The organism is Candidatus Contubernalis alkalaceticus (genome assembly GCF_022558445.1).
GTDB lineage: Bacteria > Bacillota > Dethiobacteria > SKNC01 > SKNC01 > Contubernalis > Contubernalis alkaliaceticus.
This window is the reverse complement of the sequence record NZ_CP054699.1, coordinates 922,741-1,038,083: the sequence shown is the minus strand read 5'-3', so window position 1 is coordinate 1,038,083 and position 115,343 is coordinate 922,741. Positions and strand designations below refer to the sequence as shown.

At 43.3% G+C, this 115,343-nt stretch carries 98 protein-coding genes, 2 tRNA genes, 2 riboswitches and 1 other annotated feature (2 of these 103 only partly in view); of the genes, 14 read left to right on the top strand and 86 right to left on the bottom strand.

Annotated elements, in window-relative coordinates; translation table 11 throughout:
* The 16 genes from gatB to nuoE form a co-directional block, all read right to left on the bottom strand.
* On the bottom strand, nucleotides 1-917 hold the 5' portion of the coding sequence (gene gatB / locus HUE98_RS04925) for an Asp-tRNA(Asn)/Glu-tRNA(Gln) amidotransferase subunit GatB (RefSeq protein WP_241422750.1). Its footprint begins 520 nt before the window's first position; only the first 917 of its 1,437 coding nucleotides appear in the window; it begins with the start codon at nucleotides 915-917; the stop codon falls past the left edge of the window.
* Nucleotides 918-995: 78 nt separating this feature from the next.
* Nucleotides 996-2,393 (bottom strand): amidase family protein, encoded by a 1,398-nt coding sequence (locus HUE98_RS04920; protein WP_241422749.1) that lies wholly within the window; start codon nucleotides 2,391-2,393, stop codon nucleotides 996-998.
* Nucleotides 2,394-2,413: 20 nt separating this feature from the next.
* Nucleotides 2,414-2,704, bottom strand: coding sequence for an Asp-tRNA(Asn)/Glu-tRNA(Gln) amidotransferase subunit GatC (locus HUE98_RS04915; RefSeq protein WP_241422748.1), 291 nt, complete (start codon nucleotides 2,702-2,704; stop codon nucleotides 2,414-2,416).
* Between the two features lie 14 nt (nucleotides 2,705-2,718).
* The gene (gene carB, locus HUE98_RS04910) at nucleotides 2,719-5,946 is read right to left on the bottom strand and encodes a carbamoyl-phosphate synthase (glutamine-hydrolyzing) large subunit (protein ID WP_241422747.1); all 3,228 of its coding nucleotides are present in this window, start codon (nucleotides 5,944-5,946) and stop codon (nucleotides 2,719-2,721) included.
* Between the two features lie 39 nt (nucleotides 5,947-5,985).
* Nucleotides 5,986-7,191, bottom strand: coding sequence for an aspartate aminotransferase family protein (locus HUE98_RS04905; RefSeq protein WP_241422746.1), 1,206 nt, complete (start codon nucleotides 7,189-7,191; stop codon nucleotides 5,986-5,988).
* A 36-nt stretch (nucleotides 7,192-7,227) separates the two neighbouring features.
* A complete protein-coding gene (gene argB / locus HUE98_RS04900) occupies nucleotides 7,228-8,115 on the bottom strand; it encodes an acetylglutamate kinase (RefSeq protein ID WP_241422745.1) in 888 nt (295 codons plus the stop codon).
* Between the two features lie 158 nt (nucleotides 8,116-8,273).
* Complete coding sequence (gene argJ, locus HUE98_RS04895; protein ID WP_241422744.1) at nucleotides 8,274-9,476, bottom strand: bifunctional glutamate N-acetyltransferase/amino-acid acetyltransferase ArgJ; 1,203 nt, start codon at nucleotides 9,474-9,476, stop codon at nucleotides 8,274-8,276.
* Between the two features lie 92 nt (nucleotides 9,477-9,568).
* Nucleotides 9,569-10,612, bottom strand: a complete 1,044-nt coding sequence (gene argC, locus HUE98_RS04890) for an N-acetyl-gamma-glutamyl-phosphate reductase (protein WP_241422743.1) — start codon at nucleotides 10,610-10,612, stop codon at nucleotides 9,569-9,571.
* A 151-nt stretch (nucleotides 10,613-10,763) separates the two neighbouring features.
* Nucleotides 10,764-11,023 (bottom strand) — a binding site (T-box leader).
* Between the two features lie 116 nt (nucleotides 11,024-11,139).
* The gene (locus HUE98_RS04885) at nucleotides 11,140-11,463 is read right to left on the bottom strand and encodes a carboxymuconolactone decarboxylase family protein (protein ID WP_241422742.1); all 324 of its coding nucleotides are present in this window, start codon (nucleotides 11,461-11,463) and stop codon (nucleotides 11,140-11,142) included.
* A 192-nt stretch (nucleotides 11,464-11,655) separates the two neighbouring features.
* Entirely contained in the window at nucleotides 11,656-13,695 is a 2,040-nt protein-coding gene (locus HUE98_RS04880; protein ID WP_241422741.1) for a heavy metal translocating P-type ATPase, read from the bottom strand.
* Between the two features lie 11 nt (nucleotides 13,696-13,706).
* A complete protein-coding gene (locus HUE98_RS04875; RefSeq protein ID WP_241422740.1) occupies nucleotides 13,707-14,108 on the bottom strand; it encodes an ArsR/SmtB family transcription factor in 402 nt (133 codons plus the stop codon).
* Nucleotides 14,109-14,308: 200 nt separating this feature from the next.
* A complete protein-coding gene (fdhD, locus tag HUE98_RS04870) occupies nucleotides 14,309-15,097 on the bottom strand; it encodes a formate dehydrogenase accessory sulfurtransferase FdhD (RefSeq protein ID WP_241422739.1) in 789 nt (262 codons plus the stop codon).
* 517 nt (nucleotides 15,098-15,614) lie between these two features.
* Complete coding sequence (gene fdhF, locus HUE98_RS04865; RefSeq protein ID WP_241422738.1) at nucleotides 15,615-18,296, bottom strand: formate dehydrogenase subunit alpha; 2,682 nt, start codon at nucleotides 18,294-18,296, stop codon at nucleotides 15,615-15,617.
* Between the two features lie 22 nt (nucleotides 18,297-18,318).
* Complete coding sequence (gene nuoF, locus HUE98_RS04860; protein ID WP_241422737.1) at nucleotides 18,319-20,103, bottom strand: NADH-quinone oxidoreductase subunit NuoF; 1,785 nt, start codon at nucleotides 20,101-20,103, stop codon at nucleotides 18,319-18,321.
* A 28-nt stretch (nucleotides 20,104-20,131) separates the two neighbouring features.
* Entirely contained in the window at nucleotides 20,132-20,317 is a 186-nt protein-coding gene (locus HUE98_RS04855; RefSeq protein ID WP_241422736.1) for a CCxxC motif-containing NuoF prefix domain-containing protein, read from the bottom strand.
* Between the two features lies 1 nt (nucleotide 20,318).
* The gene (gene nuoE, locus HUE98_RS04850) at nucleotides 20,319-20,807 is read right to left on the bottom strand and encodes an NADH-quinone oxidoreductase subunit NuoE (protein WP_241422735.1); all 489 of its coding nucleotides are present in this window, start codon (nucleotides 20,805-20,807) and stop codon (nucleotides 20,319-20,321) included.
* Between the two features lie 338 nt (nucleotides 20,808-21,145).
* Nucleotides 21,146-21,231: riboswitch (NiCo riboswitch) on the top strand.
* Between the two features lie 111 nt (nucleotides 21,232-21,342).
* Between nuoE and HUE98_RS04845 the strand changes: the two genes are divergently transcribed.
* On the top strand, nucleotides 21,343-22,218 hold the full coding sequence (locus HUE98_RS04845) for a cation diffusion facilitator family transporter (RefSeq protein WP_241422734.1): 876 nt from the start codon (nucleotides 21,343-21,345) through the stop codon (nucleotides 22,216-22,218).
* 19 nt (nucleotides 22,219-22,237) lie between these two features.
* Here the strand turns inward: HUE98_RS04845 and HUE98_RS04840 are convergent, their stop codons facing one another.
* The 12 genes from HUE98_RS04840 to HUE98_RS04790 form a co-directional block, all read right to left on the bottom strand.
* Nucleotides 22,238-23,461, bottom strand: a complete 1,224-nt coding sequence (locus HUE98_RS04840; RefSeq protein ID WP_241422733.1) for a reductive dehalogenase — start codon at nucleotides 23,459-23,461, stop codon at nucleotides 22,238-22,240.
* 407 nt (nucleotides 23,462-23,868) lie between these two features.
* The gene (proS, locus tag HUE98_RS04835) at nucleotides 23,869-25,314 is read right to left on the bottom strand and encodes a proline--tRNA ligase (RefSeq protein WP_241422732.1); all 1,446 of its coding nucleotides are present in this window, start codon (nucleotides 25,312-25,314) and stop codon (nucleotides 23,869-23,871) included.
* An 84-nt stretch (nucleotides 25,315-25,398) separates the two neighbouring features.
* The gene (cysK, locus tag HUE98_RS04830) at nucleotides 25,399-26,313 is read right to left on the bottom strand and encodes a cysteine synthase A (protein ID WP_241422731.1); all 915 of its coding nucleotides are present in this window, start codon (nucleotides 26,311-26,313) and stop codon (nucleotides 25,399-25,401) included.
* Nucleotides 26,314-26,316: 3 nt separating this feature from the next.
* Nucleotides 26,317-27,621, bottom strand: a complete 1,305-nt coding sequence (gene yfmH, locus HUE98_RS04825) for an EF-P 5-aminopentanol modification-associated protein YfmH (RefSeq protein WP_241422730.1) — start codon at nucleotides 27,619-27,621, stop codon at nucleotides 26,317-26,319.
* 11 nt (nucleotides 27,622-27,632) lie between these two features.
* Nucleotides 27,633-28,904 carry an EF-P 5-aminopentanol modification-associated protein YfmF gene (gene yfmF / locus HUE98_RS04820; protein ID WP_241422729.1) on the bottom strand — a complete coding sequence of 424 codons (1,272 nt, stop codon included), beginning with the start codon at nucleotides 28,902-28,904 and terminating at the stop codon, nucleotides 27,633-27,635.
* A gap of 195 nt (nucleotides 28,905-29,099) precedes the next feature.
* On the bottom strand, nucleotides 29,100-31,289 hold the full coding sequence (locus HUE98_RS04815; protein ID WP_241422728.1) for a hypothetical protein: 2,190 nt from the start codon (nucleotides 31,287-31,289) through the stop codon (nucleotides 29,100-29,102).
* Between the two features lie 55 nt (nucleotides 31,290-31,344).
* Nucleotides 31,345-32,490: a glycosyltransferase family 4 protein gene (locus HUE98_RS04810; RefSeq protein ID WP_241422727.1), complete on the bottom strand. Its 1,146-nt coding sequence runs from the start codon at nucleotides 32,488-32,490 to the stop codon at nucleotides 31,345-31,347.
* A gap of 231 nt (nucleotides 32,491-32,721) precedes the next feature.
* Nucleotides 32,722-34,311, bottom strand: a complete 1,590-nt coding sequence (locus tag HUE98_RS04805; RefSeq protein ID WP_241422726.1) for a sodium:solute symporter family protein — start codon at nucleotides 34,309-34,311, stop codon at nucleotides 32,722-32,724.
* Entirely contained in the window at nucleotides 34,308-34,424 is a 117-nt protein-coding gene (locus HUE98_RS17965; protein WP_407080276.1) for a symporter small accessory protein, read from the bottom strand. Before HUE98_RS17965 ends, HUE98_RS04805 begins: the two co-directional genes overlap by 4 nt.
* A 179-nt stretch (nucleotides 34,425-34,603) precedes the next feature.
* The gene (locus HUE98_RS04800; protein ID WP_241422725.1) at nucleotides 34,604-35,908 is read right to left on the bottom strand and encodes a TRAP transporter large permease; all 1,305 of its coding nucleotides are present in this window, start codon (nucleotides 35,906-35,908) and stop codon (nucleotides 34,604-34,606) included.
* Complete coding sequence (locus HUE98_RS04795) at nucleotides 35,905-36,408, bottom strand: TRAP transporter small permease (RefSeq protein WP_241422724.1); 504 nt, start codon at nucleotides 36,406-36,408, stop codon at nucleotides 35,905-35,907. Before HUE98_RS04795 ends, HUE98_RS04800 begins: the two co-directional genes overlap by 4 nt.
* 115 nt (nucleotides 36,409-36,523) lie before the next feature.
* A complete protein-coding gene (locus tag HUE98_RS04790; protein WP_241422723.1) occupies nucleotides 36,524-37,582 on the bottom strand; it encodes a TRAP transporter substrate-binding protein in 1,059 nt (352 codons plus the stop codon).
* Nucleotides 37,583-38,417: 835 nt separating this feature from the next.
* Here HUE98_RS04790 and HUE98_RS04785 point away from each other — a divergent pair.
* Together HUE98_RS04785 and HUE98_RS04780 are read left to right on the top strand one after the other, a co-directional pair.
* Nucleotides 38,418-38,492, top strand: a tRNA-Arg gene (locus HUE98_RS04785).
* A gap of 155 nt (nucleotides 38,493-38,647) precedes the next feature.
* Nucleotides 38,648-38,723: transfer RNA gene (locus tag HUE98_RS04780), tRNA-Arg, on the top strand.
* 123 nt (nucleotides 38,724-38,846) lie between these two features.
* On the opposite strand, the gene HUE98_RS04775 is transcribed toward HUE98_RS04780, so the two are convergent.
* From HUE98_RS04775 to HUE98_RS04710, 14 genes are all read right to left on the bottom strand, one after another.
* The gene (locus HUE98_RS04775) at nucleotides 38,847-39,506 is read right to left on the bottom strand and encodes a DUF2225 domain-containing protein (protein WP_241422722.1); all 660 of its coding nucleotides are present in this window, start codon (nucleotides 39,504-39,506) and stop codon (nucleotides 38,847-38,849) included.
* 205 nt (nucleotides 39,507-39,711) lie between these two features.
* Nucleotides 39,712-42,021: a PAS domain-containing hybrid sensor histidine kinase/response regulator gene (locus tag HUE98_RS04770; protein WP_241422721.1), complete on the bottom strand. Its 2,310-nt coding sequence runs from the start codon at nucleotides 42,019-42,021 to the stop codon at nucleotides 39,712-39,714.
* A 473-nt stretch (nucleotides 42,022-42,494) separates the two neighbouring features.
* A complete protein-coding gene (locus tag HUE98_RS04765) occupies nucleotides 42,495-42,998 on the bottom strand; it encodes a hypothetical protein (RefSeq protein ID WP_241422720.1) in 504 nt (167 codons plus the stop codon).
* A gap of 271 nt (nucleotides 42,999-43,269) precedes the next feature.
* Nucleotides 43,270-44,334, bottom strand: a complete 1,065-nt coding sequence (locus tag HUE98_RS04760) for a hypothetical protein (RefSeq protein WP_241422719.1) — start codon at nucleotides 44,332-44,334, stop codon at nucleotides 43,270-43,272.
* Between the two features lie 105 nt (nucleotides 44,335-44,439).
* A complete protein-coding gene (locus tag HUE98_RS04755) occupies nucleotides 44,440-46,212 on the bottom strand; it encodes a serine/threonine-protein kinase (RefSeq protein WP_241422718.1) in 1,773 nt (590 codons plus the stop codon).
* A gap of 5 nt (nucleotides 46,213-46,217) precedes the next feature.
* Nucleotides 46,218-47,363 carry an Ig-like domain-containing protein gene (locus HUE98_RS04750; protein WP_241423503.1) on the bottom strand — a complete coding sequence of 382 codons (1,146 nt, stop codon included), beginning with the start codon at nucleotides 47,361-47,363 and terminating at the stop codon, nucleotides 46,218-46,220.
* A gap of 47 nt (nucleotides 47,364-47,410) precedes the next feature.
* Complete coding sequence (locus HUE98_RS04745; protein WP_241422717.1) at nucleotides 47,411-49,318, bottom strand: FHA domain-containing serine/threonine-protein kinase; 1,908 nt, start codon at nucleotides 49,316-49,318, stop codon at nucleotides 47,411-47,413.
* A gap of 65 nt (nucleotides 49,319-49,383) precedes the next feature.
* Nucleotides 49,384-49,959: an FHA domain-containing protein gene (locus HUE98_RS04740; RefSeq protein ID WP_241422716.1), complete on the bottom strand. Its 576-nt coding sequence runs from the start codon at nucleotides 49,957-49,959 to the stop codon at nucleotides 49,384-49,386.
* A gap of 58 nt (nucleotides 49,960-50,017) precedes the next feature.
* Complete coding sequence (locus tag HUE98_RS04735; RefSeq protein ID WP_241422715.1) at nucleotides 50,018-50,749, bottom strand: PP2C family protein-serine/threonine phosphatase; 732 nt, start codon at nucleotides 50,747-50,749, stop codon at nucleotides 50,018-50,020.
* A gap of 5 nt (nucleotides 50,750-50,754) precedes the next feature.
* Entirely contained in the window at nucleotides 50,755-52,152 is a 1,398-nt protein-coding gene (locus HUE98_RS04730; protein WP_241422714.1) for a trypsin-like peptidase domain-containing protein, read from the bottom strand.
* A gap of 32 nt (nucleotides 52,153-52,184) precedes the next feature.
* The gene (locus HUE98_RS04725; RefSeq protein WP_241422713.1) at nucleotides 52,185-53,045 is read right to left on the bottom strand and encodes a PP2C family protein-serine/threonine phosphatase; all 861 of its coding nucleotides are present in this window, start codon (nucleotides 53,043-53,045) and stop codon (nucleotides 52,185-52,187) included.
* Between the two features lie 111 nt (nucleotides 53,046-53,156).
* On the bottom strand, nucleotides 53,157-54,119 hold the full coding sequence (locus HUE98_RS04720; protein ID WP_241422712.1) for a DUF4013 domain-containing protein: 963 nt from the start codon (nucleotides 54,117-54,119) through the stop codon (nucleotides 53,157-53,159).
* 55 nt (nucleotides 54,120-54,174) lie between these two features.
* Entirely contained in the window at nucleotides 54,175-55,434 is a 1,260-nt protein-coding gene (locus HUE98_RS04715; protein WP_241422711.1) for an Ig-like domain-containing protein, read from the bottom strand.
* Nucleotides 55,435-55,839: 405 nt separating this feature from the next.
* Nucleotides 55,840-56,196: a hypothetical protein gene (locus HUE98_RS04710; RefSeq protein WP_241422710.1), complete on the bottom strand. Its 357-nt coding sequence runs from the start codon at nucleotides 56,194-56,196 to the stop codon at nucleotides 55,840-55,842.
* A 427-nt stretch (nucleotides 56,197-56,623) separates the two neighbouring features.
* On the opposite strand from HUE98_RS04710, the gene HUE98_RS04705 reads away from it, so the two are divergent.
* From HUE98_RS04705 to HUE98_RS04695, 3 genes are read left to right on the top strand one after another with little or no spacing between them, the layout of a single operon-like run.
* Nucleotides 56,624-57,286 (top strand): response regulator transcription factor, encoded by a 663-nt coding sequence (locus HUE98_RS04705; RefSeq protein ID WP_241422709.1) that lies wholly within the window; start codon nucleotides 56,624-56,626, stop codon nucleotides 57,284-57,286.
* A gap of 11 nt (nucleotides 57,287-57,297) precedes the next feature.
* The gene (locus tag HUE98_RS04700; RefSeq protein WP_241422708.1) at nucleotides 57,298-60,117 is read left to right on the top strand and encodes a histidine kinase N-terminal 7TM domain-containing protein; all 2,820 of its coding nucleotides are present in this window, start codon (nucleotides 57,298-57,300) and stop codon (nucleotides 60,115-60,117) included.
* A complete protein-coding gene (locus tag HUE98_RS04695; RefSeq protein ID WP_241422707.1) occupies nucleotides 60,114-61,640 on the top strand; it encodes a sensor histidine kinase in 1,527 nt (508 codons plus the stop codon). Before HUE98_RS04700 ends, HUE98_RS04695 begins: the two co-directional genes overlap by 4 nt.
* 117 nt (nucleotides 61,641-61,757) lie before the next feature.
* Here HUE98_RS04695 and HUE98_RS04690 read toward each other — a convergent pair whose 3' ends face one another.
* A complete protein-coding gene (locus HUE98_RS04690; RefSeq protein ID WP_241422706.1) occupies nucleotides 61,758-62,720 on the bottom strand; it encodes a type II CAAX endopeptidase family protein in 963 nt (320 codons plus the stop codon).
* A 286-nt stretch (nucleotides 62,721-63,006) separates the two neighbouring features.
* Here HUE98_RS04690 and HUE98_RS04685 point away from each other — a divergent pair, with 286 nt between their 5' ends.
* On the top strand, nucleotides 63,007-63,462 hold the full coding sequence (locus tag HUE98_RS04685; RefSeq protein WP_241422705.1) for an N-acetyltransferase: 456 nt from the start codon (nucleotides 63,007-63,009) through the stop codon (nucleotides 63,460-63,462).
* Nucleotides 63,463-63,485: 23 nt separating this feature from the next.
* Here HUE98_RS04685 and HUE98_RS04680 read toward each other — a convergent pair whose 3' ends face one another.
* The 10 genes from HUE98_RS04680 to HUE98_RS04635 all read right to left on the bottom strand — a co-directional run bounded on the left by HUE98_RS04680 (nucleotide 63,486) and on the right by HUE98_RS04635 (nucleotide 73,759).
* Nucleotides 63,486-64,814, bottom strand: a complete 1,329-nt coding sequence (locus HUE98_RS04680; RefSeq protein ID WP_241422704.1) for a DUF512 domain-containing protein — start codon at nucleotides 64,812-64,814, stop codon at nucleotides 63,486-63,488.
* A 1-nt stretch (nucleotide 64,815) separates the two neighbouring features.
* Nucleotides 64,816-66,192 (bottom strand): UDP-N-acetylmuramate--L-alanine ligase, encoded by a 1,377-nt coding sequence (gene murC / locus HUE98_RS04675; RefSeq protein ID WP_241422703.1) that lies wholly within the window; start codon nucleotides 66,190-66,192, stop codon nucleotides 64,816-64,818.
* A 383-nt stretch (nucleotides 66,193-66,575) separates the two neighbouring features.
* Complete coding sequence (gene tsaD / locus HUE98_RS04670; RefSeq protein WP_241422702.1) at nucleotides 66,576-67,646, bottom strand: tRNA (adenosine(37)-N6)-threonylcarbamoyltransferase complex transferase subunit TsaD; 1,071 nt, start codon at nucleotides 67,644-67,646, stop codon at nucleotides 66,576-66,578.
* 37 nt (nucleotides 67,647-67,683) lie between these two features.
* Nucleotides 67,684-68,151, bottom strand: coding sequence for a ribosomal protein S18-alanine N-acetyltransferase (rimI, locus tag HUE98_RS04665; protein ID WP_241422701.1), 468 nt, complete (start codon nucleotides 68,149-68,151; stop codon nucleotides 67,684-67,686).
* Entirely contained in the window at nucleotides 68,114-68,860 is a 747-nt protein-coding gene (tsaB, locus tag HUE98_RS04660) for a tRNA (adenosine(37)-N6)-threonylcarbamoyltransferase complex dimerization subunit type 1 TsaB (protein WP_241422700.1), read from the bottom strand. The genes rimI and tsaB overlap by 38 nt, the downstream gene beginning before the upstream one ends.
* A complete protein-coding gene (gene tsaE / locus HUE98_RS04655; RefSeq protein ID WP_407080275.1) occupies nucleotides 68,854-69,333 on the bottom strand; it encodes a tRNA (adenosine(37)-N6)-threonylcarbamoyltransferase complex ATPase subunit type 1 TsaE in 480 nt (159 codons plus the stop codon). Before tsaE ends, tsaB begins: the two co-directional genes overlap by 7 nt.
* Nucleotides 69,334-69,347: 14 nt before the next feature.
* The gene (thiL, locus tag HUE98_RS04650) at nucleotides 69,348-70,349 is read right to left on the bottom strand and encodes a thiamine-phosphate kinase (RefSeq protein ID WP_241422699.1); all 1,002 of its coding nucleotides are present in this window, start codon (nucleotides 70,347-70,349) and stop codon (nucleotides 69,348-69,350) included.
* 114 nt (nucleotides 70,350-70,463) lie between these two features.
* Nucleotides 70,464-71,744 carry a phosphomethylpyrimidine synthase ThiC gene (gene thiC / locus HUE98_RS04645; RefSeq protein WP_241422698.1) on the bottom strand — a complete coding sequence of 427 codons (1,281 nt, stop codon included), beginning with the start codon at nucleotides 71,742-71,744 and terminating at the stop codon, nucleotides 70,464-70,466.
* Nucleotides 71,745-71,878: 134 nt separating this feature from the next.
* A riboswitch (TPP riboswitch) is annotated at nucleotides 71,879-71,983 on the bottom strand.
* A 68-nt stretch (nucleotides 71,984-72,051) separates the two neighbouring features.
* Nucleotides 72,052-73,161 (bottom strand): histidinol-phosphate transaminase, encoded by a 1,110-nt coding sequence (gene hisC / locus HUE98_RS04640; RefSeq protein WP_241422697.1) that lies wholly within the window; start codon nucleotides 73,159-73,161, stop codon nucleotides 72,052-72,054.
* Nucleotides 73,162-73,486: 325 nt separating this feature from the next.
* Nucleotides 73,487-73,759, bottom strand: coding sequence for a hypothetical protein (locus HUE98_RS04635; protein ID WP_241420570.1), 273 nt, complete (start codon nucleotides 73,757-73,759; stop codon nucleotides 73,487-73,489).
* 32 nt (nucleotides 73,760-73,791) lie between these two features.
* Between HUE98_RS04635 and HUE98_RS04630 the strand changes: the two genes are divergently transcribed.
* Nucleotides 73,792-75,042, top strand: coding sequence for an IS110 family RNA-guided transposase (locus tag HUE98_RS04630; protein ID WP_241422696.1), 1,251 nt, complete (start codon nucleotides 73,792-73,794; stop codon nucleotides 75,040-75,042).
* Between the two features lie 176 nt (nucleotides 75,043-75,218).
* Here HUE98_RS04630 and HUE98_RS04625 read toward each other — a convergent pair whose 3' ends face one another.
* Nucleotides 75,219-76,514, bottom strand: coding sequence for a phenylacetate--CoA ligase family protein (locus HUE98_RS04625; RefSeq protein ID WP_318036520.1), 1,296 nt, complete (start codon nucleotides 76,512-76,514; stop codon nucleotides 75,219-75,221).
* A 237-nt stretch (nucleotides 76,515-76,751) separates the two neighbouring features.
* Between HUE98_RS04625 and pdaB the strand changes: the two genes are divergently transcribed.
* The gene (gene pdaB / locus HUE98_RS04620) at nucleotides 76,752-77,549 is read left to right on the top strand and encodes a polysaccharide deacetylase family sporulation protein PdaB (RefSeq protein WP_241422695.1); all 798 of its coding nucleotides are present in this window, start codon (nucleotides 76,752-76,754) and stop codon (nucleotides 77,547-77,549) included.
* A gap of 90 nt (nucleotides 77,550-77,639) precedes the next feature.
* Here pdaB and spoIIP read toward each other — a convergent pair whose 3' ends face one another.
* From spoIIP to HUE98_RS04520, 20 genes are all read right to left on the bottom strand, one after another.
* Entirely contained in the window at nucleotides 77,640-78,983 is a 1,344-nt protein-coding gene (gene spoIIP / locus HUE98_RS04615) for a stage II sporulation protein P (RefSeq protein WP_241422694.1), read from the bottom strand.
* Entirely contained in the window at nucleotides 78,976-79,605 is a 630-nt protein-coding gene (locus HUE98_RS04610; RefSeq protein ID WP_241422693.1) for a DUF1614 domain-containing protein, read from the bottom strand. Before HUE98_RS04610 ends, spoIIP begins: the two co-directional genes overlap by 8 nt.
* A gap of 153 nt (nucleotides 79,606-79,758) precedes the next feature.
* Nucleotides 79,759-79,965 carry an FmdB family zinc ribbon protein gene (locus HUE98_RS04605; protein ID WP_241422692.1) on the bottom strand — a complete coding sequence of 69 codons (207 nt, stop codon included), beginning with the start codon at nucleotides 79,963-79,965 and terminating at the stop codon, nucleotides 79,759-79,761.
* Nucleotides 79,966-80,001: 36 nt separating this feature from the next.
* The gene (serA, locus tag HUE98_RS04600; protein WP_241422691.1) at nucleotides 80,002-81,579 is read right to left on the bottom strand and encodes a phosphoglycerate dehydrogenase; all 1,578 of its coding nucleotides are present in this window, start codon (nucleotides 81,577-81,579) and stop codon (nucleotides 80,002-80,004) included.
* Between the two features lie 367 nt (nucleotides 81,580-81,946).
* On the bottom strand, nucleotides 81,947-82,630 hold the full coding sequence (locus tag HUE98_RS04595) for a gamma-glutamyl-gamma-aminobutyrate hydrolase family protein (RefSeq protein ID WP_407080301.1): 684 nt from the start codon (nucleotides 82,628-82,630) through the stop codon (nucleotides 81,947-81,949).
* A gap of 137 nt (nucleotides 82,631-82,767) precedes the next feature.
* Complete coding sequence (locus HUE98_RS04590) at nucleotides 82,768-83,133, bottom strand: type II toxin-antitoxin system PemK/MazF family toxin (RefSeq protein ID WP_277623706.1); 366 nt, start codon at nucleotides 83,131-83,133, stop codon at nucleotides 82,768-82,770.
* A gap of 2 nt (nucleotides 83,134-83,135) precedes the next feature.
* The gene (locus HUE98_RS04585) at nucleotides 83,136-83,408 is read right to left on the bottom strand and encodes a CopG family ribbon-helix-helix protein (RefSeq protein ID WP_241422689.1); all 273 of its coding nucleotides are present in this window, start codon (nucleotides 83,406-83,408) and stop codon (nucleotides 83,136-83,138) included.
* An 80-nt stretch (nucleotides 83,409-83,488) separates the two neighbouring features.
* A complete protein-coding gene (alr, locus tag HUE98_RS04580) occupies nucleotides 83,489-84,676 on the bottom strand; it encodes an alanine racemase (RefSeq protein WP_241422688.1) in 1,188 nt (395 codons plus the stop codon).
* A 147-nt stretch (nucleotides 84,677-84,823) separates the two neighbouring features.
* Nucleotides 84,824-86,056, bottom strand: coding sequence for an aspartate kinase (locus HUE98_RS04575; protein WP_241422687.1), 1,233 nt, complete (start codon nucleotides 86,054-86,056; stop codon nucleotides 84,824-84,826).
* Nucleotides 86,057-86,076: 20 nt separating this feature from the next.
* The gene (locus HUE98_RS04570; protein WP_241422686.1) at nucleotides 86,077-87,291 is read right to left on the bottom strand and encodes a cofactor-independent phosphoglycerate mutase; all 1,215 of its coding nucleotides are present in this window, start codon (nucleotides 87,289-87,291) and stop codon (nucleotides 86,077-86,079) included.
* A gap of 34 nt (nucleotides 87,292-87,325) precedes the next feature.
* Complete coding sequence (locus tag HUE98_RS04565) at nucleotides 87,326-88,621, bottom strand: homoserine dehydrogenase (RefSeq protein ID WP_241422685.1); 1,296 nt, start codon at nucleotides 88,619-88,621, stop codon at nucleotides 87,326-87,328.
* A gap of 135 nt (nucleotides 88,622-88,756) precedes the next feature.
* Nucleotides 88,757-89,734, bottom strand: coding sequence for a LolA family protein (locus tag HUE98_RS04560; protein WP_241422684.1), 978 nt, complete (start codon nucleotides 89,732-89,734; stop codon nucleotides 88,757-88,759).
* A gap of 103 nt (nucleotides 89,735-89,837) precedes the next feature.
* Nucleotides 89,838-90,296 (bottom strand): CBS domain-containing protein, encoded by a 459-nt coding sequence (locus HUE98_RS04555; RefSeq protein ID WP_241422683.1) that lies wholly within the window; start codon nucleotides 90,294-90,296, stop codon nucleotides 89,838-89,840.
* 58 nt (nucleotides 90,297-90,354) lie between these two features.
* The gene (locus HUE98_RS04550; RefSeq protein WP_241422682.1) at nucleotides 90,355-91,953 is read right to left on the bottom strand and encodes an NAD(P)H-hydrate dehydratase; all 1,599 of its coding nucleotides are present in this window, start codon (nucleotides 91,951-91,953) and stop codon (nucleotides 90,355-90,357) included.
* Between the two features lie 63 nt (nucleotides 91,954-92,016).
* Entirely contained in the window at nucleotides 92,017-92,403 is a 387-nt protein-coding gene (locus HUE98_RS04545) for a YlbF family regulator (RefSeq protein ID WP_241422681.1), read from the bottom strand.
* A gap of 77 nt (nucleotides 92,404-92,480) precedes the next feature.
* Nucleotides 92,481-92,855 carry a Fe-S cluster assembly scaffold protein NifU gene (nifU, locus tag HUE98_RS04540; protein ID WP_241422680.1) on the bottom strand — a complete coding sequence of 125 codons (375 nt, stop codon included), beginning with the start codon at nucleotides 92,853-92,855 and terminating at the stop codon, nucleotides 92,481-92,483.
* Nucleotides 92,856-92,873: 18 nt separating this feature from the next.
* Nucleotides 92,874-94,025 carry a cysteine desulfurase NifS gene (gene nifS / locus HUE98_RS04535; RefSeq protein ID WP_241422679.1) on the bottom strand — a complete coding sequence of 384 codons (1,152 nt, stop codon included), beginning with the start codon at nucleotides 94,023-94,025 and terminating at the stop codon, nucleotides 92,874-92,876.
* A 41-nt stretch (nucleotides 94,026-94,066) separates the two neighbouring features.
* Entirely contained in the window at nucleotides 94,067-94,492 is a 426-nt protein-coding gene (locus tag HUE98_RS04530; RefSeq protein WP_241422678.1) for an RrF2 family transcriptional regulator, read from the bottom strand.
* 304 nt (nucleotides 94,493-94,796) lie between these two features.
* Nucleotides 94,797-95,192: a holo-ACP synthase gene (gene acpS, locus HUE98_RS04525; protein ID WP_241422677.1), complete on the bottom strand. Its 396-nt coding sequence runs from the start codon at nucleotides 95,190-95,192 to the stop codon at nucleotides 94,797-94,799.
* Nucleotides 95,193-95,712: 520 nt separating this feature from the next.
* Nucleotides 95,713-96,372 (bottom strand): Dps family protein, encoded by a 660-nt coding sequence (locus HUE98_RS04520; protein WP_241422676.1) that lies wholly within the window; start codon nucleotides 96,370-96,372, stop codon nucleotides 95,713-95,715.
* 734 nt (nucleotides 96,373-97,106) lie between these two features.
* Here HUE98_RS04520 and HUE98_RS04515 point away from each other — a divergent pair.
* Nucleotides 97,107-98,393, top strand: a complete 1,287-nt coding sequence (locus tag HUE98_RS04515; protein WP_241422675.1) for an L-lactate MFS transporter — start codon at nucleotides 97,107-97,109, stop codon at nucleotides 98,391-98,393.
* Nucleotides 98,394-98,732: 339 nt separating this feature from the next.
* Entirely contained in the window at nucleotides 98,733-99,503 is a 771-nt protein-coding gene (gene chbG / locus HUE98_RS04510; RefSeq protein WP_241422674.1) for a chitin disaccharide deacetylase, read from the top strand.
* Here chbG and HUE98_RS04505 read toward each other — a convergent pair.
* The 3 genes from HUE98_RS04505 to HUE98_RS04495 all read right to left on the bottom strand — a co-directional run bounded on the left by HUE98_RS04505 (nucleotide 99,500) and on the right by HUE98_RS04495 (nucleotide 103,161).
* Nucleotides 99,500-100,993, bottom strand: coding sequence for a complex I subunit 5 family protein (locus HUE98_RS04505; RefSeq protein WP_241422673.1), 1,494 nt, complete (start codon nucleotides 100,991-100,993; stop codon nucleotides 99,500-99,502). The two genes, chbG and HUE98_RS04505, sit on opposite strands and share 4 nt — an antisense overlap.
* A 319-nt stretch (nucleotides 100,994-101,312) precedes the next feature.
* Nucleotides 101,313-101,699, bottom strand: a complete 387-nt coding sequence (locus HUE98_RS04500; RefSeq protein ID WP_241422672.1) for a desulfoferrodoxin — start codon at nucleotides 101,697-101,699, stop codon at nucleotides 101,313-101,315.
* Between the two features lie 202 nt (nucleotides 101,700-101,901).
* Nucleotides 101,902-103,161 (bottom strand): amidohydrolase family protein, encoded by a 1,260-nt coding sequence (locus HUE98_RS04495; RefSeq protein WP_241422671.1) that lies wholly within the window; start codon nucleotides 103,159-103,161, stop codon nucleotides 101,902-101,904.
* A gap of 250 nt (nucleotides 103,162-103,411) precedes the next feature.
* Here HUE98_RS04495 and trhA point away from each other — a divergent pair, with 250 nt between their 5' ends.
* The 3 genes from trhA to HUE98_RS04480 all read left to right on the top strand — a co-directional run bounded on the left by trhA (nucleotide 103,412) and on the right by HUE98_RS04480 (nucleotide 104,931).
* A complete protein-coding gene (trhA, locus tag HUE98_RS04490; RefSeq protein WP_241422670.1) occupies nucleotides 103,412-104,065 on the top strand; it encodes a PAQR family membrane homeostasis protein TrhA in 654 nt (217 codons plus the stop codon).
* A gap of 234 nt (nucleotides 104,066-104,299) precedes the next feature.
* Nucleotides 104,300-104,503, top strand: a complete 204-nt coding sequence (dmpI, locus tag HUE98_RS04485; protein WP_241422669.1) for a 4-oxalocrotonate tautomerase DmpI — start codon at nucleotides 104,300-104,302, stop codon at nucleotides 104,501-104,503.
* Nucleotides 104,504-104,517: 14 nt separating this feature from the next.
* Entirely contained in the window at nucleotides 104,518-104,931 is a 414-nt protein-coding gene (locus HUE98_RS04480; RefSeq protein WP_241422668.1) for a secondary thiamine-phosphate synthase enzyme YjbQ, read from the top strand.
* A gap of 113 nt (nucleotides 104,932-105,044) precedes the next feature.
* Here the strand turns inward: HUE98_RS04480 and HUE98_RS04475 are convergent, their stop codons facing one another.
* The 9 genes from HUE98_RS04475 to HUE98_RS04435 form a co-directional block, all read right to left on the bottom strand.
* Entirely contained in the window at nucleotides 105,045-106,154 is a 1,110-nt protein-coding gene (locus HUE98_RS04475) for an alpha/beta fold hydrolase (RefSeq protein WP_241422667.1), read from the bottom strand.
* 182 nt (nucleotides 106,155-106,336) lie between these two features.
* Nucleotides 106,337-107,128 (bottom strand): arsenite methyltransferase, encoded by a 792-nt coding sequence (gene arsM / locus HUE98_RS04470; RefSeq protein ID WP_241422666.1) that lies wholly within the window; start codon nucleotides 107,126-107,128, stop codon nucleotides 106,337-106,339.
* Between the two features lie 186 nt (nucleotides 107,129-107,314).
* A complete protein-coding gene (locus HUE98_RS04465) occupies nucleotides 107,315-107,533 on the bottom strand; it encodes a hypothetical protein (protein WP_241422665.1) in 219 nt (72 codons plus the stop codon).
* 92 nt (nucleotides 107,534-107,625) lie between these two features.
* Nucleotides 107,626-108,813 (bottom strand): Ger(x)C family spore germination protein, encoded by a 1,188-nt coding sequence (locus HUE98_RS04460; protein WP_241422664.1) that lies wholly within the window; start codon nucleotides 108,811-108,813, stop codon nucleotides 107,626-107,628.
* Nucleotides 108,810-109,931 carry a GerAB/ArcD/ProY family transporter gene (locus HUE98_RS04455; protein WP_241422663.1) on the bottom strand — a complete coding sequence of 374 codons (1,122 nt, stop codon included), beginning with the start codon at nucleotides 109,929-109,931 and terminating at the stop codon, nucleotides 108,810-108,812. The genes HUE98_RS04460 and HUE98_RS04455 overlap by 4 nt, the downstream gene beginning before the upstream one ends.
* Complete coding sequence (locus tag HUE98_RS04450; RefSeq protein WP_241422662.1) at nucleotides 109,921-111,594, bottom strand: spore germination protein; 1,674 nt, start codon at nucleotides 111,592-111,594, stop codon at nucleotides 109,921-109,923. Before HUE98_RS04450 ends, HUE98_RS04455 begins: the two co-directional genes overlap by 11 nt.
* A gap of 281 nt (nucleotides 111,595-111,875) precedes the next feature.
* Entirely contained in the window at nucleotides 111,876-113,234 is a 1,359-nt protein-coding gene (locus tag HUE98_RS04445) for a PFL family protein (RefSeq protein WP_241422661.1), read from the bottom strand.
* Nucleotides 113,235-113,402: 168 nt separating this feature from the next.
* Nucleotides 113,403-113,702: an ACT domain-containing protein gene (locus HUE98_RS04440; protein ID WP_241422660.1), complete on the bottom strand. Its 300-nt coding sequence runs from the start codon at nucleotides 113,700-113,702 to the stop codon at nucleotides 113,403-113,405.
* Nucleotides 113,703-113,965: 263 nt separating this feature from the next.
* A protein-coding gene (locus tag HUE98_RS04435; RefSeq protein ID WP_241422659.1) for a putative ABC transporter permease subunit crosses the window boundary here: on the bottom strand, nucleotides 113,966-115,343 show its 3' portion. The gene runs 290 nt beyond the window's last position; 1,378 of the gene's 1,668 nt are visible here — the last part of the coding sequence; its start codon lies beyond the right edge, outside the window; its stop codon occupies nucleotides 113,966-113,968.

Below are 115,343 nucleotides of genomic sequence, written 5' to 3'. Positions count from 1 at the left end.
GCTTTTTTTTCATCAGGAAGTTCCGGCATATGGTTTTTAATATTTTCAATCCAATCACTGTTGTTTTCTATAGGAAAAACATTGGGATCCGGGAAACAACGGTAATTAGCGGCCTTAAACTTGCTGCGCATGGCCGTGGTGGTTCCTTTCCCCTCATTCCAATGCCGGGTCTCAGGTACCACCTCACTGCCGGCTTCTAATACTTTGGTCTGTCTTTTAATCTCATATTCGATTCCCTTTTGAACCGCCTTGAAAGAGTTCATATTTTTTAACTCAGTTTTACTGCCTAAAACCTTACTTCCTTCAGGCCTTATGCTAATATTTGCGTCACAGCGCATAGAACCTTCTTCCATTTTACAGTCGGATACTTCTGTGTACAAAAGTATCGTTCTTAATTTCTGTAGAAAAACCCGGGCTTCTTCAGCACTGCGGATATCTGGTTCAGTAACTATTTCTATCAAGGGTACACCGGCACGGTTAAAATCCACCCGGCTGTAAGGGGAATCTAAAATACTGCCTGAATGAAGAAGTTTCCCCGTATCCTCCTCCAGGTGCAGCTGATGAATACGCACTCTTTTGCTATCTCCGTTTACATTAATATCTACGTATCCATTGGTCCCCGTGGGATAAAAATACTGTGAAATCTGATATCCCTTGGGAAGGTCGGCATAAAAATAATTTTTTCGGTCAAAAGTTGTGTATTCTGCAATTTCACAGTTCAAGGCCAACGATGCTTTAATGGCAAACTCGACGGCTTGTTTATTCAAAAGGGGGCGGGAACCGGGCAGCCCCAGGCAGACAGGGCATGTTTGCGAGTTAGGTTCCGAGCCGAAGGTATTGCTGCAGCCGCAGAAGATTTTTGTTTTAGTTAACAATTCTACATGTATTTCTAAACCTATTACAGGCTCAAACTTCATTGTTTTTCACCTCTGCTTAAAATTATTAGGCTCCTTTGCCTTTACGTCCTGGCACTACAGCGAAAAGTAAAAAAAAACTTATTTATCCAAAGCCTTCCATACATTCAACAGTTTCCCTTCTTCAAAAGCCCTTCCTATTAGTTGGAGCCCTGTAGGTAAATCCTGGTCAGCTTTAACAGGTACCGTTAAGGCCGGAAGCCCTGCCAGGTTAACTGCCGCAGTAAAAGTATGGGCATGACTATCAATGCCATAAAAGCTGTCCAAGTTTGAAAAGACAGGGGCACGGAAAGGAACGGTAGGTGTTACCACCATGTCAACGGTTTTAAGTGCCTCTTCTAATTCTTCTTTAATCTTAGTCCTCATTTTTTGAGCCGGATTAAAGATTTCTTTAATATGGTCCTCCGCAGAAGCCAGCGCTCCAAAGGTTAAATATTTTTTTAAGAAAGAACCAAACCCTTCGGTTCTGCTTTTTATGTACATTTCCTGGAGATGTTTAGAACTGCCCCTATAGCCAAAGCGCACACCGTCAAAGTTGGCCAGGTTTGAATAAGCTTCTACCGCTCCAATAATAGAAGCTGTAGTTGAAGATTTAAGAAAATTAGGCAGTTCTACTTCTACAATACTGCAGCCAATATCTTTTAACCTGGCCAGCTCTTTTTCAAACAAAGCTTTAACTTCAGGCTCTAAGGATTCTACATCATATCCCTTTAACAGGCCTATTTTAATATCCGCAGGGTTCTCCTCCAGCAGGTCTAAATAACCGGGAGCAGGATTTTTCAGAGTAGAAGAATCACGATAATCCTCACCGGCTATACACTCCAGTACCAGAGCCATATCCATGGCGGTTTTAGCTATTATACCGATCTGGTCCAATGATGGAGCATAATCAATAAGTCCCCAGCGGGATATTCTCCCAAAGCTGGGCTTCAATCCTCCTAAACCACTGTAAGCGGCAGACTGCCTCAATCCTCCCCGGGCATCTGAACCCAGTCCGAAAACCGCAGAACCTGAGGCTACTGCACAGGCTGTACCGGAACCAGCAGTATGGTTTGCATCCCAGGGGTTTTTAACCCTGCCAAAGTGTGATATTCCCCGGGAATCTCCTATTCCAAATTCATCAATATTTGTTTTTCCTACTATTATAGACCCTGCCTCCTGAAGTCTGTCTGCCACCAGAGCATTAAAAGGGGATGTATAATTTTCTAATATTTTGGAACCGCAGGTGGTCCTTATCCCTTCGGTACATAAGTTATCTCCTAAAACAGCCGGAATACCGGACAGGGGTTTCTTATCATCCTTTTCTCCTGCAGAGAGTTTCTCCACCTGGCTGTTTAGATACTGCTCATCTAAGGTAATGAAAGCGTTATAATTTTCTTCAGCCATTTTAGCCCGATCATACACTATCCGGGCTAATTCTTTTAAGTCTGCTTCTTTTGGACATATTTTTTCTTTTGTGCAGCCCTTTGAAATTTTCAACTGAAATCCTCCTTCTAACCTTATTCTTCAATGATTCTGGGTACATGATGACAAAAATCATCGGCATCCGGGGCATTAGCCAGGGCGGTATTTACAGGAAGCGAAAGCTCTACCTCATCCTCCCGCATAACAGCTTTTGATGAGATAGGGTAAAAGGTTTGAGAAATATTTTCAAAAGTAGGGTCAATAAAAGAGACTAAATCTTCAAAAAGCTGCTGGGCTTCCTTCAAAAGTTCGGACTCTTCCTGGGAATCCAGTTCTAACCGGGCATCCCAGGCTGCATCTTTTATTTCCTGTGCAGAAATAGACATGATTTCACTCCTTTTTAAATGAATTCATCCAGATATTCTTTCACCGTTTTTACGGAAAAACCCTTCCCCTCCCCATACTTCATTTCCAGCACCTCCAGAAAAGCCTGTACCGTATCCGGAGAGGTAAGGCAGGGAATCTTTAATTCTACGCAGCTTCTCCTCATCTGGTAGCCGGTGGAACTAAGCTTCTGCCCAAAGGTAGGGGTGTTCACCACCAGGTCAAAAACCCCCTCCTGGATTAGGTCCAGCACATTGGGCTTCCCCTCTCCAATCTTCTTCACAATTTCAATCTCCCGAACTCCGTATTCCTTCAAACTTTCCGCTGTCCCTGCAGTAGCGAAAAGCTCAAAACCCAGCTGCGCAAACCTTTTGGCCAGGGGTAAAATGTCATTTTTGTCCTGTAAAGCTACGGAAAAAAGGATCCTGCCCTTTTGAGGAAAAGAGTATCCCCCTGCCAACATAGTTTTATACAGAGCTCCTATGAAGGTCAAATCCATTCCCAGGACTTCCCCGGTAGATTTCATTTCGGGACCTAAAGAGATATCCACCTGGGTCAGCTTTTCAAAAGAAAATACCGGGGCCTTGACGGTCATATAGTGGGGATGTTCTCTTAGTCCAATGCCAAAACCCAGGTCCTTTAAACGGGCCCCCATCATAATATCTACCGCCAGCTTCACCATGGGCACACCGGTTACCTTGCTCAAAATGGGTATAGTGCGGCTGGCCCGGGGGTTCACCTCCAGGACATAGACTCTATCTTTATATATTACAAACTGAATATTAACCAACCCTTTTATTTCTAAGGCCCTGGCTATTTTTTCTGTGTAATTCACCAGGGTATCCAGCTGTTTTTGAGTAATATTACGGGGTGGAAATACGGCCATACTGTCCCCGGAATGAATGCCGGCCCGCTCTATATGCTCCATTATCCCCGGAATAAGTATGTTTTCCCCATCAGAGATGGCATCTACTTCTACCTCCATCCCTAAAAGATATTTATCAATTAAGACTGGATGATTGGGAGATACTTTGGCCGCCAGCTTCAGGTAAGTATACATCTGTTCTTCGTTGTGCACCAGAAACATGGCCCGGCCTCCAATCACGTAAGAAGGACGGATCAGCAGGGGAAATCCCAATTTAAGCGCCACTCCCATGGCCTCCTGAGGAGTAAATACTGAGGCTCCCTCGGCCTGGGATATCCCCAGAGACTGGAGCAGTTCCCAAAACTTTTGGCGGTTCTCCGCAAGGTCTATATTCTCCACAGAGGTCCCCAGTATATTAATCCCCCTATCCTTTAAAAACTCCGCCAGGTTAATAGCTGTCTGCCCGCCGAACTGAACTACTACCCCCTCAGGCTTCTCCTTGTCTATGATATTCAGCACGTCCTCGGGAGTTAAAGGCTCGAAATAGAGCTTATCGGCACAATCAAAATCAGTGCTCACCGTTTCCGGGTTGTTGTTAATTATAATGGCTTCTCGTCCCGCCTGCTGCAGTGCCCAGACCGCATGGACTGAACAGTAGTCAAATTCTACCCCCTGGCCGATGCGGATGGGGCCGGAACCGATGACCAATACCCGTCTTTTGTCCGAAATCTCCACCTCGTCCTCCTCTTCATAGGTGGAATAATAATAAGGAGTTGCCGCTTCAAACTCACCGGCACAGGTGTCCACCATCTTATAGGTGGGCATTATGCAAAAGTTTTCCCGAAGAGCCCTGACCTCCATCATATCCACATTTAAAAGATTTGCCAGATCCTGGTCGGCAAAACCCCTTCTCTTGGCCTCCCAAAGATCCTCTGCCGTAACTTCCTCCAGTTCAAGGCCGATAAAACTTTTAGCTATCGCCACTATTTTTTTAAATTTAAACAAAAAGAAATTATCTATATTAGTTAATTCATGCACTCTTTCCATAGTCCAATCTCTTCGAAAAGCCTCTGCCAGCACAAATAGCCTTTCATCACTGGCTTTTTCCAGTTCCCTGGTAATGGCTTCATCCTTCCAATCTTCATAAGCACCGGTCAAGAACCCAAAGATATTTATTTCTAAAGAGCGCAGGGCTTTCAAAAAGGCACCCTCGAAGGTCCGGTCAATAGACATTACCTCTCCGGTAGCCTTCATCTGTGTTCCCAGTTTTCGGTCCGCCAATACAAACTTATCAAAGGGCCAGCGGGGAAACTTTAAAACCACATAGTCAATGCTGGGCTCAAAACAGGCGGTAGTCTTTTTGGTCACCGCATTCTGTATTTCCTCCAGGGAATAGCCGGCAGCGATCTTGGCCGCCACCTTGGCAATAGGGTATCCGGTGGCTTTGGAGGCTAGAGCACTGGAACGGCTCACCCGGGGGTTCACCTCAATTACGTTATATACAAAATCATGGGGGTTAACGGCAAACTGAATATTGCAGCCCCCTTCAATGCCCAAGGCCCGTATAATTTTTAAAGAAGCACACCTTAGAGCGTGGTATTCGGAATCCGTCAGGGTCAATGCCGGTGCCACCACCACGCTGTCGCCGGTATGTATGCCAATGGGATCAATATTTTCCATGCTGCAGACAGTAATACAGGCGTCTTTCCCATCCCTCATTACTTCAAACTCGATTTCCTTCCATCCGGCCACACTCTGTTCCAGCAGCACCTGGTGAATCAGGCTCATCTTTAATCCCTTCTTAAGCTGGGCCACCAGCTCCCTCTCAGAATATACCAATCCTCCCCCGGAACCTCCCAGGGTGTAAGCAGGCCTGACTACAATTGGGTATCCCACCTCCTGGACAAAATTAATAGCCTCCTCCAGGTTACGTACAATAGAACTGGCGGGAATGGATTCATTTAAATCCATCATAGTCTGTTTAAATATTTCCCGGTCTTCCGCTTTTTTTATAGCTTCCAGGGGAGTGCCTAAAAGAATTACTCCGGTTTTCTGCAGAAAGTTTTCTTCGGAAAGTTCCATGGCCAGATTCAGGCCGGTCTGCCCACCCAAAGTGGGTAGAATACCATCAGGCGATTCCCTTAGTATAATCTTTTTTAAAAACTCAACGGTCAAGGGTTCGATGTACACCCGGTCGGCCATATCCAGATCGGTCATAATAGTAGCCGGATTACTATTTACCAGTACCACTTCAATGCCCTCTTCCCTCAAGGCCTTGCAGGCCTGGGTGCCAGCATAATCGAACTCCGCCGCCTGGCCGATAATAATGGGTCCTGAACCTATGACCAGGACCTTTTTTATTTCTTTTCGTCTGGGCATAATCTTCCTCCTGATCATTTACTTTCTAAAAAGCACAGTTTATTTCAACTTCTTCAGCACACCCTCTAAAACATCCAAAGCGAACCTCAACTCAGATGCGGTCACGTTTAAGGGCGGCAGAAACCTGAGTACATTTCCACCGATGCAGTTTATTACCAGACCCTTTTTTAAGCATTCTTTCATCACTTCTCGGCCTCGGCTGTCTCCTTCTATTTCCACAGCCACCATCATACCGCTGGCCCTGATTTCTTTAATTAAGGAAGGAAGCTTTTTCTTCAGCTGCTCCAGTTCCTGTACAAAATACTCACTATTCCGTTTAACATATACCAGGAAATCATTTTCTAAGATTGTCTTCAACACCGCTATGGCCGCAGCACAGGCCAGGGGATTTCCCCCAAAGGTAGTCGCATGATCTCCCGGATTAAATCCCCGGGCAACCTCCTGCACAGCCATCATAGCCCCTATGGGCACTCCGCCCCCCAACCCCTTGGCCAGGGTAGTTATGTCCGGTTGAACCCCATAATGTTCTGAAGCCAGAAACTTCCCGGTTCGCCCAATACCACACTGCACCTCATCAAAAATAAGCAGCAGTTTCTTCTCATCGCAAAGATTCCTCAATCCTTGGATAAATTTAACTGTACCAACATGGACACCGCCCTCCCCCTGCACCGGTTCCACTAAAATGGCACAGGTCTGGTCACCCACCAAAGAGGCAAAAGCCTCCAGGTCATTGAAAGGAGCATATTTAAATCCCGGTACCATAGGCTCAAAGCCCTGGTGAAATTTAGGCTGCCCGGTGGCCGTTATGGTGGCCATGGTTCGGCCGTGGAAAGATTTTAATGCGGTTATTATTTCAAAGCGATCTTCATCCACGAAAAGCTTTGCATACTTCCGGGCCAGTTTAATGGCCGCTTCGTTGGCTTCAGCTCCGCTGTTACAGAAGAATACCTGGTCCAAAGATGAGTTTTCCACTAAAAGTTGGGCCAGCTGCACCTGTGGTTCGGTATAGAAAAGATTTGAGCAGTGAAACAGCTTTTTGGACTGCTCCTGCAGGGCATCTACTACCACCTTGGGGCAGTGCCCCAAAATATTCACCGCCAGGCCACTGACCAGGTCCAGATATGAGTTCCCTTGTTCATCCCAGAGATTACTTCCCTGTCCCTTAACAAAAAGAGGCGTAACTTCCGGGTCTCTCCCATAGGTATTGATAATATATTTTTTTTCCAGCTCTTTTATATTTTCCATATGCTCCCCTTATTTTGGGGGTTAAGCCTCCTTTACTTACTCAATTACCATAGTGCCTATTCCATGATCCGTAAAGATTTCCAGAAGCAGTGAATGCGGCATCCTACCGTCCACAATGTGAGTTCTGCGAACCTCATGCTCCAGAGCCTTCAAACAGGCTTGCACCTTAGGAATCATTCCCTGGCTTATTTTAGCCCGCTCAATCATCTCTATGGCCTGGGCCCTGGGCAGGGTGGCAATCAGAGAGGAGGTATCCTTTGGATCCTCAAAAATTCCCTCTACATCGGTTAAAATCATTAATTTTTCCGCCCCCAATGCGGCGGCCATTTCCCCCGCCACATGGTCGGCGTTAATATTCAAACTCTCACCGTTCAAATTTACCCCCAGGGTAGAAATCACCGGGATGTAACCTTGAGCGCTCAGGATATTTATTACTTCGGGATTGATCTGCACAATGTCCCCCACATAACCCAGGTCCACAATCCTTTCTTCCCCCTCCACCACCATGCTTTCCGGAGGGCGCTTCTGAGCAATAATCAGATTGCTGTCCTTTCCGCTCAAACCCACCGCCTTCCCTCCGTACTGGTTAATAAGCCCTACAATTTCCTTGTTAATCTTACCCACCAGAACCATTTCCACCAGCTCAATGGTTTCCTTATCAGTAACCCGAAGGCCATTGACAAACTCCGCCTCTTTTCCCACCTTTTCCATCAGCCGGGTAACCTCCGCCCCGCCGCCGTGGACCAGGATGGGATTTAATCCGATATATTTTAAAAGTATGATATCTATAATTACGGATTTCTTCAGTTCATCGTTCACCATGGCCTGGCCGCCATATTTAATTACCAGAGTTTTGTCCGCAAAAGCCCGGATATAGGGAAGCGCCTCAACCAGCACCTCTGCCTTCTTAATAATCTCCTGCATATCTTTACACCTCCATTTAAAGTGAGTCAGGGGACAGTTCCTTGACTCAAAAACCTATTCCTCTTCTATAGTTCCCCTTTTTACTCTCGTGATAGCTTAAGAGATTCCTTAGAATTTTCCTAACAACAGCCACCGGGGTACCTAACCGCAGAACCGCTTTATGTCCGGTATGAGCTGTTGATAGTCACATACTGGTGGCTCAAATCCGAGCCCCAGGCTGTTATTTTATCCTTCCCTTCCTTCAGGTCAATAAACACTTTTACCTCTTTATGACTCAATATCTCTTTGGCTGAAGCTTCATCAAATATTAGTCCCACCCCCTCCTTCATCACCTGCAGGTCACCTAAAAAGATATCTACTTTTTCTGGGCAGAAATTACTGCTGGAATAACCCATTGCGGTAATTATTCTTCCCCAGTTAGCGTCTTCCCCAAAAAAGGCAGTCTTGACCAGGTTGGAATTAAGAATACCCATGACCAGTTTACGGCCTGTATCATAATCCTTAAACCCCTGGAGAGTTACTTCTATTAACTTGGTAGTTCCTTCCCCGTCTAAGATAATCTGACGGGCCATGGCCTTGTTGACATAATTAAGTGCCTCTAGAAATGCTTGATAGTCTTCACCTTCTTCAGTTATTTCTGGATTCTCGGCCTGACCATTGGCTAAGAGTAAGACCATGTCGTTGGTGCTGGTGTCCCCGTCCACGGTAATTAAATTGTAAGAACACTTTACCGATTCCTGCAGAGCTTTCTGCAGCAGTTCCTTACTTATCTTCACATCGGTAGTAATAAAAGCCAGCATAGTAGCCATATTTGGACAAATCATGCCGGAACCTTTGGCCATAGCCCCCAGGGTAACAGTTTTTCCAGCCAGCATAAACCGGTAGGCTATTTCCTTTTTCACCGTATCAGTCGTTAGAATAGCCTCTGCAGAGTCGCTGCCCCCCTCTTCAGTAAGGTTTTCCACTGCCATTTTTATCCCTTTTTCCACTTTTTCCATAGGCAGAAATTGACCAATGACCCCGGTGGAGGAAACCAGAATCTCCCCAGGGCAAAGTTTTAGATATTCAGCAGTCAGAGCAGCCATTCTCTCAGCATCCTTCAGCCCTCTCAAACCTGAACAGGCATTGGCATTTCCACTGTTCACCACCACTGCCCGGGTCACTTTCTCTTTAATATTTCTTTGGCTGACCAGAACCGGTGCCGCTTTAACCAGGTTAGTGGTAAAAACTGCGGCACTCACCAAGGGCACTTCCGAATATACAACGGCCAGATCCTTTTTATCTCCCTTAATCCCGCAGCTTACGGCTGCTGCCTTTATGCAGGGAACTGCTGTAATACCCCCTGAAATTATATTACCCATTTTTTAAAGTCCTCCTGATATCTTTATATATATCTGAATAAACCACAGCACTACTTCATAAAATGAATCACACCTAAGCCTACATTAAATTTTTACGGATAAACCACCGGCTGAAGCAGACCGGTCTCCTCAGGCCATCCGAAGAGAATGTTCATATTCTGTACCGCCTGGCCCGCAGCTCCTTTTACCAGGTTATCAATGGCCGTCACCACGATTACCCTGCCGGTTCTTTCATCCACCTTAAACCCTATATCACAGAAATTTGTACCGTAAACAAATTTGGTTTCCGGCAGACCTGGCTCCTCCACCAGGCGGATGAAAGCCTCCTTATCAAAAGCTTTTTCATAAGCATTTTGTATATCTTCCTTCTCTACTCCCTTTTTAAGACCGGTATATATAGTAGAGAGAATCCCTCGGACCATGGGCACCAGGTGAGGAGTAAAGTTTATAACCAAACCCTGGTCTCCCGTTAAACCCTTGAGTTCCTGCTCAATTTCCGGCGTATGCTGATGATTTCCTACCCGGTAGGCTTTAAAGTTTTCCGTACACTCCGGAAAATGAAAAGGAAGTTTAGCTCCTCTGCCTCCCCCGGATACTCCAGATTTACTGTCACATATGATAGAATTAGTATCAATTAAGTTCTCTTGAATCAAAGGCTTCAGACCCAACAAAATGCTGGTGGGGTAACAGCCGGGATTGGCAATCAGCAGTGCATCTTTGATTTTGTCCCGGTATAACTCTGGAAGCCCGTATACGCTCTTTTCTAAATACTCCGGGCAGGGATGTTCAAATTCGTACCATAGAGGATAGTCTTTTGGGTTTTTCAGCCGAAAATCACTGCTCAAGTCGATTACCTTTTTCCCCATTCTGGTCAACTGTGGAACTATTTCTAAAGCCAGCCCGTGGGGCAGGGCACTAAAAATTACATCTGTTTCCTCCGCCATCCGTTCTATGTCCAATTCCTCTAACCTCAGATCGTAAATTTTTTTAAACTGAGGATGAACCCGGCTAATTTCCAATCCCTGCTGAGAGGTGGAGGTGATATGTGTCACTTCCGCCCCAGTATGAGAATACAGCAATCGTAACAGTTCAATTCCGGTGTACCCGGTAGCTCCAATAATACCAACTTTTATCATTTCCTCACCTCATAAAAATTTTTTGCTAAACAGCTGAATAATCATAATAAATAAACTTGAAGTAACCGTTTTCTTTTATGTATTTATGCCTGTTTCTTAGACACTCTGTAGATAGTAAATTCTACATAAATAAAATAAAACCTCTCGTCCTGTAAAGGACGAGAGGTTTTTCTCGCGGTACCACCCTTTTTGGCCTGTTCAGCCCTCTTTATGCCCAGCAAACTTAAGCTGCGGCCTTCTTTTAACGGTGAAGTCCCGTCCGAGCCTACTTCCCTATTTGCACTAAGGCATCCTGAGGTTGGGCCCGAATACTCCGGGGTGCGCTTCAACTCTGAATCCGTGCCGGACTCCCACCTACTCCGGCTCGCTGTTACGTCAAACAGAACTTACTCTCCCCATCATGGTCTTTAACAAATAAACGATTTTTGATTTTTTAATATTATCATCAGTATCCTTAATTGTCAAGAGTGCCAAGGGGACGGTTCTCTTGACACATCTATATACCTAATATTGATAAATACAAAAATTTATTTTGGACAGTCACAGCTCAAATTACCCTTTACAATCTCTTTCCAATCAACCAAAACATCATGGGTCCAACAATCATCGGCACCCGCTGCTTCCCTCATTACCAGAGCAAAGATATAACTTAACTCTGTTAAAGTTGATCCAGCGTCCAATGCACCTTTAAAATGCTTTAATACACAAGGTTTAGATCGTGCCTTAATGGATAGGGCAAAACATATAAATTGGTACGTTTTTTCATCGATTAACCTCTTTTCTTCATACAACTTATCCATTTCATCCAGCTTTTCTGTAAACTCAGGAAAATATTTTTCGAGCATTCTCATGATAAAATTCCTCCCTTAAAATAATTAGTCAATCTAAAATTGCGTGAACTGGTTTCAGCAAATTGAGACATCGGGGAATCAGGTAGAGATTCTACACCTGAGCCCACGTACACTAACACATATAGCTTGTCTTTTTTACTCTTTTTACAACTTATCAAGATTGGCAGAACCGTCCCCATGACAACTTGATTATTAGCGGGTGCATGTAACCTGTGCTGTTTTTGATATTTTGCCATTTTTATTCTTTTTGCCAAAACCCATGAGACGCATTCCATTTAAGGAAACCAACAGCAGAACCCCTTCATCTGCCAGGACTGCCATCCACAAAGTCAACCACCCGGGAAAAACCAACAGGACGGCACCCAGTTTTATCAGCAGGGAAAAAGCAATGTTCTGCTTAATAATGCTGACTGCTGCCCGACTCAACTGAATTACTTCCGGGACACCGGAAAGGTCATCGGACATCAGAGCAATATCTGCCGTTTCCAGGGCGGTATCACTTCCGGCCGCCCCCATGGCAATGCCCACAGATGCCACAGCCAGAGCCGGGGCATCATTGATCCCATCCCCCACCATGATAGTCTTACCGTATTTTCCGGTAAGTTCTTTCATCTTCTCTACTTTGTCCTGGGGGAGAAGAGCAGCATGGTACTGGTCAATCCCCAGCTTTTCTGCTATATTTCTGGCACTGGCCGGGTTGTCTCCCGTCAGCATCACCGTTTTAATACCCATGTTTTTCAGCTTTTCAACGGCTCGGTAAGCTTCTCCTCGAATCTGGTCGGCCAAGGACAATAATCCCAATATTTCTCTGCAGGTGCCCAGCACCAGAACAGTCTGTCCCTCTTCCTCCAGCTGTTTAATGTCCTCACTCCATTCTGCCAAATTAACGCCGTTTTTTTCAAACAGTAGGGGTCTGCCGACGAAAAATAGCTCCCCATCTAATTTTCCTTTTACTCCCATGGCCGTCAGAGCTTCAAATTTTTCCGGTTCTTTCAAGTTTAGTTTCAGTTTTTTTGCTTCCCGGGTGATAGCTTTCCCCAGGGGATGTTCCGACCTGGATTCCAAAGAAGCCGCCAGGGACAAAATTTGTTCCCGGGTAAAACCCTTACAGGAAATTATTTTATTCAGTACCGGCTTACCCTCTGTCAGTGTGCCGGTTTTGTCAAAGGCAGCCACGGATATTCTTCCGGCCTCCTCCAGGTGCGCCCCTCCTTTAATAAGAATCCCCCGTTTGGCGGCATTTCCAATGGCCGATACTATAGAAACAGGAGTGGAAATCACCAGTGCGCAGGGGCAGGATATCACCAGCAGAGTCAGCCCCCGGTAAAACCAGGTTATAAAATCCAAACGGAATGCCAGGGGAAGAATAACAGCAATAACAACTGCCAAGGAGATAACCAGGGGAGTATAAACCCCGGCAAACCTGTCCATCACCTGCTGAGAAACAGCTTTTTTGGACTGGGCCTCCTCTACCAGGTGAATAATTTTGGCCAGGGTAGTATCCTGGGCTTCCCGGGTCACCATCACCTCCAGATACCCATGCTGGTTCATGGTTCCGGAAAACACCTCATCTCCCGTTTGTTTTTCCACCCAATGAGATTCACCGGTAATGGCTGCCTGGTTAACCGAAGAAAAACCTTTCACCACAAAACCATCCACCGTAATCATTTCCCCAGGCTTAATTAAGGCAGTATCACCGGTATGTATTTCCTCTACCAGCACTTTTATTTCCTCACCGTTCCTGAATACCCTTCCTTCCCTGGGGGCCAAATCAATCAGAGACCCAATTGAACGACGGTTTTTTTCCATAGTGTAGGATTCCAGAGCAGCACCGGCAGCAAAAAGAAAGACCACCATGGCCGCTTCTGCCCACTTATCAATGAAAATAGCTCCGACTACAGAAATGGTAACTAACACATTCATGTCCAGATTAACTTTAAAAAGCGATACAGCTGCTTTTCGATAAATTTTCATACCACCAATTAATGCTGCAGCCAAGAAAAAAACTTTTTGACCTTCAGATGATACTCCCCAGTAAGATGACAGCCAACCCAATAAGAGCAAAATTCCAGACAAAAGCGCCAATAGCTTTTCTTCAAAAAGTAATGTTTTTATTCTTTGCCACAATGAAGGCTGTCCCTCTTCTTTATTATAGATTTCTTGTTTGTTTTGCTCCGAAGGGAAAACTTCACCGCAGGAGGAACAGCCGCATGCATTTTTTTTTTCACCCATTATCATCACCCCTAAGTATGTTCTATATGTTCCACGGTTACTTTAACTAAATCCCGAACATGATCATCATCCAGGGAATAAAAAACCATTTTTCCCCTTTTTTCGTATTTGACTAACCTTAAGCTCTTTAAATACCGGAGGTGATAAGAGACAGCGGCAACAGGCATGCCAATCACCAGGGATAGGTCACAGACACAAAGTTCCTCCTCCACCCAAAGAGCATAAATAATTTTAAAACGAGTCCCGTCGGCCAGGGCCTTAAATATATCCACCATAACCTCGAAACTGCCGATTTTTTCCCGGACCCGATTAACTTTTTTTAAGTCACTGCAAAATACATCGCAGCGGTCCCCTTCCTTTTCTACCATCTGCAGCAGTCCTTTCATTCTTTGAATGGCACATAATACATTCAAGTGATTACACAAGTATTATAATGTGATATTTGACAAAGTGTGCATAATTCCTGCTTCATTTTTAAAATTTATAAAAAAAATTATTCAAATACTCCTAAACTATAGTGCCTTCTATTAATTTAAAAAACCCGGGTAAATACCCGGGCTAATTCATTTAATAATTATAGTTTAAAAAAGCTAACAATCCCTAAAGAAAAAAATCAGTCTTCCTTAATCCTCCACTCTCCGGCATAGACATTCATCCTTTTTCCCCGAATGAAACCCACCATAGTGACTCCCAGTTTTTGCCCCAGTTCCACACTCAGGGCCGTCGGAGCCGCCCGGGAAAGGAGAATAGGAATACCAATTTTGGCGGCTTTTAAAAGTATCTCCGAAGAAAGCCGCCCGCTGGTAATTAACAGCTTATCCTCCAGGGAAACATCTTTGGCGATGCACTCACCAATAAGTTTATCCACCGCATTGTGCCTGCCGATATCTTCGCAGAAAGAAAGGATTCCCTCTTTGGTGCCCAGAGCTGAGCTGTGTACACCTCCAGTAGTTTTAAACAGATCTGCCCGCCCCTGAAGATCCTTCATTAAACGGGAAATGTCTTCCGGGCTTAAGTAAATTTCTGTATTAATAGGACTTTCGGTCAGAGAATCCAGCACATGATAAAAGATAGTGCCTTTCCCACATCCAGAGGTGATGGTCCTCTTCCCGAAGAGCTTTTCTGAAAGTTTCCCTGGTTCCCGGGTTTCTACAGTAACAGTGCCGTTCTCTTCATCCACCTCCAGGGATAGAACATCCTCCCGGCCCTTAATCAAACCTTCCGAACGCAAAAACCCCAGGGTCAAATAATCCTGCTTTTCCGGTGTGCAAAGAAGTGTCACAAACTCCTGGTCGTTTAAAAAAATGGTCAGGGGAGACTCCTGTACCACATAATCTTTAAGCTTTTCCTTTCCTTCCCCCGAAATTTTTAACACATCTATTTCTTTTTTTCTTGTGTCCAATGCCTTCACCTGCCTAATTCTTTTCTTTTATTTTTGTCAGTCTACAAAGTACTTCCCAGAGAAGCTACTTTAACTTAAATTTTTTAAGAAATATCGTGTTTGAAAACCATTATATCATACACAGCTTATTCTAACACCCTGTCAAGGCAGGGGCGGTCCTTCTAACAAACCACGATATGGCAAAAATAGAAATAATAGGATTATCGGAAGGACCGTCCCCTTGACAACCCTGACAGCCCCAAAATAAAAAAGGAAGATGAAAACGCCATTGTTTCCACCCTCCTTGAATCTATTGTTTTAACCATCACCGCCATATGGTTTGTGAATATGGCGGTGTAAAACTTTAATCTTAAATGTGCCATTGATAGTATGGTACTTATCTCTTTTTTAGGGTATAAGACCCCCACCTCTAAACGTTAGCGCAGGTGGGGCTTAATAATCAGGTGAAGTAAAGTCTCCACCTGATTCCCCGATTTTAAAGCTTGCTGAAACCAGTTCACTTTACGTATTTTACAAATTAGCCTACCTTTTCCACCTTCACAGCACTGACCTTCAGTTCGGGTATCTTTGCTATGGGGTCGATTACACAGTTGGTCAATTTGTTTACCGGTGAATCGCTGAAGTGGAAAGTCATGAAGACTACTCCTTTGCCCACTGTATCGGTCATCTCAGCTTTTACTTCTATCTCGCCCCTTCTAGAGGCAACCTTTACTTTGTCACCATCAGCTATTCCCAGGGCTGCGGCATCTTCAGGATTAATCCTCAGGGTGTCTTCAAAACTGAATTCCTTGATGCCCTTGCTCCTGCCGGTCATGGAGGCGGTATGGTAATGGAATAGATTCCTGCCGGTGGTCAGGATAAAGGGATAGCTCTCATCCGGTGATTCTGCGGGAGGCTCATAATCAAGCCCATGGAATTTACCTAAGCCCCGGGTGAATTTACCCTGATGCAGGAACTTAGTCCCTGGATGGTCTTCCGTAGGACAGGGCCACTGAATTCCGCCATTATCCAGGCGCTGATAGCTTAAGCCGGCATAGCTGGGAGTTAAAGAGGTTATCTCCTTAAAGACATCCTCGGCACAGCTGTAGTTCCAATCAAAACCTAACTTGCTGCCTAAGGCCATGATGATTTCCCAGTCGGCCTTGCTTTCTCCTACGGGCTCAACGGCTTTGTTCACCTTCTGAACACGCCTTTCGGTATTAACAAAAGTGCCGTCCTTCTCAGCAAAGCTGCAGGCGGGCAGAACCACGTCTGCACACTGCGCAGTTTCCGTAAGGAATATATCCTGAACCACCAGGAAGTCTAATTTTTCAAGAGACTTAGCCAGGTGATTTAAATCGGCATCACTGATCATGGGGTTTTCGCCCATGATATACAAGGCCTTTATGGTTCCTTCTTCAGCACCTTTAAATATTTCAGTAACAGTTAAGCCGGGCTTATCGTTTAAGCTGACTCCCCAGGCTTTGCTGAATTTTTCAACAGCGGCGCTGTCTGCTACCGGCTGGTAACCGGTGAAAACTACCGGCAGGGCTCCCATATCACAGGCACCCTGAACATTGTTCTGACCTCTTAAGGGGTTTACACCAGTGCTTTCTTTACCCAGATTTCCGGTAGCCATGGCCAGGTTAGCAATAGCCATTACATTTTTGGTTCCAGAGGTATGCTGGGTGATTCCCATGGTATAAAGGATAGTGGCTGTATCAGCTCCAGCGTAAATCCGGGCTGCTTTCACAATATCCTCGGCATTAGCTCCAGTAATTTCCGCCACATATTCGGGAGTAAACTTCTCTACGGCAGCCTTGGCTTCTTCAAAACCTTCGGTTCTTTCGGCTACAAATTCCTTATCAAACAGGTCCTCTTTTATGATTACATGAAGCAGGCCGTTTAACAAAGCCAGGTTGGTCCCAGGCTTAATCTGCAGAAAGACGTCGGCATAAGTAGCCAGCTCAATATGGCGAGGTTCCGCTACAATAAGCTTGGCCCCTTTCCTCAAGGCTTTACGTACCCGGTACCCAATCACCGGGTGGGCATCGGTGGTGTTAGAACCAGTAATAAACAGACAGTCGGCATTCTCAACTTCTTCTATACTGTTAGTCATCGCACCACTCCCGAAAGCTGCGGCCAGACCGGCCACGGTGGGAGCGTGTCAGAGACGGGCACAGTGGTCAATATTGTTGGTTCCCAACATCCTAAGCACTTTTTGGAACATGTAGTTATCTTCAGTAGTACAGCGGGCGGAACTCAAACCGGCAATACCCTCTGCTCCAGCGGCTTTAAATTTATCGGCTACCAGGGAAAGTGCTTCATCCCAGGAGGCTTCTTCAAATTTGCCATCTTTCTTGATCAAGGGTTTGGTCAACCTGTCCGGGCTGTGGACAAAATCCCAGCCGAAATGGCCCTTTACACAAACATGGCCTTTGTTGGCTAAACCTTCCCGGTTTCCGCTGGCCCCTACAACTTCATTGTCCTTCACATGAAGATCTATTGCACATCCGGTCCCACAGTAAGGACAGATGGTCTTTACCTTTTCAACTTCCCAAGATCTTACTTTAGCCCTGTTAATTTTGGGCGTAAGCGCTCCTACCGGACAAATGTCTACACACATCCCGCAGAAAACACAGGCAGAATTTTCCATGGGTTCATCAAATTCTGCTCCAACCTTGGTATCAAATCCACGATTGATAAAATCAATAGCTCCAGCACCGTTAATTTCATGGCACTGCCTGACGCATAACCCGCATAGGATACACTTTTCCAGGTCCCTTACATAGAAAGGGTTGGAATCCTCCAGAGCTATTTCATTCCTATCCCCTGCATATTTTTCTGCATCTTCAAAAGAAACGCCGTAACGGTAACAGTAATTCTGAAGAGCGCAGTTTCCGTTTTTCTCACAAGTTAAACAGTCATTAGGGTGACTGGCCAATATAAGCTTTAATATTTCTTTTCTGGTATTCACTACCTTTTCAGACTCTGTTTCAATGACCATGCCTTCACCCACGGGAGCAGCACAGGAAGCCACAAGATTGCGAGCGTTTTCAACTTCAACTACGCAAATGCGGCAGGCTCCAACCCGGGTCAGTTCGGGATCGTAACAAAATATAGGAATGTCTATCCCAGCACTTTTAGCTGCTTCATATATGGTCGTTCCGGAATCAGCCTGTACCTGCTGACCATTAATCGTTAAACTAATTTTTGTCACTGTTCTTCCCTCCTATTCCCTATTATTTAATTACTATAGCGTTAAACTTACATTTTTCAATACACTGACCACAGCGGATACAAGCATCCTTGTCAACTACATGAACTTCCTTCTTGCCGCCGGTAATGGCTGACACCGGACAAATCTTACGACAGCGCCCACAGCCGTTACAAAGTTCTGCGTCAATAGTGTAAGATATTAAGGCAGTACATACACCCGCTGGGCAGGTTCTATCATATATATGTTTTTCGTATTCATCTCGGAAATAACGGAGGGTACTTAAAACCGGGTTTGGTGCCGTCTGTCCCAGGCCGCAGAGAGAAGCTTCTTTAATGGAAACAGCCAGACTCTCCAGAGCCTCAATATCTCCTTCTTTACCTTCCCCACCGGTAATTCGCTGTAATATTTCCAGCATCCTCTTGGTACCTTCCCTACAGGGGGTACACTTGCCGCAGGATTCAATCTGAGTAAAGTCCAGGAAAAACTTAGCCAGGTCAACCATACAGGTGGTCTCATCCATAACAACTAGACCACCGGAACCCATCATAGAACCTGCCGCCGTAAGTGAGTCAAAGTCTACAGGAAGATCCAACTCTTCTTCAGGGATACAGCCGCCGGAAGGTCCGCCGATTTGAACTGCTTTAAACTTTTTATCATTTTGAATTCCTCCGGCCACCTTGAAAATAATATCCCGCAAAGACATACCCATGGGAACTTCAGCCAAGCCGGTATTGTTTATTTTTCCGGTCAGGGCAAATACTTTGGTCCCTTTGCTGCCTTCCGTCCCAATGCTTGAGTACCAGTCAGCTCCCCTTCGCATGATTAGAGGAACATTGGCAAAAGTTTCAACGTTGTTTAAACAGGTAGGCTTACCCCACAATCCGCTTTGAGCCGGGAAAGGAGGACGGGGACGGGGCATTCCGCGGTTACCTTCAATAGAAGTCAACAGGGCAGTCTCTTCACCGCATACAAAAGCTCCTGCACCCTCTTTAATCCTTAATATAAAATTAAAACCGGAACCTAATATGTTTTCCCCTAACATTCCATATTCTTCTGCCTGTTTTATAGCTGAGCGAAGTCGTTTAATTGCCAAGGGATATTCTGCCCGTACATAGACATAAGCCTCATCCGCCCCTACGGCATAGGCAGCAACCGACATTCCTTCTATAACTGCATGAGGGTCACCCTCTAAAATACTGCGGTCCATAAAGGCACCAGGATCCCCTTCGTCTGCGTTGCAGACTACGTATTTTTTTTCGCCCTCTGCTTTATAAGTAAATTCCCATTTTAAACCGGTGGGGAAACCTCCGCCGCCACGGCCCCTTAAACCTGATTTTTTAACTTCTTCTACTACTTGAAAGCGGTCCATCTTAAGGGTTTTAGCTAATCCAATATATCCGCCCCTGACGATATAGTCATCTATGTTTTCGGGGTCAATTACCCCACAATTACGGAGGCAGTAACGCTTCTGGTATTTATAAAAGCCCACATTATGGTGCTGTTTAATGGCTTCACCGGTATCCAAATCTTTATAAAGCAAACGTTCCACAACGTTTCCATTGATTAGATGCTCACTGACAATCTCTTGTACATCCTCTACCGTGACAGAATTATAAAAAATATCTTCAGGATACACAATAAATATGGGGCCTTTCTCGCAAAAACCATGACAACCGGACATAACGATGCGCACTTCATCATGCATATTATGCTTGGTAAGTTCTTCTACTAGTGCGTCTCTTACCTTATTAGCTCCTGAAGAAATACAGCCTGTCCCGGCACAAATTAAGATATGTTTCTTGTACATAGCTCCTTTCCTCCTTTTCCTCTAGTTTCTAATCATCATAATTTAAAAAATCTTCGTTTAGAACAATTTTCCCAATAATAGTCTGCCGTTTCTTTTTACAGCTCTCATTTTCATGACACAGTGGACCCTGCATACAGCACTCAATAAACTTTTCACAGGGATTATCTTTTGTGTTGGTGCATTCTTCACAGCAGTGCTCAATAAACTTTTCCATATTATCCCTCCTGCTCATTAGCATACTGTTTAATCATTGGTGGTACTAAGTCCGGCGTCAGGCGGCCGTGGGTATCTTCGTTAACCATCAACACCGGAGCCAGCCCGCAGGCACCGATACAGGCTACCGTTTCCATAGTAAATTTAAGGTCTGGTGTAGTGGCTCCAACAGTTATATCCAATTCATCCATAATCCGATCCGCTATCTTGGCCCCTCCACGAACATGACAGGCAGTCCCCTTACAAACCCGGATAATGTACTTTCCTCTAGGTTTTAAGTGAAACTGAGCATAAAAAGTAACGACTCCAAAAATTCGGCTGAAAGGAACCCTTAAGGATTTGGCAACATATTGCATTGCTTCCCTGGGTAGATAGCCGTAAGCATTTTGAACTGCTTGCAGTATGGGAATTACGTTGCCTTTTACATCCTTATATTTCTCAACTATTTCTTCTGCTGGCTTATAATCAAAATCACTTTGCTGAACTGACATTTTTACCCTCCTTCTCTTAATTATTAAAATACAATATCCCATTATGCATTCGCTTCTTAAGGCGTATAATCCTGCCTGAGGTCAAATTTTACAAAAAATCTTTTCCTTTTTTTAAGTCATCAACATTTCTCTCTCCCTAATCTTTATTTTGATTGAACCAACTCATAATCCCTTGTGCCCAGGCCAATTTTTTCAGCATATTTTAACTATACTGTATGGTCAATCTCTTCTCGAACACCCCTAAATTTATCCTGCCCCGGTGAAAAATTCTACAAATAAACTCTTAATCCTTGAAAAAAATGAGCGATATACCTTGACAACATCTTTTTAATTTTGATACTATCTAAGTGGAGCAGGCCGCAAGTTCCACTTGTAGGGCTGGGCTTATTATTAAGCAGTGGGTAAAATAACCCGCGGGACCATAACGGTTCTGCGGGTTTTTGAATATATGTATATATAATAATAGCTGCTTTCTGATGGATGCTGTTTTAGGGGAAATTTTCTAAAAATAAAAATGTCAGGGGAGTTTATTACCATGGAAGAACGTTTTGCTTTAGCAAAAAAAGTATCCTACTTTACTATGGCGGGTAATCTTATTATGAGCATAATAAAAATTATTGTGGGTGTTACGGCCAATTCATGGGCTATGCTGGCAGACGGTTTTCACTCCTTATCGGACATAATTACCACGTTAGGAGTGCTGGTGGGAATGCGTATCGCCCGCCAACCTGCCGATGACAGCCATCCGTACGGCCATGGAAAAGCTGAGGCCATAACAGCAAAAATTATTGCCCTTATACTGGTTTTCATAGGGTTCTCTACTATAGTTGGTGCTTTCAACCGAATTACTTCTTCTGAAGAATTAGGAATTCCCGGGATGGCGGCAGTAGCTGCTGCAGTGATTTCCCTGCTGGCCAAAGAAATCATGTTCCGCTATACAATATATGCCGGAAATAAAATTAACAGCCCCGCCTTAACTGCCGACGCTTATCATCACCGCTCCGACGCATACTCCAGTGCAGCCAGCCTTGTAGGAATTGTGGGAGCCCGAATGGGATATCTATTCATGGACCCTGCTGCTGGATTAGCCGTTGGCGGCTGCATCCTTTATATGGGATTTAAAATTGTCCGGGATTCTATAAATAATCTGATGGATGCGGCGGTAGACGACCAGGTTATAAAAGAAATAGAACAGAGCGCTCAAGGAGTAGAGGGAGTAAAGGAAATACGTGATATTAAAGCACGAAACTACTGCTCTTACTATTGTGTTGAAATTATTCTGGCAGTGGATCCTGAAATCTCAGTAAACGAAGCCCATGACATATCCGAAACTGTAGAATCCATAGTAAAACAAAACGACAGAGCCATAGATGTCATGATTCATATCGAACCCGGCCGTGAATCAAAATAAAAATACTTATCACTGAAACTTAAAAACCTGTTCCAGGTTGACGCAGTATGATTGAAGGATGGCCCCAGCCCTTGTTTTCCAAATAGCCATGGTTATACCTGAGATGAGTGGTCACCTGCAGCGAACATCCACCATCTATAATCTCACAGCGTTCACATTCCATGCATTGTTCTGATAAAAAACCTTTTGTATAAGGGCACAGGGAGATACAATTGGCACAGCTAGTGCCATTTTTCTGCCAAAACTTCAAACATTCTTCCGCCTTAATAAACCATTTTTTCACTCCAGAATTGTTATTTTCACAAACTCCCTCAAAGGAACGGTCCCCTGAACAGATAGCCCCTGAAGGACAAGCCCGGGCACAGGCCAGGCACTGTTCACAAAAAGCCCTCATGCCAAAATTCACCGGGGAGTCAGTCAATAATGGCATATCCGTCAGCACCTTGCACAGGCGCACATTAGGGCCGAATTCTGGAGTCATCAGCAGCCCATGACGTCCCAATTCCCCCAGCCCCGCATCTATAGCCTGCGGAACACTTAATGCTGTATCGTTCATACAGGGAATGGCAATATATCCCAGAGAACGAATGTATTCCGCCAGGGAAACAACCGTAATCCCCATACCAGAATAACTCAAGGAGGCAGCTGTGGAAGCCAAAACCTTTGGTGAAGTCTGTATAAAGCTCTCCTTCATAGCCAGGGCCATAACTATAACCCGGTTCACTGAATTGGGAATCACATAGGCATCCTTCCGCTCTTCCGGCACCTCCACTTCTTCGAAAACAAAAGGCTTAAACAGGTCGGAATCGTAGACCCACTTCCGGTCCAACATGGTAATACCAACAAGATCACTGCCATACAGTACAGCAGCCTCCTTAACCTGCCGGGTAAGCTCATCTGAAGATATATCAACTTTTTGGTGCTGCATAAATTCCGGCACAAACAAAGGAGCCCACTGCAAAAATTGGCTGTTGGGCATACCATAGGTTCCCAGCAGCAGATTCATGGCGTTAGCTCCGTTGTCCAATGCATAGTCAATTTGAGTTTTACCAGTTACCTTTTTCTGGATATGCTCCGCCATGCGAAGGAACATTTTTTCCAGGGATAAATACATATCAATCTGGCCGGTGTCTTTCTTCCCCAGGGTAGTAAATGCCTGCCGGGAAACTGAAAAACGACGATACCTTTTTTCATCCACTTCATATCCTGATTTATCGGTCTTGTAAGAATCACGGGGAATCATATGCAGCACTCCTTATTTAAAATTTTGATTTTGCCTTAAGGAACACTAACCGAAATATGTAATAACATTTATATTAATTCTATTAACCAACCGTATTTACCTTGCTTGTAACTGTTAACATCTCATAATACCAGGCTCATATTGCCAGATGCAGATTCTACTAGAGCTGATTTTAATGCCACCCTTAAAGCTAATGCTTAGAAAAATACTCATGCAAAATAGCAAAACCATCGTTGTTTGAAGTAACAATTTAAAATATACCTCAAACAACAATGGCCTCAAGAAAATAAAATTACCTAATGAAATTACCAAAAACAACAGTTATGGCGGCCCTGGGACACCACAAAAGTATGTAGAGCATTACTAATATAAGAATAGTTGATGTGTTGGAAAAAGTAATTAATGTATTAATAAGCCCGGGCAAAATATACGGTTTCTTCAGCCTTTTCCCCACAGCAGAGACACTGTCCATCCATCTTCTCTTCTCCTAAGGGAATGCATCGGATGGTGGCCTTGGTATCCTCCTTAATTTTTTCCTCACAATCCCCATGCCCACACCAGTTAGCTTTCACAAAACCTCTTTTTTCGGCGATGATTTTCTTAAATTCGTCGTAATCATCACACCGGTGTGTATTTTGAGTGCGGAATTTAAGAGCCATTTGAAACATGTTCTCCTGAATCTCTATTAAGAGTTTTTCAATGACCGCCTCCAGTTCCTCATCCTTAACAAAAAACTTTTCCCCGGTATCCCGACGCACCAGCACTGACTGCCCTTTTTCAATATCTTTAGGTCCAATCTCTAAACGCAGAGGTACTCCCTTCATCTCCCACTCATTAAATTTCCAACCGGGGGAATAATCCCGGTCATCAATTTCCATGCGAAATTCTTTGCCCAACCTGTCCACCAGTTCCCCAGCTTTTTTCAATACCATTTCCCGGGTCTTCTTGGGCATTATGGGCACTACAACCACCTGTACTGGAGCTATTTTAGGGGGAAACTTAAGCCCCCGGTTATCCCCATGGACCATGACAATGGCACCAATCAACCGGGTGGAAACCCCCCATGAGGCCTGCCAGACAAATTTTAGCTGATCGTCCTGGTCTAAAAAAGTAATGTCGAACACTTTGGCAAAATGCTGGCCCAAATTATGGGAAGTTCCCGACTGCAGGGCTTTTCCATCCCCCATAAGAGCCTCTATAGTGTAGGTCTTTAGAGCCCCTGCAAATTTTTCCTTTTCTGTTTTTAACCCGGTAATTACCGGGATGGCCAGATCCTCTTCAACAAATTCCCGGTAGACCTCCAACATCTTCAGGGTCTCTTCCTGGGCTTCTTCTTCTGTGCGGTGAGCGGTGTGCCCCTCCTGCCAGAGAAATTCCGAAGTCCTTAAAAAAGGCCGGGTGGTCTTCTCCCAGCGGACTACATTGCACCACTGGTTAATTAAAACCGGAAGATCCCGCCAGGATTGAATCCATTTTGCGTACATACTGCAGATGATAGTCTCTGAGGTGGGCCTTACCACCAGCCTCTCTGCCAGCTTTTCATTACCTCCATGAGTAACCCAGGCCACCTCCGGAGCAAACCCCTCAACATGGTCCGCCTCCTTTTGCAGTAAGTTCTCCGGTATAAATAAAGGGAAATAAGCGTTTTTATGCCCTGTATCCTTTATTTTTTTGTCTAATAGTGCCTGCATATTCTCCCAGAGAGTAAATCCATAGGGACGAATCACCATACATCCTTTTACCGGTGCGTAATCCACCATCTCAGTTTTAAGGATAACGTCCAGATACCACTGTGAATAGTCTTCCTCCCGGGAGGTAACTTCTTTTACAAAGTTCTTTTCTTTTTTAGCCACCTTAATACCCCCTTTTCCCCTGTGCCTAAAGCTTTGTTTATTTTTTGCTTACCATCACTTCAGCCTTATTTAATAATGTTTATATTAAAACAAATCCGTGCTTAGATAACGCTCACCGGTATCCGGAGCAATTACAATCATCCTGGCTCCCGGTTTCATCTCCCCTGAGGCTTTAAAAGCGCCATAAAGGGCCGCTCCCGTGGATATGCCCGCCAGAATTCCTTCTTCCCTGGCCAGCCTCCGGGCTGTTTCCATAGCCTCCTCATCGGTAACTGTAATTACCCGATCGATAATTGCCCGATTTAAAACCGAAGGGACAAAGCCTGCCCCAAGGCCCTGAATCTTATGCGCCCCCGAAGGAAACCCCGAAAGCACCGCAGAACCCGCCGGTTCCACAGCATACACTTTCATCCCAGGGACTTCTTTTTTTAATATTTCACCCACACCGGTTATAGTTCCCCCGGTACCTACCCCGGCCACCAGAGCAGAAATCCTGCCCCCGGTCTGCTCCAATATCTCCTGGGCTGTATTATCCCGATGGGCCTTTGGGTTGGCATTATTGGAAAACTGCTGAGGAACGAAATAATCGGGATTTTGTTCTAAAATCTTCCCGGTCATCTCCAGAGCCCCCGCCATCCCCTGGCTGCCTGGAGTTAATACTAATTCTGCTCCCAGTGCCGCAAGCAGAGCCCTTCTCTCCTGGCTCATAGTCTCCGGCATAACCAAAATCGCTTTGTATCCCCGAGAAGCAGCAACCAGGGCCAGACCTATACCGGTATTGCCACTGGTGGGCTCTAAAATAACTGAGCCAGGCTTTAAAAACCCCTGCTCCTCCGCAGCCTTAATCATACTAAGGGCAATCCGGTCCTTTATGCTGCCGCCGGGGTTAAAGAACTCCAGCTTCAAATAAATGTCTAAATCTCTTCGGGGAAGAAACTTCTTCAGCCTCACCATAGGGGTTTGACCGATTAAATCCAGTATATCTTCCGCAACTTTCATGTTTTAACCTCCATTGGAAGTAATAATAGAACAGGAGTGATAGTCTTTATCAAAGAGTTCCCGCAGACGGAGATGAATGTCCTCCGCCTTCATCTCCTGCAGTAAGCTCACAAAATCAAAGAGATTGTTTTCTCGAAAATGATAATACAAAAAGTTGTTTGCAATAAACTCCAGGGAATTAAAGTTTCTTAAGAATTCCCCTAACATTTTGCGCCGCTGTCTCTCAAAATCTTCTTCTTTAAAACCTTTTTGGATATACTGTGTAATACTGTCCAAAAGAGCTTGATACAGCTTATCGGGATCAGGAGTTTCTCCTCCCATCATGGTATAAGCATAATCCTTTTCTGCCACGAAGGAAGTTCCAAATTGATCATTGATTAACCCCTCTTCATAAAGCCGGTTATAGGTTTCCGTAGACTTGCCGAAAAGCATTTCCAAAACCAATTCACTGGCTAGTTCCTTCTTAAAGAGATCCCGGCCGGTAAATCCCACGTTTCTATCTTTAAACCCAAGACTCAGCAGAGGTTGATATACCTCCATCTTTTCCCTTACACATTTGTCCCGAACAGCTTGAGGTTCTTCGGGATAAATCCTTTTTATTTCTCCCAGGGGCTGATAATCCCGATGCTCTAGATTTTCCATAACCTGATGAATGACCCTTTCTGGTTCCAGGTCTCCTACCACAAACAAAGCCATGTTGCTGGGATGATAGAAAGTCCGATAACACTTATATAAAATCTCTTCATCTATATCCATTATACTTTCTACGGTACCGGCGATATCTTTTCTTACGGGGTGAACTGAATAGAGACAGCCCAACAGATTAAAAAAAAGCCTCCAGCCGGGGTTATCCTCATACATACGAATTTCCTGGGCAATAATCCCCTTTTCTTTTTCCACGCTTTCTGCTGTAAAATAGGGATCCTGAACAAAATTAATTAGAAGATCAAAACAATCCTCAAAGTTATCGGTGCTGGAAAAAAGATAATTGGTCATGGTAAAGTTAGTATAAGCATTGGCTGAAGCACCCTTTCGGGCAAACTCATCAAAAACATTTCCCTTTTCCCCTTCAAAAAGTTTATGCTCCAAAAAATGGGCTACCCCATCGGGAACCTCCAGCAAATTTTTATTTCCTTCCACATAAAAACTGTTGTCTATGGAACCAAATTGTGTAGCAAAACTGGCGTATTTTTTATTATATCCTTTTTTGGGGAAGACGAAAACTTCCAGCCCAGGATAAAGGGTCGCCACGTGAACTTTTTCCTGTATGGTATCATTTTTCAACAACCGTTCACTGATCACTGCCATGTTTTTTCCTCCTACTCTTTATTCCGTAAAAAATAGATGGTATCCAGCTGAATTTTCTCAGCTACCCTGACTACATCCTCAACCTGTACCCGGTTAATCTGCTCAATGGTTTCTTCTTCAGTCTCTTGACGTCCGCTAATTAAGCCGCCTAAATAACGATTAATAATTTGATACGGGCTGTCTTCCGTCACTTTTATTTGATTGATATAACCCACCCGGGTGCTGTCAAGCTCATCATCAGTGATATCCCCGGCCTTTATGGATTCCATCTGCTGCTGAATAATCTCCAACGCTTTTTGGTAATTTTCAATTTCTATTCCCGAAGCAATCAACAGAATTCCTTTCTCCCTGTCCAGCCGGGAACTGGCATAATAGGCCAGGCTGGCCTTTTCCCGGACATTCTGAAAGAGCTTGGAGTGAGGGAAAGCTCCCAGTATTCCATTGTAAAGTAAAAGTGGATAATAATCATCATCAGTCACTTTCGTGTTAGTACGAAAACCCAGGGTCAATTTACCCTGGTTCACATCCAACCGTTCCTCCACATAACGGGGTTCACTCACTTCCTTATAAATCAGGGTGGGCTCCATTTCATAAATATTCCCCCGGGGGAAATTAAAGGCTTCCTCCATAAGTGCCATGGTATTGTCCGGATCAACGTTACCCAACACGAAAATGTCTATGGGTGCTGAATTTAATAGCTCCTGGTAATAGCTGTAAAGACCCGAGGAATCCAGATTGGGCAGATCTTCCACCCTGCCTAAACGGTAAACCCCGTAATCTTCCTCCCGGCACATCTCCTGAACACAGCGTTCAACGGCATAAGAAACTTTGTCGTTGATCAACCCCTGCACTATGTTTGTAAGAATTTGTTTTTCACGATTTACAAAGGATTCTTTAAAACCATTATTCTCAACTACTGGATTTGTTAGGACATCTTTTAGAACCTCTAACCCCTTCTTCTCCAATTCACCATTCTCCCTAACATATAGGGGATTTACAATTTCTAAAATGAACTGCAGAATTTGTCTTTCTCCCCGTTTCGTTACCTCACTCATAATATCTGCCCCATAAAGGTTTTCCAGAGCAACCACCAATTTTTGTGTGTTAGGCCATTTTTTTGAACCCCGCTCTAAAACAAAGGGCAGCAGAGCAGTTTTTGTAACTAAATCCCTCTTTAAATTTTGATGCAAAAAAAGGGAATAAACAATCGTTTTAAATTTTTCTGTAGGATAAATATACAAGTTGATTCCATTGGGCAAAGTGTGATTAATGAAATTTGTCATTTACACCGGCTTACAATTAGCCGGCACCCCCTTCCTAAACAAGATTATAAATTTGAATATAGTTAATCAACCTTTCTTAATTCCAAAATAGGTTCAGATAAAGTATTCCATAAAAATGAATAATTTTCCTGCTAGTTGTAAATATTAACTGCCCTCTTTACCCCACCGGGAATATCAAGATATAAATTATTTTAATTATACTTCCTCCCTCCTGGTATTGGACTCCACCGCCAGCAAAAGCAGGGGCATTCCGGCATAAAGAAGCGTGGTGGCCCCCGCAACAACTCCGGAATCATTTACTAAGATAGCCGTTATACTCCCAACCATGATTCCGGCAAAACCTATACTCAACCGGTTATATTTTGTCTTCAATTTTTTCAGCATTCCTGGTGGCTGATAGAACAAAAATGCCATCAACCCAAGGAAAACCAACAATACTCTGCTCCACAGAGAATAACGCAGTAATTTTAAGTTCATTGCACCCTTACGGGTCAATATGTCTAAAACCTCAGAGATGCCCTCCCTGCTGACCAGTACCATGGCCTGCCCTACATGAGAGACGAATCCGTCCTGCCCCTTTAGGTTCAACAGCACTAAAGACATAATAAAAATAGCAGCAGCACCAACAACCAACATTAGTGTTTTTCCAGCCAGTCTATAATCTCCTAATCCCAGATAAGTGAAAACAAAAGCTGCCAGCGCGGTCAAAGAACCTCCAAAGTTAGCCCCCCAACGGGGTGCTAAAAATACATAAAGTATAAAAACAAAGAAAAAGAGAGTTAAACCCGGCGCAAATCTCTTCTTATCCCATCCCAACTGGTATGCAGAGGAAATAAACAGAAGCGATGAGCCAACCAGAACACCCATATACTCATTTCCTATGCCGTAATACCTGGCTCCACTGATAGGATCATATCCCATAATAGAGTTTTTTATCAGGTTGCCCCCCAAAGCAAGGTCTAATACTAAAGATAAGGTAATCACCAAACCAATTCGCAGAAACAAAATTGTATTGTCAGCTCGATACAAAAATAAGGCCGTTAGCAGGATAGTAAGTACAAATAAAATAACATAAGAGGCCGCCAGGCTGTCTGTCATAATCAGGGGAAATAATAAAAAAGATAAAGGGATTAGCATCATTGCAGCCATTAATGGCCTCCAAACTGTAAGATTACGCTTAAATATAAGTAAAATTACTGCTCCAAAAACCGTGATAATTTGTAATAAAATATAAAATCGGATCAATGGAGAACGCTGCTGATGAACCGCTTGAATAGAAGTATTTAATGCCATCATATCCGAAAGTCTGCAATTTGTACTTACAGTACTAACTGTAATAACTCTTCCTGATAGGTAGTCCGGCACTGGTATTTCAAAATATCCCAGTACTGTTGGGGCGATATCCAGATTAGTCACCAGCCCTAAACGTCTGGTGCTGTTTGAAGTTAAAAGACCACTTAAACTGTTATCCCCGAAAACCATTCCCAGCAGCGAAAGCTGGCTTCCTGAAGGGGCCAGGATCCCTTCAGGGTTAGGGGTAACCATTAATAACGCTGTATTTTCGTCTATAAGAGGGAATATTTTTCCCATAAAACAGTCCAAATCTGAAAGAATCCGGTCAAACTCCTGCTGGCCCTTCTCTTGACTCATCAACTGCAGGCTTTCCCTCAATCGAAAAGTATCCCCCCATTCAATAACCACCAACTGACTTTTCTCTTTATACTCTAATAGAGTTTCATACATATCCTCTGGGTCGGTACTGAAACCAAAGGGAACATCCCCTTGTGATTTTAAAACCTCCCGGCTGACATTGCCGTAATCCACCACTCCTTTTTCATCCATGGCCAAATTCACCGCCAAACGGTTGAATTCTTTATGATCCCCGTTCCCTAATACCGCTCCCTTCAAACCGGCTTCCCGGATAATATTTCCCAGGGTACCAGGCACAACCCTGTAGTTCTTGGGCTGATTAACCCGGATAAGATTATTTATATCCAAGTTTACAACCTCTCCGTCAGGCTCTGTTCCGTTATATCTAAGATACATCGTGCCCGCAGTAAATAGATTGAAATTTTCCTGCCGGTTGAAAGACAATCCAGCTCCTGCCGTCCCCAATGCCCGGGCTCCTGCCCCGATGGTAACGTATGCATTTTCACTGTTCAATCGTCCTCCGGTACCAGTATTCATCAGCGCCACAGAACTGCGTTCCCAAAAATCTCCGATATGGGGATATTGATCCGCAGCATATTTCCATTCCTGCGGAGATAACCCATCTACCACCAGCAGTATTACCTGTCGCCCTTGTTGGCCCCCCAGGGAAATACTTGCCGGTAACAATAATAGCATTAATATTATAAATGTCATCAAACAGCTTTTTTTAAACACGGAAGCCCACCTTAACTGATTATATGATAACTCCTTATACGCTTAAGAGATGCTGTCAACTGCATAAATCTTTATACAAATCTTCTGTTCTCTTGACCATGTCCTTAATATCAAAATAATCCATAACCCTAAGCTTTCCCTGAATTCCCATATTTTTGCTCTTTTGGGGATTATCTAAAAAATCTAAAACTTTAGAGGCTAAGGAAACTGGGTCACCAGGGGGGACCAAACCTCCAGTAATACCGTCAATAACTATTTCAGGCACCCCTCCTACCCGGGAAGCCACTACTGGTTTTTCTGCTGCCAGGGCCTCCAGAAGAGTTATAGACAAACCCTCCGATAGAGATGGTAAAACAAAGATATCAAGACAAGCTAAAAATTCTGAAATATCTGCTACCCTACCCGGAAAAATAACCTTCCCCTGCAGGTTTAAGTCCCTTATCCTGTTTTTCAGCTGCTCCATCATGGGTCCGTCCCCGGCCAATAAAAAAAGACAAGACCTTCCCTCCCTGATTATATTATTAGCCGCCTCTAAAAAAATCCCCAATCCTTTTTGAGGGGCCATCCTGGCGGCTGTACCGATAAGAGGGGCTTCCAAGGGTATTCCCAAACGGGCTTTATAAGTATTGATTTTTTCTTCACTACTTTTTTTATTAATACCTTCAAGCCTCGCATAGTCGATACCATTATAAATTCTGGTAATTTTTTTTTCATCGATCCCCAGGGTGAAAGTCAAATTCTCTTTCAATGCATCGGAAACAGTAATAATTCTACTGACCCTGCGGCTTAAAAGCTTTTCTGCCTGCTTAAAATAAGATAATGGAATTTTGCTCATTTCCGGATAAGCATAATAGTTATGCACCGTCAGAACAACAGGAATTTTTGAAAAGCCCAGTGAAGAAAGCCTTCCTATAAATCCTGCCTTAAAACCATGCAGGTGGATAATGTCAGGCCTTTCTTTTTGAATAATTCGTGCCAAATATAAAACCTGGGGGAAATCCCTAAAGGGGTTTAGCTTTTCGCTGATATTTAAGGGAATAATCCTGGCTCCTGTCTTCTCAAAGCTCTCGGCCAAATCTCCTCGTAAAGGACAGACTACCACTAAATCATAGGATGGCTTTAAATATTGTATCAGCACCTTTATGTGTTCCCTGATTCCCCCCTCAACGGACCTGACTACATACATAACTTTCTTTTTCATTAACCCCACCCAAGAACTTTTAGAATTTTTCAGAATAAAAAAATATAAAGACCAGTTTAGTTAAAAAATTATTCTAAGAAATTATTATACCCATTTATTAAAAAAATAAAGCGGTTATAAAAACCGCTTTAAAGTAAGGTCAGACTTGAAATATTCACTTACTCTTATCACCTTAAATTACAACTGTTTGAGAAATTAGAAAAAATTGCTCTTAAATATACAAACTCTCCATTAAATGTTCTCAAAAACAGTATTCAAGTGCTCCTCTTGAGGAGGTCGGGTCAAAAGGCTTACCATAATATACACCGCCGCTGAAATGGGCAGTGCGTAAATCAGTGGATCGATATGGGTCCAGGGATAAGGTAAAAGAGCATCCTTTCCAAAAAGAAACTGGGAAATACCAAAGGGTTCAGACTCTGCAATATGTATGAATAAGAATCCAAATATGCTTACTACATACCCACTGACAATGCTGACAGCAGCACCCAGGCCGGTGCCCTTCTTCCAGTAGAGAGCCCCCACCAATACAGGGATAAACCCAGATGCACAGATACCGAACCAAAAAGCTGTAGCTCTGGCAATTATACTGATAGGCATAATATAGGCCAACAGAACAGCCAAAACAACTCCCACCAGCACACCGGTTCTGGCCAGAACCGGTGAAGCAGGTTTACTGCCACCCATGTCAATTTTCATAGCCTCTAGTATATCCCTGCCCAGAGCTGCCCCCTGCACATGAATCAATGAACTCAAAGTGGATAAAGCCGCCGACAATAGGGTTAACATGAACAAATAAAGAAACCAGGTAGGCATAATATGACTGATAAAAACAGGGATTATAGAATCCATATTTCCCTGAGCCGCCTCAATAGCTATCATTCCTTCATGATTAAAAAAATATAAATTGCTCAGGGAACCAACAATAAAAGCTGTTCCAGTCATAAAGAAAATAAAAATTCCCCCGATCAACACAGCCCTGTAAAGTGACTTAGTTTCCTTCACGGTCATAAAGCGGGTAGCCAGCTGCGGTTGGGCTAGAGCACCAACTCCTACTCCCAATACAATGGTACTCATAACATTCCACCATATGGGAGAACCCAAGGTGGGCATGGAGGTCCATCCCTGATGGCCTATATCAACCAGGTTTTGCGGAACCATATGCTTTAAATCAGTTAACCCCTGGTGAGCAGCAGTAATTCCCCCTAAGGAACTATAAGTAGTAATCAAAAGAAATACCATTCCTAAAAACATGACACCGGCACAAAAGGAATCGGTGTACATCACAGCCCTTAGACCGCCGGACAGCACATATGCGGCTACAATAATAGCCAGTATAAAAACAGCCAGGTTATAATCAATGGAGAGCGCTTCTTCCAAAAAACGCGCTCCCCCGATCAAAATTATGCTGGTATACGCCGGCATAAAGATAAAAATCATTAGGCCGGAAAAAACAGTAACAAATCGGGACTGGTACCTCTCCCCCAACAGAGAAGGAAAAGTAGCCGTTGCTAAATTTAATGACATCTTTCTTATTCTTGTCCCAAAAAAAACAAAAGCTACGAATATGCCTAAAAATATTGTAAGAAAAGTCAGCCATAATAAACTAAAACCAAATAAGCCGGCAGCCCCTCCAAACCCCACAATAGCGGATGTGCTTATGAAAGCAGCCCCATAAGAAAGAGCCATAATAACCGGATGAATATTTCTTCCCGCCACCATGTAATCATCCGCCGTTTTAGTATACCGGTATCCCTGGTATGCCAGAGTTGTCAATATGCCAATATAAAAGACCACAATGATGGTTAACAGCGGTACATTCATCGGGAATCATCCTCATGATTCCATTTTATAGCACCGTAGATAACACAAAAAAACATGGAAATTATGCAAAGCAGCCAAACCAGGGTAATCCAACCATCCTCCATTCCCAACATCTCAATTCCTCCTTGGTATAATTATATAAGTATGGATCTTTATGTGAAATCCGGCCCTGCCGGATACCTGAGGAGAATATTCTTTTTTTTTAGAATTTTTTCACATTCCCCGTAAAACTATCAGAGATTACCGTATCACCGGTAATCTCTGATAAATACACTTTACTGACAATCTCAAATTACTTTGCAAGCTCAGGCAGAAATAGGGCAATCTGAGGAAAAATAATCATAAGAGCAATACAGCCGAATATGGCCAGAAGATACGGCCACGTACCCTTAAAAATAGTCATAACCGGTGTTTCCTTATCTACTCCCGCAACCACATACACATTTGCACCTACCGGCGGAGTGATTACTCCCATACCTAATGCCAGCACTATGATTACCCCAAACCAGATGGGATCAAATCCAAGGCTTAGAGCCACCGGATAAAAAATGGGGACCGTTAGTAAAACCAAAGCCAGGGCATCAATGAAGAAACCTAAAATTAAATAAATCACTAAAATCACTAATAAAACGGCAACCGGGGGCAGAGGAAGGCCTACTGCCCAACTGGCCATAGCCGCCGGGAGGCCGGTTACCGCCAGAAAACGTCCATAAAGCACTGCTCCGGCCACTAAAAACATGATCATAGCAGATATCTGAATGGAATCATTTAATGATTTCACAAAACCCTCCCAGTTTAACTGCCTCCTTACTAATGCAACGATTAAGGTGCAGAAAGCTCCAACTCCACCTGCCTCTGTAGCAGTAAAGTATCCGCCAAAAAGACCTCCCATTACCGCGATAAATATAATTATAACTTCAATCCCGCCATTTAAAACGGCACTAATCTTTTCTTTCCATGGCACTTTGGGCCCCGGCGGAGCCAGATCAGGATTCAGTCTGGCCTGTATAAATACCACCAGCATAAATAATACCATCAGCATCATCCCAGGAAAAATACCCGCCAGGAAAAGCTGCCCTATGGATTCCCCGGTGGCAATCCCATAAAGTATAAAAATAACACTGGGAGGAATCATTACTCCTAAAATGGCTGCAGCAGCAATAGTAGCTGTGGAAAGAGATTTATCATAATTATATCTTTTCATTTCAGGTAAAGCTACGGCACTCATTGTAGCAGCAGTAGCCGTAGTTGAGCCGCATATAGCTCCAAAAGCAGTGCAGGCCGCTATGCTGGCAATAGCCAGGCCTGCCGGCAGGCCTCCCACAACTTTGTAGGTAGCGTCATAAATTCTTCGACTTATACCTGAATGGAATGCGATGTACCCCATCCATACAAATAGAGGGATAACAATTAGCGAATAAGAGGCGAAAGTATTATACATAGCTGATGCTGCTACTGAAAGCGACGCCTTGGGGGATACCAGGTAAGCATACCCGCTCATCCCCACCACAATCATAATGTAAGCTACAGGCATACGGGCAAACAATAGAATAAAAATAACTAATACCGATAATAAACCTATTTCTACTGGAGTCATTCCTCTTCACTTCCTTTTGTGGTAGAGAAAGCCACCAGACATTTGATAGATTCCAATAAAAGAACTGCTGCCAGCATAACAAAACCAAATCCCACCAGATAGATAAAGGGATGAAGAGGGATTAATAGGTGAGCAGTGGTATAACCTCTTTTCATCATTTGCCCGGCATAGTACAAAGTTTCCCAGGCCAATAAACTAATAAAAATAAGAGCAATAAAATTTACAGCACTTTCTACCAGTGCTTCTTTTCTTTGTGAAAGCTTATCTACCAGCACCCCTACGGCAATATGCCCTTTTTTAACAGCACAGTTAGCTACTCCCAGTGCCAATAAAACAGCCCCTAAAATTTCTACTATTTCTACTGTTCCCGGCAGGGGCCTCCAAACTCCCCGCAATATAATGTTTGCAACAATCACAAGCATTACCCCAGCCAGAGCAACCTGAGCAATCTGTGCAGTCCTCCAGGTCAACCCCCTTACAAATTTTTCTAGAAACTCCATCCTTATGCCTCCTCATTCATAGTAAAAACCTGTTGTTTTATCCGGAGAGGATCACCTTCAAGGGCATAAACCTGAAGGGTATCCTCTCTCCGGATTATTTTAATATTAAATAGAACTAATAATCACCATGTTCATTTGAATATTTTGAGTCCAGTTCCCGAACTCTCTCCACAATATCTGCTGCCGGAAAACCTGATGTCTCTTTACCTTGAATCCACTTCTCTACAACAGGTTCAATCCGCTCCCGCCATTTTGCCTCCTCAGCAGCGTCCAACTCTATCACTTCAATTCCCTGGTCAATACCAGATTGAAGCCCTTCATTAGTATAGTCGGCTCTAAGTTTACCGTAATTAATTACAAACTCTTCGCTGACCTCTTCAATGATTTCTTGTATATCAGAAGGCAAAGAATTCCATGTATTCAGGTTCATCACTTTCATAAATACTATATTATATAGAAAGGGAGTTTTAGTAATATGGGTTAATACTTCTGCCAGCCTAAAACCTACAAGGGTATCATTGGGTCCCAGGATTCCCTCTACAATGCCTGAATCCAGTGCCAAATATGATTCCGACATAGGCAGCGATACGGGTTCAACCCCCAGTGCTTCCATTGTAGGCACTGTGCCGCCTACTACTCTCATTTCCATTCCTGACATGTCTTCAAGATTATGAACAGGCCTGGTGGTCATCACATCTCCTGGACCTGTTGCCCAAAACATCAGCACCTTCACATCATCATACTCATCCATCAGGCCTTCTTCTTTCAGCGCCTTATAACCTTCGTGTACGGTAACCGAAGCCGCCAGGGCATTGGGATTTAAAAGTCCCGGAAGTTCAAAAGCCTCAGTTACAGGAAATAAACCCGGTGTATAAGCTGGGCATGTTGTGCCCAGGTCTGCCACACCGTCAGCTACCCCTCCATATATCTCACTGGCACTCAAGAGAACTTCTCCGGACTGCATAACAAATTTCACTCTGCCATCGGTTCTCTTCTCAATCTCATCCATCCAGGCTTGATGTCCTTCAGCAACCTGAAAGTCGTTTGCCGGCCAAAAAGTTGCGAACTGTAATTCTATTACATCTCCATCATCCCCTGAACTGCCGCAGCCGCTCAAAAGTGAGACTGATGCAAGTGTTAAAATCAGCATTAATATAAAAAACTTTTTGTTCACGAAAATCCCCCTCATAAAATTTAATTATTCATCCTTACCAATTCCTTTTTCCCTCTCATATACTCAGTAAAATAAATTACCCGTAAATAAAAACACCACCGTTTTAAAGAGCATACGGAGGTAATTGTCAATCTCAAAGCTTAATAAAAATTCGGGATCAATATTCCTTAAATTCCATAATAACAACAGTAACTAATCATTGAATGGAAACCGGGTAAGCCGATTTACCCAACACGGATAAAATAAGAATATATATCAAAAACAAGGAACTATAACAATCCCTATTTGAATCAAATACCCTCCGCTGGCAAAATCGCTTTTACTGCTTACTTAAAACAGGATGGATTCACTACCTCCTGTTTTCTATTTCGGACAGAAAAGCCGGGTGCTGTAAAAAACTCATGGTAATGAAATTTTTTACAACCTGCATGAATACTGCATCGGATCCCTTATGATTTCAAACTAAACCATAAATCCATTTGCACAATCCAAGCTTACCTCTTTAAGGTCTAATCCCACTAAGCGCATTCCACAATTCAAAACATAAGTATTGGTGGAAAATGCCAGAATATTCAATTGTAAAACCTTTCTTGCACTCCTCCTAACAAAAAACATCAACAAAGATAATTTGAAAATAGAATTAAAATCTTTGATAATGACTTTCATTATATTCAACAAAATATTATTAAATTCCTCTTTAATCCTAAAAATAAATACCAATAATTCATAATTCATAATTCAGGCATAATTCATAAAAATTCCCCGGGTTCACTCCATTGGTTGACTTATTCACAGTTCAATGCTATTATATAAATTGCTATTAAATATTAGATTTGCGCCCGTGGTGAAAGGGATATCACGCAGGCCTCCGGAGCCTGAAGTCGGGGTTCGAATCCCTGCGGGCGTACCATGATTAATAAGTCCTAAATGGACTTTTTTTTATATATTTTTATCATTAATACCAGGGCATCTTGATCTGACGCTGTTAGGGATCTGACGCTGTTTGTTTTTCAAGGTAACTTTCGGGTTGTTTTTCAGATAACTTGTGGTATAATAATAATGCGTGCGCCTGTAGCTCAGGGGATAGAGCAACGGATTCCTAATCCGTGGGCCGCAGGTTCAATTCCTGCCAGGCGCACCATAAAGAAAACTGTTAGACCGCCCATATTCATTCTTAGGGGTCGGTCTATTTTTATGCCCTTGTATAATTGTTAACTTAACTTCCGTCACATTCAAATTAATCAACATTAAAGCTTTATATTTTCTATTCCTGCAGTGACATTCTTATCTCCTGCCACTGTTCTCGCGCTTTTCGTATAATTGCTTTATCGTTAATTTTTTTATTATTTACAATATGTGTGAACCAATAAACAGCCTTCTTCAAGTCTCCTAGCCTTCGATAGAGCTCAGCAATTATGTAGATTACTTTTGCTGGATTTTTAATCTGTTTATCGCTTTCATATAGATCAATAAAACATTCCAATGATTTTTTTAAATATTCCTTTTCTTCTTTTTCTTTATCTTCCAAACGGTATAACCAGGCAAGCTGCAAATAAAAATTACCTATAGCCGGGTTTTTCTCATCTTCTACTTGGGTAATTTTTATCATTCTTTTAACAGCTTCTTCTGCCAGACGGGAATCTCTTAACCCAGAAAAATCTATATCCACGGGGTCTTTTTTTAAAAACTCTTTAATCCTTTCCCTTCTTGGGCCAGTAAGATTAACGGTAAAATTTTCAGTAAAGGCAAAGCCGCATTCTGGACAGACATAAACAGAATAATGCCAGGGATTTTCTCCATAATAGTATGTACAAAAATCCGAGTCTGTTTTTTTTAATCTTACTTTACTAACTTTAATCTTTTTGCTTTTAAATTTATTATCACAAAATTTACATTCAACATTACGATCATATAGTTCGTCCATATTTCCTCCCTCTAACAAACAACTACCTTGTTCCAATATGAGTAATCAAAAATATGCAATTATTGGCACAAACAACAGGCATATTAATTCTTATAAAAATAGTTAACAATTTTATTTTTCTACAACTTACGTAATATTCCTCTTTTTGTATATTAAGATTAAGCTGCAGTTCCCTGATGACAAGCTTTTTTTATTATCTCCGTTTCTAACTTCCCTGAATTGTTTCATGAATTACTACAGATAGCTCTTCAATTCTAAAAGGTTTTTTAATTACCCCTTTAAAACCATAATCCTTATAACTACTCATTACAGGATCCTCAGAATAACCGCTGGAAACAATCGCTTTCACCTCAGGGTCCAACTGTTTTAATTTCTTAATAGTTTTCTTGCCCCCCATTCCCCCTGGAATAGTTAAATCCATGACAATAAGATCAAAAGGTTGAGATTTATTTTTCTCTTCTATATAAATATTTATAGCTTCAACTCCATCTTTCGCGTAATACACTTGATAATTCAACCAAGACAACATCTCACCAATGGTATTCCTCACATCATCTTCATCATCAACAACCAGTATTTTCCCTTGGCCGTAAATAACCTCGTCCGATTCATTCTTTTTCATCTCATGTTTGGTTACAGCCGGAAGATAAATGTTAAACGTGCTCCCCTTTCCTACTTCAGACTCCACTACTATGCAGCCATCATGGTTTTTTATAATGGAATAGGAAGTGGCCAAACCAAGGCCGCTTCCTTTAATCTTGGTACTAAAGAATGGGTCAAATATTTTTTTTACATTCTGCACTGATATCCCGGGACCATTATCTTCTATAGATATCTTTATATAATTATCATCACTCAAAGTGATTAGGGCTTCATCTTTCTCTCCCTCAATGAAAATATTTTCAGCACGTATCTGGATTTTGCCACCTTCTGTTGGCATCGCCTGTACAGCATTTATAATAAGGTTGTGCAGCACTTGAGTGATCTGTCCTTCATCAATTTCAACTAAATAAAGATCTTTCTCTATGAAAAACCTGTAACAAACATTGGAGCCGCTTAACGTAAATTGAGTAATGTCAATTATGAGATCCCTTATTGGCATTATTGTTTTTACTGGTTTTACCCCTTTTGCAAACACAAATAATTGATGAGATAAATCTTTAGCCCTAAGGGTTGCTTTTTTCATATTTTCTAACTTTTCGTAAATTTTTTTGTAATTACCTTCTTTATAAGACATAGCCAAGGAAATATTGCCTAGTAATGTGGCCAGATAATTATTAAAATCATGGGCGATCCCACCTGCCAATATACCAATTGATTCAAGCTTATCAGCTTTAAAAATTTCTTCTTCTATCTTTTTTCGTTTGGTTATATCGCTGCCAACAATTTGCACTGCATATTTTTCTTGATATACAAAATTACTTAAAACCAGTTCTGTATTAATAACCCTCCCAGTCGGTATAATCAATTTGGCCGTCAATACTATTTTCGTATTTCTTTTCTCTATTACTTCCTTAACCCCTTTCATAAATGGTTCCCTGTCTTCAGGATGCAAAAATTCCAGGAGTGACTTTCCATTTAAAAACTTTGGATCTGTCTCATCTACCAGTTTGGCTGCAGCAGTATTGGCAAAAAGGATCTCTTTTTCACTGTGACCAAAAATTGCAATTGGAAAAAGATCCACAATCTGCCGATAATGCCTCTCACTTTCCTGCAGCGCTCTCTCTACCCTTTTTCGCTCCGTAATATCATGAATAACACCTACCAGGTATTTTTCTGATGTATTTGGTATCGTAAATACGGACTTTTTGGTAGAAACAATATGCTGTTTTCCAGACAAATCCGTTATTATTTCCTCATTCATGTTATCCAAACCGGTTGAAAAAACAAAAATATCATTTCCTCTAAAAACATCTGCTTGTTCTTTGGAAAAAAAATCATAATCAGTTTTCCCCAGCATCTCTTCCCTTGAATATCCTAAGAAATTGCATAAGGCTTCATTGGTTAACTTAAATCGATACTTGGAGTCTTTCACAAAGATTGGATCGGAAGCTGTATTGACAATATTTTCAAAAAAGATAATTGTATTTTCAATCTCTTCTTCTATACGCCTTTGATCGGTAATATCAAGGGCAGAACATACCACATACTCCACACTGCCTGCGCTGTTCAGTTTGGGAGTTTTTGTTATGGCCAATAGTCGGGGCTTCCCCTTACCATCTACGACCCACTCCTCTTTTTTTAATTTTTTCTTTTCTTGAAAAACCCATTTATTCCCCTCAATACATATTCTCGCTTCCTCTTCCGATGACAAGATCTCCCACAAAGTTTTATTCTCTAAATCTCTCTTTTTAACTCCGAAGAATTTTGCATGAGTATTGTTAACGGCCCCATACGTTTCAATATCCGTAAGATACCATACTTGAAGCTCAATATTATCCAACAGGAGCTCTTTTTCCTCAACAAGCTGGTTCAACCTATCCTCCGCGCTCTTACGTTGAGTTTCTATTTTCATTTTCCGTCTCCTCATATTTTTTTTTCATACCCAGATAAAAAAAAATAACCAATGTAAAATTGTGGTCGGTTACGCTACTCGCTCACACTTGGCCAAAGCGTCCATATATTGCCAAATAATCATTGCTCTCCAGATTTTATTGAATATCAATAGTTTCTAAAATATTCTATTTTTGTGCTCACAATTCCTTGTAAATTTTTGTAACATTTTGTTAAATAATTTATTTTTTTTTAATCATATTTTGTCTTAATAACAGTTTTTAAAAATAATTCCACATATTTTGTAATACTTTTCAATTTATTTTCTTGCGATAAGTTTAATATTTAATTATCCAAGCATGTATTAACTAATTATAAGTATAAGAAAAGTTCATAAGAATCAGTTTTTCAGCAAAAAAACCGGTCAAAGACCGGTTAAAAAAAAGAGCCAAGAGAAGTTTAATTCGTGCGTTTCTTTAACAGTTTATCAGATGCTTATAACAAGAATGTCCTTGCTGCTTTAATGGCAATATTTATAAAAATTACTTTAATTTTCTTACTAAAACCTACCCCTTCTTTTTTTATTCCTTCAATAGCATCAAAAAAAGCTTCTGTTGATGGTGCAGCAATGACAGAATCTATTACCTCACTTTCAATATAAAATTTTAAGGTAGAATCTTCTATTCCCCCAGAAACAAATTTAGAAATAGCGGCATCTCCACTGGAAACTACTCCAATTACCTCTGTTTGGTCCCCTGAATATTCGATATAGAAGTTAATCCTTTCATTACTAAAAAATGTTTTTATCACGCCAGGGATTAAATCAATATTCTCATTATATAAGTCAACATAACCGTTTATTTGATTATAATAGCTGTCAACATCGTTAAAAGCTTCCTCCTCTAACTCCTCCGCTGATAATACAGCCACCGATAGAAGAGACAGCATCATAAAGGCCAGCAGCACGCACATACATTTAGTTTTAGCTCTTGTTGCCATTGATTCTTCCTCCCTTGTTTGTGTTATATGGTAAATAATTCAAATGCTCACATCCATGCAAATAGTCACTTAGGGGATTACAGCCAAGTTTTTAAAATCCTACCATTTCCCCTTACTATAACACATCTTTTAATATTTTCAAAGAAAAATACTTTTTAAAAAGTTTTCATCAGCTTAAACCCCTTATAAATATCAAAAAAAAAAAACCGGGTTTTATCCGCCCAAAAGGATTAAACCCGGTCTCCATATTCTTAGCTTTCTAAATTCCTTGTTATCCTATTATCTCTCTATTTTTCCTAACTAACAGAATCCCTGCCATAATAACTAAGATGCCGGCGAAAACACCAGCATAAGGGAAGCTGTCCCCTGCTGTCCGGGGAAGAACCTGCGTAGGTGCAGGAGTAGTCGGCGCGGGAGTGGTAGGCGCAGGAGTGGTAGGCGCAGGAGTGGTAGGCGCAGGAGTCGTCGGTGCAGGAGCCGGGGCAACTGCAGCAACGGTTCCGAACAAACCAAACAGACTAAAATCTTCCAATGTAACCCATATCTGATTGCCTACTATTGTACCATTAAGCTTGTCCCAATTCCCAGTACCAGTATTAAACCTATAAAGGTCCAAAGAATCTTTGCTCATCCCAGCGGGCAGAGCAGGAATGTCTACTTTAACCACAGCTTGTACTATTGTTGGGCCTCCTCCTTCTATCAGGATAGTCGGGTTCTCATTATTTACAGTCACTTCCCTCTGCTGCAAAGAGCGCTCAATGTTCATGAATAAACCCGCCGGCTCTAAACTTGGAGGCGCAGCTTTATCTGATACTGAAAAACGGCTTAAGGTAATATTTCCATCAGCCTCTCCATCCGTTGTCAGATCAATGGTAACCCTTCCATCGTCGAAGGTCACTGTTGCCTGGTTGTTCTCTGTCACAAAACCCTTTGTCTCTTCAATAGTAAAGGTACCCGATGCTACCTCCTTACCATCAATGATAGCCTTTACGGTATATGTTCCTGGAGCTCTTGCTGCATCATTTTTCCAGGTATTGTTTCCCCAGTGAAATGAATCAACCCAACCTGGATCCACATAGTGAGCAACGGTAGTAGTATCTACTAAAGCCCCCGCATGCCAGTACTCTGTTACAATGTTAAAATTAACCCTTGTTCCTGGAGAGGCATGTGATATTTCCAAGCGATATGCACCGTTTTCGTTAATAGAGTAACTTACCACAGTGGCACCTAAAGAAGAATAAGCTGCCGCAACTGACACTGCCATTAAAGAAAAAATAAGACAAAACATTAGACAGAATATCAAGTAACGTGGTCTCTTAAAATTATTCTGTGTCATAATTTACCTCCTTAGAATTTTATTACCTGTAAAGCCATGCTAAAAGTGCTTGAAACCACCTCCAATACCAATTTCTTAACCTAAAAATCTAAAACCCTTACCTTTTTAATCTTGAAACTCATTATTTACCCAATTACCACTTTGAACTGTACCATCAGGATGAGTCAATGTGCCCTCCCCATGCTGCCACCCTTCTCTCCACTGTCCAACATACTGCGCACCGTTGGGCCAGGTATAAGTACCCTGTCCATGACGAAGGTCATCTTTCCAGGACCCGACATACTGGGAACCATTAGGCCAAGTTTCTGTGCCTTGTCCATTTCTTCGGTCATTTTTCCACTCCCCGACATACTGGACTCCATTGGCGGAGATAAAGGTGCCATGTCCACTTTTTTGTCCTGCCTCCCAATCACCCTGATAGGATTCTCCATCAGGGCCAGTCCATATACCCTCTCCTTGGGGAAGTCCATCCTTCCAAGTTCCTTCATATTCATCACCTTCAGGCCCCAGCCAAACACCTTCCCCGTGGGGGCTCTCTCCCAAAAGTTGTCCGGTGTATTGGCCCCCCTCATAATCAATGGTTCCCTGCTTTTCCTCCAGCTGAACACCTGGAATATTTTCCTCATCTTTGTCATTTTCACTACCATCGTCATTAATAATAGGAGGAAACTGCTCCCCAGGAGAAACAGCGTCTTGAGAGGGGGGATGGCCCTTTCCGTTCATAAAAATAAAAACAAATATCAATAACAACAATCCCCCCACTACAGCAGCAATCAAAGGTATTGAATTCTTCTCTTTCCACGATTTTTTTGCCCCTACTTTTCCCGGTGGAGATGATCCCTCCACCTCCTGCACTTCCAAAGAATCCTCTTGGGCTGTTTTAGAAGAATCCAACGGTTCATAATGCCCCGATGTCTCACCTAAAAGCGCACTCTGGAATTCCTTCACCGTTTGAAAACGGTCTGCGGAACGGACTGCCATGGCCTTCAGCAGCGCCCGCTCCTGGATTTCTCCAATCTCTAACCCCAACTGAGAAGGCGGTACCAGGGTATCCTCTTCCAAACGGTCCAGGGACTCCGGAGGCATCTGCCCGGTAATGACCCTGTACATGGTTGCTGCTGCCGCGTAAATATCTGTCCAGGGCCCCTGAATGCCCTTACTGCGATACTGCTCCTCCGGTGTAAACCCGGGTTTTAAAATAATTGATAAGCTGCGGCCCTTTTCTCCAATGGACTGTCGGGCTGCACCAAAATCAATGAGAATCACCTGGCCCTTTTTGTTGATAAAAATATTGTCCGGTGAAATATCCCGGTGCAAAATATCCACGGCATGAACTTCACTCAGAGCATCTAAAACCGGCATCATAATGGCCAGCACCCTATCATAGGGCAGTTGATTATCTGAAGCTTTAAGGTACCCCTTTAAAGTAACACCCTCGATATAGCTCATTACAATATATGCGGTCTCATTGGCTTTAAAAAAGTCCCTTACCGACACAATACTGGGATGACCCTCAAACTGGGCTAAAGTCCGGGCCTCCTGTAGAAACTTCTCCAGCCCGTATTCATACTGGCTGCTTAAATTACCGGTGTAAGCGGATACCTGACTGTGGCCCGCCGCACGGGTAGCCAGGTCCTGTGGATAATACTCCTTAATAGCCAACTTGAGATTAAGGTTGATATCCCAGGATAAATAAGTAATACCAAAGCCGCCCTGGCCCAGAGCCCGACCGATTAAATACTTTTCGTTTAAAATAGTTCCAGGCGTTAAGTGTACAGGGGACTCCGGGGGCGTTCCTTCAACAAACCCACAGTGAGGACACCCAGGTGCATCCCCCTTCTCCTCAAAACAGCCCAGACATAAATGATGAAAATCCACTACCATCACTCCACTTTTGTTTCAAATAGTTCTCCGGGTTGGGCAAGATAAAAACGCTCTCCCCAATTCAATTGATACTGCTCCCCAGGAAAAAGCCTCTCACCGGAGGATAAATAGGTGCCGTTGGAAGAAGAGTCCTCCAATATAAACTTCTGAGCTGCTTCATCATACATTACCGTACAATGTTTCCGGCTGATCTCCTCCTGAGAGGTTGGATAAACCAGTTGTGATGAAGAATCACGGCCAATTACTAACCGCCCCCTCACCAAATCAAATCTCTGCCCGGCAAATTGACCGGAAATTCCCATGATAAAAGGCCTGGGTTTAAACTGTTCACTGCCGGCAGGCGGTACTGCCGCCGCTGATCTTTGGCCCTGTCCTCTCCAGATAAAAAATACTATCAGGCCTAATATAATTACTGCCCCCGCAGCCAACCCAATTACGGGCAAACTACCTCCCTGCTTCGGTTCTGGCTGCAGTTCTGGCACGAGCTCCTGAGGCTGCTCCACCAGTTCTGGATCCTCAGTCCGCTCCAAATCCCTTTCCGCGGTAACAGCAGTATCGGAAACAGTAACGTTGCAGTATGCAGTTAACGTATCATCTTCAACTGCTCTAATGACAATACGGGCCTCACCGGCCTTTTTAGCCTTTACCAATCCATTTGCATCCACAAAAGCAACAGCAGGATTCGTTGATGACCAGGTGAGCTGCTGATTGGTAGCGTCCCGGGGTTCCACCTGAGCCTGAAGCCACAACTCCTGGGAGGGGGACAGGGTAATCTCTGTTGTCTTAAGGCTTATACTGGTGACAGGTACTATAACCTCAACCTGACAATCTACCCTTTTCCTGCCTTCTTCAGTGATAACAGTTACAGTCGCCCTTCCTGGAGACAGCGCCTTGATCTCAGCAGCATTACGATAAGCAGGGATATCCCCCAAGTCCGTCACCTGAATCACCATAGGGTCACTGGTAGACCAGCTTATCTCCTTGTTTGTTGCGTTGTTGGGTGAGACAACCGCATAAAGAATTTCTGTTGAGCCCGGCTCCATAATCAGGCTGTTGTGGTTAAGCCTGACCCCGGTAACCCGCACCTCCGTCTGCGCCAGGCTGGAAGCGGGATAAAGAATGAATAATAAGATAATAACTAACACCAAACAAAAAAGTCTCCACCGCATTTTTTTACACCTCTCTTATTCGCCTAGGAGCCTACATAATAATCGTTTTCCCAGGTGCCCCTCCGGACGGATCCATCGGGGTTGGTCATCGTTCCTTGACCGTGTTTCATACCATCTTTCCACTGGCCGACATATTTTCGTCCACTGGAGGTGCCGATTTCACTAAACCCCGATGACTGGCTTTTCTGCTGGTAAACCAAGGTACCCTGCCCATGGGGCAAACCATTTTTCAGCTCTCCGGTATACACCCCACCATCATACTCAATAGTACCGAATTCAACAGTAATATCAATGGAATCTTGGGCATTACTGATATCACTTACGCCAATCCCCTGGCCTTGAACCTGGGTATCAGGCTTCCCTCCGCCCCACAACATAACGGCTGCATAAGAAAGAATTAGAATACAACATAATCCAAGGGCTGCTGCAATTAATATTCTTGTTCTTGAAGTTTTATTATTAGAAGAATTGCTATTCCCTGAAATATTTTCATTATTACCCCTTTGACTATTCATATCTGAGGAAGCATACAAAAACTTTACTACCTGCCCCTGATCAGTTAGAAGTCTGTCACCTTCAAAATATAAACTTACCCCACTTAACTGAATCACAGATGATGGCGCTAATTCTAAATCTTCTGCAGCCGGCACCCCATTAACAAAGGTTCCGTGGGTACTGCCAAGGTCGACAATATACCATTTTCCAGAATCATAATATAAACGGGCATGATGACGGGATACAGTGGCATCACTAAGAATTACATCATTATCTGGTGCCCTGCCAACATTAATCGTCTCAGCAAAAGCATCATTCTTAAAACGTTCCATCACAGGTATATTTTGTATGCCAGGGGAAACGTGACTTTCGGTCATTATCCCAAAAGTATCTGCGCCACCGTAATCCTCGAGAGTTTGTGCCTGGGCAAACTCAACCTCTTCCTCTTCATAGATTAGAGGTGGAGACTGTTCTGCTTTCCCTAGAGCTTCCTGGAATTGGGCAATAGTCTGGTAACGATCTTCCGCCCTTACAGAAAGAGCCTTCAGCAGTGCCTTCTCCTCTCCAACTCCCAGCTGCACCCCAAGCTTTGAGGGCGGAATTATAGGGTCATGATCCAACCGATCCAAAGACTCAGGAGGCATCTGGTGTGTAATGGCCTGGTAAAACGTAGCTGCCACCGCATAAATATCTGTCCAGGGTCCTTGGATTCCCCTACTTCTGTACTGCTCCTCCGGAGCATAGCCCGGCTTTAAAATAATAGAAAGGTTCTTGGCTTTTTCTCCCAGGGCATGACGAGCAGCCCCAAAATCCAGAATAAGAACCCGTCCTTTCAAAGTTATAAAAATATTATCCGGGCTGACATCCCTATGCAGCATCCCTGCACTGTGAACTGCCCGAAGAGCATCCATTACCGGCATCATGATCTGTAGAGCTTCATCAAAGGAAAGCTTAGAGCCCTTTGATTTTAAATAATCTTTCAGGGTGACCCCTTCCAAATAATTCATAACCAGATAGGCGGTACTGTTGGCTTTAAAAAAATCCCTAACGGAAACTATATTGGGGTGCCCTTCAAATTTAGCAAGGGTTTTCCCCTCTTCAAGAAATTTATCCAACCCGTAGGAATACTGGTCCTTAAGGGTTCCGGAATGAATAGAAATGGTGCTGTAGCCGGCTTCACGATAAACCAGCTCCCGAGGGAAATACTCCTTAACTGCCAGCTTCAGGTCAAGGTAAATATCCCAGGCCAGATAAGTAATTCCAAACCCCCCCTGGCCAAGAACCCTACCCAGCAAATATTTTTCATGTAAAACAGTCCGCGGTGGCAGATGCACAGAAGATTCAGGAGCAGTACCCTCCTCAAAGCCGCAGTTGGGACAAACTATAGAATCTTCTTTTATTTCCATGCACCCCATACACAGCTGATTTAAATCCATCTCACTCACCCTATATTAAAGACTTTACAAATATACTATGATTTCTACGGCTAATCACTAACCGGTTATTCCTCTTCTTCTTTTTTCCATTGGAAATTTTCGCTGCAGAAAGGCACAAACATTAGACTGGTCTGCCCCAACTCAATGACATCAAAAGATTTCAAAGGCTCTGGGGTAATCACCTCTTCATCATTTAAATAAACCAGGCCTTTGCTGTCCCCAGGGAATAACCTGAAAGAATTATTTTTAGGATTATAGCTGACCACCGCATGATTTTCCCGGGAAATGGTTTCATCTTCAGCAATACAGATATCCATTTTTTCTGATCTTCCAATAAAGTTTCTTTCAGAGGTAATACGGTAATCCCGACCTCTCTCAGGGCCTTTTACCGACACCAACCAACCGACCACGGGATCTATACCTAACTTCTTGCGAAATATCCCTACAGTTTTCCCTTCTTCTGCCCCTTGGGACCCCCCTTTAGGCCTGGTTACCCCGATATTTCCACCGGTAGTTCCCGGCCTTTTGGCCATAGTTTTTTGAATATCTATATCAAGGCTCTGTACCCCACAAAATGGACAGGAGGTATGCTTCTTTGAATCATAATAATGCCCATTGGCACATCTTGTCAGCGGCTCCATATTTCGTTCCCTCCAATACTAACTAGTTATAACTCTGGTAATAACCTGAGCAGCATATTTAAAAACTTTCTACCATAACCGCCAAAGCAGAGTAATTATCATGATTGGCTTTTGCTCTTTTACTTAATCTTTTTTCCATGGATGAAAGCCAGGCTTCAGGACTCCTGGACACTAGCAGGTCTTCTTCCATCTCCGGCTCCAGGACATATTCCCAGAATCCATCACTACAGAGCAAAAATGAATCTCCGTTACTTACGTCAACCGGCCTTTTTAGAAAATCGATACGGGATAGATCATCGCCATCAAAGGCACGGGTAAGCCGATTTCGATCCTCGTGATAGCGGATTTTCTCAGCCGAGATTTCCCCACTACTGGCCAAACGCTGAGGAACACTGTGATCCTTCGTTTGAAAGGCCAGCCTTCCGGATTGGAAATAATACAACCTGGAGTCTCCAATATGTGCCCAAAACACTTTTTTAAAATCGGACAAAAGCACCACCAGGGTGGTCTTCATGGAAAACTTGCCCTGTCGTTTTTTCTCTGCAATAAATGCCTGACGGGCATTTTCCAGGTAATTTACTAAATGTGCTCCAGAAAAACCAGGAGCAGCCGCAAAAGCTTCCAACAGCTTCTCCCCTGCAATGCTGGCGGCCAGTGCTCCTCCCTTATGCCCCCCCAATCCATCTGCTAGAAAATAACAGCCAAACCCCTCACTCTCCATAAAAGAGCAGTAATCCTCATTTACTTTTCTACCGCCGGTTTTTGAAATAAACGCAGTCTGAAATTTCATGGCTGCTACTCCATTTTTAATTCAAAAACTTCTTTAGAATCGGCGACATAAAAACGCTCTCCTGAATTTAAATAATAAGGCTTCCCAGGCTCCAGCCTCTCTTGAGAGGACAAAAAGGTTCCATTGGAAGATGAATCCTCTAAAATAAACTTTTGAGTTCTTTCATCAAAACGAACCGTTGCATGCTTTCTGCTTATTTCTTCGCAGGACTGAGGATAAACCAGCTGTGCCAGCCTGGGATCCCGCCCGATAATCAGCTGACCTCCTACCAGTTCCATGGTCTGCCCGGCAAATTGACCAGATATCCCCTTTAAAGAAGCTGTGGGCTGAACTTTCTTTGCTTTGGTCACCGGGTCTAGAGCAGGTTCAGTCCTTGCCCGAGTTACCGGTGCAGATACCCGTTGAGTAACCGGTGCCTGCATTTGAGGCTGTGGCGACGGTGCCGCAGGAACAACTACTGCAGGCTTACTCTTCCCTTTGCTTGATAGAACAACAGCTAATACAACTATTAATAGTGCAGCAGCACCCAAACCAATATACAAGAAGTTGATTCCAGAATCATCTGATACAGGGGCTGCTGCCTCCGGTTCAGGCTCCGGAGCGGGTGGAGGAGGTTCCGGAGTGGTAGGTTCAGGCTCCGTCACCGGTGGCGGGGCTTGACCGGCAGCATTATAAGGAATGCCTCTCCTAGATAAAACTTCAATAAGGTAATCCACCTGCACAGAACCGGCAACGCTGTCCACCTGACCATCAGGATCAACAAACTTCCAGGTATTGACTCCAACCACCTGACCGTCTTTGTTTAAGAGAGGGCCCCCTGAATTTCCAGGATTAATAGAGGCATCCGTCTGGTATAACCCGGTGCCTCCAAAGGTAGTTACTTTACTTATGATACCTTTGGTAACCACCGTGTCCGTGAAATATGAGGTCATAAAATCACCAAAGGTGGCAGCGGGAAAACCTACGGCCCAGACTTCCTCCCCTGTGGTAACCATATCCCTGGTAGCCAGCTCTAAGGGCACATAACCATAGAGCAAATGCTCCGGGTCTATCCTTAAAAGTGCCATATCGGTCATAGGCAGACTGACAAAAACCCTGGCCGGAACAAGGTCATCAGATGAAATCCATATTTTAGTTTCCACCCTACCTACTCCGTACATAGCCGGGTCTACTACATGCCAGTTGGTAACCACATATTCAAAGGGCTCTCCGTCACCCACCACAAATCCTGAACCCCAGCCCAGGAAATTGTCGTTTGCATCCCATGCGGTTACACGTACTACACTTTTTTGCGCATCCTCGATAGAATTCTGTGCCAATACTGTTCCATTGAAAACCATCACAAAAACCAGCACAAGTAAAAGCATAATTGTGCGGGAAACTAAAGCGTTACTTTTCAACATCTCTCATCTCCTTTAATACTTTATTATTGTATTTAATTATTACTCTCCACTGCCTGACAGAACAAAACCACCACAGTAATATTATCCTGATGACGTTTATTTTTTAAGAGAGCCTCCCTTACCAGTTCTTCGGCAATATTCCATTTGGTGTTTTTAAAAACTGCAGCTATCTCCTCATTTGATAAAGTATTATACAACCCATCACTGCAGAGAAGCACCGCATCTCCCGGAGCCATTATTAATGGACCATTACTTCGATCAATTTCCGGAATTTCCGGCAAGCCCAGGTAACTGGTTAGAAAACTTCCCTCGGGATGATTTTCAGCTTCACTCCTGGTGATTTTTCCATTGTTGACATCTTCAATCAATTGGTTCATAAAAATATGGTCCCTGGTCAACTGGGTTAATCTGCCCTGTCGAAAATGATAAATACGGCTATCTCCCACAGAGATCCAATGCAATTCATCCTTGAAAATAACCGCTGCTATCAGGGTAGTACCTATATCCAGTTCCAGACCATCTTGATATGCCAGGTCAAACACTGAATTATTAGCAACCTTGAGGGCCCGTTCCAGGCAGTGGGAAACAGGTTCATGGCGGTCCTTTAACGTAAACTCCCTTAAAAAGGTTTGTACCGCTACCCTGCTGGCTTCTTCCCCCAGGGACAGTCCCCCCATCCCATCGGCCACCACCGCCAGGACCCCTTTTTTATCCACCAGCTCCAGGTTCTCCAGGTCGGAAAAAGCGAAGGCATCCTCTTGATTTTCCCGGAAACCTACATGCTGGCAGTTATAAGGAACCGGTTTAAAAGAGTTATTGGCAGCCACGGAAATGGTTTTTGGTATTTTCTGCTTCTGCTTATTTTTTTTCTTACGTTTGAACCATAAAACCATGATTAAAAAAATCCCCTTCTATGATTAATTGTAAGAATAGTTATCTATGATAAAAATTAGTTATCCTGTAGCGGCATGCAAAAGCCCCTTTATCCCTAATAAACTTAAAGTTTAGTTTAGGGCTGCCGGTTCAAAGGAAACATCCAGCGAAATCCTGTAAAGCTCTCCGTAAAGAAGAGAAGAGACCGCTCTAATATAAAATCCCAGCACAACTAAGATAATGATACCCACAAAAGGTATGAGTGAAAGCATTGCCAGCATAAACCACATGGCTGCCAGTAACAACAAAACAGCAGCATACCGTGCCCCTACCGCTTTTATACGAGAAGCTATAAAGCTTATTTGAAAGGCACTGCTGAAATGTCCGGTAGCGGCAAAATGAGCCCAGGACATAGGCAGGAAAAAGAGGCAGAGCAGAAACAGTACCAGGCTCAGCATTAAACCTGCTTCCGGCAGCCCGGGGACATTACTTGTCTGCCGAACCACCCGTATGAAAAACCATATACTCATAAAACCTGGGATAAATAAATAAATCAGCTGCACCAGCCAAAATAAAAATCCATTAACCAGGAGTTCTGTCCAGCTGTCCCATTCCGGTAATTCCATCATGCCGGTTGCGCTGTCTTTCATCAGACGGTAGCGGTAACCGTCTACCAAAAAGTGTGCCAAAGGAATCGCGGAGAAAAGGGCACCAATTAATAATTTTATATAACCCCTATCAGCAGCAAAAGGAATCTTTAAAACCTGGGCCAGTGATAAAGGAACTGTTTTTTCAGCTGTCCATAACAGTGTAATTGTGGAACTACCTACCCGAAAAGAATCATTGGGGTTCAACAGCACCGCTTCTTTAATCCGGCTTTTATTAACAAAAGTGCCATTGGTGCTCCCCATATCTTCCAGCTGAAAAGCCCTGCCTTCATATAAGGTTAGCCGGGCATGGTGGCGGGAAACATCCCCATCGGACAGCACCAATCCGCACCGTGATGGTTCACGCCCGATAACAATAGAGCTGCCGCTGAATCCTACTTTAACCCCCTGGTCAGGACCTTTGATTACTTGCAACTGCCATGCCATACCCTTCCTCCTTTTATATTTAAGTGAACGTAAACACTTTCTGTAAGAATTCGTTTTATGGCCTGTTAAAAAACCACTGTGGATCTTTAAATGGTTCACCTTGTTCCGGGACCCATCGTTCTTCGTACATATAATCTTCTCCGAAATTGTATTTCATGATAGTGTCTATTAAATTTCCAGCGGGAACAATCGACAGAACCGTTTCTTTAAAAACATTTCTATACTTCCCCTCTTCCCATGCTTTCACTGCATCGTACATCCCCCCCGCCGATTTGGGAGCCAAAGCCTTAGCCACATCAAACTGGAATTTTGCAATATGGTACGCGGCACTCAATTCATGCTCTTGCCTTGCCCTTATGTCTGCATATTCAGGGCTTTCCAACCACTTCTGAAAAACAGCCATGTCTCTTTCCGTATGATTGGGATGTTCTACATGTGCACTATTAAAGCCCGGTGGGCGCCAGGAACTTCTTACTACAAATGGCTTGTAATCTACGATATTATCAGGGTCATTTTTAGAACGGGCAAATATGGCAAAGGTACCGTGCTTATTTTTTTCAATTCTTACCTGCGCCAGCTCATTGTTGGAAAATATAACATCAGCCAGTTCCGGGTTTGTGGAATACCACTCCATATCTTCGGTATAGCCAGTTATATGTCCATCTGGAATTTTTACGTCAATTTCAAACATTTGTGAGTCAAAATATCTTGATTTAAATTGTTGTGTTTCCGTTTCCAGAGTCATAAATTCATAACGACTTCTAGCTTTCTTACTCTCTTCCAGGATTCGCCTGTACTCCTCTTCCATTTCTTTTAATTGGTCGTCTGATTCCTCAAGACCTGAAGCAGGCGGCACCACATTAACTGTGCAGGTATCTTTATGCCCACCATCCACAGTGATAACGGAAACTTCCGTGCTTCCCTCACTCTCTCCCCTGACTGTTCCATCCTGGTCAACGGAAGCTATGGATGGGTCATCTGAGTTAAAAATCACATTCTGATTGGGAGCATTCTGCGGCAAAATTCTAGCCGTAAGTTTTTCTTCAGACCCCACCGTCAGAACCACCTGATTTGTATTCAGCTGAACACCAGAAACACGGGTGCCGCCAGGAGGCTTAGTAGCAGGAGATTTATCAGGGCAAGGTGTCGGACAAGGTGTCGTTGTGGCAAAATAGATTATAGAATTTTTAGAAGTGCCATTACTATAACTGTTTTTTGAGTATGCAAAAACAAAAGGACTAGAAACTGTTAAAAAAAGGATAGTGATTATTAAGAAAATGAACAGAACCTGCATCTTCTTAATCCTGGGTTTCATTTATAAAAAACCCCCCTTTTTTTATTTTAATCCTAATTCTTCAAAAAAAAAGCATTCCTTTTATAACTTGTTAAATGATAACTAATTATGAAACTTTCTTTTTAATTATACAATCTTTATCTTTTCACCGATATCACCCTAAAAGGTGATTTTCCATGAAACCCTATCTATAAAAGACTTTTTTGCTTTCTTATTATTGAAGTTTTTCATGTATAACATTTTTTTGGGTATGCGAAAAAAAGGGAACAGCCGTTTGGCATCCTGCCTCTGACAGAAATTAAACCAACCGGCCGCATGGCTCCTCAAAGGTTATTTTCCATTAATTTATCAGTTCTAGACAATTATCGTAAAATCCCTCACATATCAATCAACTTTAGAACAGTCGTTGAAATTTTAAAATAGCTGCTATTTTTCCAAAGCCTTCATTATTTTATCCACTGAAAGCATTCCATTGTCAATAATAATTTCATCGCCATCATCCAGGGTAATAATTACACGCTTGTTAATTAAACTCTTCTTGGCTTTCACATTTTTTATTCGTTCCCGGGGCAAAACCAGGTACTGCTCCTGATCTATCCCATAAAATAATGCTTTATTGGCAATAGCTTTCAAGGACATATCAAATTTTGACAAATAAATTAACTTTTTATTGGTAATAGTTAAATCTCCAACGAATCGTCCAATGTCTGTTAAAATAATATTGGTAGTCCATGTTCCCAGTTCAGTTTCATCAGCGTCCAACGGATATTTGCATTTTGCCATAATCTTCACCTCTCCCTCATATTTTATAAGTTTAAACAAACTAATTGATGCACTACATCCTTGACAACCTGAATTAATCAGGAAGGTTTAATATTATAACCCCTAAGGGTTATGTGATCACCTCCCTAAATATTCTTATAATTACAGTATAGTAATACCGGCTGCATTGAACAATTGAGAAATCTCATTGATTTTTTAATCATTATTTAGTGTGATTATTAAAATTATAAAGAGGTTTTAATCACCTAAAATTAAAATCTGAAATTATTTCAGCCAAAGAAAGTGATATATTTCATTTTATTAAGAGATATTTTCCATTGGACAGCAAACAAGCAGGTAAAAAAACCACAGACGTTTAATTATTAAAGAAAGTTCTCTTTAAAAAGTGATAACCTTCATGAAACCCTTTTAGGAAGGAGATTCATAAATGATAAACATAATAATTGCCGATGACCAACCCATGTTTTGTGAAATGCTTGCTCATTCCCTGGGAATAAACGGTGATTTTAACGTGCTGGGAACAGCTTCCCATGGACTTGAAGCCGTAGAACTTTGTGAGTCTTTCCAGCCTGATATAATCATTATGGATATTAAAATGGATATATGTGATGGCGTAGAGGCTACAAAAATAATTAAAAAACGCTTTCCAGACATCAAAGTTTTAATACTTACCAACTTTGATGATGGCGAAAACGTATCCCAGGCAATCAAGGCTGGAATTGACGGGTATATTGTAAAAAATTCAAATATAAATGAACTATACCGTGCAATTACCGATACCTGTCAGGGCCTTAAAGTTTTTGATCGAAATTCCTTCCGAGCCATATCAGAAAAATACGCCCAGGTAGAACCACCAAGTGATAAATCCGAAGATATATTATCAGAAGAACATGACGTTCCCTTTAATAAGACTGAATTAGAAATATTAAGACTAATTGCCGTAGGCACCACCACTGCTGGCATAGCCAAAAATCTCTACTTATCCACCGGGACTGTTTATAATTATATTTCCAGGATGATGATACGCCTGGGTTTTTCTGACAGAGTGCAGTTGATTGCTTATGCTTTGAGAAACAGAATCATCAGATAGGTGGGAACAAAGTGGTTAAATTAGGGGGAAAAGGCGTAGTTTTGTTTATCATAGGAATGGTTTTATTGATATTCTGCATGGTGCCTATATCTCTTGCAAAAAACGAAGAAACCTACTCACAACTGGAAATTTTTATTTTAGATCCCTTTATAGGAAACATAGAAGAAGCACTTCAACAGACTGCCCTGGAAATTGGCCTGGGCTTATCCGTAAATTCTCTAAGCTCCCGGGATTTTTTACAAACTCTACAGCGGCAGAAACTTTTCCCCTCATATGATGCGGCCATGGTATCCATAGAACAGGCTGCCTCAGCAGATAAACTTAACCTGACTGATAAAGCATCAACAAATGATTTTTTGCCTTCCTCTGCCTGGGAATATGATGAGAGAGATTCTGTGGTTTACCAAAGCTGCATTGTATTTTTGATCAACCGAAATTTCATCGAAAAAATCCCCTTCACCTGGAAAGAACTTGGTGACAGCAGGCTTCCGGTAATCATACCCAACACAGACCTTCCTGCCGGTAAAGCAGCCGTTTTGGCCTGCGCCATAGCTTTGGGAGGAGATGAGGGCAATCTAACCCCAGCTTTTAACTTTTTCAGGGGTCTTAAGAAAAATGATCTGTTATCTGTATCCAATGTAAGCAATGTGGAGAATTGGAATGCTCATCCCGTTAGCATAATGTGGGACTATCACGCCCTTAACATAAAGAATGCTCCTGGGGGAGAAATATTTGAAATTGTGGTACCCATGGATGGAACCCTGGTATCCGGCAGCTCTATTTTATTATTTAATGGAAACCGGGATCAGGAAAACCTAAAAGATATATTAAAACTTAAGGAATACCTTTTCAACTCTCAGGGGCAGACGATTCTAGCCCTTAATGGCTTTTTCCCTATTCATCCTGAATTAGTTGAGGATAATGTGCTGGGCAATTTGCTCCCAGCTGAAATATACCAAAAAGCAGCTTCTGTTAATAATTTTGAAACCTGGGAAAATACCAGTGCCTCTTTTAAAGGGAACTGGCGCAGAATCGTGGAAAAAAGACCGGGGACAGTTACAGTTTACCAAAAGAGTCTTTTTGCTGCCCTGTGTATACTGTGCATGATTTTAGCCAACACTCTCCTGTTTTTGCGAGCTAAAAAGAGTCCTGCCCTGAAGTCATTTATGTTTCTACAGCTCTGCCTTATCTGGTGGCTCTTCCTTCGCTTTTTAAAATATTTCTTATTTACAGATACTATAATTGTTTCTTTTTGGTATGCTGAATACCTGGGAATCATTATGCTGGGCCCCGCCTTCTGGGCTGTCGGTTATACCTATTACAAAGAACGATTCCCCTCAACAAAATCTATAATAATGACTGTATCCCTGGGATTATGCCTGTTTATCCTGGTGGGTTCAAACTCCTTACATGAGCAGGTCTTTGCCTTCGACCACAGCAAATACTTCTGGTACAATAACTATACATATGGTTTACCTTTTTATGTTGTCATCACTTATATCACCATTCTAGTAACTACAGGCATGATTTTTTTCCTCCTTTCCATGGGTAAATCTCCCCATGCCAGGAGACAAGTGCTGTACGTAGTACTCGGGACGGTTACTGCATTTTTAATTAATTTATTATATATCTTTCCTCTGAAGAAACTAGGAATCCCTCATCCCAATATATGGTTTGATACGCCACAACTAATCGGACTGGTATCTCTGACTTTTATAACTGGGGCAGTAAATAATCGATTCCTTGAACCGGAAACAGGACTGGAACCCTTCCTCCGGGATTCAGGAGTTATGGCTGCGGTGGTAAACATCAATGGGTTAATCAACTGGTCAAGCCGATCCTTTGTTCGATGTTTTGGAAGTCCCGGCAGTTTTACCAGGGAGGGCCTTGAATATTTGATAAATTTCCAAAGGGGCGAAGAACTTCCCTGGGAAAAAATTAAAGAATTTATACCTGAACCAGAAAAGAACCCCCTTCAAGGGAAAAAAATGTTTTTAAGAACTATGGTATTTAAGGTTGGTGCCAACTACGCTTTTGTTTTGTCCGATGTCAGCAAATACCGACAAATGCTGATGAGCCTATGGGATCGAAAACAACAATTAGAGCGAATAAAAAATATCCTTGAAGGAGAGCTGTCCCTGACGGAAACAACAACAGCAGCAAAAGAACGGAAAGCCTTTACCTCCGGCCTGGATACATTAATGTCGAAAACTCTAAACGAAATAAAATCCGAAATCAATACACTTTCAACTGGTACAGGCCTGCAGGCGAAAAGGTCATCATTACAAAAAATCAAATTCAAGTCCTTTTACTGCCACCAGCTTCTAAGACTTTATCTATACAGTATGCAGCGTATTTCTATGAACCACGAATCAGCGGCCTCTTTTTTAAAAGCCATAGTTAATCAGCTTCAAACCTGCGGCATAAAAGCTGAATTATTTACTTTTGGAAAGGCACAGGCACAGATTAATGAAATCAAAGCAATGTATCAGATTCTATATATCATTTTTTTCTCTCTCCAAGATTATTGTGAAGAATTTCTAGTCCCAAAAAACTTATTAAAGGAACAAAATAACCATTGGTTAATCCGTTACACATCATCAGCTGAAGAACTTACCCTTACCATATTAATGCCTTCGGGCATCACCCTTCCCTCCCCTATACTACTGCTGATCCTCAAAGAAATTCAAAGCGCCTCCGGAGTCATGCGATTTCATGATAATCAAAGGGCAGGGTCCAAAGAAGAAATTACCGCTCTTCACCTGATATTCCCCGGGTGCCCTGAACAAAAAGAAGACAGCCGTCATTCCCCAAGGAGGTGCAAGAATTGATCAATTATTACCTTCTCCCACCTGCGCTTCGGGTGACCATGGCTTTTCTTGCACTTTCTTCCGGCATCCTATCCATGTCCTCCACAGCTTTTTTAGCCCAAATTTCTTTAGTGAAAGATGACGCTTTCTATTCTGCCCTGGCCCTGCGAATATCCTTATTTCTAGCTGTCAGCGGAAAGCTAATAGAAAATGCCTTTGTCCATAACATGGTCTGGGAAGGAACATTTCTCCCAGTCCCGGGCCAAATAAAATATTTGGCTCTTCTGCCTGCTTTCGCCCTTTTTTGGATTATTAAGGTTGACCCAAAAAAAAGAAAAAATGATAAAAAAATATTATCAACCCCTTACCAGATCAACGCTTTCACCTGCTCAACCTGTTCTGCCTTTTTAATTACCGTTTTCATAGGCGATAACTCCGGTTTATCAGCTTTTACCCTATCTTTTTTTGCTGCCTGCCTTCTGGCCTTCGTTGAATCCGCCTCATATTTTAGCAAACTGTTGAGATATACAACCAGCAATTTCACTCCCCTGGCCCTACGGGAGATATTTGATAATTTAGAAGAAGCTGCTGTTTTGGTGGACGATAAAAAATGGATCGAAGAACAAAACAAATCGTTTTTAAAACTGAGTAAAAAAATTGGTGTGCCTGATGATTGTCATGATTGGACAAGGTGGCAAAAATATTTATTGGACCACCTATCTGCCTCTGGGGAGGGAAATGAATTAGCAGTACCTGATGATCTGCCTGTCGAAATTGTATTAAATCAGGAGAGCAAAGCCGTATTAAAAATGTCCTCCCATCGTATTGTAAAAAGAAAAAAAGAAACCTTTACCGTAGTTTTTCAAGATGTAACCCCCTACGTTGAACTGGCTCAACAAATGGAAAAGGTCAATACAGAAATCGACTCAGCTAACCAAAAAATCAAAAAACTAATTCTCCAAATAGCCCAAATAGCTGTGGTCAACGAACGCAAGAGCATTACACAATCTGCTCACGACCACCTGGGTAATCAGCTTTCAGTGATACTAATGGGAGCAGAAGCTGCCCTTTCTGAAATAGATAACAATCCTGAAAAAGCGATGTTCTTCATAAAATCAGTTGAACCCCTTCTTGGTAAAAATTGGGAAGAACGGCTCCCCAAGGACCCTCTTACCCTAAGGGATACCATAGAAGTTCTTTCTTCACTTTTTACCAACATAGGCATACAGATAGAAACTTCTATTTCCAATACCCCCCTTCCCCTGCCCGTGGATCATGCTTTTGCGGAAATCTGCCGGGAAGCCATGACCAACTCATTATGTCATGGAAATGTTAAAACCATAAGAGTATCCCTCAAGTTCGAAAAGAGCAAAGTACAGCTGACCATTTCTGATAACGGCAAAGGCAGTGACTCTGGTCAACTAAAGCACGGTTTGGGGATAACAGGTATGCGCCGAAGGATAGAAAACTTAAATGGCTTCCTCCAGGTGGAGAACCTGCCTGATGAAGGTTTCGTTGTAAAAGCTGAAGCCCCCGCAGAGTAATTATTAACAACAATTGCCTATCCTAAAACAGATTTTGATGAGGCAGCTAATTATTTAACCAGTGCCCAGCGGGATGAAATAAGCAGCATTTAAGAAGGAAATGGAAAACGAAGAAGATTACGATGAATAGTAAACATAATCTGATAAAAATCCAAAACCCATGAGCATTTCCAAGGCCGCAGCCAATAGGAAAATTAGAATAATACATACCATAGGCCAGGAAAACCATCCCCTTGGAAACCACCCCTCTTTGTTATTTAATAGGGGTGAGACGATGGACTTTTTCTGTATTTTTAAAAGACAAATCACCATGCCCGCTGCAGCCGGAAGGGCAAAAACCAGCAATCCCAGTAAGTTAGAAGGTTCAGCTGTGGCCTCAACGTTGGAAATTCCATAAATATATAAGTAAGTTACTGCAAAAAAATTATTAAGCATATGGTAAAATACCCCTGCCAACAATGAACCGGTTTTTATTACCACCAAACCAATGGTAATTCCTAAAAAGAATGTGCCGATCAAACTTAGAAAGGACATATGCATTAATGCAAAAAGAAAAGCACTGAACACCAGTGCAGGCACATATCCCTGCCTTTCTATAGAGGGCATCAAAGCTCCCCGAAACAATACTTCTTCACAAACACCCGCAGAAAAAACAATAACCACATAATATATTATAAGTTCCCTCACTGTAGTTGGAATAGCTATTGTTTCAATAGGCTCAAACCCAAATTCCATTAAAAAAGTAACCAGGCCGGCTGCAATTACAATATTTATGATCCAGGTACATAAAGCTAGAAAGAAAATCAAAGGAATAAACCCTGCATTAAATAATTGTAACCGCCCAAAAACTGAGGGCTTAACTTTATACCGCCGCCAGTACATAAGCGCTGCAGGGAGGATTATAACCCACTGAATTACCATCATCCCCATCTCAACGTGAATCATCTGAGCAATAGACCCCAGGGTTACAAATAAAATCATCACCGCCAAAATCAGGCGGATTCCGGAAGCAGTAGTTGGGGCCGGCCCCTCTCCAGCAGCAAAATTTTCAGAATTACTATTTTGATTTTCCCAAGACACATCATTACCCCATTTCATACTATAGTTAACTGGTATTAATAATTTATATCTTTACTTCCGATAATCCTTTAATGTTTAGACTTCTTTTCTAAATTAAAAGAAAAATATTTAAATTATAATAATAAAAATGCTGTAACTTTCTGAAGTAATTAAAGGTCATTTTATTGCAATGCTTGAAGGGATAACCAGGATAGAAATCGAAATATTATAAATCTATTAAACCTTACCCCAAAACATTGTTTTAGTATAAGAAAAAGTTTTATAGTTTTAAGGAGGAACATACAAAATGATTTTTCGAAATGCAAAAATGTCCGACGTGGAGAGCATAGCCTCATTGATTAACGACTACGCTGATCAAAATCTCATGCTGCCCCGGACCATCCCCTTCATATACCAAAGAATTAGAGAGTACATGGTAATTGAAAAAGACGATATTATTATCGGTGTTGGAGCACTGCATGTCCTTTGGAAAGACCTGGCGGAAATATGCTCCCTGGCCATACACCCCAACTATGTTGGACAAGGATTAGGCCAAAAACTGGTGGAAAAGTTAACTCTGGTTTGCAGGGAATTGGCCATAGAAAAATTATTTACCCTAACCTACCAGCCTGATTTTTTTAAAAAATGTGGTTTTACACCCATTGAAAAAGAAAAGCTGCCTCAAAAAGTATGGACAGAATGTATCAATTGCCCTCTTTTTCCCAACTGCGAAGAAGTTGCACTGATAAAAGACCTGGTTTAATTCCGGTAATTTAGCTTATCTGTTTAAATTGTAATTACCGGAAAACCTGTTTTTTCCGATATACTCAGTAATTGCATTCCCAGCAGGTCCTTTCCATAACGATTAAAAGGTTTTTGTGGCAGAATAATCACCTCAGGTTTTGTTTTCAAATTATTAATTGCTTTTATAAAGTCCTCCACTACCAGCAGCCCAGCGCTCATAATACTGCCCCCAAAAAACTCATTGGGGACCTTTTTTACATCTATTTTATTTTCCTGTGGAAAGTTTTTCTCCAGTACCGTTTTTATCAACGGGTACCCTAAAACCGAGGTCAATATTAGTGCCTCTCGGCCCCTCATTCCCTCCAACCGTCGTACCAGATTCTTAACCTGGTCAGGGTCTATATCACTGTACATAATAAAACCGGGAGATTCTTCTTCCTTTTTCCTTACTATCACCGAGAAGGTTTGTCCATCTCTATTAATACTTAGAACCGGCGAAGAAAGGAATTTAACCCGGTTAAAGGCGTCCTCCCGACAGATTACATTTTCACCATCTATTTTTTCTATGACATCTGCCGGCTGTAACCCTGATTCCCAGGCAGGGCTGTTTTTAATTACTCCTTCAACCCGGGCCTCTAAATCTGTAAGAAACGGAGGTTCTAATATTATGGGAACCTTAAGCACCTCCCTGGCTTCACACAAGAACTCATGGAGTTTTTCCCATAGGGAGGGCTCAAATACCAGAGAAGACGGGGCTAACCGGGTAAATCCAGGAAGAAATACTCTAATGGTATCGGCTCCCCTATCCTCCAGGCACCACAAGGCCTTTCTTAAACTTTCCCAGCCTAGAATATGGGGCAGGGCTACTACGCTGCCGTGAAAATTCAACCCTACTTCTTTAACCTGCCGTAAGATACCTTCCATATCGCTGCCGGAAAGATCCCCCAGAACTTCTTTTCTTTTTTCCAAGGTATTCAAAGAAATAATCAATTCCAGGGGTTCCAACTCTTTAAAGAAAACTAAAAGATCCCGGTTAAGTAAAATTCCGTTGGTAGTAATTTGTATCATCGTTTCAGGAAACTGCTGTCGTAAATTCCCTAAAACCTTTTTGATTCCCAAATAACATAAAGGCTCGCCTTCTACCATACCCGTAGCAGATTCCCCAATTATAATCTTTTTATTCGCTGACAAGTATTGAAAAGAATCTATAATTTCCAAGGGATCCCTTTCAGGCAGCACATAAGCCTTAACTCCGGGAGGATTTTGTTTATGGCTGCAGAATACACAGGAAAGATTGCAGTGAGAGGTAACAGGCAGTATATTCCCGCTGCGCATAGAATTAAAAATTTGAGCTGGAGAAGCACTCTGCACCTTACATCCTCACCTTCTCAATTTTATCAGCCAAACTGTAAGCAGTCTTCCATATATCTCCTGCTCCCATGGTTATAATAATGTCTCCCGCACAGGAATTATGCAAAAGGTATTCTTCTGCATCCCTTGGCTCTAAAACCAGCACTTCCCTGTTTTCCTGCTCCATAATCTTTTGTGCTAGAATCTCACTGCTGATCCCCTCCATGGGATCTTCCCCGGCAGAGTAAATAGGTGTAATAATGATTATATCTGCATCTTTAAAACTGGTAACAAAATCATCAAAGAGATAATACGTCCTGGAATAACGGTGGGGCTGAAATACAGCCACAACCCTTCTGTCCCCGGTCAATTTAGCTGCTTTTAAAGTGACCTTAATTTCTGTTGGATGGTGAGCATAATCATCCACCACAGTAATGTCTTTTACTTCTCCCACGATTTGATATCTTCGTTTGGCACCTTTAAAGGTTTTAATTATTTCTTTAATATCCGTAAAATTCATTCCCAGTTCGCGGGCTACCGCTACAGCTGCCAAAGCGTTGTATATATTATGTTCTCCCGGGACACTCAACTGCATTTCTCCCAATTTTTCATCTCCGAAATGAACCGTAAAGGTAGAACCTTCCCGATTGTAGGCAATGTCTGTGACCCTATAGTGGGAGTTATTATTTAACCCATAAGTAATGCACTGGTCAGCACAGCTTTTCTGTAATCTTTCCAGATAAGGATCGTCCCCACAAATAATGGTCTTACCGCCTTTCTTAAGATTTTTTAAAAACATTTCATAGGTTTCAATAATCCTCTCAAAACTTCCCCCGTAGTGTTCCAGGTGATCCGCTTCAACATTAGTTATAACCGCTAAAGATGGTTTATATCGTAAAAAAGAATGGTCACTTTCACAGGCCTCTGCCACCAGATACTGGCTTTTCCCCAGCCGGGCATTGCCATCAAAATCACTCAACTCTCCCCCAATTACCGCTGTAGGATCCAGTCCACCCTTTTCCAAAACCAGGGAAACCATAGCAGTAGTAGTTGTCTTCCCATGAGTTCCGGCAATAGCAATTCCATGACGGCTGTTTATAAGATAGGCCAGCAGTTCTGAGCGATGCCAAAGAGGAATATTTTTCTCCCTGGCCGCCAGGATTTCCGGGTTAGTTGAGGGAATGGCCGTAGAATAGACCACCAGGTCTGCACCTAAAACGTTTTGAAAGTTATGCTCAAAATAAATTTGAGCTCCCATGCTCTTTAATTTTTTGGTTATGTTAGATTCATTCAAATCAGAACCGCTCACTTCATAACCCAGCTGCACAAATATTTTAGCCAGGGCGCTCATTCCATAACCGCCAATCCCTACAAAATGAACTTTTTTATAATTTTCCACAAAATTCATTCCTTTCCACACTAATAATAGATTCTTCCAGATAAAAAGCTAATTAACTGTGATAATAACTCCTATTATTTTTATGAAATATTATTTTTTCTCATTCCAGAGTTATCAATTAACATATATTTTACAATTCCTTTTGAGATAGCTTTATGTAAAAAAGAATTATTCATCATTTGTTATGTTTAATAACTATATTGAACTAATATATAACAAACAAACTAAGTAATCCACACAATTCACAGGGTTATCCACAGATTTTTTATGCGGTGCCTTGGGGTTTCTTCTCCATATCCACATTATCCACAGAAAGGTAACATAATTATTAAACAAAAATATGCAATAGTTTGCTCAAATAATCAGGTAATGGTAAGATTCTTTTATGTCTCGTCGCATCCGGCAGACAACTGCAGGCCGGGGACGGCATTTAAATCCATTGACGCAAAATCCTTTTTTAAATACTGATAAATCCCGGCACAGGCAATCATGGCCCCGTTGTCCGTACAGAACTCCAGGGGAGGATAATAAACACGATACCCTTCCTCCGAAGCCCTGCGGGATAGACTGGACCGCAGTGAAAGATTGGCCGCCACGCCCCCGGAAAGGGCAATAGTCTTCACATTCTTCCTTTCGGCAGCCTGAATAGCCTTTTCAACCAAGACTTCCACCACCGCCTGCTGAAAACTGGCGGCTAAATCCCTTACATCTATTTCCTCATTTTTCTGACTCATGCGATTTATATAATTTAAAACTGCCGACTTTACGCCGCTGAAACTAAAATCAAGGCTGTTTCCCTCCAGAAAGGCCCTGGGAAAAGTTATTGCCTCCGGGTTACCTTCTGCAGACAACCGGTCAATTATCGGGCCCCCAGGATAACCCAGGCCCAGTGCCCGGGCCACTTTATCAAAGACTTCCCCGGCTGCATCATCCCGGGTTCTGCCCAGAACTTCAAAGCACCCATGTTCCTCTATATACACCAGGTTAGTATGGCCCCCGGATACAATCAGGGCTACCAGAGGCAGCTCAAGGTCCCGGTGTAGCAAAAAATTAGCATAAAGATGACCCTCTATGTGGTTAACGGCAATCAGAGGCAGCCCAGCCGCATAAGACAAGGCTTTAGCACAAGTCACTCCCATCAGCAGCGCCCCCACCAGACCAGGCCCGTATGTCACCGCTATTGCACTGAGTTCATTCAGCTTCATCCCTGCCTCCCGAAGAGCTTCATCTACCAAAAGGTTTACAGCCTCCAGGTGATGACGGGAAGCAATCTCCGGCACCACTCCACCGAACCTCTGGTGAAAATCCGCCTGAGAAGATACAAGATTACTTAATATTCTTCCTTCCCCTAATACTACAGCCACGGCAGTATCGTCACAGGAGGTTTCAATCCCCATAATAATGACTTCTTTTTGCAGACTTTTTTTCTTTTCAATCATGTTGGCACCACTCATCTTCCTTTTACATTTCTCCTTAAAAAATATTAAAACATTACTTGTCTTCAAGAGCTATATTCATAAAGACTGCATCCTCATCACCATAATAACCTTTTTTGATGCCCGCCTCTCTAAAGCCCATTTTTTCGTAAAGACGCAGGGCAGAGCCATTGGTGGCTCTGACCTCTAGAGACACCCTCCTTGCCCCCCTGACGCCAGCCCTGTTCAACAGGGCTCCAAGAAGCATGCAGCCGTACCCCTTCTGCCGAAAAACAGGAGCCACCGCAAGGTTAGTAATGTGACAGTACTGATAAAAATTCCACATTCCCCCGTACCCTAACACCTTATTTTCATTCTTTAATACCAAATAATCTGCATATTCATTATCTTTCAACTCGTTTAAAAAAAGAAAAAATGACCAGGGCTTTATATAAGACTGACGTTCAATGGCTACTACTTCAAACAAATCTCCAAGGCCCATAGGTTTAAGGTTCAGTTCTTTCTGCTGCAGCAGCACCATCATCTCCTTTTTGCCGCTCCTCCCATTTTACTTCTGCTTCAGAACGACGAAGATACATTGGTTTTAAATGCAGGTAATTGTCTCGGTGTTTCTCAGAACAAATCCTATTTAAGCCCAGGTAGGCCACCAGAGCACCCCTGTTCACCCTCAGAAAGGGAGGAGCAAAACAGGCCCGTGCTTTCAATGTTTCCTGTAAGAGATCCCTGTACTTATCCATGGCATCACCTAAAAAGATTATTTTTTCCTCCGGTGCTGCTATTAAGAACTCCAGCAGCTCCCGCAGGGGAACAGCCATATAATTAGTAATTCTCTCAATTTGTTCCCCTGAACTCCGATAAACAGCAGAATATACCTCTCCCCGCCGGGCATCCAGCAGAGGACAGATTAACCCTTCCCCATAGTTGAACTGAAAGGCTAACACATCCAGAGTGGGAATCCCCACCAGGGGAATTCCCAAAGCCTGGGATAAAGCTCTGGCCGCAGCTACCCCAATTCTTATGCCGGTAAAAGACCCTGGTCCACAGGTTACCGAGATTCCCCCTAAATCACCTGGAGTAAAATCACAGTTCTCAATCACCGCAGAGATTAAGGGCATAAGCCTTTGAGAATGTGTTTTTTTATTCTGTAAGGTATACTCTCCCACAATCTGGTTTTCCCGGGCTAAGGCCACGCTGCACACCATGGTAGAAGTATCAATTCCCAGTATTAGCACCCTTGAATCAGCTCCTCAACCATCTTAACATATCTTTTTCCCCGGGGCTGAAAAGCCAGGCGTCTACCCTCTAACTCCAGTGGCTCTGTCTTCTCCAGGGTAATCCCCAGGTACTCATGGGGCAAATAATCTACTATTTTCTCCGCCCACTCAATCACTGAAACCCCTTCTCCATAAAAATATTCTTCATAACCCAGTTCCAGGATTTCTTCAGGATCCTCCAGGCGGTAAACATCAAAATGATACAGGGGTAATCTACCCGGATATTCATTAATTAAAACAAAGGTAGGACTGGTGACATAATTATGCACTCCCAAACCCTGAGCCAGACCCTGGGTAAAAACAGTTTTTCCCGTCCCCAGATCACCAAAAAGAGCGACAATATCCCCTGTTGCCAAAAGCATTCCCAATTTTTTCCCCACTTCCCGGGTTTCCTGGGTGCTGGCAGCAGTAAGTTCATACACTTTTAACAACTCCTCCAAACATTTTAAAAATGATCAAAACCCTTTCGGGTCAGCTTTGTTTCCTCTCCCTGAAAATCTACAATCTTTAAGCCCTCTTCTTTGGAGACAATCTTTCCAATTACGATTATTTTGCCTTCCAGTTCCCCGGATAAATCTTTCATCCGGGCAAGATTTTCTTCAGAAAAGGTAAAAAGCAGTTCGTAATCTTCCCCTCCAGAAACCGCCAAACTGACCGGATCCAGGGTTAGATGGCGGCAGACCCTTCCAGTGGCATCACTGATAGGAAGGCTGCTGGCAAATATCCTGGCGCCTACACCACTGGCACTGCAGATTTCTCCTAAATCTTTGTACAGTCCATCGCTCAGGTCAATCATGGAGGTAACAACTCCTGAGGCTGAAAGTATCCTAGATTCCTTAATGCGTAAGGGAGGCTCCTGGTGTGCCTTCAAAACTTCCTTCTCCCATTCATTCTGGGAGGGAAGCCCCTGTAGCAGCAGTTCCAACCCAGCGGCAGAAGCCCCTAAAAAACCGGTCACAGCCACTAAATCCCCTTCCCTGGCTCCAGACCTTACCAACATCCGCTCCCGCTCCACTTCCCCTATCAGAGTAATGCTTATGGTAATCCCCTGAGGGGACCTTACCGTATCTCCTCCGATCAGATTGATAGAGCAGATGCGGCACAAATCCTTCATCCCCCGGTAGAATTCTTCTATCCATTCCACTTCCGTATTTGAAGGCAATGCCACTGCTATTAACAGGTGGCGGGGCGCCCCCCCCATGGCAGCTATATCCGATATATTTACTGCCAGAGATTTTCTTCCCAGCTGCCAAGGAGAAATAGTCTCCCTCAAAAAATGTATCCCCTCCACCAGGACATCCTTGGTGAACAGCTGCAATTTATCTTCAGCAGTTTTAACTGCAGCTGCGTCATCCCCGATTCCTGTGACCACCACCTCCGGGTCAGGGAAAATATCTCGGGTCAGCCCTTTTATCAATTGCACCTCGCCAATTTCAGATATTAACATAGTATTATTAACCTTCCCCGTCCTTTTAATGTATCTTTTGACCATATGTAAAAAAACACTAAAGTTATTATATCACAGCCTGTTAACACAATTTTAAAAAGATACTGTTATTAACTATTTTAGGTGATCCTCCACTACCCGAAGTGCACAGTATTCACCACACATGGAGCAGGTCTCCTTTTTCTCAGGGTTTTTTCTCTCCCATACAGCTTTTGCCTTAACCGGGTCAATAGCTAGAGAGAACTGAGTTTCCCAGTCCAAATCCCTCCTGGCCTTAGCCATACTGAGATCTTTTTCCGCCGCCCCCTTGACCCCTTTCACCAAATCAGCAGCATGAGCAGCAATCCGAGAGGCCATCACTCCCTCCCTTACATCCTGGGCATCGGGCAGACCCAGGTGCTCTGCGGGAGTAACATAACAAAGAAAATCAGCTCCCGCTGCCGCCGCCACAGTACCACCGATGGCAGACACAATATGGTCATACCCGGGGGCAATGTCCGTAACCAGGGGCCCCAATACATAAAAAGGCGCCTCCCTGCAAATTCTTTTCTGCAGCTGTACATTGGCAGCAATCTGGTCCAGGGGGACATGTCCAGGGCCTTCTACCATTACCTGGACTCCCTTTTCCCGGGCTCTATCCACCAGCTCTCCTAGAATCAATAGTTCCTGTATCTGAGGTCTGTCCGTGGCATCCGACACACATCCAGGGCGAAACCCATCCCCCAGGCTGAGAGTAACATCATACTCAAGGGCCAGTTCCAACAATTGATCATAATAGCGGAAATAAGGGTTTTCTTTTCCGTGGCGAATCATCCACGCAGCCATAATGGCACCTCCCCGGCTCACCAGAGGCAGGACTCTGTCCTGTTCCTTTAACCTCTCTAATGATTCCAAGGTTATTCCGCAGTGCACCGTCATAAAATCCACTCCCTCTTTGGCCTGCTCTTCAATCACTTTTAAGAAATTTTCCTCCGGCACAGCCGTAACGCTTCCATACTCCTGACGGGCACTTACAGCTACCTGATATACAGGAACGGTCCCCACCGGAACTGGAGAAGACTTAATAATTTCTCTTCTGATTTCATTTATATAAGGTCCGGTGGAAAGGTCCATCACCGCATGGGCTCCTGCTTCCACCGCGGCTTTCAGTTTTTCCAGTTCAGGCTCCCTTTCTTTAAATTCCATAGAAATGCCAATGTTAGCATTGACCTTAGTCTTCAAGCCTTTCCCAAACCCTTCGGGTTCAAGATTCACATGCCTGGGGTTGGCCGGAATTACCACCTGGCCGCAGGCCACACTCTCCATTAAGGCTTGAATATCTACCTGTTCCTTTGATGCAACCTTTTCCATCTCATGGGTAATTCTACCTTGTTTCGCACTAACTAATTGAGTCATTATCCCACTCCCTCTTTTTTCTTAAATTTTAGTAATGTTAAACTTTTTTTCTTTCTTCGTCAGATATGTCCTGTCTGTTTCCATGGCAAATAATAAAACCCAAAAGAAAAACCTCGGGAAAACCCGCGGCCTTTGTGACTTCAAGTTACCTTCCCTTCGCCGGTATTACCCTAACAGGTTCAAAGGGTTGGGAAATAATATCCCTCTCAGCCCCTATAGGAGCACCCCCAGGTTTAAATCTTATATTTATTTTTTTCTAAATATATCAATTTGTCAAGGGGACAGTTCTTCTGACAACCTTGACAATTTATAATTTTGCTTTCTGGTTTCTTAATACTTTTTCCAAACATTCAGTAAACCGGCGGTTCTCCTGCATGGTACCCACCGTAATACGGATAAAATCCGGGTGGCCAAAAATATCCCCGGTTCTGACAATTACACCCAACTTCATCATCTCCTGAAACACTTCCTGAGAATCAACCCCCACCTGAAGAAATATAAAATTAGCCTGGGTAGGAACGTAATTAATCCCTTTTTTCTCAAACCAACTAAATAAAAAGTCCTTACCCTCCCTGTTCCCCTGAATGCTTTTTTCCAGATGCTCCTGATCCTCCACCGCAGCCAGAGCAGCCACCTGAGCCAACAAATTTACATTAAAAGGTTCTCTAACCCGATGCAGTGCAGATATTATATCCGGCTTAGCAATACCATAACCTATCCTCTGCCCTGCCAATCCGTAAATTTTAGAAAAAGTTCTGAGTACTATTACGTTTTGACCTTCCCCCACATAATCCAGCGACTGAGGGTAATCTTCATCCTCCACATACTCATAATAAGCTTCATCAAAAACCACTAGAACCCTGGGATCCAGCTGCTTTAAAAAATCATCCGTTTCAGCTTTGGTAACTATAGTTCCTGTAGGATTGTTAGGATTACATATAAAAACAATTTTGGTTTTTTCCGTCACTGCTCTGCCCATGGACTCCAGATCATGGGTAAAATCCTTTAGAGGCACGAAAACACAATTGGCTCCCATGATCTTTCCAACAAATTCATACTCCGAAAATGAAGGCTGGGCAATCACTATTTCGTCACCGGGGTCTAAAAAGGCTTCTGCCAATAATTTTAATATCTCATCGGATCCATTGCCCACCACCAGGTTGTCAGGTTCTACGAAGAGCATTTCTGCCAGCATATCCTTTAAATAAAAGCAGTTGCCGTCGGGATACATACTAATCTTATGCAGAGCTTCCCTCATAGCTTCCAATGCCCTGGGAGAAGGCCCAAAGGGATTCTCATTGGAAGCCATCTTGATCACATCTTTGATCCCCAGTTCCCGCTCTACTTCTTCGATAGGTTTCCCGGGCACATATGGCTTAATATCAAAGATAATCTTCCGGGCTATGTCTTCTATCATTATATAACCCCCTTGTATACTATGAGCAGCAGACGATTTGGACGTAAATTTCCAGTTCGTATGGTGCTCATTTGTTCTTTGAAAACTTTATACAGAATCAAATTTATTGTTATCTAAAGTACTTATGATCTTTTTAAAAAGGATTAAAAAAATTAGTAGTAGGGGTTGTGAATATGTGGTCAACGCGAAGTGTTGTCCAAGCAGTTCGTGGGGTCTGTGGGTAACTCGAAGAGTTATCCATCAGAATCCACAACTGCGGCATATTCACAAGCCTATCAAACAATACGTTTCCGCTTATCATATCAAAATAATTTGAAAATAGGGTTTACAGTCCTGGGATGTCTTTGGGAAAATATAGCCATAGGTGTCTACCAAGGGAATGTTCAATCTCCTCCCGTTGCCCCGTTATCGGGTGTCTTCCTTTTTTAGAGTGTTCCCCTGGCCCCATGTTATAGACCAACACGCTGACTGTTTCCCGGTTGCCCCTCTCTCCTGCCAGCAGAGGGAGACCAGTGCACCGAGGGGAACCGGTGTATTCCAATAGCTCGCAAGGCTGTCGTTCATGGGTTTCCCAGGGACATCCCAGGACTGTAGACATCACATCCTTTTTCTAAGGAGGTGAAAACAACGATGACTATCCCTTTGTTTGTCGGTATTGATGTAAGCAGCAAGGAAAATGTAGTATGCTGTTTAACCGATGAAGAAGAGAAACGAGCTTTATGCCGCTTTACTGTTCTAAATAACCGACCCGGTATCATGGAGCTGCAGAAACGGATTAATCAGCTGGTAGATAAGCATAGTTTTGATGAAATTCGTTTTGGACTGGAACATACCGGCTGCTACTCGACTCACGCCGCCATATACTTACATCGGCATTTAGATTTTGGGTGCTCTAATGTTAAAGTCTATATGTTTAACCCGAGCCTAATTAAGGAGTATAAAAAGTCTCATTTCCTTTCCCCCCCTAAAAATGACCGGGTGGATGCCTGGTATATTGCCGCCAAGGTTCGGTCCGGCCACTTACCTCATCCCTTCACCTGGAGTGAACCGATGATGGCACTGCAGCGGCTGACCCGGACCAGGTACCATCTCATGAAGGCACTGGTAAGAGAAAGTAATTTCCTTATGACCAACCTGTATTTAAAATGCAGCGATTACACGCTTGTTTTTGAAAACAAGCTGTCGGCAACTTCTTTGGCCGTCATGGAGGAGTTTGAATCCTCAGAAACTTTAGCAGAAATCTCTGTGGACCAGCTGGTGGAATTTTTAATCCAGCATGGTAAAAATCGATTTGATGATCCTCAATCTGTGGCTAAGGAATTACAGAAAGCAGCTCGTTCTTCTTACCGATTATCTAAGGCTATGGCTGATTCTGTTAACCTGGCTATGGCCTCCAGTATTCGGGTCATTCGGACAATTCAGGAACAGATTAAGTCTATAAAAAAGGCTATCGAAGACCATTTAAAAACGATTCCTCAAACTCTAGATTCTGTCCCGGGGATCGGTCCTATCTTTTCTTCTGGTATCTTGGCTGAAATTGGTGACATCCACCAGTTTGCCAGCCATAAGCAGTTGGCTAAGCATGCTGGCATTGCCTGGACTGAGAATCAATCGGGAAACTTTACGGCCAGCCAAACACGGCTAATTCACTCTGGTAACCGCTATTTGCGATATTACTTAATGGAGGCGGCTAACAGTGTTCGGGTGCACGACCCTGTTTTTGCAGAGTATTATGCCAAGAAAAAGGCAGAGCCGAAACAGTTCGCCCATAAACGGGCCCTTGCTCTTACAGCACGTAAACTGGTACGGTTGGTCTTTCATCTGCTAAAGACGAACCAACTCTACCAACCGAGAGGAGGAAACCAACAAGAAATATTATAAAGATTAGCTGCGATTCCATCCACCCATAATTTACCGTTAATGTAATTTTAGTACTGTTAATTTGGGTGGCTTAGTTAAGTGATGCCTTTTTTGAGCAAGCACCCCCTTAACAACAGTGAATTTCTTAAATAATTTCCAGTTAACTACTTGACATCACACCGCTGCTCTAAATCGCTTTATAACTTCCTTCTATCAATTACCCGCTGAGCTTTCCCTTCACTTCTGGGAATAGTCTTGGGTTCCACCAGCTTAATTTTGCCGGAAATTCCTAATATACTATCTATCTTATGTGCAATGGTTCTCTCTAAGTCCTCCAGTCCCTTTACCTTATCAGAGAACAGCTTTTCCGAAACCTCCACCCAAACCTCCAGTGAATCCATACTGCCTTTGCGGTCCACAATCAGCTGGTAATGAGGTTCTGTTTCCCCAATGTCTAAAAGAACACTTTCAATCTGCGTGGGGAATACATTAACTCCCCGAATAATAATCATGTCATCGGTGCGTCCGGTTACCTTATTCATCCGAACCATGGTACGACCACACTCACACTTTTCGTAGTTAAGGGAAGTAATATCCCGGGTACGATAGCGGATTACCGGAAAAGCTTCCTTAGTAATACTGGTAAAAACCAACTCCCCCCTGGAACCCGCCGGCAGAGGGTCTCCCGTTACCGGATCAATTATCTCCGGTATAAAGTGATCTTCAAAAATATGCAGTCCCTCCTGCATAGGACATTCGCTGGAAACTCCTGGGCCAATCACCTCACTGAGACCATAAATATCAATGGCCAATATCCCCAGATTATTCTCAATTTCTCTGCGCATACTCTGAGACCAGGGCTCTGCTCCAAACACCCCGGATTTAAGTTTGATATCCTTCTTAACCCCCATCTCCTGAATGACTTCTCCCATAAACAAGGCATAGGAGGGGGTACAAGCCAGTACTGTAGTGCCAAAGTCCTGCATCAGCATTACCTGCCGCTGTGTGTTTCCACCAGAAATGGGAATAACCGAAGCCCCAACCCGTTCTGCCCCATAGTGTACTCCCAGCCCCCCTGTAAATAAACCGTAGCCATAGGCAATCTGCACCACATCCTCTTTGGTAGTGTTGGCACAGGTCAGGGTCCGGGCCAAAAGCTCCGACCAGGTATCAATGTCATTTCGGGTATAACCTACCACCGTAGGCTTCCCGGTAGTGCCCGAGGAAGAATGAATTCGTACCACCTCCGACATGGGCACAGTAAAAAGCCCAAAGGGATAATTATCCCTCAAATCTTTTTTGGCGATAAAGGGAAGCAGCTTCAGGTCATTTAATGTCTTTATGTCCCCCGGCTTAACCCCTCTTTCATCCATTAAATTATGGTAATAGGGTACTTTATTATAAACCCTTTCTACCGTCTGCTTTAATCGTTCCAACTGAACTTTCTCCAGTTCTTCTCTGTCCATACATTCATATTTATCATTCCAAATCACTTTACCGGCCTCCCTAAAGTAAATCCTAATTATATCTATACCTGTCTATAACCTTATGACAGTTCGACATTAAGGCCAAAATTCCTGCACAATTAAGCATAAACAGATAAAAAACTGATTTTGCTTCTTTATTCTATATAATTTTTCCATAATTACCCTTGAACGTTACCTGTATATTTAAAAATTTAATTCAATATAAATTAAGAAAAGTTTTTATGAAAAAACTGAACAAAGGGGGTGAATGAAATTAAATTTGTCTTCATGAAAACTAACCTGACTAGTAAAACCAGGAAAAAGGCTGTACTGGCAGCCATTGTCCTTCTTTCTTTAAGTCTTTCCATCTTCCTGGACTTTCCTCAAAACATTATCACTGTAGTTACCGGTCAGGACCGGCTGGTGCCCATCTATTATGTAGAAACACCTGAGAAAAAGGTGGCCATCAGTTTCGATGCCTGTTGGGGAGCTGAATACACTCCAAAGATCCTTGAAGTTCTAAGGGAAAATGATTTAAAAACCACATTTTTCTTAACAGGTTTTTGGTTAGAAAAATATCCGGACATGGTAAAACAAATTTCTGAAGAAGGGCACGAAATCGGCAACCACACATACACCCATCCCCATCTCAATACCCTCTCTGAAGCAGAGATTAAATCAGAAATAGAAAAAACCCACCGGCTAATCAAAGACATCTGCGGACAGGAAGCCAACCTGTTTAGGCCGCCCTTTGGAGAATACAGCAATAAAGTTATTAAAACCCTGGATGAATGCGGATACAAAACCATACAATGGAGCGTAGACTCACTGGACTGGAAAGAGGGGGGCAAAGAATCAATCGTCAACCGGGTGACCAGTATGGCTCACAATGGTGCCATCATTCTTTTTCACAACAACGGGGAGTACACCGCCGAAGCCCTTCCGGAAATCATCGAAAAATTAACTGATGAAGGTTTTACCATTGTACCTATTTCTGAATTGCTTTATTCTAATAACTATTACGTAGACCCCCACAGCGGGGCACAAAAAAAGAAAGAATAGGCACAGGAAACACATGATAAAAAGAACGTTAAGGCAAGCCTTAACGTTCTTTTTTACTATAAGTAAAAATAATTTTCAATACAGCCTACTTTATCTTACTTTTCGCCTTATTTTTTCCGCAATACTTTTCACTTCATTCCTAAAATTTTCTATAGTATGGTCTAAAATATCCCTTCTTCTTTCATAAGCCCAGGAGAATTCCTTCCTATGCAATTCAAACCGGGGGCCATATTTTTCTTTAAAGTTATCCCAGGTCCCCACGTTCATTAGGAAAAACAAAAGGCCGGCAATAACCGCCAGAGAAACAATCCTGATTATACCTCTCCAAATTTCCCGTCCCCCTTCCGGAGGAATCTGAGCAGCCGTGCCGCCTGGAGGGGTTTCCTCTCCCTCTACCTCACCCTCTGTCCCATAAAAATAATGACCAACAGAATCGGCAAAATAAGCGATTCCATTTTCAGCAGACTCCCGGGTATTGGTATGAGCCCCAACTTCTAAAAGCAGTGAAAGAGGAGTTAGATCCTGATTATAATTACCCTGGGCCAGCATAATTCCCTTAACAAGACCCGGGTGAATTTGATCAGAAATAGATTTTAAATCCATGGCAAATTCCTTGTTTACCTGCATGTGTGCATTCTGTCTTCCCACCACGAACAATATTTGTGTTGCAGGCACACTATCCAGCTTGGTAGCATACGCTTCAGGAGGGGCCGCATCCCGGTGCACATCGAAAATTGCATCAGGTTCCTGCTCTAATAGTTCCAATACCGTATCCCTGGAACGGCGGTAGGCTCCCCGGTCATGGGGGGTGTGGAGGTCTTCGGAAAAAAGGGCTTTAATCCCTTTTTCCTCTAAAGCCTGCTGAAAAGCCCTCCCTACCTCATGAATCCCCCCTTCACCATCAATGCTATCGGTACCATCAGTGGGCACATAGGATTCCGCATTATGGGTGTGATAAATGGCAATGGCCTTCTTAAGCTCCCCCCCTTCATCCTCCTGAACAAATTCTGTCCCGTAGGGATTAATCCCCCCGGCTGCCTCTTCAAAATTCTCCGATAAAGTTCGGGACAGGTTAGCCGGGGGAGTCAACTGTACTTTTCCCTGGTACCGTCCGTAGGCCTTATAACCCTCCACTTTAAAAACCTTGTAATGTCTATTATCCTGGGCTATAAATTCATCATTCACAGACCACCTGCGTCCCGTAACGGTAAGCTGTCTTCCTTGTTCATCCAACAGCTCGAAATATTTTCCCTGGGCGATTTCCTCTGGGGTCAACTCATCAAAAGTAATGTCCTGCACAGGTTTTAAAACAATCAATTCCAGCTCTTGTGCACTCAGTATCCCAATACTTAAAACTAAAAGAATAGCAAAGGCCGGCGGGATATATAATAATAGTTTTATAAACTTTTTTGTCCAGTGACTTTTACTAGCCATGTTTTGGCCCCCCTTGAAGTCTTTCTCTTGTTTCACCCACCACTTCTGCCAACAGCACCGCCAGCATTCCGGCGATTACCACCGTCCCAAAAGCTCCCCCTGCTCCGACCTCCAGGTCGGTAAAGGGTAAACCTCTCAGCTGTATTTCCAAAAGACTGACCAGATCCAATAAAATTACTCCCAAGACTCCACCAATAAATGCAGCCCTTCTAGATCTCCCCCAGAGATAAGCAATAACCCCGGCGGCTATAGCTGGAAAATATATGGGATCCAGATCAAGCCCCCCCCCAGGTCGAATGGAAAGGATTTTGTCACTTAAATAAACAATCACTGTAACCAGGAGTGCCGTGGCTATAGCCCGACCCTTTTCCTGAGCAGTATCCGCGGTAACTAAAAGATACAGGCAAACCCCCAGAGGAACCAGTGCTCCTCCCACATTAATAAACACATTGTTTCCCAAGGGAATAGGAGGAATAAAGAGACCGGCCAGCATAAGCAGAAGAATAACCAGTGCCGTTTCTTTAGTCAATTTCATTCTATCTAAAACCCGGTGCAGAAAACCCAAGTAAACCAAGGCAGTAACCAGCGTCAGCACAATAATTCCGGGAGAAAATATGTACATGTCTTAACCCTTCCTTTTCGTCTTTCCTTTTTTTTATTGTCCCCGGGAAAGGTATGATTATACTCTGCCCATGACACACAAAAAAACACCCCAAAAATACTTTAAGGGGTGTTTCATATGTGAGAGAAAACCTCTTCATTAAACCTTGCAAGCTTAACCGCAGGAACCGCAGTTTGACGTAGTGCAGGAACCACATCCACCGGAACCGCCTGGGGTTGACGGCCTCCTAAAGGTAGAAAGCATTTTTTTTACCTTTCCACTACAGGAGGGACACTTGAAACTGGAACCGTCCTCTCCCAGCTTACAAAATTTTTCAATTTTTTTTTCGCATTCCTGACACTTAAATTCATAAAGCGGCACTCTAATCCCCTCCGAATTATAAATTAAAGTTGCGTCTTACAGCTGAACAAATCGTGTAGAGAGAACAGCTTCCAGCTTGGATATTTTGCTCAGCACATCATCTGTTATGGGACAGTCCACCTGAAGCACCATCACAGCCTCTCCACCAATGGAAGCCCTTCCCACCTGCATGCCGGCAATATTGACGTCATTGTTTCCCAGGGTAGTGCCCACTCGGCCGATAACCCCTGGCTTATCCACATAGGTGATGACCATCATGTATTTGGAGGGAACTACTTCTATATTGAACCGGTCAATGTGTACAATACGAATATCGTTTTTGCTAAACAGAGTTCCGGCAATGGTTTTGGTCTCTTCTTTAGTCTTGACTCTAATAGTTATCAAGTTGGTAAAATTATCCACCGTCTTGCTAATAATTTCAGTAACCTTCATGCCCCTCTGTTCGGCAATGGCCGCAGCATTTACATAGTTAATATTCATATCCCCCAGCATAACCTTCAAAAAGCCGATGAGAAGAGAAGTAGTAAGAGGCTGTACTGGATAATTGGCAATTTCACCACTGTAAATAACCTCAATGGTTTCAATTTGTCCATTATACACCTGAGTATAGAAACTTCCCATAATCTCCATCAGAGGAATAAATGGTTTCACATCATGCAGAGTTTCCGGCGGAATAATGGCCACATTGACGGCAGTAGAAACAGGCTGTCCCAATAAAGCGTTAACCATCTGCTCTGCCACCAGTACCGCTACACCAATCTGAGCTTCCTTAGTAGAAGCCCCCAAGTGCGGAGTTACAATCACGTTGTCCAATTCCAAAAGTATATTATTTACTGCCGGCTCCTCTTCAAATACGTCTAAAGCTGCCCCGGCAATTTTCCCACTTTTTACAGCTTCATAGAGAGCCTGCTCGTCAATCAGTCCACCCCGGGCACAGTTAATAATCCGGGCGCCCTCCTTCATCATAGACAGCTCCCTTTCACCGATAAAGTGATAAGTTTTGCTGGTCTTGGGAGTGTGCAGGGTTAAAAAGTCTGCCCTTTTAATAATTTCATCTGGCTCACAAAGAGTAACTCCAATCTTTTTAGCCCTCTCTTCAGAAATATGGGGGTCATACCCCAAAACTTCCATCTCAAAAGATTTAGCTCTTTTCACCACTTCGCTTCCAATCCTACCCAGGCCAAAGATCCCCAGAGTCTTCTTAAAGAGTTCTACCCCTACAAACTGGCTCTTTTTCCATTCATTGCTTTTAAGGGAAATGTTTGCCTTTGGAACGTTCCTGGCCAGAGCCAACATCATGGCCACAGAGTGTTCAGCAGTAGCAATGGTATTGCCCTCGGGAGCATTTACTACCATAATACCTTTTTGTGTTGCTGCCGCAACATCAATATTATCAACTCCAACCCCTGCTCGCCCTATTACTTTTAAATTCTTACCTGCATTAATAATTTCTGCGGTAACCTGAGTCTGACTTCTTACGATAAGTCCATCATAATCAACAATAGCTGCCTTTAGCTCCTCAGGTGTATGGTCTGTCTTTACATCTACCTGAAATTTCTCCCTTAATTTCATAACCCCCAGGTCAGAAATGGGATCACTTACTAAAACCTTCATTTATCTTTCCCCCTCCAAATTAATTCTTTCCTTCTAAAAATTAAAAAAACCTCCCTAATCACAGATGAGAGGATTCCTCAAAACCCTTTTAACATTTGTTACAAAAATAACTATGTACTGCCCTACCCCATGCTGCAGTGTGATGAGGCCTTAACAACAGCTTATGATTTGCAGGATAATGGCAGGTTGAGGAGCAACCGTCTCGACAACAGCTATTGTTTTTTGTACAATGAATACTACATTTTTACATATTAAACCTACCTCATAATGTTTAAGGCCTAAAAGAAAGAATAATGTTGATTTAACAACTATTTTTTTCTTTTTTGCTAAAATAAATATATCACAAGTAAAACCTATAAGCAAGTTATTATTCAGTCTCTTTGATGAAATATTTAAAAAGATCCAGCATTTTGGAGTCCCGAACCCACATGGTTTCCGGGTGCCACTGCACCCCCATTACCAGATTTTCCCCGGTTCCCTCCAAGGCCTCCACCAGACCATCGGAGGCATAGGCACAGGAGATAAGTCCCTTACCTAGTTTGTTTATCCCCTGATGATGAAAACTGTTTACTCGATGGCTTTCCTGGTCAAAAATAGAAGCTAATCGACTGTGAGGGGTAATATATACCTTATGAGTGGGATACCAGCGGGGTGCATCCTGCATATGTTTTATATTCTTTTTCTTCCTCAAACCAATGTCCTGATAAATAGAACCCCCGGCAGCCAGGTTAATCATCTGCATCCCCCGGCATATACCCAAAATTGGGAGATTCAAGTTCAATGCTTCTTCCGCCAGGATTAATTCCAGATAATCCCGAGGAGGTTCTATTTTCCCCTGGCCAAAGACAGGTTCCTCTCCAAAAATAAATGGATCCGGATCCCCACCGCCGGACAAAATAATTCCATCAAAAAAACTAAGAATCTCCTTTATGTTTTCTATATTTTCCAGGGTAGGTATAACCAAAGGGATACCCCCCGCCGCTTCCACCACCAGAGAATACCATAAGGAAAGGCTGTTGACCCTACCCTCTTCCTGGTGAACAGAGGTAATACCAATTTTAGGCTTCTTTATATCTTTCCCCTCCCAACAGAAAAATGGTTATCATATAAATAGTTTATTTAAAAAAAAATAAAAACGTGAACAATCACGTTTTTATTTACTCTTTTTAAAAAATAATAATTAAAGAATTAAAAATCAATGAGTCCAAGACTAATTCTCAGGGCCTCGTTTACTCTTACCATAATTTTTTCATCCAAATTAGTTACTTTTTCCCGAAGCCTCTGTTTATCAATCGTTCGAATCTGTTCCAGAAGAATTACGGAATCCTTATCCAACTGGTTGTTCTTAGATTCTATTTCCACATGAGTTGGAAGTTTGGCTTTTTCGATCTGAGAAGTAATAGCCGCAATAATCACTGTAGGGCTGTATTTATTTCCTATATCATTTTGGATTACCAATACTGGTCTAACCCCGCCCTGTTCAGAACCAACTACCGGGCTTAAATCAGCATAGAAAATATTCCCCCTCTTAACATCCACCTTGTTTTCCACCATGCTCACACTCCGCTAACCATTTGTTCGGCCAGATCATCAGCTTCATTTTCTGCTTCCAGTGCTTCATTTGCCAAAGTTAAATTAAGTTGGGCCATCTCCATGTATCCTTTTTGCATTCTCTCTCTAATATAGCGTTTTTTCCTCTCGTGCAGGTACAATTTCATAGCCTCCCGGATAAATTCACTGCGGGTCCTTTTTTCAGTTGCCACAATACCATCTACCTCCTGCAGCAGGTTGCTGGGTAGACTAATCATGATTCTCCTGGTTTCTGCCAATAAAGGCACCCCCTAAAAAAGATATTAAAAGTATTTATTCGCACATATACATAATCTTATACACTCTGGAATGAAATACTTTACGATTCTATATTTCCCAAAAGAGTCCTGGTACACTTCACCCGGCCCTTTTCCAAATACACCCGGGGAACTCTTTTACTTATTGCACAGGTTACCTCATAGTTAATTGTTCCGAGCCAATGGGCTATTTCTTCCGCAGTAATCACTTCTTCTCCCTGCCTGCCCAGGACGACTACTTCTTCACCTTTCTGTATCTTTGGGTCTTCACTCCCCAAGTTCACCATCATGTGATCCATACATATTCTTCCCACTACCGGAAACCTTTTACCTTTAATAAGCACTTGTGCTTTTCCAGAGAGCAGGCGGGAATAACCGTCACCGTAACCCAGCGGAAGGGAAGCAATCCAACAATCCTCTTGGGTTACAAAGATACTTCCGTAACTAATTGCTGTCCCTGGGGGCACCTTTTTTAAAAATATTACCCTGGTTTTTAACGACATGACCGGTTTCAAAGGTACTTTTTCTCTTTGAACATCCTGGGAGGGATATAAACCGTAAAGGCTGATTCCCAGGCGTATCATATTAAAATGGGACTCCGGCAGGTCAATAGCCGCGGCGCTGTTTGCCGCATGCCACACCGGCACCTCTATTCCCTTTCCCGAAAACAGCTGCATCATTTCTTCAAATCTGGACATCTGCTGCATTGTATATGTTTTATCCCTGTCGTCAGCGGCAGCAAAATGAGTATAAAACCCTTCAATTTCAACAGAAGGAATCTGGTTTAATTCATCAATAAAGATAGTCAAATCCTCCCTGGAGCATATCCCCAACCTTCCCATGCCGGTATCCACTTTTACATGAACTTTTGCAGTTTCACTCCTTCTTAAGGCCTCCCTGGAAAGGGCCCAGGCCAGATCCAGATGAAAAATTGTGGGTATTAACCGCTGATCCAAGAGTTCTCCAGCCTGTTGAGGATGAGTATACCCCAAAATCAATATAGGCGCTTCAATCCCGGCTCTTCTCAATTCCATTCCCTCGTCAATAAACCCTACACCCAAATAATCGCAGCCGTTCTGCACCGCTGCCCTGGCCACCTCAACAGCACCGTGGCCGTATCCATCTGCTTTTACCACTGACATAATCTTAACCGACTTTCCTACTGCATCCCTAAAAGAATTTAAATTATAAGCCAGATGATCCAGGTTTATTTCTGCCCAAGTCGGCCGCAGCGAAGAAGGGAAAAGCATTCACTACACCACTCCTATAATAACGGTGAACAACGGTATATGAGGAAATAGCTGCTGCTCCGTGTACCATTATCTACTGTATTATTTATTTTATTCCACAACATATTTGATTATTCCTGCTGAGAAAGAAGTTTAATAAATACCTTTTTATACCATAGTCAATCTGTCATCCCCCAGCATAAAAGCATCATGAACAATCTCTGCCGCCAGATTGATCTTATCTTTTTTAATAAGGCATGACACCTTAATTTCTGATGTGCTGATAATTTCAATATTTATATCCTTATCCGCCAGGGCTTTAAACATAGCAGCAGCTACCCCGGGGGAATTTGCCATTCCGGCTCCAATAATGGATATCTTGGCCACATTTTCATCAAAATATATCTCCTTAGAACCGAACTGATCTGATATTTCCTTTAGAATAGACAGAGTTTTGGAAAGGTCACCCTTGTTAACAGTGAACAAAATGTCATTTTCCTGTTCCTTGCGGATGCTCTGCACAATTAAATCTACATTAATTCCCGCTCCAGCAATCCGGGTAAACACTTTAGCCGCAATTCCGGGCTTGTCGGGTACTCCGATAATAGCTATTTTTGCTAAATCTACATCACAAGCAATTCCGCTGACTACGAACTTTTCTTCCATAGACGTTACCTCCCTGATCATCGTTCCCTCTTCCTGGGAAAAACTGGAACGGACATGTATTTTCACACCAAAGCGCTTGCCAAACTCTACCGCCCGGGGATGCATCACCTTAGCTCCCAGGTTGGCCAGTTCCAGCATTTCATCATAGGATATATAGGGAAGTTTTCGGGCATCTTTCACCATGTTGGGGTCTATGGTATAAATACCACTTACATCAGTATAAATCTCACAGACCTCCGCTTTCAGAACTGCCGCCAGAGCTACAGCGGTAGTGTCTGAACCGCCCCTGCCCAGGGTTGTAATTTCCCCTTGTTGATCTGCTCCCTGAAAACCGGCTGCAACCACTATTTTCCCCTGGCTAAGTTCCTCCATTATGCGCTCCGGGTTGATATCCAAAATCTTTGCCCGGCTGTGATTAGAGTCTGTCAATATGCCCGCCTGCCTACCGGTCAAAGAAACAGCTCTAGCCCCTATAGACTCCAAGGCGGCACTCAAAAGGGAAATAGTAACCTGCTCCCCTGTGGACAGCAGTACATCCAATTCTCTCTCCGGTGGATTTTCAGACAAATCATAAATCATTTTAACCAAATTGTCGGTAGTTTTTCCCATAGCTGAGACTACCACTACCACCTGGTTACCCTCCTGCTGAAGCTTATAGAGCTTTTGGGCAATTTTTTGAAGCTTGTCCAAATCAGCCACGGAAGTTCCACCGTACTTTTGTACAAATAGAGCCATAGAAACTGCCTCCTGAGTAGTTATTTTTTTTGGAGAAAATAGTCCAACAGCTGCACTCCAGAGAAAAATATGTTTTGAGCCGCTGCCGCTGTTTCCTCATGAAAACCGTTAGTAGTCCCTTCCTGGTTTTTCCTGTGATCATATAATAAAAAGGGCACCGGCTCAGCCGTATGTGTTTTCAATGCCAGGGGGGTGGGATGATCCGAAAGAAACATGATTCTAACGTTCTCGAAGCCCTCCAGATTATTAATAATTTCCCCTAAAACTTTTTGGTCAATCTCCTCTATGGCCCTGATCTTAGTCTCCAGGTCTCCCTGGTGACCTGCTTCATCGGGGGCCTCTATATGAATGTAAACATAATCATTTCCATCCTTTAACTCCTGCAGTGCAGCCCGGGCCTTTCCAATAAAATCCGTATGAATATTTCCCGTAGCTCCGGGGACTTCTACCACCTTAAGCCCCGCACAAATTCCGATTCCTTTAATAAGATCCACCGCAGAAATTACTGAACCCGTAAGTCCGTATTTCTCTTCAAAGGGTGTCAGTACAGGCTTTTTCCCCTGCCCCCAAAACCATAGGCAGTTAGCGGGGTTTAAGCGGCGTCTTTCCCGATCCTGGTTTACCGGATGAGCAGGAAGGAACGAATCCGCCGCCTTCATGAGCTGCATCAGCTTTTCCTCTCCCCGGGGAAGATAAGAGCCAATTTTTTTATCAGAAATATCATGAGGAGGGGTAAGATTAACTTCCTCAGCCCCTCCTTTCCATACCATCAGGTGCCGGTAGCTAATTCCAGGGTAAAATATTATATTCTCGCACCGAAGATTCCGGTTTACCTCTTCTATGAGTTGGGAAGCTTCTGAAGTGGTTATCTCCCCAGCACTGTAATCCACCATTACTTTTTGAGCAAAATCCTGCTCTTGAGATAGCGTAACCAGGTTGCAGCGAAAAGCCACGTCCTCTTCCTCTAGAGCTACCCCCATACTCACCGCTTCCAGAGGTGACCTCCCGGTGTAATAAATTTCAGGTTCATATCCCATAACTGAGAGGTTTGCCACATCGCTTCCCGGAGGATAACCTTGGGGCACGGTGGCAACCATGCCCACCTCCCCCTTTCGGGCTAAAAAATCCATGTTAGGGGTCCGGGCCGCCTCCAGGGGAGTCTTATTCTCCAACGCTTCTATTTTATAATCGGGCATTCCATCACCCAATACCACAATATATTTGCATTTACTCATCACGTAAACCTCTATACTTTCTTATTCTCATTTCTTATGCTCCGCTTTCCACCCGGATCACCTGACTGATTTCTTTAATACAGGACAAAGCCTCTATCTTACGAAGAGCGTTGAAAAAATACTCCTCTTTAATGTGATGGGTAACCATCACTACCTCCGCTGTATCCTCTACTTTTCTCTTCTGGATAATCATGTCAAGACTTACCTTTTCCTCTCCAAATAAACTGGACAGGCTGGCGAAAACCCCTGGTTGGTCGATGGCTTTCAACCGAAGGTAAAACTTTGATGTATGACTGCTCAAATGTTTAACAGGCTTAGGAGCAAATTCCACTTCCATCATATCATTATCCACCTGGTGATTGATCAACCGGGCCGCCTCAATAATATCCGCCACCACCGCACTGCCTGTAGGCATCTGTCCGGCGCCCCTTCCATATAACATAATCTCTCCTACAGCGTCCCCTTCAAGAAAGATGGCATTAAACTCATAGTTGACTGCCGCCAGAGGATGATTTTGGGGAATCAAGGTAGGATGAACCCGAAGCACTATTCCCTCCTGCTCCCGGTCACCGATGGCCAGAAGCTTCAATGCATAACCCAATTCCTCTGCATAACGAATATCCCTCAAGGTAACCTTATCTATACCCTCGGTGTAAATACTGTCCATCTCAATGGAGGAATTAAAAGCCAGTGAGGCCAGAATAGCCAGTTTGTAAGCAGCATCCTTGCCCAACACATCAGAACTGGGGTCCTGTTCAGCAAAACCTTTTTCCTGAGCTTCTTTCAGTGCATCCCCATAGCTCATCTCCAGGGTGGTCATTCGGGTTAAAATATAGTTGGTGGTACCATTGATGATACCCATAATTTTTAATATTTTATTGGCCGCCAGACAGTGTTTCAATGGGCGGATTATAGGAATTCCCCCGGCCACACTGGCCTCATAAAAGATATTAACTCCGTTTTCAGAGGCCAGTTGAAACAGCTCCTGCCCATACTGAGCCAGAAGGTCTTTATTGGCCGTAACCACGTATTTCCCCTTTCTCAAAGCCCTCTTTATTAAGTCCCTGGACTGATCTACCCCGCCCATTACCTCTACTATTATCTGAATATCGGGGTCAGCGATAATATCTTCTGCATCCAAAGTCAGCTGAACTCCCTCCAGCCCTGCTGCCCTATCCTTATCCAGGTTTCGCACCAGCACCTTTTTAATCTGCAGCCGGGTTTTAATTTTTCCCTCAATTTCAGCACCATTATTTTTAATAATGTTCATGACTCCGGAACCTACTGTGCCGCATCCCAGCAAACCAATATTTATAATATCTTTTACCATTTTTGCTCCTCCATTTTTTTAAAATTAAAGCTCTTCTTTTTTTAGAATTATTCTGCATAGCTTCGAAAATTTCCTGTTTTCTTAATTAAATAAATAAAAAACACGGATTATCTCCGTGCACAAGGTTTAAAAGGTTTAATCGCATAGAGAAGAGGCGACTTTTACCATTTGTACGGGTTCCAGCTCCCCAGTGATTATATATATTTGTTCCTGGAACTGCCAAAAAAGGGTATTAATACCTTGGTCCTCCCGTATAAAACCGTAATCATCCCCTACGGAAACCCTTTCGGCCCCCACCGCATTCACCCCGGCAGCAGTCTCCACCAGTTCCCCCTCCCTATTCACCGGTCCATTTTGTATCAGAGAAAACTGACTTAAACCCCGGTAATGAAATATCACCGACCGGCAGCCGGGCTCCTCACTCATGGTAATCAGGTCTAACTGCACGCCTGAGGGCAGGTAAGATGGTAGTTTCAGTGGAAAATCCACGGCCTCTCTTACTTCCTCCATTGTGAGGGACAGTGCCTGGCACTGAGCTTGAGCCTCCTCCCAGGAGAAATCCGATTCAAACAGTTCAGGGCTAATATCATTATTTATAACAATCTCCTGATAACGGAACTCACTTACCTGACTTCCCTGGTCGTCATAAACCTCAATTAGAAAGGGTACCAATTTCTTTTTTTCCAGCCATATTATTTCCTTAAACCAGTGAGAGGTCTGTTCCTGGGGAATAACCTCCAATATGTAAAAGTTACTGTTGTCGTGTCTTTCTTCACCGATGATAGTAAGTTCCCTGGCATTCAACAGATTGTTCCAAAAACCCGACAGCAGGAAAGGAGTATGACTTTCCTCCTTAAGCGGCTCACTAATCCGATAATAATCTTTTAATTCCGGATGATATATCCAGATGTCCTCTCCAGAACTAATAATAACCTGACGGGCTTCTCCTCCGGACATTTCCAAACGATACTTTCCCGGACTTTGAAACCACTGTTCAATGGAGTAAACCTGGAGCGCTTCAGGAGAAAAAATCTCCATTTCCATCTTTAAATGGTACGTTTTTACCCTTTCCATCCGCTTTTCTATATTTCCCTTGAGTTTTTCCGGAGACATACTGCAGCCACCTAGAATACATATACATAGAAGAACAATAAACAGCCTAAAGATTAATAGCTGCCTCTTTTTTATTATAAGAAACCTCCTTCTTCACAGTTTTTTATTCCTGCTTCTGATGGATGGCCTTAATAATATCCTGCCTGCTGATGATTCCCACCAGTTTTCGGTGTGAACTTACCACCGGGACCCGGTTAATTTCCTTTTCCACCATTAGGGTAGCAATATCATCTAGAGGAGTATCCTCCTGCACAGAAATAATTTTAGTGCTCATAATATCAGCCGCCTTGATGGCCACCATCTTTTTTAAATCCTTCTCAAATTTCGTAGGGTTGTTAAAATAAAATACTCCCCCCAAAATTTCAACAAATGCGGGAATTTGAAATTTTTTGCCCTGATAAATCAAATCTCCCTCGGTAATGATTCCAAGAACCCTGTTGTCATCACTGACCACCGGCACTCCCCCTATGCCGTTTTCCAATAGAACATTGGCCACCTCCTGCACTGTATCATGCTCTTTAACCGTAATCACCTTTTTTTTCATAATATCTTCTGCCTTCAAGTGCTTACACCTCCGCTTTTATTCATTCTAAAATTTTTAATATATTATAAGCAATATTTTACCTCAAATCACGGTTAAAGTAAAAAAGTTTATCTACTATTTCTTCCGGCAGATTTAACAGGGCATTTAGAGTGTTGGGAAGTTCATTAATCAGGTCTCCCGCCGTCAGGCCCGCCTCACCAGTCACCCGGGCCCTGCGGTCCCCGGCCAATCCATGCAGGTAAACCCCCACCACGGCAGCATCACCGGGGGTAAGCCCCTGGCCAATAAGACTGGTTATCAATCCTGTGAGCACATCTCCTGTGCCCCCACTGGCCATCCCGGAATTACCGGTAATGTTTATAAATAACTCCCCGGTGGGAAGGGCCACAACAGTCCTGGCCCCCTTTAAAACAATAGTTACCCCCCAGGTCTGGGCAAAATGTCCTGCTGCCTGAAGCCGGCCTTTTTCTACATCCTCCACAGTCCGGTTCAAAAGCGTGGCCATTTCTCCTGGATGCGGAGTAAGCACCAGAGGCTGTTTACACTCTTTCAGCAGGTATTTATCCCTGGCCAGGAGAGTAAGCGCCCCGGCATCCAATACTAAAGGAACGGGAGTGCCCTGAAGGATGCCCGCCAACAATGAAAAAGCTTCTCCATCGGGGTAAATACCGGGGCCAATTCCTGCAGCATCACAGCTTTCTAGAAAAGTAAGCACTGGATCTAGAGCCTTAGAAGAAAGACCTTGGTCTAAAGTTTCCGGTAAGGGGTAAGTCATCACCTCCGTCAGCTTTGCCTCTAAAACAGGATTTAGCCCCACAGGAACTCCCACCGTAATTAATCCTGATCCACTGCGCAGAGCCGTTTCACCCGCCATAGCCACCGCACCGGTAAATCCCGGGGAACCTCCCAGAATCATCACTCTCCCGTAGGTACCCTTGTGAGAATTGGGTTTTCGCTTGGGCAAAAGCTGCTGCACCATCTTTTGTGTAATCAGATTTACTTTAACTTCCCTATCATCCATCAATTCCTCAGGAATGCTGATAGCCCCTACTATAACTTCTCCTGCATATTCAGCCCCGGGATAAAGGAACAAACCCTGTTTAGGCAGAGCAAAGGTAACTGTTTTTTGGGCCTTTACGGCCCTACCTAAAACTTCTCCCGTATCCGCATGAATGCCTGAGGGGATATCCACAGAGATAACTTTTCTGCCGGACTGGTTCAAGCATTCAATAGCTTCCCTCATAAGCCCTCTTACCTGGCTGACAGCACCTGTTCCCAATAAAGCATCTACCACCAGCTTGGCATGAAGCAGTTCCCTTTCCAGGAAAAGTAGGTCCTCCTGTTCTATTATATGTATTGTGTTAACTCCCATATTCTTTAAAACCATAAAATTTGTCCGGGCATCTCCCCGGTATTCTTCCTCCGAAGAAAAAGAAAATACTGGCACCTCAAAACCCAGGTTGACCAGGTGCCTGGCGATCACAAACCCGTCTCCTCCGTTGTTACCCTTTCCAGAGACCACCACCACCCTGCTTCCAGGAGCAACTCCCATCTCCATGATAGCCTCCACCACCCGAAGGCCGGCATTTTCCATCAGAACAACTCCTGGAATTTCATACTGCTTTATTGCCCGGGCGTCCATCTCCCGCATTTTTTCAGCAGTTACTATTTTCATTTTAAACCCTCCAATTCTTAAAACCTCCTAAAGAAAAACACCCTCATTGTAGGGTGTTTTTCTCTATCCGCAAGATGAACAATCACAACCGCCGGAAGAACCAGATGACCCGGCTTCCCCCAAGACCAACCCTACAGATTTCATAAGATTGCGGTTAATGGCTGCCATAAACTTTTCATAATTTTGCTTGGCCACTAAATACTCCTTAATATTTTCATTTTCAAGCATCTGATCTTGTAAACCTTTTACAGCATCAACTGCTTCCCCGGTAACTTCCTCTCCCCTTTGACGGGTCTGGTATACCTCCATCTGCTTTTGCTGAAACTCCTGTATAAGTTCTTGGGCATCTTTGTTGTTATCTAAATTATCCTGAGCTTTTTGAAAAGCCTGATACTCATCGGAATTAATTATGGCCACCCCAAAATCCTGGGACATTTCAACTGCATTCATTTTATTGCCTCCCTTTATTTTCTATTATCTCCATTTTATCAATAATATTAAATTATGGCAAACTAAAACAGTTAGAATTATTTTTTATCCTTGCTTTGATAATCCTTAATAGCGGCCTTAAGAGCATCGGCAGCCAGGTTAGAGCAGTGCAGTTTCTGTGGTGGGAGCCCTCCCAAATTATCCGCTACATCAATGTCCGTAATCTTCAACGCTTCATCTATATGCTTGCCCTTAACCATTTCCGTCAGCATGGAACTGGAGGCTATGGCTGCACCACAACCGAAGGTTCTGAAAGTTATATCTTCAATAATCCCCTGTTGGTTTACCTTTATAAATACTTTGGTAACATCCCCACAGCGCACATTGCCAATTTCCCCTGACCCGTCGGGATTATCCATATCCCCTGCATTTCTCGGGTTGTTGAAGTGCTCCATTACCTTTTCGCTGTACATTTACCTCTCCCCTTTTCCTTAATAAATAGATGACATACTTCTTAGTTTTTCCACCGATTGCCGTATCACCTGCAAAACTGTTTCTATTTCCTGGCCGGTATTATGCCTGCCTAAAGAAAACCGAATGGCTCCCCGGGCTGTCTGTTCCGACATTCCCGTGGCCAGGAGCACATGAGAAGCATTCATGGAACCTGAACTACAGGCAGACCCGCTGGAAGCGGCTATCCCATTAAAGTCCAGGCTTAAAAGCAGCGCCTCACCCTCGATATACTCAAAACTTAAATTTACATTGCCCGGCAGCCTGCGGGTGGGATGGCCGTTGAGAGTTACCGCTTCCATCTCCAAACAGCCCTGAATTAACCGATCCCGGAGAGCTTTTATCCTTTGGGTATTCTCCTCCAGTTCTTCACAGGCTATTTCCATTGCTTTTGCCATACCGATTATTCCCGGAATATTTTCCGTTCCCGCCCGGGTTCCTTTTTCCTGTCCTCCGCCCTGCGCCAGGCGCTTGACCTCTGTTCCCTCCCGAATATACAAAAGGCCTACGCCCTTGGGGCCGTAAAATTTATGAGCCGACAGGGACATTAAATCAACATTTAGTTTTTCCACATTTACCGGTATGTTTCCTACCGCCTGAACCCCATCTATATGGAATAAAATATCATTTTCTCTGGCAATACTTCCTATTTCCTCCACGGGTTGAATGGTTCCCACTTCATTGTTGGCATGCATCACTGAAATTAAGATAGTCTTTTCCCTCAAGGCCTTCCTTAATGATTCAGGATCAACCATACCATATTTATCCACCGGAAGCACCGTAACCTCAAAACCTTCTTCTTTTAGAGATAGACAGGTGTCCAGGACTGCATGGTGTTCCACCGAGGTAGTAATCACATGATTCCCCCTATCCCGCAGCGCCCTGGCCGCCCCTACAATAGCCAGGTTATCTGATTCTGTCCCCCCGGAGGTAAAATATATTTCTTCACAGCCGGCCCCTATAAGAGAAGCCATTTTTTCCCTGGCCTCCTCCACAGCTTTCTTTACCTCTCTACCAAAAGAGTGGACACTGGAGGGGTTTCCGAAACTTTCTTTTAAAAAGGGCATCATGGCCTCCAAGACTTGCCCATCCAAAGGGGTAGTTGCTGCATGATCCAGATAAATTCTATCCAAGACCAATAACCTCCTCTAAGCATTCTCTGTTAAACAAATCTCTATGACTTAATATTCTTACTGCTTATCATATCCTCTAAAGAAATATCATCTAAAACTTCATTCATTCTGTCCCTTAGCTTTTCCCAAACTCCCCGAGTTAAACATCCCTCGGTGCGCTCGCAGCAATCACTATCTGAACCCTCTGCAACGCATTCCATGGGGGCTATAGGCCCTTCTAAAACTCTGACTACATCGCCAATGCTGATCTCAGAAGGATGCCTGGCCAATGTATAGCCACCCTTCGCACCCCTGATACTGTTAACCAGGTCAGCTCTTCTCAAGTCAAGAAATATCTGCTCCAGATACTGAGGAGATATCCCTTCCCTGCGGCCAATTTCTTTAATCGGAGTTGGGCCATCTCGATAGTTTAATGCCAGGACCACCATAGCCCGTACACCATATTCTCCTTTAGTTGTCAGTTTCACTAAACACACCTCTTTTTATTGTCAAGGTATTGTCAAGGGGACGATTCTTCCGACAACCCTCCCTTGATAATTAAAATTCTTAGCATTTCTCTCAGAATTGCTGACAAAAAAAATATCCGAGTAATCTACTCTGATATTAATTAGACTATCAAAAACATTTTTAGATGTCAATATCATAAATAATATTTTTTCCCTGCCCTGAAACACTTGAGACGGTTCTCATCAATTTACTTCAGCCCACAGATCCCCTCAGATTAGGTTGTCAGAAGAACCGACCCCTTGACAACCCTTGACAACCCTAAAATCACTGGGCATAAGCCTGAGCCAGGGCATATTTGCCATCATGTGATATAGATATTAAAATCTCAGAAACCCCCATTTGTACGGCCGATAATGCAGCACGGCCACTAAGAAAAACCAGCGGCTTTCCTGTTTCATTGTTGACCACCTCTATCTCCGAAAAGCCTATCTTACCCCAACCGGCGCCCAAAGATTTCATAACCGCTTCTTTAGCAGCAAACCTTCCTGCCAGATTTGGCCAGGGGTTTCGTTTTGAGAGAATATATTCCTGTTCCTTAGAGGTTATGATACGATTTTTAAATCTTGTTGGGTATTTTTCATAAACACGCTTTATCCTATCTATTTCCACAATATCGATTCCAATTCCCTTGACCAAGGAATCCCCTCCTGCCATTAACATAAAAACAAACCCCCGTTACAGATTTCAAATATTAATTGGTAGAAAAAAATATGCTAAGAAAACTTTACCAAATTTACAAAGGTTATGCAACTTGTAATTTTAAAATCAAAATCATTCGTTATTTGGTTTGTCATCTAAGGGATTTTTTTACCAATTTAACCTCTTCAGTGAACTCGTTTCGGGGGAAATACGGGGAAATACGGGGACACCATACTGAATTATTGAAATAAAGGCAAATAAGGTAAATGGTAAATAAGGGGACAAATAATTCAGTATGGTGTCCCCGTATTCTCTCGTATTCTCCGTATTCTCACCTGATTAAAAGCCTCACCTACGCTAACGCTTAGAGGTGGGGGTCTTATACCCTAAAAAAAAGAGATAAATAGTAAAAGGCCTTTTTAAGAAAATAGCTCCTTAAAAGACCTTTTTAAAAACTTTTAGAAACCTGGAAGCTTTAAAAGTTTGATTTCTCAGGGAATTGTGTTGAAATAAAAAATTTGCTGTAAAAAATATTTAAACATTACTGAAGAGGTGTTTTTTCCGTAGCTTTACGATTACCAATCTTATCCTGGTCAAAAACATGTTCAATTCCTCGAACCAGGGTATCATCCTCCAGAACGCTGTATAGATGGTACGCCAGGTCTTCTCGATTCAGTAGAACCTCCTCCAGGGCTTCAACAGTTCCAAAATCCTGCAGATCATGAGCCCGTTGAATTTGTTCCCTCATTTTTTGCTGTAATTTCATTTCATGTTCCAGGTCGTTTCTCAGCATATCTCTCATGGTATAACGACCTTCGGCTTCATGCTTGATGTAAGACATCTCATGCTGTGTTACCGGATGAGCGGTGGAAATTCCACCCAGGCGAGCAATTCTCTCACCAATTTTGTCTATATGCTCTACTGTTTTTTCGACATGTTCATCCAACAAGTGGTGCAGGGAAAGAAAAGATTCGGGGCCCTCGGTAAGCCAGTGGTGTTTATTATACTGATGAAGGGCTACATGTAGAGCACAGTTGTGCTCATCTAGTTTCTGAGCCATTTCTAACCTTATATCATGAGTAAGACTTATCCCAGAACCCTTTACGGTCTGTGGTTCCTGCCTTTTTACCATGGAATGATTGGGTTTCATGCCCGGTAAGTTCATTTTTTCCTTTTCCTTATTTATGTCTAAATGATCCATTTTATTTCCTCCTATATAAAGTTCTTTTTCTTAGTATTTTATTTCGACAAATAATTATGTGCGAAAATAGTGTTTTATATTTTAATTTCTTAAAACCTGAAACAGAAGAATTTTTTTAATTTTCAGATATTTAAAATATTTAGAATATTTATATTTTTGCGAAGTTTATAACAAAAAAGGTTTTTTACATGTTGAAATCGAAAATAAAATATACCAAAAGCTTTTCATAGATTTGTGTTTCAAATCCATTCTAACATTAGAGAATAAATGATTAGTTTTTGTAATTTTCTGAATATTTTCCAGGTATCTTACTATCCGCTAAATATCTAAAACCTCTATATCCGCTTTCTTTTTTTAAATCAACATTGTAAGTTTTAAAATATAAATCCAGGGGGTGATTAATTAGGGATTTTTCAGGTTACATTTAGGAGTTATTATTCATGTAAATTGTAAAAAAGTTTTATTAATAATATTAATATTGCAAATATTGTATTATTTTAACTAAAAAAGGAGGTGCCCTTGGAAAATTACGGTTTTTAATGATAATTCAGCAAATTACACAGGCTCGCTGCAGTCACACTTTTTGGCGTTATCAGGGTCCTTATAACCTTACTTTATAAGATATTTTAAAATCGTTTATGTATAATTTTACTGCAGAGTGATAAGCCATACTTAAAGCATTGCTGCAGGAAAAGTATTACTTATTTACTTACCTAAAAAGAAGGAGTGAAAATATGTCTAAAACTCAAGATGTAGGTAACAGGGGATGGATTGTCGCTATGGCAGGGATGGGTGTAAACCTGGCCCTGGGGGTACTTTATTCTTGGGGTGCTTTCCAGGGAGTTCTAGTTAACGATCCTTACAGCTGGACAGCAACCCAATCCCAAATCCCTTATATGATCGCTTGTTTTATTTTTGCAGTGTCTATGGTTCCAGGTGGCAGTCTTCAAGACAAGATTGGCCCCAGGACAGTTATTGTCTCAGCCGGTGTACTGGCCCTGATAGGTATGGTCTTATCCGGATATTTAATTACCCCTGTGGGATTGTCAATCTCTTTTGGTATCATTTTCGGTCTGGCCATGGGCTTTGGCTACGCTGCCCCGACTCCTGCAGCCGTAAAGTGGTTTGGCCCTCATAAAAGAGGCCTCATGTCTGGTATTGTGGTCAGTGGATTCGGGCTGGCTGGTATCTATGTAGCTCCCCTGGTCAGGTTCCTCCTGGCACAATACGGCCTATCACAAACCTTTGTCATTTTAGGTGTTGCTTATGGTATCGTCATTGTGGTACTGGCTCAGTTTATATCTAACCCCCCCGTAGGCTTTGTTCCAGAACCTCCTCCCAAAAGCATTGCCCATAAGTATGCAGCTAAGGCCAAGGGTGTGGTTGTGGATTGGGAATGGAAACAAATGGTCAAAACTCCTCAATTTTTTGGATTATGGGCCATGTTTTGTATCGGCACCTTTGCCGGTCTTCTTATTATCGGCCAGCTGCGTTCTATTGGAGTAGAGCAGGCAAACCTGTCTGAGAACCTGGCTTTTTGGCTTATTTCTATGTATGCCCTATTTAATTGGGGCGGACGAATCGGCTGCGGCATTATTGCCGATAAACTGGGGGCCAAAAACTCTTTAGTAGCAATGTTTATCCTGCAAGTTATTGTTTTTGTCGTATTTGGAACCTTTACCACCGCAGTCCCCTTGTTTATTGGTACCGCTTTGGTTGCCTTTGCTTTCGGTGGAATGCTCACCATATTCCCGGCCATTACAGCTAACTACTTTGGCATTAAAAACCTGGGTGTTAACTACGGATTGGTTTTCACCGCCTGGGGCGGCGGCGGCGTCTTCGGCCCGCTGGTAGGAGGAATCGTTCGGGACATGACCGGTGCTTATGGCTTAAGTTATACAATTTCTGCTGTACTCAGTATTGTCGGTATCATTCTGGCTGTAACTATGAAAGCTCCCAAGGAGATTCATGAAGATGCACCAATACCCGCTAAGACTGGTAAAGCTGTCAAAGCCCGATAACTTGGCATCCTAACTTCATGGGTTAACAAAGAAGAGAGCATCGATTAACCGTAACAGAGAATATTTTTTTAAAAAAGCCGCCGAGTTATTACATCCCGGCGGCTTTTTTATCTCTTTTTATTAAGTATAAGACCCCTACCTCTAAGGGTTAGCGTAGGTGGGGCTTAAAAACTGGTGGAGTAGAGTCTTCACCAGATTCCCCGGTGTTTTTAGCTTGTTGAAACGAGTTCACTATTATAAATACTTACCTTTTAATTTGTCTGGAGTGATATTACATTTACTTACTACATTTTTAATGCTCTTTACTGGAATAATATATCTTTAGATGGAGGAATCTACATGAAATTAATAGTAAACGCTGACGACTTTGGTTACGACCCAGGAATCAATAAAGGTGTTATTCATGCCTTCCGAAAAGGAATTGTTACCAGCACTACCATAATGGTAAATCAACCATACTGTGAAGAAGCTGCTAAGTTGGCAGCACAGGAACCGGAACTGGGGGTAGGACTCCATGTAAATTTAACCCGGGGCAGGCCGGTTTCCTCTGCGGAGAATATTCCAGGACTCTTGAGCGAAGCAGGGATATTCTGGGAACCTGATAGTTTTTACCAGCAAAAAGTTGAAAAGAGTGAGGTTCAAAAAGAAATTGCCGCACAGCTAGATAAGTTAATGAATCTGGGCATTTCTCCTACTCATATGGATGCACATCATCATCTGCATTTTCATCCGGTAGTACTGGAGGTCATGGTAGAACTGGCCGGAAAATACAGGCTTCCCCTGAGGCATGTGGATAAAAATACCTGTTCTTATTTCCAAAGGATGCACATCCCAACTCCAGACTTCTTTGTTTCCAGCTTTTTTGGGGAAGATGCAACTGTGGATAATCTTGTTTCCATTCTTACTGAGTTAAACACAGAAAGCCCCGGAAGCGCTGTTGAAGTTATGTGCCACCCGGGCTTTATTAATGATTTTACTGCAGAAAGCTCATACCAGGATCCCCGCCAAAAAGAACTGGAGGTGCTTTGCTCTAAGGAAATAAAGGAACTAATCTACAGTCTAAATATTCAACTTATTAATTTTAAAAGTCTCAATATTAATAGATGTTAGAAAACACTATTAACCACAAGTTCTGCCAGGGGAATCGTAATAAAGGCAGGAAATAATCCTAAGAGTATGCAGCAGAAGGCCAAAAACATGGCTGGATAAAGAAGCAGCGGTTTTTCTTTGGGAAGTTTTTCCTCTTCCCCAAAATCGCTATCTCCCCAAAAGGCTTTAAACACTATGGGCAGATAATAAATGGCATTTAGTATGGCACTCATTATTACTAAGGAAATAATCAGAACAGTTTCAAATCCTCCCCCTATTTCTATACTTGCCCTAAGTAAGTACAATTTTATTAAATAGCCGCAAATTGGAGGAACCCCCACCAATCCTAATGCAGCAATGGAAAAGGTAAACATGGTCCGGGGATATCTTTTCCCTATCCCCCCCAGCTGGCTGATCTTGGTCCTACCGGTCATACTGATAATAATTCCCGCACAGAAAAACAAGGTAATTTTTAAAAAGGCATGATTGAAAAAGTGAAGCATGGTTCCAGTTAAAGCGGCAGGCATCAGGAGTACAGCACCCAAAGTAAGGTAGCCCATCTGGCTGATGGTTGAATAGGCCAATCGAAGTTTTAATTGATCCTCGACTAAGGCCCTGCAGGAACCCACAATCATGGTAATAACAGCAAAAAACACTAACGCAAGATACAATCCCGAGGCAGCCACCCAGTCGGGCCCGTAGATATAATATACCAGCCGCACAATGCCAAAAACCCCGGTGTTTACTACAGCAACAGCGTGAAACAGGGCACTGACTGGAGCCACAGCCACCATGGCGCCGGGAAGCCATGGATGGAAGGGGATCATAGCAGCTTTAACGGCAAAACCCAAAAATCCTACTACAAAGGCTAGAAGCATAGTATAGCCCAAATCAACGGATAATGTCCCCAGAACCCCACCGGGGGTAAAGGTCAGCTCTGAAAGAAGACCCTGGTTTAAAAAGTTCTGTAAAATAATCACAGTATATAAAATCATGGCTCCACTGGCCACAGAATAATAAACATAATTCATGGTGGCCTTTCGAGCTTCCGCTGTCTGGCTGTGGGCTACCAATGGAAAGGTTGTAAGTGTCAGCAATTTATAAAAAATAAACAAAGTAAACAAATTTCCCGAAAAGGCAATGCCGCAGGCAACTCCCAGGTTCAGAACATAAAAAGTAAAAAAACGCCGGTGATTCAGGTGCTCTTCCATATATCCGGTAGCATAGATAATGCTTAAAATCCATAAAGAATTACAGACCAGGGCAAACACGGCGGAAAAAGCATCTGCCCGTAAAACAAACTCCGCTCCAGCCAGGCTGAAAAAAACCATTTCCATAGCGCCGCCGGCAGCAATATTTTTAAAATTAAAAAGAACCACCACAAAACTAATTAACACAGTAATAATTGCCACCTTACTTCGAGGTGCTTGCTTATCCTCCTGGATAAAACCAATAATGAAAGCCCCTAAAACAGGTACCATCACTGCCGTTAAAGGTAACCACCACAACATAACGGTCTCCTCCTTTTCATATTTCATGGCCCTTTCACTCTTTTTGAATTAAATCCTTTAATCATGCTTATTTTCAAAAAATACATAACATGACATGATAAAAAAACTTATATAATCAACTCAGCATTAAAAAAAGTTATATATTCCTAATATTCTTTATATTCCTCATTAAAACAACATTTTCCTTCCTTTATGTAGAATTCTTAATCATTCACTGACACTGAAAACAAAAAAATCCTCCCATATTTAGGAGGATTAATTATATAGACTTAACAAATATTTACCAATAGTGCTGCTGACATTTATAAGCTTCAAAAAATTATGCTTTTGCTTTCCACAGTCCGTGAATATTACAGTATTCCCGAGCTGTAAGCTGGGCTTTATCGGCGTTTACCTGAAATACTGCTTCGGGAACATCACCGGGTTTTAGAAACTGCCGGTATACTTTTCCCTTTACCATTAACTCAACCCATTCAATAAAGTGTTTTTCCTCCATGGGATGAGGTACACTTCCCACCTTAACTTTTACTTCACCGTTACTCACTTCAATCACAGGAACATGTTTTTCGTAAGAAGCATCTACCGTGTTCTCTGTTAAAAGTTCCATATTTTCTCCGCAGCAAACTAGAGTACCTTGTCCGGCATGTATAACTTCTACAATATTAGTACACACCTTACATTTATAAATCTGCAGTAATTCTGTCATTTTTATACACCTCCATTTTCAATTCTCCCTCTCTCCGGGGAGGAATTTTGGTCCTGTTGCTAACATTTTCCGGAGAAATATAGTTACTTAATAAAGAATATCAAACTGACAGATTTTATGCAAGGGTAATAATTGTGTAATCTTCTTAACAATACCTTTTAATCTTCTAAAAGCCGCCTTATTATTATATTTATATGGATTTTTAACACCCATCAGGGACTATTATGGAAGACGGTCCCTGGAAGTTTTTCATATCTTTTAAAGACTCCTCACTAATACTAACAAAATAAGGCTTTTTGCCTACCTCTATGCTTCCCATTTCCCCAGACAATCCCAACAGATGGGAGCCATTTTTAGAAGCTATTTCCAGTATTATTTCCGCGGAAAGGCCTGCCCTGGCATAATACTGCATTTCCTGCCAAAAGCCCTGCTGCCAACTCACCCCTGGAGAACCGGCATCAGTTCCAATACCCAGGGTTACTCCTATCTCTTGGGCCAGTTTAATTTTTTCCAAATGATTTTCTATAGTTTTCTCCAGCACCTCCGGCTTGACTTTACCATTAGAACCTTCCAAGCCCAAGATTTGAACCTCTTTCAAGGCTGCTGCCACCGGGGCTACGGTGGGCACCCAGGCTACTTCCTTTTCCGCCATTAGTTCCAAGGTTTGGAGAGACATAAAATAACCATGTTCCACCGTATGTACTCCCGCCTCCACCGCAATGCTCACCGCTTCATCCGAGGAGGCATGTACCATCACCGGCAGATCAAATTCCCCGGCAATCTTCACTATTTCCTTCATTTCCAATTTAGTGAATTGAGCCGGCCCGGTTTTCCCGTATTCAGTAAAGCTGACCAGTCCTGACTGCACAACTTTCAACTGATCTACCCCTGCTTTTTTAAGCAGTGCAATCCGTTGTTTCACCTCCTGAAATTCCTTGATGCCCCCCTGTCCCAAAAAAGAGCCATAGTGTCCCTCCCGGTAAAGGCCCCAACCTGTAGTAACTACTTTAGGATAAAAGCCCTTGGGATTTTTTAAATTATTACTTTGACACAGCTCTTTCGCCTGCATACCGGTATTATAATGGTCACTACCATCCCTGACTGCCGCCACCCCAGCATGAAGAATCATTTTAAGCCTCTGTATCAAAACATCATCGGACACCGGCCCGATAAACTTTCTAAAACCCAAAATCCCATCCAGCACCAGATGAACATGGCAGTCTACAAAAGCCGGCACAATTACGTGATCCGGGGGGATAACCACTTTATCCGCCCCTTGAGCTATTTCCTTACCTGCCCCCGGGGAAGGAACCTTGATGCTGTGTATTAACCCTTCCTTTATTTGAATTTCTACTGTACTATAATCTCCTCTTATATCCTTTGAATTATCTCTTACGAATCTTTTTAAAACTTTGCCCGTTATTTGCATCGGTTTTTCTTGACCCACTTTATATACTTTCAAATGTAATCCCCTCTTTCCAAGATCATATTTCATGCTTTTAGTTAATCATTCTAATAATCCAGCCCATTTTTGATTGTTTATCTTTCCAATTCGGGGTATAATAAAAACCACAACTTAGTAAAAATGACTTTTACAATATTCATTATTTCCTATCCAATGTTAAATGCTGCCTTTTATAACCTCCTCTAAGGTCAAGAACCCCTCTGAGGAGTACCGCTTTTATTAAAAAAATCTTTAAAGGAAGGTCGCCATGCTGAAAAAATTAAAAGATCCGGTGAGCGGTTTTTCCCACCTCTTTGGCGCTATCATGTCCCTGATAGGACTGGTGGTGCTGGTGTACTATGCGGCAGTGACCGCAACCCCCTGGCACGTTGTGTCTTTTTCTATCTACGGAGCCAGTCTTATCCTACTCTTCACCTTCAGTACTCTGTATCATCTTTTGTTCATTTCTGAAAAAGGGACCGACCTGCTTAGACGCATTGACCACATTATGATTTATGTGTTGATTGCCGGAAGCTATACCCCCATCTGTCTAATTCCCCTGAGAGGTGCCTGGGGATGGAGCCTCCTGGGAAGCATTTGGGGAATCGCCATTGTAGGAATCATTTTGAAAGTGCTGTGGTTCAATGCTCCCCGATGGCTGTCCACCCTGTTTTATATCATCATGGGGTGGTTGATTGTGATCGCCTTTATACCCCTGCTGCGGGCTATCCCCACTGGAGGAATTGCCTGGATGGTGTTAGGAGGAATTCTCTACAGTATTGGTGCCATCATCTACGGCACGAAATGGCCAAAATTAAATTTAAAATTTTTTGGATTCCACGAGATTTTTCATCTGTTTGTCCTGGCCGGAAGTTTTTGCCACTACTGGCTGATGTACCGTTACATCCTCTTTTTGCGTTAACAACTGCAAAAAACAGCGCCAGCTGTTTTTTTCTTCTTTCTCATTTATATTACACATTGTCTAGTTCGTCAACCATTTAGCTGCTCCCCCTTAACCTCTTCGAGCTTTAAAGAAGGAGATTCCGGCTATCTGGCAGCAGAACAGCCAGCAAGGTTACAATTTGCAAATATTGGCAGGAATTTTCTGTCCTTTATAGAAAATAGTAAAGACCCATCAAATTGGAGGTGAAAAAATATGCCGACCATAAGCTTCAATGCCCCTAAAATGACCAGGGAACAAAAAGCCGAAATAGTAGCAGAGTTCACCAAAACAGCCAGCAGGGTTACCAATATCCCTGAGGTCGCCTTCGTAGTTTATATTCACGAAATAGGCCCGGAAAATGTAGGAGTAGGAGGAGAACTTCTCCTGGAGAAAAAAAAGAGGGAAGGCACACTGTAAAAAGAGGTGAATCTTTGAAAGCTCATACGGAATACGTAACCTTTAACACCACCAAAAGAAAAGAATACATAAATATTACCCACAAGGTAGAATCGGCACTGGCCAAAAGCGGAATTCAGGAGGGCATGGTGCTGGTAGCAGCCATGCACATCACGGCGGGGGTATACATCAACGACGCTGAAGACGGTATTATCCAGGACATCGACGATATGCTGGAACGCCTTGCTCCCTATGGTCCGGACTACCGACACCACCGCACCGGGGAAGACAACGGAGATGCCCACCTTAAAAACATCCTGGTGGGCCACCAGGTGATTATCCCGGTAACGGAAGGCAGGCTGGATTTTGGCCCCTGGCAGCAGGTCTATTATGCGGAATTCGACGGCCGCCGTCCCAAGCGCCTGGTCATTAAGGTGATGGGAGAGTAAACAAAGTGCGGGGCTTCCTCTATTTCTAAAGGAAAGCCCCGCCTTTTTAAAGAACCCATATTTATCTCTTTTTTCCCCACCCGGGGAAAATTCTTTAATAGCCGTTACCGGGGTCACCCACCTTGGTTATCCTGTAAAATCTTTTGAGTCACCACTTCCACAAAACGCTCCGGCTCTTCAAAGTTAGGACTGTGGGCAGAATTGTCAAACCAGATAAGCTCCTTATGGGGGGCCTCCAACTTATCATAATACTCTTCCACCAGCTCAAAAACCGTTACATAATCATGCCTGCCCATGAGGAAATATACAGGGACCTCCAATCGGGGGATCTCTTCAATATAATTAAACTGGTGAAGCTGCTCCCATAAAGCCCTGAAGGAAAACTGACCTCCCTTGAGCATGTTTACAGTGTCTCCCAGGCTGTACTCGGGAGCTGTTAAGAAAAGCCAAACATAATTTATATCGGACCGAGTTGGATTTCTTTCCGTATAATCAAGCCCGCCGAACTTTTGCAGCCAAGTCCTCTGAACCACTATCCTGTTATGGAAATCATCTCCCAGGTATGGCGGAGGACCAATATCTTCCAGCTGTTGAATAGCCTTTTCATCCCCTAAGCGATAGGCCGCATCCAGGGTGTAATTATAAGAGATCTTCTCTCCCTCTTTAAAATTTACAGCCTGTCCTACACCGATAAAAGCATGATAAAGCTCCGGCTGCTGCTGAACTGCCGGGGTACCAATGATGGTGCCCCAGGAATGCCCCATAAGATAGATTTTTTCCTGCTCAAAGCGCTCCTGAAGCAAATGGGTCAGTTCCAGGGTATCGGAAACAAACTGCTCTATGTTCATGGAATCCACAGGAATGTCCGGGTTATAAGATTTCCCCGCACCCCGCTGGTCCCAGTTTACCACCACAAAATATTCTTCCAAGCCAGAATTGAAATGTCTTACTATGGGAATTACCGAAGAGCCGGGGCCCCCATGTAGAAAGAGCAGCACCGGATTATTTTGGTCATGCCCACGAATGGAGATCCACTGTTCCACCTCCCCCAGGGTGACCTGTTCTAAAGACTGAATTCCCTCCGGTGTATCAATACCAAAGGCTTGTACATTCTGATACCTTTGGTATCCCGTGTACAGCGAAAAAATAACTATCACGCAAATTAACAATAAGACTGCAGGTACCACCACAAACTTGGCCAGAAAAGAAAAGGCTTTCTTCACAGATATTCAATCCCCTTTTTAAAATAATAAAAATGCTTATATAATTTATATTCCAAAACACAAAGGAGACAGTTTTTTTATTTGCTCCTGAGTAAAAGTTAGGGAAATTGAGACATAATCAGGAAAGAGAAGATTCGTAATGGTTATACAAAAGAAATCTTTCCCAAATATTATACCATATCTTAAAGGGGCTTTCTTGCTTCAATGGTAGCAGACACCACGTAATCCTCAGCTTTCAAACTTTGGGTCCAGTCTTTAATAAAGTCCCGGGACTCTTCCTTAGGTGTTATCTTAATCTCCTGAAAACCCACTCCCCTTAACATCTGCTCCAAATCCTTGATCAGGCTGGCACCGGTGATACAGGAGGAATAAAGATTTGGGTCATCCAAAAAAATATCGGGAATAGGAGAGGTTGCCACCATATCCGTCATTGCCACCCGTCCCCCCGGCTTTAAGACCCTGAACATTTCCTCAAATACTCTGGGCTTATTGGTGGAAAGGTTCACCACACAGTTGGATATAATCACATCCACCATATTGTCAGCTGCCGGCAGGTTCTCAATCTCTCCCAGCCGAAACTCCACGTTTTGGTAATTACCCTGTTTTGCATTTTTACGAGCCTTTTCCAACATCTCCGAAGTCATGTCTACTCCAATGATTCTTCCCTCTTCTCCAACCTTTCCCGAGGCCAAAAAACAGTCCAACCCTCCTCCGCTTCCCAGGTCCAGGACAACCTCCCCGGGCTTTAATGAGGCTATAGCCTGGGGATTACCACAGCCCAGGCCCATATTGGCTCCCTGGGGCAGTGATAAGATATCTTCTGCAGAATATCCCAGCTTTTCCGCATACTCCGCAGAGGAAAAGTCCTTCTCGCAGCAGGAGGAAGTAGGAAAGCATGACTCCGCTTCCTCTTTGGCAATTTTGCTGTACATCTTTTCCACTTCTTTCCTCATATCTTTATCTTTACTGTCCATTATTAAAACCTCCTGTAAAATTTAATACAATAATATAATATATTATTTCGTTAAAAAACCGCTCTTTTCCTTTCAAGGAACGAATATTTAGTAAAGCTCAATTTATCCATTGCTAAATTAGGTGTCCATGCATTATGCAATATATAGATTTTTAGTCCCACTGACACCCCTTAAAAGAATATAATTTCAAAATAGGAAACCTGTTAGATAAGTCATGGCGGCAGTAATTAAACTGGAAGGGGCGGGCAGCGGTACAGGGGTAACTACCAGCAGGGTATAAACAGTGCTTAAGGCCCAGAGAAAAAGAAATACAGCCAGTTCCTTCCATTTTTTATATATGTACAGAGATGGAGCCTGTAACATCAGCAGTATAATGACGGCAATAATTACGGCTGCTATTGTCATTTAAATTTCCTCCCACTAAATCTTAATTTTTCTTAAAATACTCCTGATTCACAGTATTTTATTTTATTCAAACGAACCCTCCTTACCCCCTTCTACCGTATAATCAACGGGTCCTTCACCAGGCCCGAGCGGCGCACATCTGCCTCTACATATACCTCCACCTGGAGATCAGGGAAAATCTCATCCCAGCGATCCTCCAGCTTCTCCCACTCTTGAAAGCGGGTACGGTAGATGAGGTTGCCGAAACCGAAAATATCCGATTCAAATTCCTTCTGGGACTTTTTCAGGGCTGCCTGGATATCGTTGCGCACCGCCTGGGCCAGGCGGCGGTTCATGGAATCAATCAGTTCTGATTGGGCAGATAAAAATTCCTTATCAGAAGTGGTTTCCTCAATGCGTCCCTCCACCACAGCATTTACTACAACTGCCATTTCCTCTCCCCGGGTCACCGCTTCCAGCCGGGTAGAAGATTGGTGAATCTGCACCGAAATCTCCTCCCCCTGCCCGGTGGGGCTTTCAAAAACATATATGGGCCTGGTTATTCTACCTACAATCCAGTTATACCCCCGGGTTTCCGCACTGTTTAACCACCCCATCATACGGTCTTTTTTGAAAACTGCCAGTCCGTCAATTTCCATGGGTGTTTCCGGAGGCGGTTCCCCATCCTGCGGCTCCACCTCTCTGAGCCTGGGCACCACTATCTCCCATCCCGGCTGACTTAACCGGCTTAAAATCACCCTGAAGGGAATCTCCAGTGAAACCGCCAGTTCTTCCCTGGCCACAACATGCAGGCGGGTCAAAGCCGAAGCTGCGGTCTCTTCCGTAACAAAATCGGCTTCCATGACCCTTTGCAGGTCTCCCTGCACCACCATGGGCTGTGTAATCAAACGGCTCTGCCTTTCCCGGTCAAAAAAATCCATCAAAGGCGCTATCCCCTCCCGGGCCAGATCCTCAGAAAACAGCACTATCCCCATGTGAGAAAGGTCTATTAAGCGGGTGGATTTCTTAGCCAGGTTATTTAAGGCTTCAGAGACAGTGCGGCCGGTGGCAGATGCTGTCCAGGTGGACTCACCCTGTGAACCACTACCCCCTTCCTCTGACGACCCCACCTTCGGGGGATTGGCTGACTGTACAAATATTTTTAAACCGTCTCCCTCTTCATCCTGCTCAAAGCCAACCATCATGATTAAAGCAATCTCCTCCGGTTCCACCCGGTTCCAGCATCCGGAGTTAAAAAGCATACTAAGAATCAGAATTATAACGGCATATTTTCTTTTCATCGCTCTCCCTCCCGGGCATCCTGCGGATTTTTACCGGCGATTTTATGAATTAAATATCCCGACCAGAGCAGTGAATATGGGATAAGTATCATAAGAAGACCATAGGGGCCCATAATTTCTGGGGCAAACAGGGAGCGAATTTGGAAGACATTCTCAAAGTCGTGAATGGAAAGCACTATCCAAAAAACACTCATGGGCAGAAGGATATGCCGGTAATCACTGATTTTAAAAAGGGTGGACAAACCCCGGGCCCCGGAGTAAACAAAGGTGGACAAAGCTACAAAAATTCCAAATCCCCAGCTGAAAACCACCAGAATCTCCGCCCTTTCCAAAAACTCACTGATACGCACCGACCTTATGGCTTTAATTAAAGGAAAGACCGCCCGCATGCTCTGGTCGGGGCCCAGTGTAGCTACCACCATACTTGAAATCACGATTAAAACCAGGGAGGCTCCCAACACTCCCCATAAAGCGCTGGACACCGCTTTTTCAGGGCTGTTCAAGTGGGGGATAAGCATTCCAATGACCAGCAGTTCAGACGCCACGGCAGTAGGGACGATACTCCCGATAAGAACCGGGGCAAAGCCCCGGCTCAGTACCGGCTGTAAATTTGTAAATTCTGCCGCGAAAAACAGTGTAGTCACGCTCAAGGTCAGCATTATAACGAATATGGGAAATACAAAATCCGCCATGCGCCCTATCACTTCTACCCCTGAAAATGCTGCCGCCACCGCCACCAAAATCATGACCGCCGTCAAAAAAACGATGGGGGTATCCGGAAGGAAATTTACTATAATCATTTCCGAATAAACCCGCACTTCAATAGCAGCCAGGTGCAGAAAAGCCCAGAGGGGCACCAGGGATACCAGGGCCCCCAGGGAACGCCCCAGCAGGGTCTGGCTGATTTCCACCACGCTTAAGTGCGGAAAGCGGACCCCCAGGCCCGCAATCAACATTACCAGGAGTGAAGTGCCCACCAATACCAGCAGGGCCGATGCCCAGGCGTCCTGCCCGGCATCGGATGAGGTAAGGACCGGCAGGGTAGCAATTACCACCGTAGCCCGCATCATAAATACTATAAACATGAACTGCCGGTTGGATATTTTTTCAATCCTCATCCTGACCTTCCTCTCTATGGGGAAATAACTTAAAAAAACTGCGGGCCTGCCTGGGGCTCTTCCTGATAGGCTCTCTAAAACCCGTCAGCTTGGGCCGGTAAACAAAGCCCCACTGCCAAATTCGAAACATGAAATCTTTCAGGTCCCTGGGAATCAGAGGCGCTAAGGGACTCATGTAAGGGATGCCGAAGGAGCGAAGGGAGCACAGGTGGACAATTAACAGTAAAAAACCAAACTGGATCCCGAATAAGCCAAAAACGCTTCCAATTAAAATGAAACCGAAGCGGAGGATTCTTATGGCAAGCCCCAGGGCAAAGTTGGGCACCGCAAAGGAGGCAATAGCCGTCAGGGCCACCACAACTACCACCGGGGGGGAAACGATACCGGCCCGGATGGCGGCATCCCCCAAAACCAAGGCTCCCACGATGCTGACGGCGGGACCGATGGCCGCCGGCAGCCTTACCCCTGATTCCCGGAGAAGTTCGAAAACAGTCTCCATGATAAGCATTTCCACCACTATGGGAAAGGGAATCCCCTCCCGGTTAGAGGCGATTCTCAAAAAAAGGTCCGTGGGAATCAGTTCATGGTGAAAATTTACCACGGCAACATAAACTCCCGGAAGGAAAAGGGCAAGTACTATGGCGGCAAAACGGAGCACCCGGATAAAAGAACCCACGGGAACCCTTTCAAAATGGTCTTCGGGGGCCTGCAGGTGGGTAAACAATGTAATAGGTACTGTCAGCGCAAAGGGAGTGCCGTCGACAATTATGGCTGCTTGCCCCTCCAGCAGCGCCGCTGAAATCCGGTCCGGCCGCTCGGTACGGAGAGTAAGGGGAAACAATGTAAAGGGAGTATCCTCTATGAATTCTTCCAACTGGCCGCTGTCCAAAATTGAGTCGGTGTCAACCTTTTCTATACGGCTGCGCAATTCTTTTAAAATCTCTTCCCCTGCCAGCCCCTTTATGTACACCAAGGCTACCTGGGTCCGGGTCAGGCTGCCTACGGTGAATTTTTCTACCCACAGCTGGGGCACCCGGATGCGCCGGCGAAGCAGTGAAAGATTGTCATTGATGCTCTCAACAAAGGCTTCCCGGGGGCCACGGATGCTTATCTCCGCATCGGACTCGTCAATAGCCCGGGTTTTCCAGCCCTTGGTCTCTGCCACCAGGGCCGTGTCCAGGCCGTCAATGACCAGGGCGGTATCCCCGATTAAAACCCTGTCAAAGAATTCATTCAGTTCAGTAACTTCTTCCACCATGGTAGAAGGTATGACCTTCTCCTGCAGGTACTTCAAGAACGGGTCTCCAAGGGGCGGCAGTTCCTTTGACTTCATGCTGCTGATAAAAACTGAACTCAATAACTCGTCTACCGATACACTGTCCACCATGCCGTCAATAAATATGACTGCCGCCTTAATATTATCAGGGCCGATTCTGATTTCCCTTATTTTAAGGCCCAAACTGTTACCTTGATACTGCTGCACCAGGGAAAGGTTATCCTGAAGCTTTGTTTTTAATTTCTCTTTTACAGTCAGGTCCCTGAGCTGAGAGATGTCCAACCTGTCCATGCGTGAGCCCTTGTCTGTTTTCCTATCTTTACTCTTTTTTGAACTATCCTGTTTTTTTCGGGGAAACAAACGGCTCAGCTGCTTAATAAATTTCACGCTCTCTGCTTCCTCCTGACAACAAATACTGATATTTTTAAATATGAAGGTTAAATGAAATCATATAAAAATTTACTTATTATACTAGTATAACTAAACTAAGAAAAGCTATTCTAAACTTTCTTTCGAAATGTACTATTTCTTTTAACGCCAAGCCGGGTCCAACGGAGCAAACCAAAACAAATAAACGCCCGAGTTATCGGACGTTTTCTCAAATGTGTTATAAGGTTTTTATTCTTCTTTGCCTTTATGTGCTAACAGATATTAGCTTACTCCATTTATTAATTGCTTAAACTATGAATTGGTGCCGGTATCCTTCCCCCCCGTTTCACAAATTCATCAGAAGGAAAGGGGGTTACCGCCATGACCGGTGCTCTTCCCAGAAGGCCCCCGTACTCCACAAAATCCCCTACCTCTTTGCCCGGCGCCGGGATGATGCGCACCGCCGTAGTTTTTTGGTTGATAACTCCAATGGCCATTTCATCAGCAATGATAGCTGCTATTGTCTCCGCAGAAGTATCCCCGGGGACAGCAATCATGTCCAGGCCCACGGAACATACGCAGGTCATGGCCTCCAGTTTATCCATGGTCAGAGCGCCATCTACCACCGCCCGGATCATACCGGAGTCCTCGCTGACCGGGATAAAAGCCCCGGAAAGGCCCCCTACGTAGGAGGAAGCCATGGCTCCGCCCTTCTTCACTGCATCGTTTAACAAGGCCAGAGCGGCGATGGTACCGTGGGTACCGCAGCGCTCCAAACCCATGGCCTCCAGAATATCCGCCACGCTGTCCCCCACCGCCGGGGTGGGCGCCAGGGATAGGTCCACGATTCCAAAGGGTACCCCCAACCGCTCCGCAGCGGTGCGCCCCACCAGTTCCCCCATGCGGGTCACTTTAAAAGCCGTCTTTTTGATGGTTTCCGCCAGAATGCCGAATTCTGCACCCTTTACCCGTTCCACGGCGCTCTTGACCACCCCGGGGCCGCTTACCCCCACGTTAATTACACACTCCGGTTCCCCCACCCCGTGAAAGGCCCCGGCCATGAAAGGGTTGTCCTCAGGAACATTGGCAAAGACCACCAGCTTGGCACAGCCCAATCCATCCCGCTCTTCGGTGAGCCGGGCCGTCTCCTTAATCACCTTACCCATGGTGTATACGGCATCCATGTTAATTCCGGCCTTGGTAGTGGCCACATTCACCGAAGAACAGACAGTTTCGGTGCTGGAAAGGGCCTGGGCAATAGAGTCAATTAAAACCCGGTCACCATTGGTGAATCCTTTGTGAACCAAAGCAGAAAAACCTCCAATATAATTTACCCCCACGTTCCGGGCAGCCCGGTCCATGGCCTCTGCAAAGGGAAGGTAGCTGGAGACTCTGCTGGATTCCGCCACCATAGATATGGGGGTTACGGAAATCCGTTTATTGACAATGGGAATCCCAAATTCCCGGGCTATATCCTCCCCGGTTTTTACCAGGTTTTCCGCCAGGCGGGTGATTTTATCATAAATTTTTGTACAGGCAGTTTTGGAATTAGGATGGCTGCAGTCTCTAAGGCTGATCCCCATGGTAACGGTCCTGATATCCAGGTTTTCCTCCTGCACCATTTTTATGGTTTCCATTATTTCCTGTATAGTAAGCATATTGTCTCCACTCCTCTATTTAAGTACAATTCTGTATAAATAGCAAACTTCCCAGTAATATCATAAAACCGCTGTAAAAAGCTTAAATAGTTCTATGAACCCTTGAAAATTTCATCGAGTTTCCCTAATAATACGAGCTTATCAAAGTAAACAGCCGGCAGCTGCAGGTTAAATCCGATGCATAAAGTTAAACACATCTTCATGCTGAGCATCAATGCGGACTCCAATCACTTTGGCTTTAGCATTTAGAAGCTCCTTTAAAGTGGCCAGGTCCACCTTGCTCTTTTCCATATCGGCTACCAGGACCATAACCAGAAATTCCTGCAGCGTGGTTTGGCTGATATCTAGAATATTAATACTGTTATCAGACAGCACTCCGGTTACACCGCTGATGATTCCCACACGGTCCGGGCCCATGATGCTGACAATTATACGGTTTCCCTTGGGATTTTCTTTCAATTGAGACATTTTTTTGAACCTCTCCTTATATAATAATTATTAATAATACAAAAGATAATAATTTCATTCATGAACTACTCCCCATTAAAATGGCAAGCTTCTAACCGCACGCTAATATGACAGAAATACCGGAGTATACTTATATATTTTATCCCTTTTTTTCATTTTTTTCTATTCATAATTTTATTTTCAAAACAAAAACCATTAAATACTTTGACAACCCGAGGACACATTGTCACAAGAACCGTCCCCTATCTCTTGGCATTAATTAATTAAACACTTATATCCCGGTACCGGGTTGTGGCAATTTTAGCCATTATCCCATATGGAACAACACCAAGTATCAAGGAAACCACCAATACGATTAAATAAATACCATAATCCGGCACTCCGGCCTTCAAGCTGAGATAAACCACCTGGTAAATCCCAAGATATATTGCTGCTCCCGCTACCATAGAAAGCACCACATTCATGTTTTGTTTAATGGCCTTCTGGGGATTATCCCAATCCAGGTAAGGCCTTAACAGGTCGATGAGCAGGCTTATGGTAATGGCTGGAAGGCTTAACGCCAGCCCCAATCCTATAATCACAAACAATTCCAGTATACTCCACTGAATGAATGCAATAGAAGCGAAAATGATAATCGGAGCCGCCAGGAGCGCAATCATCAAAGAATATACCACTTTTCCTTTAATCTGTTCTAAGGGATCCATAGGTATTACCTGAGAAATCCAGAAGAGCCTGCCCTCCCGGGAAAAAGAACTAGAGGATGCCGGTGCAAATAAAGCCATGGTACCTATAAAGGCTGCAGCCGCCAAATTTAAATAAAGCCGAATATCCAGAGTTCGGATCATCTCTAAATATTCTTCGAAATACCCTCCGCTGAATGCCGGAATCAGCATAATTACCGGTAAAATAAACAGCATCGCCACACTGTTAAACATATAAATAGGTGTCCGAAACAGTATTTTAATCTCCCTCCAGGCAATAGCCATTATCGGGGACCCGACCCGGGATATTTTTTTCTCCAGGGCTGAAGCAGATATCTCTTTGCGTCCCTGGACTTCATCTCCTCCAATCAATCCCCGGTAAAATAAACGATCACCCAAAAACAGCATGATGATTATGCCTAAAATACTGACCCCTATAAAAGCCAGCAGGTTAAGCAGAGCCTGGGAACCACCGGCTGACAAAGCTAAAGTTGCCCAAATAGCTGGAGGGAAAATTCTCCCCGTCTGGTTTACCAACCCTTGAGGATCGCTGAATAATTGCTGAATATATTCCATCTCCTGTCCTTCGGGAATGCGGTTAACCATGTAATTGAAAATCAGGATAATAAAAATAAAAACAAACATCCCCAACACGCGCAGTAAATCTTTCTTGCTGCCCAGGTTGGTAACACGCATTAAAAACAAAATAAAAGAAGACGCCAGGGTCAAAGGTATTACCGGCACCAGGAGAAAAACCAGCACCCCCAGCAGCCAATATAGAGGGCCCAATCTCTGATTAACACCGTAAATCCACAGTGCCGGACCCAGAAACGGGAGTATGGTCAGATAGTTATTAATCATCACCACAGAAAATTTTGCCGCCAATATATCCCGGGGTAAAATAGGCAGCGGGATAAGAAAAGAAAGATCTCGGGAAAAA

What these genes read in the sequence shown, in the direction of transcription:
- HUE98_RS04915 (WP_241422748.1), bottom strand. Translation starts at nt 2,704, where the DNA reads ATGTCTATTTCTGCACAGGAAATAAAAGATGCAGCCTGGGATGCCCGG.
- carB (WP_241422747.1), bottom strand. Translation starts at nt 5,946, where the DNA reads ATGCCCAGACGAAAAGAAATAAAAAAGGTCCTGGTCATAGGTTCAGGA.
- HUE98_RS04905 (WP_241422746.1), bottom strand. Translation starts at nt 7,191, where the DNA reads ATGGAAAATATAAAAGAGCTGGAAAAAAAATATATTATCAATACCTAT.
- argB (WP_241422745.1), bottom strand. Translation starts at nt 8,115, where the DNA reads ATGCAGGAGATTATTAAGAAGGCAGAGGTGCTGGTTGAGGCGCTTCCC.
- argJ (WP_241422744.1), bottom strand. Translation starts at nt 9,476, where the DNA reads ATGGGTAATATAATTTCAGGGGGTATTACAGCAGTTCCCTGCATAAAG.
- argC (WP_241422743.1), bottom strand. Translation starts at nt 10,612, where the DNA reads ATGATAAAAGTTGGTATTATTGGAGCTACCGGGTACACCGGAATTGAA.
- HUE98_RS04885 (WP_241422742.1), bottom strand. Translation starts at nt 11,463, where the DNA reads ATGAGAATGCTCGAAAAATATTTTCCTGAGTTTACAGAAAAGCTGGAT.
- HUE98_RS04880 (WP_241422741.1), bottom strand. Translation starts at nt 13,695, where the DNA reads ATGGGTGAAAAAAAAAATGCATGCGGCTGTTCCTCCTGCGGTGAAGTT.
- nuoF (WP_241422737.1), bottom strand. Translation starts at nt 20,103, where the DNA reads ATGTACAAGAAACATATCTTAATTTGTGCCGGGACAGGCTGTATTTCT.
- HUE98_RS04855 (WP_241422736.1), bottom strand. Translation starts at nt 20,317, where the DNA reads ATGGAAAAGTTTATTGAGCACTGCTGTGAAGAATGCACCAACACAAAA.
- nuoE (WP_241422735.1), bottom strand. Translation starts at nt 20,807, where the DNA reads ATGTCAGTTCAGCAAAGTGATTTTGATTATAAGCCAGCAGAAGAAATA.
- HUE98_RS04845 (WP_241422734.1), top strand. Translation starts at nt 21,343, where the DNA reads ATGGAAGAACGTTTTGCTTTAGCAAAAAAAGTATCCTACTTTACTATG.
- HUE98_RS04840 (WP_241422733.1), bottom strand. Translation starts at nt 23,461, where the DNA reads ATGATTCCCCGTGATTCTTACAAGACCGATAAATCAGGATATGAAGTG.
- cysK (WP_241422731.1), bottom strand. Translation starts at nt 26,313, where the DNA reads ATGAAAGTTGCGGAAGATATACTGGATTTAATCGGTCAAACCCCTATG.
- yfmH (WP_241422730.1), bottom strand. Translation starts at nt 27,621, where the DNA reads ATGGCAGTGATCAGTGAACGGTTGTTGAAAAATGATACCATACAGGAA.
- yfmF (WP_241422729.1), bottom strand. Translation starts at nt 28,904, where the DNA reads ATGACAAATTTCATTAATCACACTTTGCCCAATGGAATCAACTTGTAT.
- HUE98_RS04810 (WP_241422727.1), bottom strand. Translation starts at nt 32,490, where the DNA reads ATGAAAAAGAAAGTTATGTATGTAGTCAGGTCCGTTGAGGGGGGAATC.
- HUE98_RS04805 (WP_241422726.1), bottom strand. Translation starts at nt 34,311, where the DNA reads ATGAATGTACCGCTGTTAACCATCATTGTGGTCTTTTATATTGGCATA.
- HUE98_RS17965 (WP_407080276.1), bottom strand. Translation starts at nt 34,424, where the DNA reads ATGTTGGGAATGGAGGATGGTTGGATTACCCTGGTTTGGCTGCTTTGC.
- HUE98_RS04800 (WP_241422725.1), bottom strand. Translation starts at nt 35,908, where the DNA reads ATGACTCCAGTAGAAATAGGTTTATTATCGGTATTAGTTATTTTTATT.
- HUE98_RS04795 (WP_241422724.1), bottom strand. Translation starts at nt 36,408, where the DNA reads ATGGAGTTTCTAGAAAAATTTGTAAGGGGGTTGACCTGGAGGACTGCA.
- HUE98_RS04775 (WP_241422722.1), bottom strand. Translation starts at nt 39,506, where the DNA reads ATGGACGAACTATATGATCGTAATGTTGAATGTAAATTTTGTGATAAT.
- HUE98_RS04770 (WP_241422721.1), bottom strand. Translation starts at nt 42,021, where the DNA reads ATGAAAATAGAAACTCAACGTAAGAGCGCGGAGGATAGGTTGAACCAG.
- HUE98_RS04765 (WP_241422720.1), bottom strand. Translation starts at nt 42,998, where the DNA reads ATGGCAACAAGAGCTAAAACTAAATGTATGTGCGTGCTGCTGGCCTTT.
- HUE98_RS04760 (WP_241422719.1), bottom strand. Translation starts at nt 44,334, where the DNA reads ATGACACAGAATAATTTTAAGAGACCACGTTACTTGATATTCTGTCTA.
- HUE98_RS04745 (WP_241422717.1), bottom strand. Translation starts at nt 49,318, where the DNA reads ATGGATTTAAATCAGCTGTGTATGGGGTGCATGGAAATAAAAGAAGAT.
- HUE98_RS04740 (WP_241422716.1), bottom strand. Translation starts at nt 49,959, where the DNA reads ATGGAGCCGCTGACAAGATGTGCCAATGGGCATTATTATGATTCAAAG.
- HUE98_RS04735 (WP_241422715.1), bottom strand. Translation starts at nt 50,749, where the DNA reads ATGAAATTTCAGACTGCGTTTATTTCAAAAACCGGCGGTAGAAAAGTA.
- HUE98_RS04730 (WP_241422714.1), bottom strand. Translation starts at nt 52,152, where the DNA reads ATGTTGAAAAGTAACGCTTTAGTTTCCCGCACAATTATGCTTTTACTT.
- HUE98_RS04725 (WP_241422713.1), bottom strand. Translation starts at nt 53,045, where the DNA reads ATGGTTTTATGGTTCAAACGTAAGAAAAAAAATAAGCAGAAGCAGAAA.
- HUE98_RS04720 (WP_241422712.1), bottom strand. Translation starts at nt 54,119, where the DNA reads ATGGCATGGCAGTTGCAAGTAATCAAAGGTCCTGACCAGGGGGTTAAA.
- HUE98_RS04715 (WP_241422711.1), bottom strand. Translation starts at nt 55,434, where the DNA reads ATGAAACCCAGGATTAAGAAGATGCAGGTTCTGTTCATTTTCTTAATA.
- HUE98_RS04710 (WP_241422710.1), bottom strand. Translation starts at nt 56,196, where the DNA reads ATGGCAAAATGCAAATATCCGTTGGACGCTGATGAAACTGAACTGGGA.
- HUE98_RS04705 (WP_241422709.1), top strand. Translation starts at nt 56,624, where the DNA reads ATGATAAACATAATAATTGCCGATGACCAACCCATGTTTTGTGAAATG.
- HUE98_RS04685 (WP_241422705.1), top strand. Translation starts at nt 63,007, where the DNA reads ATGATTTTTCGAAATGCAAAAATGTCCGACGTGGAGAGCATAGCCTCA.
- tsaD (WP_241422702.1), bottom strand. Translation starts at nt 67,646, where the DNA reads ATGAGTGGTGCCAACATGATTGAAAAGAAAAAAAGTCTGCAAAAAGAA.
- rimI (WP_241422701.1), bottom strand. Translation starts at nt 68,151, where the DNA reads ATGATGGTGCTGCTGCAGCAGAAAGAACTGAACCTTAAACCTATGGGC.
- thiL (WP_241422699.1), bottom strand. Translation starts at nt 70,349, where the DNA reads ATGTTAATATCTGAAATTGGCGAGGTGCAATTGATAAAAGGGCTGACC.
- thiC (WP_241422698.1), bottom strand. Translation starts at nt 71,744, where the DNA reads ATGACTCAATTAGTTAGTGCGAAACAAGGTAGAATTACCCATGAGATG.
- hisC (WP_241422697.1), bottom strand. Translation starts at nt 73,161, where the DNA reads ATGATAGAAGACATAGCCCGGAAGATTATCTTTGATATTAAGCCATAT.
- HUE98_RS04635 (WP_241420570.1), bottom strand. Translation starts at nt 73,759, where the DNA reads ATGTCTACAGTCCTGGGATGTCCCTGGGAAACCCATGAACGACAGCCT.
- HUE98_RS04630 (WP_241422696.1), top strand. Translation starts at nt 73,792, where the DNA reads ATGACTATCCCTTTGTTTGTCGGTATTGATGTAAGCAGCAAGGAAAAT.
- spoIIP (WP_241422694.1), bottom strand. Translation starts at nt 78,983, where the DNA reads ATGGCTAGTAAAAGTCACTGGACAAAAAAGTTTATAAAACTATTATTA.
- HUE98_RS04610 (WP_241422693.1), bottom strand. Translation starts at nt 79,605, where the DNA reads ATGTACATATTTTCTCCCGGAATTATTGTGCTGACGCTGGTTACTGCC.
- serA (WP_241422691.1), bottom strand. Translation starts at nt 81,579, where the DNA reads ATGAAGGTTTTAGTAAGTGATCCCATTTCTGACCTGGGGGTTATGAAA.
- HUE98_RS04590 (WP_277623706.1), bottom strand. Translation starts at nt 83,133, where the DNA reads ATGGTGGAAAACAAGGTGGATGTTAAGAGGGGGAATATTTTCTATGCT.
- alr (WP_241422688.1), bottom strand. Translation starts at nt 84,676, where the DNA reads ATGCTTTTCCCTTCTTCGCTGCGGCCGACTTGGGCAGAAATAAACCTG.
- HUE98_RS04575 (WP_241422687.1), bottom strand. Translation starts at nt 86,056, where the DNA reads ATGGCTCTATTTGTACAAAAGTACGGTGGAACTTCCGTGGCTGATTTG.
- HUE98_RS04570 (WP_241422686.1), bottom strand. Translation starts at nt 87,291, where the DNA reads ATGAGTAAATGCAAATATATTGTGGTATTGGGTGATGGAATGCCCGAT.
- HUE98_RS04565 (WP_241422685.1), bottom strand. Translation starts at nt 88,621, where the DNA reads ATGGTAAAAGATATTATAAATATTGGTTTGCTGGGATGCGGCACAGTA.
- HUE98_RS04560 (WP_241422684.1), bottom strand. Translation starts at nt 89,734, where the DNA reads ATGTCTCCGGAAAAACTCAAGGGAAATATAGAAAAGCGGATGGAAAGG.
- HUE98_RS04550 (WP_241422682.1), bottom strand. Translation starts at nt 91,953, where the DNA reads ATGAAAATAGTAACTGCTGAAAAAATGCGGGAGATGGACGCCCGGGCA.
- HUE98_RS04545 (WP_241422681.1), bottom strand. Translation starts at nt 92,403, where the DNA reads ATGAATGCAGTTGAAATGTCCCAGGATTTTGGGGTGGCCATAATTAAT.
- nifU (WP_241422680.1), bottom strand. Translation starts at nt 92,855, where the DNA reads ATGTACAGCGAAAAGGTAATGGAGCACTTCAACAACCCGAGAAATGCA.
- acpS (WP_241422677.1), bottom strand. Translation starts at nt 95,192, where the DNA reads ATGTTAATGGCAGGAGGGGATTCCTTGGTCAAGGGAATTGGAATCGAT.
- HUE98_RS04520 (WP_241422676.1), bottom strand. Translation starts at nt 96,372, where the DNA reads ATGGATCATTTAGACATAAATAAGGAAAAGGAAAAAATGAACTTACCG.
- HUE98_RS04515 (WP_241422675.1), top strand. Translation starts at nt 97,107, where the DNA reads ATGTCTAAAACTCAAGATGTAGGTAACAGGGGATGGATTGTCGCTATG.
- chbG (WP_241422674.1), top strand. Translation starts at nt 98,733, where the DNA reads ATGAAATTAATAGTAAACGCTGACGACTTTGGTTACGACCCAGGAATC.
- HUE98_RS04505 (WP_241422673.1), bottom strand. Translation starts at nt 100,993, where the DNA reads ATGTTGTGGTGGTTACCTTTAACGGCAGTGATGGTACCTGTTTTAGGG.
- HUE98_RS04500 (WP_241422672.1), bottom strand. Translation starts at nt 101,699, where the DNA reads ATGACAGAATTACTGCAGATTTATAAATGTAAGGTGTGTACTAATATT.
- trhA (WP_241422670.1), top strand. Translation starts at nt 103,412, where the DNA reads ATGCTGAAAAAATTAAAAGATCCGGTGAGCGGTTTTTCCCACCTCTTT.
- dmpI (WP_241422669.1), top strand. Translation starts at nt 104,300, where the DNA reads ATGCCGACCATAAGCTTCAATGCCCCTAAAATGACCAGGGAACAAAAA.
- arsM (WP_241422666.1), bottom strand. Translation starts at nt 107,128, where the DNA reads ATGGACAGTAAAGATAAAGATATGAGGAAAGAAGTGGAAAAGATGTAC.
- HUE98_RS04465 (WP_241422665.1), bottom strand. Translation starts at nt 107,533, where the DNA reads ATGACAATAGCAGCCGTAATTATTGCCGTCATTATACTGCTGATGTTA.
- HUE98_RS04460 (WP_241422664.1), bottom strand. Translation starts at nt 108,813, where the DNA reads ATGAAAAGAAAATATGCCGTTATAATTCTGATTCTTAGTATGCTTTTT.
- HUE98_RS04455 (WP_241422663.1), bottom strand. Translation starts at nt 109,931, where the DNA reads ATGAGGATTGAAAAAATATCCAACCGGCAGTTCATGTTTATAGTATTT.
- HUE98_RS04445 (WP_241422661.1), bottom strand. Translation starts at nt 113,234, where the DNA reads ATGCTTACTATACAGGAAATAATGGAAACCATAAAAATGGTGCAGGAG.
- HUE98_RS04440 (WP_241422660.1), bottom strand. Translation starts at nt 113,702, where the DNA reads ATGTCTCAATTGAAAGAAAATCCCAAGGGAAACCGTATAATTGTCAGC.